This window comes from Mesobacillus sp. QJM3NY_10, assembly GCF_056173465.1.
In genome coordinates, this window is record NZ_CM149675.1 from 1,998,117 (window position 1) to 2,110,981 (window position 112,865).

The 112,865-nt window shown below is 40.6% G+C and carries 132 protein-coding genes, 1 tRNA gene, 4 pseudogenes and 1 riboswitch (2 of these 138 cut by a window edge); of the genes and pseudogenes, 104 read left to right on the plus strand and 33 right to left on the minus strand.

The features are described 5' to 3' along the window. The 4 genes from AC0VX7_RS09910 to AC0VX7_RS09925 all read left to right on the plus strand — a co-directional run. Positions 1-322: the 3' portion of an NUDIX hydrolase gene (locus tag AC0VX7_RS09910; RefSeq protein ID WP_475427668.1), read on the plus strand. Its footprint begins 128 nt before the window's first position; only the last 322 of its 450 coding nucleotides appear in the window; its start codon lies beyond the left edge, outside the window; its stop codon occupies positions 320-322. A gap of 61 nt (positions 323-383) precedes the next feature. Further along, a complete protein-coding gene (locus AC0VX7_RS09915; protein WP_475427669.1) occupies positions 384-860 on the plus strand; it encodes an NUDIX hydrolase in 477 nt (158 codons plus the stop codon). Between the two features lie 98 nt (positions 861-958). Further along, on the plus strand, positions 959-1,321 hold the full coding sequence (locus AC0VX7_RS09920; RefSeq protein WP_475427670.1) for a cupin domain-containing protein: 363 nt from the start codon (positions 959-961) through the stop codon (positions 1,319-1,321). A gap of 18 nt (positions 1,322-1,339) precedes the next feature. Then, entirely contained in the window at positions 1,340-1,876 is a 537-nt protein-coding gene (locus AC0VX7_RS09925; protein WP_475427671.1) for a GrpB family protein, read from the plus strand. Positions 1,877-1,943: 67 nt separating this feature from the next. On the opposite strand, the gene AC0VX7_RS09930 is transcribed toward AC0VX7_RS09925, so the two are convergent. Further along, complete coding sequence (locus tag AC0VX7_RS09930; RefSeq protein ID WP_475427672.1) at positions 1,944-2,528, minus strand: histidine phosphatase family protein; 585 nt, start codon at positions 2,526-2,528, stop codon at positions 1,944-1,946. An 11-nt stretch (positions 2,529-2,539) separates the two neighbouring features. Beyond that, entirely contained in the window at positions 2,540-2,929 is a 390-nt protein-coding gene (locus AC0VX7_RS09935) for an NUDIX domain-containing protein (RefSeq protein ID WP_475427673.1), read from the minus strand. 176 nt (positions 2,930-3,105) lie between these two features. On the opposite strand from AC0VX7_RS09935, the gene AC0VX7_RS09940 reads away from it, so the two are divergent. From AC0VX7_RS09940 to AC0VX7_RS09950, 3 genes are all read left to right on the plus strand, one after another. After that, on the plus strand, positions 3,106-4,287 hold the full coding sequence (locus AC0VX7_RS09940; RefSeq protein ID WP_475427674.1) for an FAD-dependent monooxygenase: 1,182 nt from the start codon (positions 3,106-3,108) through the stop codon (positions 4,285-4,287). Positions 4,288-4,785: 498 nt separating this feature from the next. After that, the gene (locus AC0VX7_RS09945; RefSeq protein ID WP_475427675.1) at positions 4,786-5,181 is read left to right on the plus strand and encodes a VOC family protein; all 396 of its coding nucleotides are present in this window, start codon (positions 4,786-4,788) and stop codon (positions 5,179-5,181) included. A gap of 2 nt (positions 5,182-5,183) precedes the next feature. Next, positions 5,184-5,447 carry a DUF3977 family protein gene (locus AC0VX7_RS09950; RefSeq protein WP_475427676.1) on the plus strand — a complete coding sequence of 88 codons (264 nt, stop codon included), beginning with the start codon at positions 5,184-5,186 and terminating at the stop codon, positions 5,445-5,447. Positions 5,448-5,498: 51 nt separating this feature from the next. On the opposite strand, the gene AC0VX7_RS09955 is transcribed toward AC0VX7_RS09950, so the two are convergent. After that, the gene (locus AC0VX7_RS09955; protein WP_215031083.1) at positions 5,499-5,972 is read right to left on the minus strand and encodes a hypothetical protein; all 474 of its coding nucleotides are present in this window, start codon (positions 5,970-5,972) and stop codon (positions 5,499-5,501) included. A gap of 89 nt (positions 5,973-6,061) precedes the next feature. On the opposite strand from AC0VX7_RS09955, the gene AC0VX7_RS09960 reads away from it, so the two are divergent. From AC0VX7_RS09960 to AC0VX7_RS09980, 5 genes are all read left to right on the plus strand, one after another. Next, positions 6,062-6,520: a GNAT family N-acetyltransferase gene (locus AC0VX7_RS09960; RefSeq protein ID WP_475427677.1), complete on the plus strand. Its 459-nt coding sequence runs from the start codon at positions 6,062-6,064 to the stop codon at positions 6,518-6,520. Then, entirely contained in the window at positions 6,517-6,990 is a 474-nt protein-coding gene (locus tag AC0VX7_RS09965; protein WP_475427678.1) for an NUDIX domain-containing protein, read from the plus strand. Before AC0VX7_RS09960 ends, AC0VX7_RS09965 begins: the two co-directional genes overlap by 4 nt. Before the next feature lie 32 nt (positions 6,991-7,022). Then, a complete protein-coding gene (locus AC0VX7_RS09970; protein ID WP_475427679.1) occupies positions 7,023-7,514 on the plus strand; it encodes a GNAT family N-acetyltransferase in 492 nt (163 codons plus the stop codon). A gap of 143 nt (positions 7,515-7,657) precedes the next feature. Further along, positions 7,658-8,122, plus strand: a complete 465-nt coding sequence (locus AC0VX7_RS09975) for a GyrI-like domain-containing protein (RefSeq protein ID WP_215031075.1) — start codon at positions 7,658-7,660, stop codon at positions 8,120-8,122. Positions 8,123-8,201: 79 nt separating this feature from the next. Then, entirely contained in the window at positions 8,202-8,567 is a 366-nt protein-coding gene (locus AC0VX7_RS09980) for a DUF2500 domain-containing protein (protein WP_215031072.1), read from the plus strand. Between the two features lie 56 nt (positions 8,568-8,623). Here AC0VX7_RS09980 and AC0VX7_RS09985 read toward each other — a convergent pair whose 3' ends face one another. Continuing rightward, positions 8,624-9,199 carry a CBO0543 family protein gene (locus AC0VX7_RS09985; RefSeq protein WP_475427680.1) on the minus strand — a complete coding sequence of 192 codons (576 nt, stop codon included), beginning with the start codon at positions 9,197-9,199 and terminating at the stop codon, positions 8,624-8,626. A gap of 87 nt (positions 9,200-9,286) precedes the next feature. Here AC0VX7_RS09985 and AC0VX7_RS09990 point away from each other — a divergent pair, with 87 nt between their 5' ends. The 9 genes from AC0VX7_RS09990 (at position 9,287) to AC0VX7_RS10030 (ending at position 14,161) form a co-directional block, all read left to right on the plus strand. Beyond that, entirely contained in the window at positions 9,287-9,613 is a 327-nt protein-coding gene (locus AC0VX7_RS09990) for a hypothetical protein (protein ID WP_475427681.1), read from the plus strand. A 12-nt stretch (positions 9,614-9,625) separates the two neighbouring features. After that, complete coding sequence (locus AC0VX7_RS09995) at positions 9,626-10,105, plus strand: hypothetical protein (RefSeq protein ID WP_475427682.1); 480 nt, start codon at positions 9,626-9,628, stop codon at positions 10,103-10,105. A 17-nt stretch (positions 10,106-10,122) separates the two neighbouring features. Then, on the plus strand, positions 10,123-10,563 hold the full coding sequence (locus AC0VX7_RS10000) for a hypothetical protein (protein ID WP_475427683.1): 441 nt from the start codon (positions 10,123-10,125) through the stop codon (positions 10,561-10,563). A 143-nt stretch (positions 10,564-10,706) separates the two neighbouring features. After that, positions 10,707-11,126, plus strand: a complete 420-nt coding sequence (locus AC0VX7_RS10005) for a VOC family protein (RefSeq protein WP_475427684.1) — start codon at positions 10,707-10,709, stop codon at positions 11,124-11,126. Then, positions 11,123-11,683 (plus strand): AAA family ATPase, encoded by a 561-nt coding sequence (locus tag AC0VX7_RS10010; protein WP_475427685.1) that lies wholly within the window; start codon positions 11,123-11,125, stop codon positions 11,681-11,683. Before AC0VX7_RS10005 ends, AC0VX7_RS10010 begins: the two co-directional genes overlap by 4 nt. Before the next feature lie 19 nt (positions 11,684-11,702). Further along, positions 11,703-12,284, plus strand: a complete 582-nt coding sequence (locus AC0VX7_RS10015) for a DUF899 family protein (RefSeq protein WP_475427686.1) — start codon at positions 11,703-11,705, stop codon at positions 12,282-12,284. Positions 12,285-12,350: 66 nt separating this feature from the next. Then, positions 12,351-12,788: a GyrI-like domain-containing protein gene (locus tag AC0VX7_RS10020; RefSeq protein ID WP_475427687.1), complete on the plus strand. Its 438-nt coding sequence runs from the start codon at positions 12,351-12,353 to the stop codon at positions 12,786-12,788. Between the two features lie 64 nt (positions 12,789-12,852). Further along, on the plus strand, positions 12,853-13,596 hold the full coding sequence (locus tag AC0VX7_RS10025; protein WP_475427688.1) for a class I SAM-dependent DNA methyltransferase: 744 nt from the start codon (positions 12,853-12,855) through the stop codon (positions 13,594-13,596). A 7-nt stretch (positions 13,597-13,603) separates the two neighbouring features. Then, positions 13,604-14,161, plus strand: a complete 558-nt coding sequence (locus AC0VX7_RS10030) for a GNAT family N-acetyltransferase (RefSeq protein WP_475427689.1) — start codon at positions 13,604-13,606, stop codon at positions 14,159-14,161. A 719-nt stretch (positions 14,162-14,880) separates the two neighbouring features. Here AC0VX7_RS10030 and AC0VX7_RS10035 read toward each other — a convergent pair. After that, positions 14,881-15,789, minus strand: a complete 909-nt coding sequence (locus tag AC0VX7_RS10035; protein ID WP_475427690.1) for a nuclease-related domain-containing protein — start codon at positions 15,787-15,789, stop codon at positions 14,881-14,883. 136 nt (positions 15,790-15,925) lie between these two features. Here AC0VX7_RS10035 and AC0VX7_RS10040 point away from each other — a divergent pair, with 136 nt between their 5' ends. Continuing rightward, positions 15,926-16,147, plus strand: coding sequence for a hypothetical protein (locus AC0VX7_RS10040; protein ID WP_215031032.1), 222 nt, complete (start codon positions 15,926-15,928; stop codon positions 16,145-16,147). Between the two features lie 122 nt (positions 16,148-16,269). On the opposite strand, the gene AC0VX7_RS10045 is transcribed toward AC0VX7_RS10040, so the two are convergent. Beyond that, on the minus strand, positions 16,270-16,464 hold the full coding sequence (locus AC0VX7_RS10045; RefSeq protein WP_475427691.1) for a hypothetical protein: 195 nt from the start codon (positions 16,462-16,464) through the stop codon (positions 16,270-16,272). 86 nt (positions 16,465-16,550) lie between these two features. Here AC0VX7_RS10045 and AC0VX7_RS10050 point away from each other — a divergent pair, with 86 nt between their 5' ends. The 3 genes from AC0VX7_RS10050 (at position 16,551) to AC0VX7_RS10060 (ending at position 17,872) form a co-directional block, all read left to right on the plus strand. Then, on the plus strand, positions 16,551-16,727 hold the full coding sequence (locus AC0VX7_RS10050) for a hypothetical protein (protein ID WP_475427692.1): 177 nt from the start codon (positions 16,551-16,553) through the stop codon (positions 16,725-16,727). Positions 16,728-16,745: 18 nt separating this feature from the next. Further along, the gene (locus AC0VX7_RS10055) at positions 16,746-17,264 is read left to right on the plus strand and encodes a P-loop NTPase family protein (protein WP_475427693.1); all 519 of its coding nucleotides are present in this window, start codon (positions 16,746-16,748) and stop codon (positions 17,262-17,264) included. Positions 17,265-17,350: 86 nt separating this feature from the next. After that, positions 17,351-17,872 carry a YhcN/YlaJ family sporulation lipoprotein gene (locus tag AC0VX7_RS10060; protein WP_475427694.1) on the plus strand — a complete coding sequence of 174 codons (522 nt, stop codon included), beginning with the start codon at positions 17,351-17,353 and terminating at the stop codon, positions 17,870-17,872. Positions 17,873-18,105: 233 nt separating this feature from the next. Here the strand turns inward: AC0VX7_RS10060 and AC0VX7_RS10065 are convergent, their stop codons facing one another. Next, positions 18,106-18,537 carry a DUF2621 domain-containing protein gene (locus AC0VX7_RS10065; protein ID WP_226675217.1) on the minus strand — a complete coding sequence of 144 codons (432 nt, stop codon included), beginning with the start codon at positions 18,535-18,537 and terminating at the stop codon, positions 18,106-18,108. Positions 18,538-18,676: 139 nt separating this feature from the next. Between AC0VX7_RS10065 and AC0VX7_RS10070 the strand changes: the two genes are divergently transcribed. From AC0VX7_RS10070 to AC0VX7_RS10080, 3 genes are all read left to right on the plus strand, one after another. Continuing rightward, a tRNA-Sec gene (locus AC0VX7_RS10070) sits at positions 18,677-18,773 on the plus strand. A gap of 201 nt (positions 18,774-18,974) precedes the next feature. Further along, complete coding sequence (locus AC0VX7_RS10075) at positions 18,975-19,787, plus strand: VOC family protein (protein ID WP_475427695.1); 813 nt, start codon at positions 18,975-18,977, stop codon at positions 19,785-19,787. Positions 19,788-20,077: 290 nt separating this feature from the next. Then, positions 20,078-21,772: a M3 family oligoendopeptidase gene (locus AC0VX7_RS10080; protein ID WP_475427696.1), complete on the plus strand. Its 1,695-nt coding sequence runs from the start codon at positions 20,078-20,080 to the stop codon at positions 21,770-21,772. Positions 21,773-22,117: 345 nt separating this feature from the next. Here AC0VX7_RS10080 and AC0VX7_RS10085 read toward each other — a convergent pair whose 3' ends face one another. Beyond that, positions 22,118-23,110: an L-lactate dehydrogenase gene (locus tag AC0VX7_RS10085; protein ID WP_475427697.1), complete on the minus strand. Its 993-nt coding sequence runs from the start codon at positions 23,108-23,110 to the stop codon at positions 22,118-22,120. 239 nt (positions 23,111-23,349) lie between these two features. Here AC0VX7_RS10085 and AC0VX7_RS10090 point away from each other — a divergent pair, with 239 nt between their 5' ends. From AC0VX7_RS10090 to AC0VX7_RS10100, 3 genes and pseudogenes are all read left to right on the plus strand, one after another. Further along, entirely contained in the window at positions 23,350-24,468 is a 1,119-nt protein-coding gene (locus AC0VX7_RS10090; protein WP_475427698.1) for a DUF4362 domain-containing protein, read from the plus strand. 222 nt (positions 24,469-24,690) lie between these two features. Further along, positions 24,691-25,681 (plus strand): annotated as a pseudogene (locus AC0VX7_RS10095) (IS1595 family transposase); the annotation flags it as partial. 102 nt (positions 25,682-25,783) lie between these two features. Continuing rightward, positions 25,784-26,803: a C45 family autoproteolytic acyltransferase/hydolase gene (locus tag AC0VX7_RS10100; RefSeq protein ID WP_475428124.1), complete on the plus strand. Its 1,020-nt coding sequence runs from the start codon at positions 25,784-25,786 to the stop codon at positions 26,801-26,803. Positions 26,804-27,021: 218 nt separating this feature from the next. Here the strand turns inward: AC0VX7_RS10100 and AC0VX7_RS10105 are convergent, their stop codons facing one another. After that, positions 27,022-27,951 (minus strand): LCP family protein, encoded by a 930-nt coding sequence (locus AC0VX7_RS10105; RefSeq protein WP_475427699.1) that lies wholly within the window; start codon positions 27,949-27,951, stop codon positions 27,022-27,024. A 166-nt stretch (positions 27,952-28,117) separates the two neighbouring features. Continuing rightward, a pseudogene (locus AC0VX7_RS10110) lies at positions 28,118-28,873 on the minus strand (DUF3891 family protein). Positions 28,874-28,983: 110 nt separating this feature from the next. On the opposite strand from AC0VX7_RS10110, the gene AC0VX7_RS10115 reads away from it, so the two are divergent. Together AC0VX7_RS10115 and AC0VX7_RS10120 are read left to right on the plus strand one after the other, a co-directional pair. Further along, positions 28,984-29,292, plus strand: coding sequence for a DUF3817 domain-containing protein (locus tag AC0VX7_RS10115; RefSeq protein ID WP_215030966.1), 309 nt, complete (start codon positions 28,984-28,986; stop codon positions 29,290-29,292). Further along, the gene (locus tag AC0VX7_RS10120) at positions 29,293-29,559 is read left to right on the plus strand and encodes a DUF1450 domain-containing protein (RefSeq protein ID WP_475427700.1); all 267 of its coding nucleotides are present in this window, start codon (positions 29,293-29,295) and stop codon (positions 29,557-29,559) included. Positions 29,560-29,597: 38 nt separating this feature from the next. Here the strand turns inward: AC0VX7_RS10120 and AC0VX7_RS10125 are convergent, their stop codons facing one another. Both AC0VX7_RS10125 and AC0VX7_RS10130 read right to left on the minus strand, forming a co-directional pair. Continuing rightward, positions 29,598-29,783 (minus strand): hypothetical protein, encoded by a 186-nt coding sequence (locus AC0VX7_RS10125; RefSeq protein ID WP_475427701.1) that lies wholly within the window; start codon positions 29,781-29,783, stop codon positions 29,598-29,600. Positions 29,784-29,801: 18 nt separating this feature from the next. After that, entirely contained in the window at positions 29,802-29,957 is a 156-nt protein-coding gene (locus tag AC0VX7_RS10130; RefSeq protein ID WP_475427702.1) for a hypothetical protein, read from the minus strand. Positions 29,958-30,064: 107 nt separating this feature from the next. On the opposite strand from AC0VX7_RS10130, the gene AC0VX7_RS10135 reads away from it, so the two are divergent. The 6 genes from AC0VX7_RS10135 (at position 30,065) to AC0VX7_RS10160 (ending at position 34,666) form a co-directional block, all read left to right on the plus strand. Beyond that, entirely contained in the window at positions 30,065-30,418 is a 354-nt protein-coding gene (locus AC0VX7_RS10135) for a hypothetical protein (RefSeq protein WP_475427703.1), read from the plus strand. A gap of 211 nt (positions 30,419-30,629) precedes the next feature. Further along, positions 30,630-31,142: a cell wall hydrolase gene (locus AC0VX7_RS10140; protein WP_475427704.1), complete on the plus strand. Its 513-nt coding sequence runs from the start codon at positions 30,630-30,632 to the stop codon at positions 31,140-31,142. Between the two features lie 152 nt (positions 31,143-31,294). Next, a complete protein-coding gene (locus tag AC0VX7_RS10145) occupies positions 31,295-32,074 on the plus strand; it encodes an SGNH/GDSL hydrolase family protein (RefSeq protein ID WP_475427705.1) in 780 nt (259 codons plus the stop codon). A gap of 12 nt (positions 32,075-32,086) precedes the next feature. Continuing rightward, positions 32,087-32,998, plus strand: coding sequence for an ABC transporter ATP-binding protein (locus AC0VX7_RS10150; protein ID WP_475427706.1), 912 nt, complete (start codon positions 32,087-32,089; stop codon positions 32,996-32,998). Beyond that, positions 32,991-33,971 (plus strand): ABC transporter permease subunit, encoded by a 981-nt coding sequence (locus tag AC0VX7_RS10155; protein ID WP_475427707.1) that lies wholly within the window; start codon positions 32,991-32,993, stop codon positions 33,969-33,971. Before AC0VX7_RS10150 ends, AC0VX7_RS10155 begins: the two co-directional genes overlap by 8 nt. 518 nt (positions 33,972-34,489) lie before the next feature. Further along, positions 34,490-34,666, plus strand: coding sequence for a hypothetical protein (locus AC0VX7_RS10160; RefSeq protein WP_475427708.1), 177 nt, complete (start codon positions 34,490-34,492; stop codon positions 34,664-34,666). A gap of 37 nt (positions 34,667-34,703) precedes the next feature. Here the strand turns inward: AC0VX7_RS10160 and AC0VX7_RS10165 are convergent, their stop codons facing one another. Further along, the gene (locus AC0VX7_RS10165; RefSeq protein ID WP_475427709.1) at positions 34,704-36,116 is read right to left on the minus strand and encodes a glycoside hydrolase family 18 protein; all 1,413 of its coding nucleotides are present in this window, start codon (positions 36,114-36,116) and stop codon (positions 34,704-34,706) included. A 163-nt stretch (positions 36,117-36,279) separates the two neighbouring features. Here AC0VX7_RS10165 and AC0VX7_RS10170 point away from each other — a divergent pair, with 163 nt between their 5' ends. From AC0VX7_RS10170 to AC0VX7_RS10190, 5 genes are all read left to right on the plus strand, one after another. Further along, the gene (locus AC0VX7_RS10170; RefSeq protein WP_475427710.1) at positions 36,280-36,648 is read left to right on the plus strand and encodes a hypothetical protein; all 369 of its coding nucleotides are present in this window, start codon (positions 36,280-36,282) and stop codon (positions 36,646-36,648) included. Positions 36,649-36,751: 103 nt separating this feature from the next. Then, positions 36,752-37,090 carry a YolD-like family protein gene (locus tag AC0VX7_RS10175; RefSeq protein ID WP_475427711.1) on the plus strand — a complete coding sequence of 113 codons (339 nt, stop codon included), beginning with the start codon at positions 36,752-36,754 and terminating at the stop codon, positions 37,088-37,090. A gap of 90 nt (positions 37,091-37,180) precedes the next feature. After that, a complete protein-coding gene (locus AC0VX7_RS10180) occupies positions 37,181-37,780 on the plus strand; it encodes a DUF7010 family protein (protein WP_475427712.1) in 600 nt (199 codons plus the stop codon). 23 nt (positions 37,781-37,803) lie between these two features. Beyond that, positions 37,804-38,268 carry a GNAT family N-acetyltransferase gene (locus AC0VX7_RS10185; RefSeq protein ID WP_475427713.1) on the plus strand — a complete coding sequence of 155 codons (465 nt, stop codon included), beginning with the start codon at positions 37,804-37,806 and terminating at the stop codon, positions 38,266-38,268. Positions 38,269-38,423: 155 nt separating this feature from the next. After that, positions 38,424-39,242: a DUF3990 domain-containing protein gene (locus AC0VX7_RS10190; protein ID WP_475427714.1), complete on the plus strand. Its 819-nt coding sequence runs from the start codon at positions 38,424-38,426 to the stop codon at positions 39,240-39,242. Here AC0VX7_RS10190 and AC0VX7_RS10195 read toward each other — a convergent pair. Beyond that, positions 39,225-39,971, minus strand: coding sequence for a zeta toxin family protein (locus tag AC0VX7_RS10195; protein ID WP_475427715.1), 747 nt, complete (start codon positions 39,969-39,971; stop codon positions 39,225-39,227). The genes AC0VX7_RS10190 and AC0VX7_RS10195 overlap by 18 nt on opposite strands. A gap of 102 nt (positions 39,972-40,073) precedes the next feature. On the opposite strand from AC0VX7_RS10195, the gene rpiA reads away from it, so the two are divergent. From rpiA to AC0VX7_RS10265, 14 genes are all read left to right on the plus strand, one after another. Further along, a complete protein-coding gene (gene rpiA, locus AC0VX7_RS10200) occupies positions 40,074-40,739 on the plus strand; it encodes a ribose-5-phosphate isomerase RpiA (RefSeq protein WP_475428125.1) in 666 nt (221 codons plus the stop codon). Between the two features lie 111 nt (positions 40,740-40,850). After that, positions 40,851-41,528, plus strand: a complete 678-nt coding sequence (locus AC0VX7_RS10205; RefSeq protein WP_475427716.1) for an AlkZ-related protein — start codon at positions 40,851-40,853, stop codon at positions 41,526-41,528. Positions 41,529-41,530: 2 nt separating this feature from the next. Beyond that, positions 41,531-42,064, plus strand: coding sequence for a cysteine hydrolase family protein (locus tag AC0VX7_RS10210; protein WP_475427717.1), 534 nt, complete (start codon positions 41,531-41,533; stop codon positions 42,062-42,064). A 148-nt stretch (positions 42,065-42,212) separates the two neighbouring features. Next, complete coding sequence (locus tag AC0VX7_RS10215; protein WP_475427718.1) at positions 42,213-43,133, plus strand: DMT family transporter; 921 nt, start codon at positions 42,213-42,215, stop codon at positions 43,131-43,133. Between the two features lie 409 nt (positions 43,134-43,542). After that, positions 43,543-44,223, plus strand: a complete 681-nt coding sequence (locus AC0VX7_RS10220; protein WP_475427719.1) for a hypothetical protein — start codon at positions 43,543-43,545, stop codon at positions 44,221-44,223. 111 nt (positions 44,224-44,334) lie between these two features. Continuing rightward, entirely contained in the window at positions 44,335-44,997 is a 663-nt protein-coding gene (locus tag AC0VX7_RS10225; protein ID WP_475427720.1) for a sigma-70 family RNA polymerase sigma factor, read from the plus strand. Positions 44,998-45,017: 20 nt separating this feature from the next. After that, entirely contained in the window at positions 45,018-45,599 is a 582-nt protein-coding gene (gene clpP, locus AC0VX7_RS10230) for an ATP-dependent Clp endopeptidase proteolytic subunit ClpP (RefSeq protein ID WP_475428126.1), read from the plus strand. A 430-nt stretch (positions 45,600-46,029) separates the two neighbouring features. Continuing rightward, on the plus strand, positions 46,030-47,322 hold the full coding sequence (locus AC0VX7_RS10235) for a YjiH family protein (protein WP_475428127.1): 1,293 nt from the start codon (positions 46,030-46,032) through the stop codon (positions 47,320-47,322). A gap of 158 nt (positions 47,323-47,480) precedes the next feature. Beyond that, a complete protein-coding gene (locus tag AC0VX7_RS10240; protein ID WP_475427721.1) occupies positions 47,481-48,662 on the plus strand; it encodes an LL-diaminopimelate aminotransferase in 1,182 nt (393 codons plus the stop codon). A gap of 81 nt (positions 48,663-48,743) precedes the next feature. Then, a riboswitch (SAM riboswitch) is annotated at positions 48,744-48,849 on the plus strand. 140 nt (positions 48,850-48,989) lie between these two features. After that, entirely contained in the window at positions 48,990-50,039 is a 1,050-nt protein-coding gene (locus tag AC0VX7_RS10245; RefSeq protein WP_475427722.1) for an LLM class flavin-dependent oxidoreductase, read from the plus strand. Between the two features lie 30 nt (positions 50,040-50,069). After that, a complete protein-coding gene (locus AC0VX7_RS10250) occupies positions 50,070-51,023 on the plus strand; it encodes an ATP-grasp domain-containing protein (protein ID WP_475427723.1) in 954 nt (317 codons plus the stop codon). 69 nt (positions 51,024-51,092) lie between these two features. Then, the gene (locus AC0VX7_RS10255; protein ID WP_475427724.1) at positions 51,093-51,638 is read left to right on the plus strand and encodes a hypothetical protein; all 546 of its coding nucleotides are present in this window, start codon (positions 51,093-51,095) and stop codon (positions 51,636-51,638) included. Between the two features lie 58 nt (positions 51,639-51,696). After that, positions 51,697-52,176 carry a GNAT family N-acetyltransferase gene (locus AC0VX7_RS10260; protein ID WP_475427725.1) on the plus strand — a complete coding sequence of 160 codons (480 nt, stop codon included), beginning with the start codon at positions 51,697-51,699 and terminating at the stop codon, positions 52,174-52,176. A gap of 119 nt (positions 52,177-52,295) precedes the next feature. After that, on the plus strand, positions 52,296-52,589 hold the full coding sequence (locus AC0VX7_RS10265; protein WP_475427726.1) for a hypothetical protein: 294 nt from the start codon (positions 52,296-52,298) through the stop codon (positions 52,587-52,589). 28 nt (positions 52,590-52,617) lie between these two features. Here AC0VX7_RS10265 and AC0VX7_RS10270 read toward each other — a convergent pair whose 3' ends face one another. Further along, complete coding sequence (locus AC0VX7_RS10270) at positions 52,618-54,036, minus strand: vWA domain-containing protein (protein WP_475427727.1); 1,419 nt, start codon at positions 54,034-54,036, stop codon at positions 52,618-52,620. A gap of 146 nt (positions 54,037-54,182) precedes the next feature. On the opposite strand from AC0VX7_RS10270, the gene AC0VX7_RS10275 reads away from it, so the two are divergent. Next, positions 54,183-54,758, plus strand: coding sequence for a cysteine hydrolase family protein (locus tag AC0VX7_RS10275; RefSeq protein ID WP_475427728.1), 576 nt, complete (start codon positions 54,183-54,185; stop codon positions 54,756-54,758). A gap of 26 nt (positions 54,759-54,784) precedes the next feature. Here AC0VX7_RS10275 and AC0VX7_RS10280 read toward each other — a convergent pair whose 3' ends face one another. Continuing rightward, positions 54,785-55,534 carry a YqcI/YcgG family protein gene (locus AC0VX7_RS10280; protein WP_475428128.1) on the minus strand — a complete coding sequence of 250 codons (750 nt, stop codon included), beginning with the start codon at positions 55,532-55,534 and terminating at the stop codon, positions 54,785-54,787. Positions 55,535-56,052: 518 nt separating this feature from the next. On the opposite strand from AC0VX7_RS10280, the gene AC0VX7_RS10285 reads away from it, so the two are divergent. After that, positions 56,053-56,442, plus strand: coding sequence for a thiol-disulfide oxidoreductase DCC family protein (locus AC0VX7_RS10285; protein ID WP_475427729.1), 390 nt, complete (start codon positions 56,053-56,055; stop codon positions 56,440-56,442). 40 nt (positions 56,443-56,482) lie between these two features. Here AC0VX7_RS10285 and AC0VX7_RS10290 read toward each other — a convergent pair whose 3' ends face one another. Next, positions 56,483-57,802: a DUF3238 domain-containing protein gene (locus tag AC0VX7_RS10290; protein WP_475427730.1), complete on the minus strand. Its 1,320-nt coding sequence runs from the start codon at positions 57,800-57,802 to the stop codon at positions 56,483-56,485. 290 nt (positions 57,803-58,092) lie between these two features. Here AC0VX7_RS10290 and AC0VX7_RS10295 point away from each other — a divergent pair, with 290 nt between their 5' ends. The 7 genes and pseudogenes from AC0VX7_RS10295 (at position 58,093) to AC0VX7_RS10325 (ending at position 65,632) form a co-directional block, all read left to right on the plus strand. Beyond that, positions 58,093-60,438 carry a WD40/YVTN/BNR-like repeat-containing protein gene (locus AC0VX7_RS10295; protein WP_475427731.1) on the plus strand — a complete coding sequence of 782 codons (2,346 nt, stop codon included), beginning with the start codon at positions 58,093-58,095 and terminating at the stop codon, positions 60,436-60,438. Between the two features lie 202 nt (positions 60,439-60,640). Further along, positions 60,641-61,570 (plus strand): DMT family transporter, encoded by a 930-nt coding sequence (locus AC0VX7_RS10300; RefSeq protein ID WP_475427732.1) that lies wholly within the window; start codon positions 60,641-60,643, stop codon positions 61,568-61,570. A 194-nt stretch (positions 61,571-61,764) separates the two neighbouring features. Beyond that, positions 61,765-62,544, plus strand: coding sequence for an NUDIX hydrolase (locus AC0VX7_RS10305; RefSeq protein ID WP_475427733.1), 780 nt, complete (start codon positions 61,765-61,767; stop codon positions 62,542-62,544). Between the two features lie 24 nt (positions 62,545-62,568). Next, entirely contained in the window at positions 62,569-63,222 is a 654-nt protein-coding gene (locus AC0VX7_RS10310; RefSeq protein WP_475427734.1) for an HAD family hydrolase, read from the plus strand. A 247-nt stretch (positions 63,223-63,469) separates the two neighbouring features. Further along, on the plus strand, positions 63,470-63,967 hold the full coding sequence (locus AC0VX7_RS10315; protein WP_475427735.1) for a GreA/GreB family elongation factor: 498 nt from the start codon (positions 63,470-63,472) through the stop codon (positions 63,965-63,967). Between the two features lie 121 nt (positions 63,968-64,088). Next, positions 64,089-65,192 (plus strand): threonine synthase, encoded by a 1,104-nt coding sequence (locus AC0VX7_RS10320; protein WP_475427736.1) that lies wholly within the window; start codon positions 64,089-64,091, stop codon positions 65,190-65,192. Between the two features lie 97 nt (positions 65,193-65,289). Then, positions 65,290-65,632 (plus strand): annotated as a pseudogene (locus tag AC0VX7_RS10325) (nuclear transport factor 2 family protein). A gap of 116 nt (positions 65,633-65,748) precedes the next feature. Here the strand turns inward: AC0VX7_RS10325 and AC0VX7_RS10330 are convergent. The 3 genes from AC0VX7_RS10330 to AC0VX7_RS10340 form a co-directional block, all read right to left on the minus strand. Continuing rightward, positions 65,749-66,021, minus strand: coding sequence for a hypothetical protein (locus tag AC0VX7_RS10330; protein ID WP_475427737.1), 273 nt, complete (start codon positions 66,019-66,021; stop codon positions 65,749-65,751). Between the two features lie 169 nt (positions 66,022-66,190). Further along, on the minus strand, positions 66,191-66,850 hold the full coding sequence (locus AC0VX7_RS10335) for a PIG-L deacetylase family protein (protein WP_475427738.1): 660 nt from the start codon (positions 66,848-66,850) through the stop codon (positions 66,191-66,193). Then, positions 66,831-67,034, minus strand: a complete 204-nt coding sequence (locus AC0VX7_RS10340; RefSeq protein ID WP_475427739.1) for a hypothetical protein — start codon at positions 67,032-67,034, stop codon at positions 66,831-66,833. The genes AC0VX7_RS10335 and AC0VX7_RS10340 overlap by 20 nt, the downstream gene beginning before the upstream one ends. Positions 67,035-67,351: 317 nt before the next feature. Here AC0VX7_RS10340 and AC0VX7_RS10345 point away from each other — a divergent pair, with 317 nt between their 5' ends. Then, positions 67,352-68,689, plus strand: a complete 1,338-nt coding sequence (locus AC0VX7_RS10345; RefSeq protein ID WP_475427740.1) for a S8 family serine peptidase — start codon at positions 67,352-67,354, stop codon at positions 68,687-68,689. Positions 68,690-69,040: 351 nt separating this feature from the next. Further along, a complete protein-coding gene (locus AC0VX7_RS10350; RefSeq protein WP_475427741.1) occupies positions 69,041-69,268 on the plus strand; it encodes a hypothetical protein in 228 nt (75 codons plus the stop codon). 9 nt (positions 69,269-69,277) lie between these two features. Here the strand turns inward: AC0VX7_RS10350 and AC0VX7_RS10355 are convergent, their stop codons facing one another. Then, complete coding sequence (locus AC0VX7_RS10355) at positions 69,278-70,099, minus strand: DODA-type extradiol aromatic ring-opening family dioxygenase (RefSeq protein WP_475427742.1); 822 nt, start codon at positions 70,097-70,099, stop codon at positions 69,278-69,280. A gap of 158 nt (positions 70,100-70,257) precedes the next feature. Here AC0VX7_RS10355 and nhaC point away from each other — a divergent pair, with 158 nt between their 5' ends. Together nhaC and AC0VX7_RS10365 are read left to right on the plus strand one after the other, a co-directional pair. Then, positions 70,258-71,667, plus strand: coding sequence for a Na+/H+ antiporter NhaC (gene nhaC / locus AC0VX7_RS10360; RefSeq protein ID WP_475428129.1), 1,410 nt, complete (start codon positions 70,258-70,260; stop codon positions 71,665-71,667). Between the two features lie 60 nt (positions 71,668-71,727). Beyond that, positions 71,728-71,913 carry a manganese catalase family protein gene (locus tag AC0VX7_RS10365; protein ID WP_475428130.1) on the plus strand — a complete coding sequence of 62 codons (186 nt, stop codon included), beginning with the start codon at positions 71,728-71,730 and terminating at the stop codon, positions 71,911-71,913. Positions 71,914-71,996: 83 nt separating this feature from the next. Here the strand turns inward: AC0VX7_RS10365 and cspC are convergent, their stop codons facing one another. Next, positions 71,997-72,197: a cold shock protein CspC gene (cspC, locus tag AC0VX7_RS10370; RefSeq protein ID WP_010331195.1), complete on the minus strand. Its 201-nt coding sequence runs from the start codon at positions 72,195-72,197 to the stop codon at positions 71,997-71,999. A 349-nt stretch (positions 72,198-72,546) separates the two neighbouring features. Between cspC and AC0VX7_RS10375 the strand changes: the two genes are divergently transcribed. Further along, on the plus strand, positions 72,547-72,720 hold the full coding sequence (locus AC0VX7_RS10375; RefSeq protein ID WP_475427743.1) for a hypothetical protein: 174 nt from the start codon (positions 72,547-72,549) through the stop codon (positions 72,718-72,720). Between the two features lie 143 nt (positions 72,721-72,863). Here AC0VX7_RS10375 and AC0VX7_RS10380 read toward each other — a convergent pair whose 3' ends face one another. Beyond that, a complete protein-coding gene (locus tag AC0VX7_RS10380) occupies positions 72,864-73,382 on the minus strand; it encodes a DUF2202 domain-containing protein (protein ID WP_475427744.1) in 519 nt (172 codons plus the stop codon). Between the two features lie 137 nt (positions 73,383-73,519). Between AC0VX7_RS10380 and AC0VX7_RS10385 the strand changes: the two genes are divergently transcribed. Continuing rightward, positions 73,520-73,714, plus strand: coding sequence for a twin-arginine translocase TatA/TatE family subunit (locus tag AC0VX7_RS10385; protein ID WP_475427745.1), 195 nt, complete (start codon positions 73,520-73,522; stop codon positions 73,712-73,714). A 127-nt stretch (positions 73,715-73,841) separates the two neighbouring features. On the opposite strand, the gene AC0VX7_RS10390 is transcribed toward AC0VX7_RS10385, so the two are convergent. Further along, positions 73,842-74,135, minus strand: a complete 294-nt coding sequence (locus AC0VX7_RS10390; protein ID WP_475427746.1) for a hypothetical protein — start codon at positions 74,133-74,135, stop codon at positions 73,842-73,844. 1 nt (position 74,136) lies between these two features. After that, a complete protein-coding gene (locus tag AC0VX7_RS10395; protein ID WP_475427747.1) occupies positions 74,137-75,429 on the minus strand; it encodes a TolB family protein in 1,293 nt (430 codons plus the stop codon). A 251-nt stretch (positions 75,430-75,680) separates the two neighbouring features. On the opposite strand from AC0VX7_RS10395, the gene AC0VX7_RS10400 reads away from it, so the two are divergent. From AC0VX7_RS10400 to AC0VX7_RS10435, 8 genes are all read left to right on the plus strand, one after another. Further along, positions 75,681-75,917, plus strand: a complete 237-nt coding sequence (locus tag AC0VX7_RS10400) for a hypothetical protein (protein ID WP_475427748.1) — start codon at positions 75,681-75,683, stop codon at positions 75,915-75,917. A 1,425-nt stretch (positions 75,918-77,342) separates the two neighbouring features. Continuing rightward, the gene (locus tag AC0VX7_RS10405; RefSeq protein ID WP_215030814.1) at positions 77,343-77,690 is read left to right on the plus strand and encodes a PadR family transcriptional regulator; all 348 of its coding nucleotides are present in this window, start codon (positions 77,343-77,345) and stop codon (positions 77,688-77,690) included. Next, positions 77,668-78,528, plus strand: a complete 861-nt coding sequence (locus AC0VX7_RS10410) for a permease prefix domain 1-containing protein (RefSeq protein ID WP_475427749.1) — start codon at positions 77,668-77,670, stop codon at positions 78,526-78,528. Before AC0VX7_RS10405 ends, AC0VX7_RS10410 begins: the two co-directional genes overlap by 23 nt. A 17-nt stretch (positions 78,529-78,545) precedes the next feature. Continuing rightward, positions 78,546-78,896 (plus strand): hypothetical protein, encoded by a 351-nt coding sequence (locus tag AC0VX7_RS10415; protein ID WP_475427750.1) that lies wholly within the window; start codon positions 78,546-78,548, stop codon positions 78,894-78,896. 163 nt (positions 78,897-79,059) lie between these two features. Continuing rightward, entirely contained in the window at positions 79,060-79,317 is a 258-nt protein-coding gene (locus AC0VX7_RS10420) for a hypothetical protein (protein ID WP_475427751.1), read from the plus strand. A gap of 329 nt (positions 79,318-79,646) precedes the next feature. Then, positions 79,647-80,423, plus strand: a complete 777-nt coding sequence (locus AC0VX7_RS10425) for a TerC family protein (RefSeq protein WP_475427752.1) — start codon at positions 79,647-79,649, stop codon at positions 80,421-80,423. Between the two features lie 145 nt (positions 80,424-80,568). Beyond that, the gene (locus tag AC0VX7_RS10430; RefSeq protein ID WP_475427753.1) at positions 80,569-82,200 is read left to right on the plus strand and encodes an acetolactate synthase large subunit; all 1,632 of its coding nucleotides are present in this window, start codon (positions 80,569-80,571) and stop codon (positions 82,198-82,200) included. Then, positions 82,194-83,645, plus strand: coding sequence for an aldehyde dehydrogenase family protein (locus AC0VX7_RS10435; protein WP_475427754.1), 1,452 nt, complete (start codon positions 82,194-82,196; stop codon positions 83,643-83,645). Before AC0VX7_RS10430 ends, AC0VX7_RS10435 begins: the two co-directional genes overlap by 7 nt. A 161-nt stretch (positions 83,646-83,806) precedes the next feature. Here the strand turns inward: AC0VX7_RS10435 and AC0VX7_RS10440 are convergent, their stop codons facing one another. Both AC0VX7_RS10440 and AC0VX7_RS10445 read right to left on the minus strand, forming a co-directional pair. Beyond that, on the minus strand, positions 83,807-84,829 hold the full coding sequence (locus AC0VX7_RS10440; RefSeq protein WP_475427755.1) for an NADP-dependent oxidoreductase: 1,023 nt from the start codon (positions 84,827-84,829) through the stop codon (positions 83,807-83,809). A gap of 280 nt (positions 84,830-85,109) precedes the next feature. Beyond that, complete coding sequence (locus AC0VX7_RS10445) at positions 85,110-85,961, minus strand: patatin-like phospholipase family protein (RefSeq protein WP_475427756.1); 852 nt, start codon at positions 85,959-85,961, stop codon at positions 85,110-85,112. 347 nt (positions 85,962-86,308) lie between these two features. On the opposite strand from AC0VX7_RS10445, the gene AC0VX7_RS10450 reads away from it, so the two are divergent. Beyond that, complete coding sequence (locus AC0VX7_RS10450; RefSeq protein WP_475427757.1) at positions 86,309-87,028, plus strand: phosphatase PAP2 family protein; 720 nt, start codon at positions 86,309-86,311, stop codon at positions 87,026-87,028. Positions 87,029-87,049: 21 nt separating this feature from the next. Here the strand turns inward: AC0VX7_RS10450 and AC0VX7_RS10455 are convergent, their stop codons facing one another. Beyond that, entirely contained in the window at positions 87,050-87,796 is a 747-nt protein-coding gene (locus AC0VX7_RS10455; RefSeq protein ID WP_475427758.1) for an AAA family ATPase, read from the minus strand. A gap of 221 nt (positions 87,797-88,017) precedes the next feature. Here AC0VX7_RS10455 and AC0VX7_RS10460 point away from each other — a divergent pair, with 221 nt between their 5' ends. Beyond that, positions 88,018-88,344: a YnfA family protein gene (locus AC0VX7_RS10460; RefSeq protein WP_475428131.1), complete on the plus strand. Its 327-nt coding sequence runs from the start codon at positions 88,018-88,020 to the stop codon at positions 88,342-88,344. Positions 88,345-88,346: 2 nt separating this feature from the next. Here AC0VX7_RS10460 and AC0VX7_RS10465 read toward each other — a convergent pair whose 3' ends face one another. Further along, the gene (locus tag AC0VX7_RS10465; RefSeq protein WP_475427759.1) at positions 88,347-88,502 is read right to left on the minus strand and encodes a hypothetical protein; all 156 of its coding nucleotides are present in this window, start codon (positions 88,500-88,502) and stop codon (positions 88,347-88,349) included. Between the two features lie 192 nt (positions 88,503-88,694). On the opposite strand from AC0VX7_RS10465, the gene AC0VX7_RS10470 reads away from it, so the two are divergent. Together AC0VX7_RS10470 and lepB are read left to right on the plus strand one after the other, a co-directional pair. Then, the gene (locus tag AC0VX7_RS10470; protein ID WP_215030776.1) at positions 88,695-88,928 is read left to right on the plus strand and encodes a glutaredoxin family protein; all 234 of its coding nucleotides are present in this window, start codon (positions 88,695-88,697) and stop codon (positions 88,926-88,928) included. Positions 88,929-89,124: 196 nt separating this feature from the next. Beyond that, complete coding sequence (gene lepB / locus AC0VX7_RS10475) at positions 89,125-89,670, plus strand: signal peptidase I (RefSeq protein ID WP_475427760.1); 546 nt, start codon at positions 89,125-89,127, stop codon at positions 89,668-89,670. A gap of 54 nt (positions 89,671-89,724) precedes the next feature. Here lepB and AC0VX7_RS10480 read toward each other — a convergent pair whose 3' ends face one another. Then, positions 89,725-89,955 (minus strand): hypothetical protein, encoded by a 231-nt coding sequence (locus AC0VX7_RS10480; protein WP_475427761.1) that lies wholly within the window; start codon positions 89,953-89,955, stop codon positions 89,725-89,727. A gap of 633 nt (positions 89,956-90,588) precedes the next feature. On the opposite strand from AC0VX7_RS10480, the gene AC0VX7_RS10485 reads away from it, so the two are divergent. After that, positions 90,589-92,247 (plus strand): catalase, encoded by a 1,659-nt coding sequence (locus tag AC0VX7_RS10485; protein WP_475427762.1) that lies wholly within the window; start codon positions 90,589-90,591, stop codon positions 92,245-92,247. Between the two features lie 72 nt (positions 92,248-92,319). Here the strand turns inward: AC0VX7_RS10485 and AC0VX7_RS10490 are convergent, their stop codons facing one another. Then, positions 92,320-92,493: a hypothetical protein gene (locus AC0VX7_RS10490; RefSeq protein ID WP_475427763.1), complete on the minus strand. Its 174-nt coding sequence runs from the start codon at positions 92,491-92,493 to the stop codon at positions 92,320-92,322. Between the two features lie 135 nt (positions 92,494-92,628). On the opposite strand from AC0VX7_RS10490, the gene AC0VX7_RS10495 reads away from it, so the two are divergent. Continuing rightward, complete coding sequence (locus AC0VX7_RS10495; protein WP_475427764.1) at positions 92,629-93,543, plus strand: SDR family oxidoreductase; 915 nt, start codon at positions 92,629-92,631, stop codon at positions 93,541-93,543. Positions 93,544-93,664: 121 nt separating this feature from the next. Then, on the plus strand, positions 93,665-93,871 hold the full coding sequence (locus AC0VX7_RS10500) for a hypothetical protein (RefSeq protein WP_475427765.1): 207 nt from the start codon (positions 93,665-93,667) through the stop codon (positions 93,869-93,871). Positions 93,872-93,922: 51 nt separating this feature from the next. Here the strand turns inward: AC0VX7_RS10500 and AC0VX7_RS10505 are convergent, their stop codons facing one another. Beyond that, positions 93,923-94,087 carry a hypothetical protein gene (locus AC0VX7_RS10505; RefSeq protein ID WP_475427766.1) on the minus strand — a complete coding sequence of 55 codons (165 nt, stop codon included), beginning with the start codon at positions 94,085-94,087 and terminating at the stop codon, positions 93,923-93,925. A gap of 191 nt (positions 94,088-94,278) precedes the next feature. Here AC0VX7_RS10505 and AC0VX7_RS10510 point away from each other — a divergent pair, with 191 nt between their 5' ends. The 15 genes and pseudogenes from AC0VX7_RS10510 (at position 94,279) to AC0VX7_RS10580 (ending at position 110,147) form a co-directional block, all read left to right on the plus strand. Further along, positions 94,279-95,295: an STAS domain-containing protein gene (locus AC0VX7_RS10510; RefSeq protein ID WP_475427767.1), complete on the plus strand. Its 1,017-nt coding sequence runs from the start codon at positions 94,279-94,281 to the stop codon at positions 95,293-95,295. Between the two features lie 310 nt (positions 95,296-95,605). After that, a pseudogene (locus AC0VX7_RS10515) lies at positions 95,606-95,905 on the plus strand (heterocycloanthracin/sonorensin family bacteriocin); the annotation flags it as partial. Between the two features lie 186 nt (positions 95,906-96,091). Next, positions 96,092-98,002: a putative thiazole-containing bacteriocin maturation protein gene (locus AC0VX7_RS10520; RefSeq protein WP_475427768.1), complete on the plus strand. Its 1,911-nt coding sequence runs from the start codon at positions 96,092-96,094 to the stop codon at positions 98,000-98,002. Continuing rightward, positions 97,999-99,948 (plus strand): TOMM precursor leader peptide-binding protein, encoded by a 1,950-nt coding sequence (locus AC0VX7_RS10525; RefSeq protein ID WP_475427769.1) that lies wholly within the window; start codon positions 97,999-98,001, stop codon positions 99,946-99,948. The genes AC0VX7_RS10520 and AC0VX7_RS10525 overlap by 4 nt, the downstream gene beginning before the upstream one ends. 11 nt (positions 99,949-99,959) lie before the next feature. Continuing rightward, complete coding sequence (locus AC0VX7_RS10530) at positions 99,960-101,522, plus strand: SagB family peptide dehydrogenase (protein WP_475427770.1); 1,563 nt, start codon at positions 99,960-99,962, stop codon at positions 101,520-101,522. Positions 101,523-102,111: 589 nt separating this feature from the next. Further along, positions 102,112-102,585 carry a hypothetical protein gene (locus tag AC0VX7_RS10535; RefSeq protein ID WP_475427771.1) on the plus strand — a complete coding sequence of 158 codons (474 nt, stop codon included), beginning with the start codon at positions 102,112-102,114 and terminating at the stop codon, positions 102,583-102,585. Between the two features lie 312 nt (positions 102,586-102,897). Beyond that, a complete protein-coding gene (locus tag AC0VX7_RS10540) occupies positions 102,898-103,419 on the plus strand; it encodes an N-acetyltransferase family protein (RefSeq protein ID WP_475427772.1) in 522 nt (173 codons plus the stop codon). Between the two features lie 123 nt (positions 103,420-103,542). Beyond that, the gene (locus AC0VX7_RS10545; protein WP_475427773.1) at positions 103,543-103,692 is read left to right on the plus strand and encodes a hypothetical protein; all 150 of its coding nucleotides are present in this window, start codon (positions 103,543-103,545) and stop codon (positions 103,690-103,692) included. 23 nt (positions 103,693-103,715) lie between these two features. Beyond that, positions 103,716-104,678, plus strand: coding sequence for a helix-turn-helix transcriptional regulator (locus AC0VX7_RS10550; protein WP_475427774.1), 963 nt, complete (start codon positions 103,716-103,718; stop codon positions 104,676-104,678). A gap of 75 nt (positions 104,679-104,753) precedes the next feature. Further along, positions 104,754-105,386 (plus strand): type 1 glutamine amidotransferase family protein, encoded by a 633-nt coding sequence (locus AC0VX7_RS10555; protein ID WP_475427775.1) that lies wholly within the window; start codon positions 104,754-104,756, stop codon positions 105,384-105,386. 383 nt (positions 105,387-105,769) lie between these two features. Then, positions 105,770-106,201: an NUDIX hydrolase gene (locus tag AC0VX7_RS10560; RefSeq protein WP_475428132.1), complete on the plus strand. Its 432-nt coding sequence runs from the start codon at positions 105,770-105,772 to the stop codon at positions 106,199-106,201. Positions 106,202-106,285: 84 nt separating this feature from the next. Beyond that, positions 106,286-107,086: a hypothetical protein gene (locus AC0VX7_RS10565; protein ID WP_475427776.1), complete on the plus strand. Its 801-nt coding sequence runs from the start codon at positions 106,286-106,288 to the stop codon at positions 107,084-107,086. Between the two features lie 250 nt (positions 107,087-107,336). After that, on the plus strand, positions 107,337-107,693 hold the full coding sequence (locus AC0VX7_RS10570; protein WP_475427777.1) for a flavoprotein: 357 nt from the start codon (positions 107,337-107,339) through the stop codon (positions 107,691-107,693). A gap of 187 nt (positions 107,694-107,880) precedes the next feature. Next, positions 107,881-108,936: an ArsR/SmtB family transcription factor gene (locus AC0VX7_RS10575; RefSeq protein ID WP_475427778.1), complete on the plus strand. Its 1,056-nt coding sequence runs from the start codon at positions 107,881-107,883 to the stop codon at positions 108,934-108,936. Continuing rightward, positions 108,933-110,147, plus strand: a complete 1,215-nt coding sequence (locus tag AC0VX7_RS10580; protein WP_475427779.1) for an MFS transporter — start codon at positions 108,933-108,935, stop codon at positions 110,145-110,147. Before AC0VX7_RS10575 ends, AC0VX7_RS10580 begins: the two co-directional genes overlap by 4 nt. A 334-nt stretch (positions 110,148-110,481) precedes the next feature. On the opposite strand, the gene AC0VX7_RS10585 is transcribed toward AC0VX7_RS10580, so the two are convergent. Then, a complete protein-coding gene (locus AC0VX7_RS10585; RefSeq protein ID WP_475427780.1) occupies positions 110,482-111,921 on the minus strand; it encodes an ATP-binding protein in 1,440 nt (479 codons plus the stop codon). A 596-nt stretch (positions 111,922-112,517) separates the two neighbouring features. Between AC0VX7_RS10585 and AC0VX7_RS10590 the strand changes: the two genes are divergently transcribed. Beyond that, positions 112,518-112,865 carry the beginning of a PstS family phosphate ABC transporter substrate-binding protein gene (locus AC0VX7_RS10590; protein WP_475427781.1) on the plus strand. The gene runs 1,125 nt beyond the window's last position, so the window shows 348 of its 1,473 coding nt (coding positions 1-348); it begins with the start codon at positions 112,518-112,520; the stop codon falls past the right edge of the window.

Sequence of the window (112,865 nt, forward strand, 5' to 3'; positions counted from 1 at the left end):
TGTTCCGGGCGGGTTTATGGAGTTAGGTGAATCAACCGAGGAAGCAGGCAGAAGGGAAGTATTCGAGGAAACGGGGCTGGAAATCGGCCAGCTAAATCTGGTTGGTGTTTTTTCGGGTAAGCAGCATCATGTAAAGCTGCCAAATGGAGATGAGTTTTATCCAGTTACTGTTGCCTATGTATCCAAAGAAATCCTTGGTGGAGTACTCAAAGCGGATGGCGTTGAAACAACCGAAGCTCGCTTTTTCAGTGTGAGAGAGTTGCCTGGCCAGCTTAATCCGTTAATTAAAAATTTAATGAATCAATATAAAGTATCTGTATGAGGGGGCTTCCATGCCCAATAGATTAATAAAGAAGTTAGCCAGTTTATGAGGAGGACGAACAATGGATGCGACTTTTTATATGGAAAAGGCTGTGTTTAACTACCGGGTAGCGGCGATTATGATTGTAGACAACCATGTATTAATACATAAACAGGAGAAGGACGAGCACTGGGCGTTGCCAGGAGGCAGGGTCGAGCTTCAGGAAGATTCACGGACAAGCATTGTCAGAGAAATAAAAGAAGAGTTAGGAATAGATGTAAAGGTGGACCGGCTGCTCTGGTTCACTGAGAACTTCTTTGATTACAACAATAAAGATTATCATGAAATTGGACTGTATTATAAAGTTTCCCCTCTAATTGGCAGTTTCAATTTCCACAAAGAAGAGTTCTTTGGAGAAGAGGGAGACCGGTTGATTTACCAATGGGTGCCGATCAGTAGCCTTGAAAAAATAAAGCTATATCCCGAGTTTATCAGAACATCTTTGAATGAATTGCCTGAAGCACCGCAACATCTAATAGTTAAGCAATATAGTATTTGAGATTAAGCCAATGTCATTCGAAGTACGCTTCATAATGCATCACTAATGTCTTGTGGATAGGCTAAGAAATAATGAACATGAATTTTGGGGTGGAAAAAGTGGAATTCTACAGCTTCAATAAAGACAACGGAATGAAAATAACCAAGTTCGATTCAGACTTTGTGATGTCACGAATAGTAAGAACGACGAATGCCACTCATATTGGTTTTATGTACCTGGAACCAAACGGGATCATCGGGCATCACCAGGCAACAATGCCGCAGCTTTTATTGGTGGTAAGCGGTGAAGGCCACGTAAGAGGAGAGTCCGATGAATATTTTAAAGTTGAGCCTGGAAACGCGATTTTCTGGAAAAAAGGTGAATGGCATGAAACGAAAACAGCTGCTGGATTAACTGCAATCGTCATTGAGAGTGAAGAGTTAAATCCATCAGCTTATATGCCGCTTAATCACAACGAATAATCCAGGGGAGGTGATTCAATGAGGTTAGGCCTGAAGAAGGACGAAGTTAGGCTTGATGTTTATAGCCCTGAGTGGCGAAACGAATTTGACAGGGTGAAAAACTTTATCATCGAAAATACAAATATAGTAGATCATCGAATTGAGCACATAGGGAGCACAGCGATCATAGGAATGGATGCCAAACCGATTATTGATATCCTGGTCGGAATTGATGACATTTCAAATTTTAATGAAGGAATCGTCAGCGGCTTGAAGAACATTGGATTTTTTAAGCTGAAAGTCCAACGTCCAGGTGAAATCGTATTTGCAAGGTTTACCGATGAAACATATTTGATAAAGACGCATTTCATTCATTTAGTGGAGTACAAAGAGGAATTGTGGAACAATCTTGTGTTTTTTAGAGATTACTTGAACTCTAATGAGGATGCCAGGTTAGAATATTTAAAGGTGAAGAAGGATTACCTTGTAAAGTCTTCCACTGGTGTAAATGAATACACCGACCATAAAGAAGCTTTTGTTAAAAGGATTTTCAACTTGAGGTTAAAAGGAGTCTAGCTTTCACGAAAATTTTTCGGGGGAAGAAGGCAGCCTCGCCTTGGCGGGGAGGCTGCACATACCTTTTTCAATCGCTATAGATTTCTTCCTTCCAAAGCCGTTCACAAGATACTAATTCAAAACGGTCATTGATTATTAGTTTATAAATATCTGGTTTGGTGGTTTGCTTCCAGAATTCAAAATCATATTTTTCATCAAAGTAGTTCATAGTGCAGGTCATAATATTACCGTGGATGCCTATTGCAATTTTCTGGCCTTCAAACTTTTTCACAGCATCTCTTAAACCATCAATTCCTCGTTGTTGCACTTCATGATTGGTTTCTCCTCCAGGATATTTGAATCCAGGGTTTGAGAAGACCTTTTGCATGGCTTCTTCTGGATTTTCAAAATGATGATTCCGGGCAGCTAAATCCCGTTCTCTGAACCGGGAATCTAATTCAATTTCCAAATCCAACAGATCTGCCAGTCCTTTGACCGTTTGCCTTGCTCTGACATATGAACTTGAAATGATATGATTAATATTTTCATGTGAAAGAATTTTAGTGATTTTCTCTGAATCTTTCCAGCCTTTTTCGGAAAGTTCCCGCGTCTCTTCATGCTCGAGGGAGAAGACCGAATGAGCGTGTCTTACAAAATATACTTCTGTATTCATTATTGACCCTCTCAAACTATTAATTTTAAAGTTTCTAATACCCTGGAAACATGAAGGTCATCCTTCATGGATTCAAGTGAATGCCATTTCACTTCTTTTAAGGTTTGTTGTTCGCCAACTTCGGGGTCGTAACCAAGGGAAGCTTCTTTGTCGTTTATTGGGCGAACTAAAAAACACCTTTCCTCTCCATGGCTGTATTGACCAGTAAATAGATAGTCCACTACTTCGACATCTAAATTTACTTCTTCTTTGACTTCTCGAATGACCGCATCTTCGAATGTTTCGCCTGCTTCAAGACCTCCGCCTGGCAGTGTCCAGAAGGAACCGTCTGGATAGACATGCTTTGTCATAAGTATATAATTGTTTTTAATGATTGCAGCAAATGCTCTTGGTCTCGTCAAAATGATACGCACCTCACTGGTGATATTTTGGGTATTTTACTATATTTTAACATATTAGAAGAATCTATTGGCAAAACGGAAGGTGAAAACCGAGAAAAGTGTCCGATAGGAAGGCTCTATCGGCCAAACGGAAGGTGGAAACCGGGAAAAGTGTCCAATAGAAAGGGGAAAACAGAATGGCTAATACAACAAAAAATTCAGATACAGCCATTATCGGGGCTGGAATCGGAGGACTTTCAGCTGCGATTGCTTTGCAGCAACTTGGCCAAAAATTGATAGTTTTAGAAAGAGCTTCGGAATTAAAGGAAATGGGTGCCGGTATTGTTTTGTCTGCTAATGCAATCAAGGCATTGGATAAGCTGGGTGTTGCGGATCAGGTACGCCAGGCAGGTTCGCCGGTGAAAAAAGCAGAAATCAGGACTCCCGATGGCCAACTTTTGGTTAATATGCCGGTTCACAAACAGGCAGAACAATATGGAACGTACAGTTATTTGATATACCGGCCCGACTTGCAGAGAATTTTATATGAAAAATTAGAGCCTAATACAATTATGCTTAATAAAAAGTTTTTAAGACTGGAACAGGACGAGGTGAAAGTCACAAGTTTTTTTGAAGAGGGCGAATCTATTGAATCGGAACTTCTTATCGGTGCGGATGGAGTGTATTCTCAAGTAAGACAAAATATTGTTGAGAAATCGAGATTGCGTTATTCAGGATTCACCGCATTCAGAGGGATTTCTCATTATGAAGATTCTCGTTTTCCAGCCGAGCTTGGTGGAGGATTCGAAGCTTGGGGAAAAGGAAAAAGATTTGGCTTTTCCCATTTAGGAAAGGGTCGTGTTTTTTGGTTTGCGGCTATTAACGCTCCACAAGGGACATTTCTTACAGCTGAAAATAAAAAACATATCGCATTGCAGCATTTCAAAAGCTGGTGGGGACCAATTGCAGATGTCATTGATTCTACCCATGAAACGAACATACTTGTTCATGACATCTTTGACCGCAAACCAATCAAGAGATGGCACAAAGGGAGAGTGACTCTGTTGGGGGATGCAGCTCATCCGATGCTTCCGAATCTAGGGCAGGGCGGCGCACAGGCGATGGAGGATGCATTAATTCTTTCACGCTGTCTCAAGCAATTTCCTCGGGAACTTGAGTCAGCTTTGAGTTTTTATGAACAAGAGAGAGTACCACGGGTTACAAAGATTGTGCAAGGTTCCAGAATGATGGCAAGAATGATGCAACTTGAAAATCCAGCAGCTATTAAGGTCCGAAATCAATTTTTACGGAAAGTGCCTGATGAACTGAAAGTCAAAAGGTTGGACTGGATACTTGGGTATGAAGCGAAGATATTTTAAGCAAGAAGCTCATCCAAGGGAAGAAGGGGGTACTTAAGGTTCAGGACGTCAAGGTAGGGTGTGTCAATGAAGCGGAAGTGTATACAATGATTCGCGTGAAGTCCTCTGGCAGCATGATCAAAAACATGCAAAAGATGATTAAAGAGCTCGTCTCTGGATCTACGAAGATTCCATCCGAAAATATATTTGTCGATTTGAACTGATTAAACACTGAATCGTGCTCTTTAGCACGATTCTTTTTGTGATCAAGTTTTTTTGAGGCAGATATTTCTGGGTTTTGGACTTTTTAACGAGTACTTCCATTCATGCAAAGAAACGAATAAGATCCCAAGCCTTTTTCTAAAAGAAGGACAATTTAAGTGGAATGAAGAAACTCTTCAAAGTGGAAGTGAAAGATAAACGCGAGTAGTAGACAAGCTTGTCGCTTCCAGGCTTAGATAACTACGATGAATTAAGGCATCCGGTTACATGACACGGAAATAGCAGGAGGCTATTAAAATGATTTTTGAAATGACATACCAGGTACGAGTTGCGGATTTCGATGAGGGATTAAAATGGTATAAATCTCTATTACATAAAGACCCTGATTTTACTCCCCATAATGGCTTTGCAGAGTGGGAATTGATACCTGGTTGCTGGCTGCAGGTAGCAGAGGGAACATCAGCTGAGGGAAGCGGTCCACTGCGTTTAGGTGTTAAGTCAATAGAACAAGAAAGATTACGATTAATCAATGAGTTACATATCGAGTCATTTGAGATTTTTTCAAGAGAAGAAGTTCCAGTGAAATGGGCAACCTTTTCCGACCCGTGGGGCAATCGGATAGGATTTTTTGAGTACATAGAAGAACAGGAAATGAATGAGAGAAAAAATTTCGTCTTAGGGAAAAATGGTTAAGTATGCTCCTAACAAAATATATTGAAATTGGAATCGGAAATACCTGGCTTGTTAGAACGGAATTTGAAATCGAGAACGGGGATGAATATGAAGAAAAGGGTATTAAGGGTCCTATTAATTTTCATTCAGCTTATATCAGAGTTTGGTTCTGGAAGTCAGTTATCATTATCGATTCCAGGGAAGGCTTAAAAACCATGCAGAAGAACAAGGGGAATTTTAAATTCATTTTCGGAATCGTGAGCAAGGAGCGAGGGCTGTCCAAATAGATGAGCACGTAATCTTCAGATTTTATATATCTGAAGATTAGTACCGTCCATTCACCTGTGAAATCTCCAGGTATTTCTCCTTCCGGTGTTGTAGAGGAGATCAGATGTTAGAAAAACTCCTACAGGTGGTATGGCGCCTGTATTGATTGGCGGACCGGTCAAAGCTGTATCAGTGGTAGCAATCCAGTTGCCTGATTCACCGGCTTGTAAGGACGGAGGCTTCATCAGAAACTTGCCGCTTAATACCAAATGCCGGACTTTAATAGCTGGGTCATCATAAATCGTCAATTGGCCAGCAAACGAAGCATAAGGTGAATCGAATCGGATTGATTTCGAATTTTCATCCCAGGTTCCCTGGATTGGGATGGGATCACCTCGAAAATTAGCGGTGCCCGTGAAGGAATTTCCCGAAATAGTATTGATGGTGATTGTCCCTCTGACAATCGGTTTCCCGGCAATCTCCGCGTCAATCCCCCAGCGTGAAGGAACCGGCAAACTTTGCGTCGCATTCAGTCTAGTGTGCAACTTGATCTCTCCTTATTTTATAAGTAAGGGTTTCAGCCTAATAAAGAGTATATGCAGCAATCATCTAAATGGGGAATGGGGATGAATACTTGAAAATTGATTATGGATATTATCGTTACATTCCTGAAAAGGATATTTTAGAAGGTGTTTTAGATGTGCACAGAGTTATATTCGGTACGGCTGACGGGTTAAAAGAAAAAATGCAGAATAAGCAACATCTTCTGTTTAATGTTGCCTTTGAAGGATACAAAGTGATTGGTTACAAAATAGGATATGAACTCACAAATGAAAAGTTTTACAGCTGGCTAGGGGGAGTACACCCGGATTATCGCCATTTAGGTGTGGCTTCCATGTTGATGAAGATTCAGCACCGCTATCTAAAAGAGTCAGGGTACAAAACGGTTCAAACAAAGACTCTGAATAAATGGCGCAGCATGTTAATTTTAAATATCAAAAGTGGTTTCGATATTACTGAAACTTATACCGATCGGTATGGGAAACTGAAGATAGTCTTAGAAAAGGAATTAAGTAAAGAGGAAATAAGATGAACGATCACATCAACTATAAACTTTGGACAGTGTGCATGATTCAAAATGGAGATAAAGTTTTACTTATCGACCGACAGCATGATCATTTCAAAGGGTATATTCCTCCAGGTGGTAAAGTGGATTTTCCGGAAAGTATTGTGGATAGTGCGATTAGAGAGGTAAAAGAGGAAACAGGTCTAGAGGTGTGGAATTTAAAGTTTAAAGGTCTATATGAATATGTAAATCCCGTTGCAATGGACCGTTATATGATCTTCAACTATATAACCAGTGATTTTAAAGGAGAACTATTGGAAAACGGGCCGGAAGGAAGAGCGGTTTGGGTTAACATAGAAGAGGCGTACCACCTTCCTATGCAGGAATCAATCAGAAGAAGGTTTCCATTATTTTTTCAGCAAGGAACGTTCGAAATCCAGGTGACATGGAATCATGAAGAGAACACAGAGGGAAATGTTGTGGTTAAAAATACATAAGTTACTGGATTTTTATTTTAGGAGCGGTCATTATGTCAATCGTGGAAAAAGAAGTCGTTACTTTGGTACCTTACATACCGGAATATAAAGAGAGGCTGTCGAATTACAGTTTGTCTGTGGATCAGCAAAGATATACGGCACTTCCTGTAGATGCACTTCAAATATGTGAATCAGAGACAGACAGGCATCCAATTGTCATATTGTATGGTCATCAGCCTGCAGGATTTTTTGTACTCCATGGCTGGGAAGGCGTGAAAGATTTTAGTGATAATACGGATGCAATATTATTACGGGCCTACTCGATAAATGCTGTGTATCAAGGAAAAGGTATTGCTTCACAATCTATCAAGCTATTGTGCCCATTTGTAAGAGAACATTTTCCAGATGTAAATGAAATCATATTGGCTGTAAACCATGCAAATATAGTTGCCCAAACCGTCTATAAGAAAGGTGGCTTAGTGGATAAGGGCATAACTGCAATGGGAAGAGAGGGAGAAATGTTTATTTATCATTTAGATATTTAGTTCGGAGGGCAACTTCGGACAGGTTCAGCGGTAAAAGAGGAAAAGCTGTCAGAAGTAAGGGCAACTTCAGACAGGTTTAGTGGTGGAAGAGGAAACGCTGTCAGAAGTAAGGAGCTTGGACAAGAAGGAGAGGGGATTCAGTTATGCCAGAAGTAAAGCAGTTACCGGAAGTGAAGTTGGTGGGTATTCGGGTGTTGTGTCCAGGTGACCAATATGTCATCGAGATTCCAAAAGCTTCGAAGGTGTTGAGTGAGCGTATGGATGAAATTGCGAATGTCGTGAATCCATCACTGCAGTTAGGAGCTTTTATTGTTGATCATAGTTCTAATGAGGAAGATGGATATTGGGTATGTGTTGAAGTATCTGAATTCGAGGAGATTCCTAAAGATATGGTTACCCTAACCATACCCGCTCAAATGTATGCCGTTTTAAGGCACAGAGGTGCTAACGTTGAAATTATGCAGGCGTATAACGAGTTACATCAATGGATCGAGGTTAATGGGTATCAGAGGTTGGCGAATAAATGGCATTTGGAAGCCTTTCATGAATGGTCTGACTCTGCCAATATTGATGTGGAACTCATGGATACAGTTGCTTTTGAAGTGTAAAAAATGGAAGGATTTGAAACTTTGTGTCTCCCTCATTCGTAAAGATAAATACATATAGATATATACAGGGGGAGAATGCATGATGGTAGAAACACAAGGAGATTTTATGTTTACATTTGCTCCTATTTTTATGGGAGCCATATTCATTTTAGTATTTGGAATAATCATTTTTACAATTATTAAAAGCATAGGGACCTGGAGTAAAAACAACCAATCGCCTCGATTGACTTCAAATGCTAAAGTGGTCACGAAAAGAACGAGTGTGCGAGGCGGTGGAGAAACCAGAGCGCGAAGCCTCTATCATGTGACTTTTGAATTTGAAAGCGGCGACAGGCTCGAACTTCAAGTCGATGGCCAGGAGTATGGCCAGCTGGTTGAAGGGGATCAGGGCGAACTAAACTTTCAAGGAACCCGCTATTTGGGATTTACAAGACACCCTTTGTAATTGCAATCAATAAAAGCTAGAAGACCAAATCAATATGGATTTGGTCTTTTTCACATTTATTTAGAACCTTCACCCGAAGTATTTATGGATAACTCCTTATCATTTATAATCCGGATTATTCCAATAATCCATCGGCATATTAAAAATTTTAAGACTAAACTAATAGCCGAGTGATACCATGTCCACCCCTTTTTCCAATCGATTAGGTTCGTTTTCTTGGCAGCAAATGTTTCAATCAGTACCTGTGGAATAATAAATGGAAACAGTTTAAGAAATATATCTATTGGCTTACTATTCAGTGTCCATTGGTTGTAATAGAGAAGCATCAACGGATAATGTACATAGTCGAAGGGTAAGTGAATCTTGAATTTCTTCTTAAAGGGTCTTATTTCGTATTTTAGATATCCTTTGGAAACAAGGTACCGGTCTGCCCATGAGTTCCCAATTATACTTACCAGGTAAACGATAATCCAATCTTTAAAGGAACGTTTAACGATGGCAAAAGGTAATAAAAACAAGGCTACTACAGCGGAAGTGTATAGCATTGTTGCAGATAATCTTTGTTTTTTTCTACGCAAGAATACCACCTCATAATTAAAATGCAACAATATGATTGCTTTATGTATCCTCATTTAAAAGTTCACTTCCAGCATTGAAATTTAATCAAATATGAAGGCAGGGGGAATAATACATATAAAACAAAAAAAGAAGGTGAGATTTTGCCACGAAAGCCAGCAGCAATTTCTGAAGAACAGGCAAACGTAATGGAAGAAACTGAACCTGTGGTGAACAATAACAATGATGAAATAGAAAACTTAAACCGCTTGCTAGCCGCGGTTCTTGACTACCTGTCCGACGATGAAGTCGAAGTTATTGATATTGAGTATTTGTTAGAGAACACCGAGGGATTGCGTGAATGGTGGAATCAATACCGGGAGAGGAACAGAAAAAAGATCGAAGAGGAAATAACACAGGCGCTTGGAGATCTTTCAATTGAAGAGCTGGAGAACCTGAGGGAGAAAATCAAAGGGAACGAAAAAGAATGAAGGGTTTTGCTTATGATTGTACTACTCATATCAGTTGTAACTTTTAACCTGATTGCATTCAGGATTAATAAAAGACTGCTCCCAAGCCAGATTGTGCAAATTTGGACATTCACTATTGCCTTCCAGATGCTCTTTGATTTGATTGTGGAATTCAAGTATCACAGTTATTGGTATTTCTCATCGGGCGTTGACTGGGTAGGGTTAATTCCTAGGACAGTTTTGATCCCACCGGTAAATATGATTTTTTTGAACTTATATCCATTTGAAAAAAACATACTTAAAAAATTCTTATTCTTACTCTTCTATGTATTTTTAATTTTACTATATGAACTCATCACCTTGCTGCCAAAGCCGTGGGGGTATTTTCACTATGGCTGGTGGAAGATTTGGCACTCTGCCATCGTCGACCCTATCCTATTGATTTCCTTATTAGGTTTTTACAAATGGATTCAGTGGCTTGATCCTAAACCAGTAATAAAAGAGACTAAGTAAATGCGGGTGGTTACAGTATGTATTGGGCACCATATCTGGCTTTGGTCATTAACCTTCTTATTATCTGGTTTATGCCGATGCGACTTACAGCTAAAGAAATATATTCTTCATGGGCTGTTATTGCGTTAATCAACTTAAGTACAGATGTTGCTTTGGATTTATATTTCCATCTTTACGAACTGGGTGGTCCCGGTGTCCAGCTTAGGGTGCATTTCATAGAAGTAACTCTTGGAGCATCTTTTGGTATTATATTTCTCAATTTTATGCCGCGTAAGATTCATACATTTGTTTTTTATATGATAGGTTGGCTTGTTATTACAATCCTTTTTGAGCTACTGATGGTCATAGTGGGATTTATTCGATACACAGGTTGGGAATGGTGGTATTCTGCTCCTTATTACATAGCGGCATTCTTTTTTGTTAGGTGGCATTTATTTTTTATAAGGAAAAAATCTTGAACCGTATGGATTTAGTAGAAAGCTTAAATCTATGCGGTTTTTATTTTGCCTACCGATGTTAAAGTTCTGTAAATGGAAATTTATTGTTAACAAGGAAGGTGAAAAGAGAACAATAGAGAATTTTTAATAGAGGGGTGAAGGTAGTGAAAAATCAGTTAATCCGAGTGGGTACGATTTATATTCCTGTTAAGGATCCGGTGAGTTCAGCAGAATGGTATAAGGAAAAACTGGGTGCAAAGTTAAATTACCTGGATGATGACAAAGCTATTCTGAATTTGGCTGATATTAGTATGTTTTTGGTTAAGGCAGTGGAACAGAACTCTAACTTTTTTGATGCAAATGGTACGGAACGGTTTGTTCTTACATACGAAGTCGATGGTTTGGAGGCACTTAATTCGATTCACGCAGATTTTAAAGAACGAGGAATTAAGGTCGGTGAGATTGAAAACAGGGGTCATGCAGGCAGGAATTTTGTGTTTTACGATCTGGACGGCAATAAATTTGATGTCTGGAGTGAGTTGAGCCAGGTGTTTAAGAGAAGGTTTGTTAAGGAGGAAGTATGAAATTTGTTCTAATCTTTGGGCCACAGGCTGTCGGAAAAATGACAGTAGGGCATGAACTTGAAAAAATAACAGAATTAAAGCTATTCCATAACCATATGACGATTGAATTAGTGAATCCTTTCTTCGATTATGGGACAAGGGAGGGGAAGAGATTAGTCGGACTCTTCCGTCAGGAAATTTTCGAGGCGATGGCGAAAAGCGATCAATATGGTTTAATTTTTACCTATGTCTGGGCGTTCGATATGAAGGAAGACTGGGAGTATGTGGATAAAGTATGCCGAATTTTCGAGTCAGAAGGAGGAACGGTGTATTTTGTTGAACTGGAGGCTGATTTGGACGAAAGACTGGAGCGCAACAAGAGCCCGCATCGACTCCAACACAAGCCAACAAAGCGGAATCTGCAAAGGTCGGAGCAGAACCTGGTGAAAGCGATGGATCAATATCGTTTGAATTCAATTGAAGGTGAGATAGAAAGAGAGAACTATATCCGGATAAATAACACGAATTTAAGCGCAAATGAAGTTGCTCAACATATTAAAGAACATTTTGATTTGTAATTGAAAGGGGAGAGGCAGAATGAATTCTATCAAACAATTAGAACAGGAAATTGAGAGCAAAGAGAAAGAGTTAATGAGTATAAAACAAGAACTGGCAGCGTTAAGAAAACAGCATCCTTCATTTACAGTAGAAGATTATACATTAACAAATACAGAAGGTGAAAAGGTTCTATTGAGTGAGCTTTTTGGCGAAAAAAATGAGTTGATTGTCATACATAATATGGGGAAATCCTGCTCTTACTGTACACTTTGGGCTGATGGGTTCAGTGGTTTTACCCAACATCTTGAGAACAAGGCAGCATTTGTCTTAACCAGTCCGGATGATTTCCAAACTCTATCAGATTTTTCAAAGGAACGCGACTGGACATTCAAAAGCGTTTCGACGAAAGGGACCACTTTTAAAGAAGACTTGGGGTTTAAAAATAAAGAAGGTTTTTGGCCAGGGGTTTCTATTTTGTTAAAGAACGAAGATGGAACTATCACGCACTATTCCAAAGCTGCATTCGGTCCTGGTGATGATTATTGCAGCATTTGGTCACTGTTTGAATTGTTGCCGGAAAGAAGCGGAGAGTGGGGACCGAAACATAGTTATGGGGAATAGAGAGGTTTTATCGATATAGGACTTCCATGAAGAGTTCCGTTATTTTCAATTTTAGGAGGCTTATAAATGTGCCAGGTTGTGAAAAGAGAATTCAAAGTGATTGCTGTGAAGCATAGTGGGCTTTACAAGGATTTTGCCGAACTAGTTCCAAAGACAGCGCATCAATTTTTACAGCGTGTACCGAACCTTGCAGGAACTGAGGTTACGGTGTACGAGCCTAAAGCGAGTGAGAGCCATACTGAGGGAACTTTCTATGTTGGGTTAATGGTTAATGATGCGCTGGACACCTTACCGGAAGGTGCGGTATTTCTCGATATTCAGCATTCATATGGAATGATCAGAGGAAAAGGGACAGAGATAGGTAGCTTATATTCATCGCTGGATCAATGGATTGATGAACAGGGCTACGCAAGGGACACCTTTGAAGATTTTATTATAGAAACCTACCATCCCGTGGAAGATCATGTGGAGGAAGTAGAAATATATATTCCTATTAGAGTCTAAGACAATCCTTTATCTATATGGTAATATATTAAAGATTTGTCTTTCTTTAGAAAGTGGAGTGGATATGATGGAGTTCAGAGGTGCTTCTGTTTATGACGAAGGTGAATTTTACGAGAATTATATAAAGCGGAGAAACCGGCCGGAAAGTCCAAACAACATTATTGAAAAGCCCATTTTGTTAGAGATGATAGGAGATGTGGCTGGTAAAAGGATGCTGGATTTGGGATCTGGTGATGCGGAAATTGGGGTTGAACTGTTAGAACAAGGGGGCGCTTCTTATCTCGGTGTGGAAGGCTCCAAGAATATGGCGCAAGCCGCAGCCGAAAATCTGGAAAGAACTACTGGCCAGGTTTTACACTCTTCAATGGAAGAATGGCAACCACAGCCAGAGCAATATGATCTTGTCCTCTCTCGATTTGCTCTCCATTATTTAGCGGATTTAAATAGTGTTTTTACTAAGGTTCATGACTCACTGGTGCCTGGCGGGAAGTTTATCTTTAGCGTCCAGCATCCAGTTCTCACTTCCTCCGCGAAAAGTGCAGAAGGCTCGGGCAGGAGAAGTGATTGGATAGTGGATGACTATTTTAACCAGGGCGAACGGATCGAACCGTGGATTGGAAAAAAGGTAATTAAATATCACCGGACAATCGAAGAATACTTCAAGCTCTTATTGAAAAACGGATTCGCAGTGGATGATCTTAGAGAAGGCACGCCAAGAGCCGAAACCTTCTCCAGCAAGGAAGAGTACGAGCGGCGGATGAGGATTCCACTGGTATTGATGATCTCTGGTACGAAGCGGGGAGAATGACGACCAGATGGAAATTCGATTGGCAAGACAAGAGGATGTAGAGGATATATTGTCTATTTTAAATGCCGCGTCTCTGGACCTACTTGAAAAAGGGATTAACCAGTGGGAATATCCTTGGGATGAAAAGGTGCTTGTGAATCAGCTTGGATTTTTATATGTGGGGACAGTGGCCGGGAAAGTTATTGCTACATTTGGAATTAAAGATTTGAATGATTGGCATGTAGGAAAGAGCGGAAAATATCTGTATCAAATAGCCATCCATCCGGAGTACCAGGGAAAGGGCTACGGAACGGTGATTACTTCCTGGGCATGCCAGTATGCCCGGAGTCTAGGTGAAGAATTGTATCTGGATTGTTGGGCAGGGAATCAGAAACTAAAACACTTTTACAGTGAGAATGGCTTCGACTATGTGGGCGATTTTGCAGAAGAGGATTATTACATAAGCGTTTTTAAATGCAAGCATGAGGGGGAGTATCGAGCCCCCTGGTCTCCACTGCATTTAAAAGAGGACGTGGACCTAGCTGCAGCGTTAAAGTTGGTAGACACTAACTTAACTACATATTAATAGAAAATACGGTAAAAAGTTTACAAAATAGCCGTATTTCTTTTAATCCAGCTTTACAATACTGTGTTAAAGTATAAATGTAAGGGAACTCACAATTAAGGAGTGTTGGCGATGGTTAAAAAAGTCATCATAAATTTCTTATTGGTATGTGCCCACTTCTATCTGCTTTAACAAAAGTTAAAAAAGTCTTAACAAACTGAGGCAATGAACTTTATTTTACTCTTTTAAAATAAATACTAGGCAGGATAGCAAGTGTGGCTATCACAGCAACCGGCGAAGGTGGGGCCGGTTGCTATTTTTTTTGTTTCGAGAATGATTTAATAGACATTCCAGAGCAAGACTAGGTTTAAAATCTCTATAAAGTGGTATTAATAGACATTTCAGAGCAAGTACGAAATCAAAATGTCTAATAAAGTGGTTTTAATAGACATTTCAGAGCAAGTACGAAATCAAAATGTCTAATAAAGTGGTTTTAATAGACATTTCAGAGCGAGCACGAGATCAAAATGTCTAATAAAGTGGATTTAATAGACATTTCAGAGCGAGCACGAGATCAAAATGTCTAATAAAGTGGATTTAATAGACATTTCAGAGCGAGCACGAAATCAAAATGTCTAATAAAGTGGATTTAATAGACATTTCAGCTTAACACATGAATGAAAATGTCTATTAAAGAGGTAAATAAATCTTCCGAGTGAAAAGAGACATTTTAAATATGGTCAATTAAACGTTCTTCCTTTTCTGATTTCTGAATGAGTATAATTTTTCGCCAATATTCTGCTGATTCTTTTATCACTATCGATTACAACGCACCAATCTTGGATGATTGTAGTAGTTATTGGCAGTTCGGGAAAGAGTAGTTTAACTTCCTTAAAAATTTGTACGACAGCAAGCTCAACCTTTTCTTTATTTCCACAACTTTTACATAATATATAATGCCCGTGTACCTCTACCGAAAACGATTCACACTCACTACAAGTGATGCCTTTCTTGAGTTCATCATAATTATACTGAGGCAGTTTATCGAATGAGGTGTCGATCCGATGGAGGGAGACTAGTTTGGTTGCGAGTTTTTTGTGGTTGCTGGTTACTTCTCCTGGCTGGTTATTGAGATTATCGAGGAGTCGTTTGATCTGGGTGGGGAATATGAATGGGAGGTCTGGATGTGCGTGATACAGGGTGAACTCGGGGTTAATAAAAACGACTGAACCTTGTATTTTAAAGTTGTAGCCTAGTTGATTTAATAGTTTCTTAAAAAGAAGCTTAGTGCGGTTGAGTTGATCGAGTGGATTCTTGATTGTTACTCCAGTTGTTGTTGAGGTTAGACCTTCTTGTTTGTGGAGGTAATCGCCCTGGTTAGTTTTTATTTCAAAAAGATATAATGTGCCGGCAAATATAATTAAAGTATCGATTTGAAAGGTTGTTTTTTCAACTTCGAGCAGTAAATCGTTCAGGATCAAACAGCTGCTTGTCAGTTTTTCCGTCATGGCATCGAATTGCAATTCGCCTTTATATCCCTTATCGAGGTATGAGAAATACCTTTTTTCCTCATCTGCTAACTCAAGTCTTTTGTTCAAGATTCTAAGCTTTGACAAAATAATAGGTTCCGTTCGTTCCTTAAAAGCCACAAGCATCTTCCTTCCGATTTTAGTCTACTTAATCATACTATTTTACCGAAATGAAAATATTGAATCTTTTGTGAATTTAGACAAGCCTGCTTGAATACAATGATAAAACCACTCGATTCAGTCAGGAGGAGTAGGGATGTCATTGAAGGTTTATGCGATTTTACTTAAAACTGCGGGCATTGCCGTTTTCCTTGTTCCAATGTTCATGAAGGGGATGGGATATATTGCGACCATTTCTCCAACGGTAATGTTTAGTTTGATCGGAATAGGAGTCGTTTTATTGATAGTCGGAAATGTGTTAGAAGCAAAGGCGATGCGAAACGGCGAATATTTTAGACGGAGAAGGTATAGGAAATGAGGAACGAGTTTCAGCATCTGAAACTCGTTATTTTTTTAACGAAAGAATGAACCAAACAAGTAGGTAGAGATACCCTGCAATGGTGAAAATCGCCCAGAGTGCGCCTTGCTTCATTTCCATCGCTAGAAATTCGAATTCATCATCTCCAAAGGCCTGTTGATACTATTCATCAGACTGACCATGGGTACCGAAATAATGACGAGGATCGCAATCATGGCCATCGGAACTTGTTTTTTCTTAATGACACTATAAATAGCCCTTACAAAGATAATCATTAACAACAAATATAAGATAATCCAAATTACAACTTCAATCATAAAAATAACCCCCCTAAGGAATTCTATCATTTTTTTATCTCGGATGCCTGTTAGAATGTGGTAAAATTGCTTCAGAGGTGAGCATTTTGGTAGTAATCAATATTTGGTTAATCGTCATCCTGGCTGTTGCCTTTCTCGCGGCAGTCGGAGCTTGGCTAAATACAAGAATCATCCTCAAAGATTTGGCTAAAATCAAAAACCATCTGGGGATTAAGGAAGAGCGGGCACCATCAGTTTTTGACAATGATCTCGATAAAGAATAATTAACAGGGTGGAAGACAGTGACGAGAATACATATTATTGGCGGACCCGGAAGCGGGAAATCTTACATAGCAGGAAAACTTTCAAAAATGCTTGGACTACCTAAGCATGAATTGGACAACTTTTTTTGGGATCATGAATCCGAGTATTTTGGTTCGCAAACCCCTCCAGTAAAACGGGCGGAAAAGCTGAAAAAGGTGATCGGTCAGGAAAAGTGGATCATTGAAGGGGTGTATCATAGCTGGCTTGAGGAAAGTTTCCGCCAGGCAGATTATATTTTCGTGCTTAAAACGAATGTTTTTGTACGTGACTGGAGAATCGTAAAAAGGTTTGTATTAAGAAAAGTTAAACTGGTTTCTTCTCCGCGAAAAGAGAATGTGAAGACGCTGATTGACTTGCTAAAATGGAACCATCAGTATGACGGTGCTAATCTGGTAGAGGCAATCAAGCTAATGAAGCCATATAAAGATAAGGTCATCATTCTCACTAAAAATGATGATGTATTCAAGCTGTTTCGAAAAAGAAAAAAAGTATCTTAACGCGAGTTTAATTACTCGTGTTTTTATTTTGCATAAAATTCCGCTTTCTGCTAATCCTATTGTCGAATCTGAAATTAGGAGGTCTAATGATGAAGCTTTTTCAACGGTTATCATTTTTGTTGGTGGGCATTGCGTTAATCACTGGCTGTGCGATGAACAATGGAGCAAGAGAAGGTGCGAACAATCGTGACAATAACAACTCGGCAGTTCAAAACTATGATGGAAACAGAATGAATAATAATGGTGCAAGGGTCCAGAATACGGACAATGATTCGCAGATGCGTGTGGCTGATAAAGCGCAGGACAAAATCACTGCGATGGATGAAGTAAGAAGGGCGAATGTCATTGTGACAAACAGGAATGCTTATGTTGCTGTTGTCATGGAAAATGGTGATTCTGGCGAGGTTAGAAGAGAGATCGAGCAAAAAATCTCTGACCAGGTAAAATCAACAGACCAGGATATACAAAATGTATATGTCTCCAGCAATCCTGAGTTTGTCGATCGAATGAGGGGATATGGCGACCAGCTTCAGGACGGCAGACCGGTACGTGGATTGTTTGAGGAATTTGGCGAAATGGTAGAGAGAATTTTTCCTAATGCCCGCTGATATCAAGGGAGCCTGACAGGTTCCCTTTTTAAATTCATGAAATTCTTTGTCATTGGAACTAGAACTGAGCGAAAAATGGCTGAGAGCAGATCTGCAGAAAAAGGGTCTCCAGCTAATAGAGAATGCGCAGAATGAATTGCACGTATGATTATAACGATACCTAAAAAAATACACCGGAAATCAACCCTTAAAAAGAGATGCTCATCGTCAAAGATGGCATCTCAATATTTTTTCTAGAACAAGCTCTCATATGGTGCGGTGCTGATTTGCTTTTCAGCAAGACGCTTTCGTAAAAATTTATGGTCACGCTTTGGTGTGGCGAGGATATAGCCGCGGATGACAAGCTCCTGAGTGATCTTATCCGCCTTTTCGTTCAGCGCAATCTCACCAATTTTGCCTGCGATCTTGTGTCTCGCCACATCCCTGAACAATTCAGGAACTGGACTAACCAAATCCTCAAGCAATGCCTTCTGATCATCCGGCCACAAATGCCGCGTTTGATTCACATAATACTCTTCCCAGTCCATATCTGATTTGCCGTCGTTCTTCGGCAGCTTTTTCAAAAACTTACGGAACATAAAGAATCCACCGATCGCGAATAAGCCTACCAACACAACGACCCAAAACAAAATAAACAACAAAAACCAACCTTCAAGCTGATACATAACCCTTCACCCACGCATTTCTAATATCTTTTCTTATTATAGTACCAGCCCATAAGGTAAGACAAGTCTTGTGACAATTTGAGTAACACTCTTGTAAAATAGCCAGCTTCTAAGTATAATAGACCTTGTTCTTCAAAATGGGGCTGAATGGGGTACTGGTGTCCCCCACGGTCTTCAAAACCGCTTGTGACCTGCGTGCCAGGTCAGGTGGGTTCGATTCCCACGCAGTCCCGCCAACATACATAAATTAGTAACCGTTCAGCATGCTGGGCGGTTTTTTTGTATGAAGGATTGTTGATCCAAGGTTACTTGGAAAGGTAAAGCACCTCTTTCTATTCGGAAGCAAAAAGTACGTCCTCCTGCTTTTTTCTAGTATAATAAAAGAAATTCATAAAGTATTGCCAATATTTATTTTATTCTTAGAAAGGGGTGCAATAATGCAATTTTTCTTTGATCACCTTGTTTGGTTCTTTAAGAAACCAGAGAAAGCAATTTCTCCCTTAAAGGAAAGAGGACTTCATGTTTTGAAGGGTGGTCGTCATGAGTCTTGGGGAACATATAATACCCTAACTTATTTTGATTTAAGTTATATTGAATTTTTAGGAATTGAAAATCTATCAATAGCTGAAAAGCATGATGAAAATCGATTGATTACGGAAATCGTTGAACAGTTAGCAAAAGAAAATCAGGAAGGTCCTGCGAAAGTAGCGATCCGAACAAATCAAATAGAAGAACTAGCAATAAAACTTAAGACAGAAGGACTTACAATATATGGGCCGCTAACTGGGGAGAGAGTTCGTGCTGATGGTCAAGTAATCAGATGGTCATTGTTATTCCCTGAATACGCGGGAAAAGAGGTTTCTTTACCGTTTTTTATTCAATGGGAAAAATCAGATGATGAAAGGTATTCGGAATTAGAAGAACAAGGAGTCATAGGGTCACACATAGTTGGTCAACCTAAATTGGAAAGTGTTGGATTTGTCGTAAATGATTTGGATAAAACACTAGAAATTTGGAGTAAATTGTTTGGCCTTAAACAAGGAGAAGAGTATATCGATACGGAACTCAATGCCCGTTGCAGAAGTATAAAATTGAACAGAACAAATTTATTATTTTTTACACCAATTGGAGATGGACCGGCTGCTAAAGTATTAAAAGAAAAAGGGGAGACTCCTTTTTTAGTCAACCTGAATGACACGAATCAAAGTCACTTCTTTGAAATGCTGGATGGTTATTGGAGGTTCAGGTAATAAATTAAAATCATTATATAGTAAATCACAGAATAAGATTGATAGGATCCTAACTTAGTAACCGCTCAGAATGCTGGGTGGTTTTTTCGTATGTAATAAATTCTTTACGGGGTGTGAACAGGGCCCTCACTTTAGAAATAAGAAGTATAGAATGGTAAGACTCCTTTGGAACCGCAATAAAATTTATATTTCGAATAACGAAATTTTTTCATTAAATTAAAAGGAGATTGTCTCGCTTTGTCGAAATAGGTAATTTGCACGAAATTTTTTTACATAAGGAGGATTCTTTCATGCAGTTTAACGACTATCCATATACAAGACCAAATATTGAAGAGGTGGAGGGGAAGTTTAATCAATTACTAGAGAGGTTCCAATCTGCTGAGTCCTTTGAGGTTCAGGACGGAGTAATGAAAGAGATCAATGAGTTACGCTCTGAGTTTGAAAGCATGAGACAGATTGTTCAAATTCGTCAGACGATTGATACAACGGATGAGTTTTATAAGAAAGAAAAGGATTTTTTCAATGAGGTGGGACCAGCCTACAAGGGTCTAATCACAAAATATTACGAGGCACTTACAGGTTCTAAATTTCGCTCTCAGTTAGAAGAAAAGTGGGGTAAACAGTTATTCTTATTAGCTGACAGTCAATTAAAGACGTTCTCTCCTGATGTGTTGAAAGACATGCAGGAAGAAAACAAACTAGTTAGTGAGTATGTTGATTTGCTTGCTTCAGCTAAAATTAAGTTTGATGGAGAAGTGAAAAATCTTGCTCAGTTAGTTCCTTATCAACAATCACCTGACCGTACCATTAGGAAGGAATCAAATGAAGCGAAGTACAACTTTTTCGTTGAGCATGCCGATCAATTGGATGATTTATACGACAAGCTTGTAAAAGTACGTACTAGTATTGCTAAGAAGCTAGGATTCTCTTCTTTTACAGAGTTAGCCTATGCTCGACTATCTCGTACTGATTATGATGCTGAAATGGTAGCAAAGTTCCGTGACCAAGTACAAGAGTACATCGTTCCTTTAGCGACGAAACTAAAACAAAGGCAGCAAGAACGGATTGATGTTGATACATTTAAATATTACGATGACAGCTTCAGCTTTAAGACAGGAAATCCTGATCCTAAAGGAGATGCGGAGTGGATTGTCGATCAAGCAAAGAAAATGTACGAGGAAATGTCTCCTGAAACAAATGAGTTTTACACTTATATGGTAGAAAACAACCTAATGGACCTATTAAGTAAAGCAGGTAAGGCTGGCGGTGGATACTGCACCTATATTAGTAAACATAAGTCACCATACATTTTCGCAAACTTTAATGGAACAAAAGGCGATGTTCGTGTATTAAAACATGAAGTAGGACATGCGTTCCAAGTATTTGAGAGTCGTGTGTTTGAAGTACCTGAGTACGGTTTCCCTACACTAGAAGCGTGTGAAATCCACTCGATGAGTATGGAATTCTTTGCTTGGCCTTGGATGGATCTTTTCTTCGAGGAAGATACGGATAAGTACAAGTTCTCTCATTTAAGTGAAGCGGTCCTTTTTATTCCTTATGGTGTAGCAGTCGATGAATTCCAGCATTTTGTGTATGCCAACCCGGAAGCAACCCCAGCTGAGCGCAAGCAAGCATGGAGAGAAATCGAGAAGAAGTACCTGCCACATCGCGATTATGAAGGAAATGACTTCTTGGAAAACGGTGGTTTCTGGCAGCAACAGGGACATATTTATAAGGTTCCTTTCTACTATATTGATTACACACTAGCTCAAATTTGTGCGTTGCAATTCTGGAAACGTACGCAGGAAAATACAAAGGATGCTTGGAAAGATTATTTACCCCTATGTAAGCAGGGAGGAAGCCAATCATTCATAGAGCTTGTCAAAGAAGCAAACTTAATTTCGCCATTTGAAGATGGTTGTGTGAAATCTGTGATTGATGAGATTGAAGCTTATTTGAATACAGTTGATGATATGGCTCTTTAATGCAGATGCTAGCAAATTTCAAAACCGCTTATGACCTGCGTGACAGGCCCGGTGGGTTCGATTCCCACGCAGTCCCGCCAAATTCATAATTAGTAAACCGCTCAGAATACTGGGCGGTTTTTATTACGCTATAGACAGTTTAGCTATGTGAAATATCACTTGAGATGTTTCTTAATTGAGTTAATTTCATGTATTTTACCTGAAGCTTCTCATAAGTTGAGAAAACTTGAGGGAAGCTTCTTTTTTTCTGCCGTGTCGTGAAGATTAACATTAATGCTTTAAGAACTGAAATAAAAAGACGAACAGTACAAATCCTGTTCGTCAAAAAAATGGAAGTTATATACATCAACCAGGAATTTTAGAATTATGATTTCTGCCTGTCTTTGCAACTTTCATGGTTTCTTTAATATATTCCGCTGATTGGTGTAGCCATTCGAGTTCTTGGGAGTCGAGAGTAATTTCTAATTGTTTTTCTACTCCATTTCTCCCGATGATACATGGCATACTTAATGCAACATCTCCATCGTATCCATATTGTCTGTGTAATGTTGTGGACACGGGATAAACACTGCGTTCATCCAGCATAACCGCCTTTGCTAGTGTAACAGCAGCTTGGGCTACACCTGCATTTGTCCACCCTTTCCCATTTAACACATCAAAGGCTGCCTTTACAACTTGTTTTTTCAAACCGTCCCTACTTAAAGGTTCTTTTCCTTGAAAAACTAGGTCCAATTCTTTTTCACCAAATCCTTGCACACTTAAGCGGCTTAATACTGGGAAAGCAGTGTGTCCGTGTTCGCCCATCATATAACCTGTTACACTTTTTGGATCGATGTCATAATTAGTAGCAATTATTTTACGAAGTCGTGCAGAATCAAGCATAGTTCCGGTTCCGAATATGCGCCCCTTCGGATAGTCGAATTCATTTTCTGCTATGTACACCATGGTATCTAAAGGATTTGTTATTAGAATAATGATTGCATCTTTCGTATATTTAGTAATTCCAGTCATAACTTCACGAATTACCTCAGAATTGACAACAGCTAATTGTGCTCTGTCCGGCATCGCATCTTCATCACTTTTTATCATGCTGGGCCCAGCAGCACAGATAATCACATCTGCATCCACACATTCGGAATAATCTCCAGCATATACCGTTGTATTTGACATATATGTTAGAGCGGTTGCATGTTCTTGATCAAGAGCTTCGCCATAAGCAACATCCTTATCTATATCAATGACAGCTATTTCCGAAAAAAGTCCTAATTTCATAGCATCTGCTAGAACATATGAACCCACATGGCCTACTCCTACAATAACTAACTTATTTCTTTTCATGGTTTCCCCCCTAACCAAATGATATCTATATTTTAACACAATTAAGAAAATACTGAATATTTTAATTGGTATTTTTGAACCGTTCGTTGAAGTTGTATAAAGGAGTAGGACATAGGATTTTACGAATCGACATTATTATAAAACGATATTGTGACCTTTTCTCCATACATTCGTCTATTTATTAAAGTTGCGATTTTTATACCAAATAGGTGAAATTATTGAATGGATGTGAGGGTCAAATGAAAAGAATATCAAAATTCCTTTTTTATTTTGTTTTAATCACTTTGCTAGCTGCCTGTAATACGGAAGTTAACGAAAATGGTAGTCCCAATGACAATAGAGAACCTCAATCAACAGGTAAAGGAAACCCTAAACCTGATGTAAAAGGTGTGGAGGATGTTGATGTCTTGAATACTCATGGAGGCATTGATGGGATTGAAAGGATGCAGCGTTTCTACGAAGATATGAAGAGTGGGGTGCCTTCTGATTTACGTATCGTGTTCTACACGATTGAAGGGGATCCAATTGTAAAGGATTTGAAATTTGATGGGGAAACTCTTGAGGTGAAGATTGATAACACCCGTGATGCGTATGGCAGTGGGGAAATTCAAACGATTAACTGTGGCCAATTGATTGAAGAAGTGAATCCTACCAATACCTCCTACATAGCAACTGATTGTAAAGATGTTCCATACGGGATGGAGGAAATCATAGAAATTCAATATAATATGAGTCAACAGGACTTGTTTGAAATTGTCCTAAAGTATGGAGAGAATCTAGAAAACGAAATAAATTCGAAAACAGACGTGATTAAAAAAGAAAACGGTACCACTGAAGCGTTTCATATGGCGGAAAATGTGAAGCAAGAGCTGTATGAAAGGCTTGTCTTTGCCAATTACTTGGATGAAAAAGAGTTCATTGCATCATGCGATCGCCCTAAAGCCATACAGTACAAGTTACAAGTTTATATAAATGGAGGGAAGCAGGAACTATTCTGGAAGGATTGTGACATGAGCCAAGATGGGATGAAGTTTACAAAGATTGCAAATTACATTATCACGCAATCTGAGCAGCAACAAACGGAAGCACCTGAAGTAATCGTTCAAGGTTATGTACTAGAACGGAAAAACAACACCCTGTTAATTGGAGAAGAATTAAATAAGCTAGATTATGAATGGATGAAAGACGAAATAAAGCAGATAGACATGAATTCATATGTATTTGATTTTACCGAATTAGTAGGAGTTCCTATTGAAGAGTACCAACTTGGCGATAAAATCCGAGCAGCGATAGACGGTAGCATCAGCGGATCAAAGCCAGGAAGAGCCAAAGTGAAAGAAATTAAAAAAATAAATTAGTGGAAATGCAATGTTAGGGTTGTTTCATTTAAATAGGTTTTGTTTTCGGGCTTTGGACATACCAGAATGAGTAGTTCTTACACAGTCCGCCAACTATACATTAGTGAACGTGCGTTTTTTTATTTTAGCTCTGTTATACAGTTATGTTGATATTTACCATTTGAGAACGTCCGTTCTATAATGAACTTATAAAATATTAAGGGCAAAAGCGGGTGATTCGGAATGGGACTGGGGGACATTATCAAAGAGATTCAAAAACTTAACTCAGCAGACCAACTGCAGTTAAAAGACTTTTTCATAAAATCACTTGCCTCTAATTCCGCAAGAGAACCCATCTTTAAAGAAATATCTGATCAGAAACATAAAGATGGATACACCTGCACACATTGCCATTCTACTAACGCTGTTCGTTTTGGAAAGTATCGAGTTAAAGCTGGTGCAAAAGTTATTGACCGCCAGCGGTACCGCTGTAAGGACTGTGGGAAGACATTCACGGATGTAACCAATACCCCGTTAAAGGGGGCTCACCTTCCCCGGAAGGCATCAGACTTCATCGGTGTTCATCACGTCACCCTCTTTTATTGGCGGCACAAAGTTTTATCAGCCTTGAAGCAAATTGATATTGAACATTTTTCAGGTGTCGTCGAAATGGACGAAACCTATTTTCTATACTCTGAAAAAGGGAAACGGAAAATAACTGGCCGAAAAGCCCGTAAACGTGGCGGGGCTTCACAATTTCGTGGCAGTAGCAAGGAACAGGTATGCGTCCTGGTTGTGAGAGACCGTCAAAAGCAAACCTTATCAAAAGTATTAGGGCTGGGCCGCATTGTTAAAACTAGACTTGACCAAGCAATCGGTCCTAAGGTATCCGTTACAAACACGCTATGCACAGATGCGTGGAGGGCTTTCAAGGCATATGCCAAAGAACGAGGAATCGAACATTACCCCTTTCAAATCGGGTGGAAAGGAACGGGTCAAAGGGCTTTACCATATTCAAAATGTCAATAATTTTCACAGCCGCTTAAAGGGCTGGATGAATCGTTTTAATGGCGTGGCGACCAAGTACCTCGACTATTATTTGAGCTGGTTTCTGTTTCTGGGTGTGATCCGCTTCCGAAACGATTCTACAACTGTTAGTAAGATGATCGTCGAAAGCTGTTTATTTCCGACCGTGGCGACTTATGATAAATTGAGGTTATCTACATTCAGAGATCATTGCCATGTTCAACAAACGGGGAGTTTAGTTAAACAAGGAGGAAACTACTACTATAAAATAGAATTTATGGAAAAGTGTAATAATCATGGGGGGATGGTTATGTCAGCATTTTCAGTGCGTGTAGTTCAAGTAAGAGATCGGTCTTTTGATATTGGTTTAAAGATGGGGAAGTATATCAAAAATAAACCAATTTTAAATTCCTTAGAAAAGATTACGAAACCAGAAATAGACTACAAAGAGATGAAGTCAATTTTTTGTCATTTTGCTCCGCATCTGCTTGAGGAGATAGATGGGTTATCTCAAGGATTAGAGATTTCCCCAAAAAAGGCAGCATCATTGTTTAGTGGCTATGATGTGCCCAAAACAGAAGCTATGGGGTGTTCGGCACTAATCACAAACGAATATTACGTCAGAAATTACGATTTTTCTCCTGCTCTATATGATATGATTTTTAGTTTGGCCCAACCTGATACAGCCCTTGCGTCAGCTGGATATACTCTTCAAATAATAGGAAGGCACGAGGGAGTTAATGAAGAGGGACTAGTAGTAGGATTGCATTTTGTAAGTAATCGTGATTATACAATAGGTATATCTCCTTGGACTGCGATACGAATGATTTTGGATAAATGTACATCGGTTAATGATGCGATTTATATGCTGAAAGAAATTCCGCATTCTGCTTGTTACAATTTCTCGGTCGGAGACAAAAAAGGAAATATAGCTGAAGTTGAAGCAAGCCCAGAAAAAGTAATTGTGAGGAATGGTCAATCTTTTATAACTTGTGTAAATCACTTTCAAGAGGATATGCTCAAAAATAAAAATAGAATATCTATTGAAGGTTCAATACAGCGTAATAACTACCTTTTAGGTTTGCAAGATAAACAGTATACTCACACACAAATTTTCGATAATTTCAAAAGCAAACTATCCCCAGTTTTTTTCACGGACTATAACAATTTGTTTGGAACCCTCCATACTTTTTCGTATTCCTTTAAGGATTCAAGAATTCTAACTACTATTGCTCAAAGTAAGCAAGTCCTTGATATAAATTTTCGGAAATGGGTAGAGGGCAAAAATATAAATGACCAAATTTTGCAAGGGGTTATAGAAGAAAGTTAAATTTTTCGTTGAACATTCCATTCTTGTTGAAGTCCTAGTGGCTAATATTTAATAAGAATCTAAAAACAAGGACTCCAAACGGGTCCTTGTTTTAAGTCATTTATCAACAATATTATTTAACATAGCTTTTATTTTAGGAAGTTTATGCGGCAATGATTTTAATAGACTAATTAAAGGCCTTGCTCTCACCACAGAGCAAGGCCTTTTTCAAAGGATGACTAATTTGAATCACTCGCCAAAAAATCTTCAAGCAAATCTTTGTTCTGATCAAAATCCAATTCCAATACTTCACCAATTCCGTCCTGGTATGTATTTTCAAAGCTGCCATCTTCCGGGATCCGTATTGTTTGCATTTCTCCGCCTTGATTAGTCAATACGTCTTTTCCGATGGCTAAAAGAGTGGGGGAGTCGATATTCGTATCAATGTGAGTATGTAAAAGGTCCAGCATTTCAGGTAACTTGGTCACACTGTTAAGACTTACGGCTTCGTCTTTTAATTTGGAAATCACTTCTTGCTGCCGCTGGACTCGTCCGAAGTCACTTAGCCGGTCCTGCCGGAACCGCACGTATCCTAAGAGTTCTTTGCCACTCAGCTGTTGTTTACCTTCCTCTATCGTCATGCCTATACCTTCTGACATCTCATAGGGAACGTCTACTTCTATTCCTTCGGGAACAAGAATGTCGACTGCTTTTTCGAAGCCTTTAAAATCAACGATGGCATAATGATGGATGTCTAACCCGAAATTCGTTTTGACCGTTTGCCTTAGTAATTCGGTTCCACCCAGGGAGTATGCTGTATTTAGTTTTTGCTGACCATGTCCAGGGATGGAGACATACATATCCCGCATAAATGAAATTAGTTTTACATTGTTAGATTGTGGGTTGTAATGTGCAACCATGATTGTATCGGTTCGGGCTCTTTTTTCCCCGCGTGAGTCACTTCCTAGTAAAAGAACGTTCACTTCCTCTTTAGTATCCTTCTCTCCTTGAAACGAATCTGCTTCTGCTTTTTTAAATGGTTGATTTATTGCTTTATAAGTTCCTTCTATGTACTGAAATATCGTAACCAGACCAACCATGAAGACCCCAAGTATCATCAGGGCCCCTAATACTCTTGGCCATCTCACCTTTCTTCTTCTTACTGCCATTTTACCACCACCAAAACCTATTCCATCTTTATAGTGAAGTAGTCATTATCCCATAGTTAGATTTCATTTAGTGTGTGATTTGATTACATTTGTTTAAAAATCTGCTGACAAATAGATTTGTTGATGTAATAAAAAATCCGCACGGCGATGTTCTCCGGGCGGATTTTCAGACAAATGTAACTTCTCTCCAACAAACTGGACTTTCCTGATAAGCAGCAGCTAACCCAATTTCTTTGATGAGTTGGTTATTAACAGCTTTATAGGGCAGTCTGACATGGAGTCTGTTCTTGAAGGGTGAAATTGAAAGAGAAACTGTTTCTTGATCAAGCCACTCTGTATGGATCGGTTGGTTATTGGCGAACGAAAATTTCTGTGGAAGGCCATTTCGGTAAAAATAATGCTCTTGTGATTTTGGTGTTCCTGGATCATTCAGACAAATATACAATGATAGATTGTCGCAGAATTTTAATAGATTTAAATGGAAGGAAAGCGTCTCGTCTTTTTGTATTCCTAATTCCTTGAGCAACCCATGCTGTCTTTGTTTTTCTTGGTTTCAAAATTTCTTCCCGATTTTACTAGTGGCGTCCTTCAGGAATGATGCGTAGTGAAGGCTGCACAGGAGACCGGCGTATGGGTCCATTTGGACGATTTCGTCGATTCCTTTTGTATAAAAGGCAAGCTTCGGGCGTCCTGGGTAATCCATAAAGGAGTATGGCTGCTGAGTTTGTTCATTCCATAAAGGTTCTTCATCTGGCTCAATCCAGCATCGGTCGTGCTCACGCACAGCGAGGACCACCGAATCTTTCTTGTCTATTCCAAGAAAATATTCATCTCTCCAACATTGTGCAGCGTCCCGCGAAACCTTGGCATGGTCATGCTGGGCCACCATCACAAATTCATATTGACGTTCATGGATAATCATTTTAACTCACCTCTTTCCATTATAGTCAGTTGGCTATGTGCTAGAATTTAGTATTTTTAGTCACTCGTAAAAAATGGTATAATTTCTTGGTTAGGAAGTAGGTGTTAAATATGCAAAATACAGCTATCAGCCGGTTTCGTATGATGGGTTTGTTTGAAGGTGGATCATTGTTGGTGCTTGTGTTCATTGCAATGCCGCTTAAGTATTGGGCTGGTTTTCCCGAGGCTGTTCGATTCGTAGGTTCTTTGCACGGTTTTTTATTTGTTTTATATGTGCTTATGATTATATATACGACATTTAAGGTCAGATGGTCGTTTTTATGGGCCGTAAGTGCGTTTGCCGTTGCGTTCATTCCTTTTGGCAACATGGTTTTGGATCGCTTTTTACAGAGGACTTTTCCAGTAAAGGAAGTTTCATAAATGAATGTAATCCAGAAGCTTTTTTCCAAACAAAAGAAAGCAAAAATTGAATTCTGCCAGCGGAATTTGGAACAGTTTTTACAGGAAGAGAATTATGCAGCCTATAATGAATTCTTAAGCCGGAAAAATGTAGAGTATAAGGAATTCGAATGCCAGAGCAGGTGCAAGGAATGCAGGATGTCTCCATATGCAATGGTCAATGGCGATTTTGTAACTGCAGAGGATTCTGATGAGTTGCTTAAGAAAATGGCTGAATATATAGACTGAAAAAGCATCGGTTACGATGCTTTTTTACATGCCGTCGCTTATTGGTTATTCGGTGGTCCATCTCCGCCTGGAAAAATGAAAGACTTGTCGTGCAGGGCTTGGTCTTGTTCAATTCGGTGATTTTCTGAATCGAGTTTCGGATCACCGGTTCCTTTTTTTCTATCCATATAAATAGCAATGGGAACTAAAACAATTAACGGGGAAAACAGTGCTAACCAAAGCATGTTCATTTCTCCTTTCGTTTATAACCAGTCAATGTACAGATTTAAGATGAAAATGACAATGACAACAAGAGCGATTATATTGACCCATAAAGGGGAGACCTCTTTTTTTGCTCTCTTGCCGACTTGCTCTTGATACTTCTTTTGGATTCTTCTTGTTTGAAAATTGGACTTCATTAAGAATCACCCCATATGTTCATTTTAACATAAATATCCATTTAGAATGGCGGAGTTTTAAAATTCCTTCTTGAAACATATTTTTCTAGAAGAAGGAGTTGGTGAAATTGAATTTCGACATGCAAAAAGCCAACCTGCTGGCGGAGAATATCAAGGGGTTTGCTGAGTTTGTTCAGGGATGTTATAAAAGTAAGTCTGGATTGATTCTGAATCATGATAAGTTGTTTCAAGTCAAGCTCTGGGTGGAGGAGTATAAATTTAATCAGCTCGCTGAGGAACTTTCGAGAATCAATATGTTTGAGTGGGATGAAAAATATACATTATTGCTTGTGGAGCGGTTTTGGAAAGGTCTGAGAATCATTGAAAATTATGTGGAGCATAATCAGTCTGACTTATTTATTCTGACAGCGAGAATCCACACTCTTAGAAATTTGAGTGCACTTTTTTCGATAACAAATTGATTTTTGCTTTATAAATGGAGACCTCATATAATGTTAAATTTGTAACAAAGGTTACGATTAAACCTTATTTCGTAATAATAAATACAGTTTTTACCCGTGTTGGTATGAAGTTTAAAATTAACCCAGTCATTAACTAGTGTGATAAGATTGTAAACCTGTTAGCCTAATATAGGGCCTGTTCAGTCTAATAAACAAAAACAGGAGGTTTACAATGAAAAAAATTATTATGTTAGTTGCCATCCTTACTTTAGTGATTGGTTCATATACAGTCTATGCTGAAACGACAAAGAGCAATCAGGATGCGGAAACATTGAAAACGAAGAAAGTGGATGTTGATACGAAGGAGTCTTCGGTCACGGATAAACGCTTCATTAAGGAAGAAGAAGTAAGGCTTCTTGCCCGCCTGGTCCATGCGGAAGCAAAAGGTGAGCCGTATGAAGGCAAGGTTGCCGTTGCCGAAGTCGTGCTGAACCGAGTGAAGCACGAACAATTTCCTGATACAGTAAAAGAAGTCATTTATCAAAGAAACGCATTCCAGCCGGTCCAGAATGGTGCGATCAATAAACCGGCAGGTGAAGAAGCAGTCAAAGCAGTTGAAGATGCCCTTGAAAATGAAAATAAAATTAATTGTCTATATTTCTATAATCCGGAGACTGCGACAAGTCAGTGGATTTTCACTCGAGATGTCGTTAAAACAATCGGAAAACATGCATTTGCTATCTAAAAGCGCGTACAGCCTATAAAGCTGCGCGCTTTTTTGCGTATAAAAAACGGCAAAAGCCCACATTCAGCACATCGCCACAGTATTATCATTTTTATTCCGTTCGAAATTATTATAAAATAAAGCTTACCAATTAGTGGAACGAGGGTGGTCAGGTGGAAAAGTATTCGGTAAGATTAACACTGGTATTTTCAGTGCTTTCATTGATATTGATGCTATTTGGTCTTGGATGGACAATTCAAAATCAATTTTTCAGCAAAGGAGCATCTGGAGCAATTGAAGAGAAAGAGCCAGTAGAAGTAGATAAGGATAAAGACGGTAAGGTGGTTGTCGCACTCGGAGATTCACTGACACGTGGAACCGGGGATGACTCAGGCAAAGGCTATATTGGCTATCTGGTTGATGAGCTTGAGGAGAAATCAAAAGAAAAAATCACAATACATAACTTCGGTGTTAAAGGCTACCGTTCGAATCAGCTGTTGGATCAGCTGAAGCAAGGAGAAATCCAGAGGAAGATCCAGAGTGCAGACTACATCCTGATTACGATTGGCGGCAATGACTTGTTCCAGAGTGGACAAACGTTCTTGCAAATGAATGAGCAGAAAATTGCTCAGGCCAAGGAAAGTTATCTGAAAAACCTTGAAGCCATTTTAAAAGAAGTGCGAACCATGAATGACTCGGCTGTTGTTTTTCATATTGGCCTGTATAATCCGTTCATTGATTTGAATGATTCCGAGCTGACAACAAAAATTGTCCGTGATTGGAATTATGATGCGAATCAATTGCTTGACCAGAATGAAAAGGCGGTTTATGTGCCGACGTTCGACTTATTTCAGCTTAGTGTCAACGATTATTTGTACACAGATAAATTCCACCCGAATGCTGAAGGCTACAGGCTAATCGCGGAGCGGGTCGCTTCATTGATTACATGGTAAGGGGGGAGAACGATGAGTGAGATTACGCTCTCTGTAAAAGGGCTAAAAAAAACGATTGGCAAAAAAGAGATCATCAAAGGCATCGATTTTGATTTAAAAAGAGGCGAAGTGTTCGGCTTTCTTGGTCCTAACGGAGCTGGCAAAACTACAACCATCAGGATGCTGGTTGGTTTGATCAAGCCAAGTGCAGGAACAATCGAAATCGGCGGCTACAATGTCAGGAAGAATTTTACGAAAGCGATGGCGCAAATGGGCTGTATTGTTGAAAATCCCGAGCTATATTCCTATCTGACGGGCTGGGAAAATCTCGAGCATTTTGCGAGGATGCTGCCTGAAATCGACCGGGAGCATATGAATTATGTGGTAGAGCTTGTGCGATTGGATGAACGTATTCATGATCGTGTCAGTACGTATTCGCTTGGGATGCGGCAGCGTCTTGGGATTGCTCAGGCCTTGCTGGGGAAACCAAAGGTCTTGATTCTGGATGAGCCCACGAACGGACTGGATCCAATGGGGATAAGAGAGATGCGGAATTTCATTCGTTATCTGGCCGAAGAAGAGGGGTTAACTGTGCTTGTATCAAGCCATCTTCTAAGCGAAATCCAGCTGATGTGTGACCGGGTCGCAATCATTTCAAAAGGATCAGTTATCAAAGTGGACTATGTTGAAAATCTGTTGGCACTCCAGGAAAAAGTCATCTGGCATGCCGAACCGCGTGATACTGCGAAAGAGATTCTGGGTGGAGTGACGACGGTTTCGGATGGGGCAGATGGAGCTTTGATTACTCCTTATTTTGAAAATGAAAGTGCTATTTGGAACCGGATGCTGGTGGAAAAGGGAGTCCGGGTGAATGAAATGAACAGGAAACTGCCTGCACTTGAGGACCTTTTCCTTGAGCTGACTGGGGGTGAGACGATTGATTAACCTGGTCAGGAATGAAATGTTGAAGATCGTCCGCAAAAAAAGAATCCTTATCGTGGCTGGGATCATCGCGGTGCTTGTCGCGCTTTTTACATACTCTCAATACAAGGAAATTGAAAGAAGACTTGAGCGGTTTGGGGATGTTGATTGGCGGACGACACTGCAGCAGCAAATCATTGATACACAAAACAGGATCACAAGCAGCGGTATTTCAGATGAGTGGAAAAGTGAGCTTCAGCTTCGCATCCAGCAACAACAATACTACCTTGATAACAATGTGAATCCGATGGAGCCTGGAGCACCTAGTTTTGCCCGTGTTTTCGCTGAGCATTCGATCAATTTGTTCCTGCCATTGATGATCATGGTGGTGGCAGCCGACATTGTATCTTCAGAACGAAGTGCCGGGACGGTAAAGCTTTTGCTGACAAGACCGGTGAAGCGCTGGAGAATCTTGATGAGCAAATACATTGCCATGATTTTATCTGTTTCAACAATTGTTGTGTTGTTTGGAGTGCTGTCCTATTTGATATCCGGCCTGATTTTTGGTTATCAAGGCTGGGCCGCTCCAGTCATAACCGGTTTCAATGTCGAAGGGAATGAACTCAACACCAATGCAGTCCAGATGATTCCCCAGTGGCAGTACCTGTTGATGGAGTTCAGCCTGGTGTGGTTTGTGGCACTGATTGTCGGAACGATTACATTCATGCTTTCAGTTCTAATACGCAATACACCAGCAGGAATGGGCGTTATGCTCGCCGCACTGATCTCCGGAGCCATCCTCAGCAATATGGTCTCTTCCTGGGAATCAGCAAAATACTTGTTCATGATCAACTTGAATCTGACAGGCTACCTATCCGGTCAGGCACCGCCGATTGAAGGAATGACACTCGGGTTTTCGCTTGTGGTGTTGGCGCTATGGGGATTGGCAGCATTGATTGTTTCGTTTGTTGTGTTTATTAGGCAGGATATATATTAAAAAGCGATAACCCTGGCCAACTTTGGTCAGGGTTTTGATGATTCTAGAGGTTTGAAGAGATTGTTTCGGCTGTTAGAGAGATATATTAACGGTTGCGGCGGTTTATTTAACGGTTGGAGAGAATAATTTAACGGTTGTGGTCGTTTTTTTAACGGTTGGAGGAAATAATTTTACGGTTGGAATAGTTTTATTATCGGGTGAAAGGTTTTTTGATGATAGGAAAAAGTAAGATTTCTTAAGTAAGTAATATCAATTGCCACAGATTAATACGGCTGGTTTCAATTTTGATAACAGGTGAAACCTTTTTCCTTAAAAAACGTATTTAAAACCGAGGTGAAGGTCATGTTCAAAATTACCCCACAGTGTTCGGTATGTAAGAAAGAAATTCAAGCGAATGAAGAGATATTCGTTAAAATGAAGTACCCGAAATCCAAGGGGATGACGGAAATCAAAGCCTTTATCCAGTATCAGGGTAAAATCATTTGCGAAGAATGCAACAAAAAATAGGAGGAACCTGAATGTTCACTGAAAAGCGGGCCGAAAGAAGAAGGAAAAAGAAGCAGAACGGCAGCTATACGTTTTGGGATTTCGTTTTCGATGTTCTGTTCTGGATTCCGGAATTGATTTTTCTTCCGTTCCGGCTGGTGTTCTATTTGTTCAGGTTTATCGCGCGGTCTATATTTGACGGTATCTAAAAAATCCTGCGATCCACTAATCGCAGGATTTTCACTTTTATAGCTTCCTCACTCTAAAGTTACTGTGCAGCACAGGCCAGTTTTGTGGGAAGGAGGGGCCGAGCACCCAGTAGCTTATGCCTCGGAGACCATATTCTTTTGCGGTATCGTACTTGGCCTGCACGCTTCTTGCGTCTTCGAACCAGACTTCATGCTGCTGTCCGTCTGCGTCGGTGTAGCGGAAAAATGGGGATTGGTACGTTTCATTATATTGGATGCTGACGCCCTGTTGCGCGGCAAGCTCTACTGCTCCTTTTGGACTGACTGTTCGAGCATATGTGCCTTGCACCCAGGGGATTCGCCAGTCTCTTCCGTATAAAGGCACACCCATGAGGATTTTATCTCGGGGAATGGCTGTAACAGCATAGTCTAACACTTTCCTTACTTCATTGATCGGTGCGATTGCCCACGGCCTGCCGCCGGACCATCCCCATTCATATGTCATGATCACGACAAAATCAACAATTTCCCCGTGAGCTTCGTAGTCGTGCGCTTCATACAGGAGACCTTCCTGATCGGCTCTTTGCTTTGGAGCCAGTGCAGTGGAAACCGTATAGCCTTCAGGATGCAAGCGGGCAACAGCTTTTCTTAAAAAGTTATTATAGTTTTCGCGGTCTTCAGGAAAAACGTATTCGAAATCGATATTCAAGCCGGTATAGCCTTTTTCCTTCATTTTAGCCAGAATGTTGTTCAGCAATGTGTCCTGGACGGCTGGATTCCGCAGAATGGCAGCTGCCCGATCCGAGCTGAACGAGCCATCCGCTTCATTAGTAATTGTCAACAATGGTGAGGTGTTGGTCATGTTTGCACCCTGAAGAACATTAGTATCCTGGAGGTTCAGGAGTGATCCATCTTCACCCATCTTATAGGAAAACGGAGCAAGATACGTGAAAAGGTGCCCACGTGACAGAACATTCCTTCTGCCTGTATCATCCATCCTCGTTATATAGGAGTTCACTTCAATTACAGGCTTTTGAGGCGCTGGAATCCTCAGAACCCCGCCGGGATAAATGACTGCTGGATCAGAAATATTGTTGGCCGCTGCTATTTGGTTCACAGTCACCCCATATTGCTGGGCAATCGCCCACATGGTTTCGCCAGACTGGATGGAATGCATTAGATATGGCATCTGAAGCATTTGGCCAACAAAAATCAGCGAAGGGTCCGCGATATTGTTGTAGGCAGCGAGCTCCTGTACGGTCACCCCATAACGGGAGGCAATTGCCCACAAGCTGTCACCCTGCTGGACGACATACTCTCGATTAATTTCTGGAATTACAAGTGACTGTCCAACCACTAATACATTGGGATTATCCATTTCATTCGCTAAAATAATCTGGTTAATGGCAGTTTGGTAGCCTTGTGAAATGCCCCATAAAGTGTCTCCCGACCTTACGACATGTATTTTCATATATAATCATCCTCCAACTTAAGGTCCCTTTTATCATGATATGCCGGCAAAAGATGTCCTATCTGCAAATAGTTTCTTTCTGAATATTTAGAATATGTGTATATATTTTTAAAATAACCGATATAATAGAGAGAAAAACTATAAAGATAAAAGGGGAAAATGTATGGTTACGTATGGCACTTTTTTACTTTTAGTAGAAGAGGCGGAGAAGTTGAATTGCAAGGTGATTTATGACTCCAAGAAGAAAATCAATTTTAATCCTAACATGTCCATAACGATTCCATTATCGACGACACTGGAAAATGTATATGCTTTTGCTCATGAGATTGGCCATTGTATTGATTTTGTTAATGGCGAACTCGACTATGAAAAATGGCTGAATGATTGGTCTTACCGGATTACGGCTGAAATGAGCGCATGGGTCCATGCCTATAAAATACTGAAGACGCTGGATGTTTCATTAGATGGATGGAAAGACCACGTGGATTCAAAGCTCTCGACTTATTTTAAATACCATGAAGTGATTGCATAGACTGGCTTAGGCCAGTTTTTTTATGAAAAAATAAATTAGGTATAGTTTACGAACGTTTGTTCGGGATATAATAGCGTTAAGAACTCCCGAAAGGATGGTCAGCATGAGAATACGAGATCGAGGAAAGCTGAAATTTCTGCCTGCTCATTTTATGCCAGAGCATCGGGCATTATTGAGAGAGCTAGCCAGGGATGAGTTGCGACAGCCGAAGCCGTTGCTCGATGAATACGAAATCCAGGAGATGGAGAATCGGATTTGCTACGCCATGGAATTTCCATATCCAGTAAAAATCACGAAGTGGGATGATGGATTTACATATGAAGAAAAAGGCCATGTCCATTATCTCGATCCAATTCGCAAGGAGGTAAGGATGGTAGTTGAGGATGGTTGTGCAGTGTCGATTGCATTTGGGGATATAGTCGCTGTAGAAGTAATTGAATAAATAGGAAAATAATCCTTTTAAAAGAACATTCTGTAAATTATATTTAATATAGGATATAAATACATAATCCTACTAGGGGGCTATTTAGCTATGAAGCAGAGTGTTTCTCATTTGAATTTTGAAGAGCTTAGGATGGAACTATCAGCGGAAGCTGGCAAAGGGTATCCTATGTTTATAGCAGGAGTTATCTTCTGGCTGATGATGGGAGTTGGAGGACTTTTTGTACCGCAACCAATCATGGTCTGGGTTTATTTATTTGGCATAGGTCTTGTCTTGCCTCTTGGGATTTTGGTTTCAAAAGTCATTCATGTCGATTTTCTAGCTACCCATAATCCTCTTTCAACCATTGGCGGGTTAGTCGGTGGAATCCAAATTTTCTTCGCACCTATAATCATTCTTGTTGCATACCAGCAGCCAAATTGGATTCCGTTCATGGTCGGTGTATTAACGGGCGCTCATTTCCTGCCCTATGTGGCTATTTACCAGAGCAAGGCATATTTGTTTCAAACGGTTGCTACTGTCTTGACTGTTTCTCTGATCGGTTTCGGCTGGATGGATCATGCTTATTTACTAATACCAATTTCATTGATTATTGTGTATTCTATTACTTTGTTCTGGCTGATAAAGGAGGCAAAAGCTGTAAAGGGGAAATGGACTACTGCAGAAAAAAAGAATTCCATGACAATATAACTTTTTAAAATGGGGGAGCATGAATGAATATAGAAATCAGAAATGTGACACAGGATAATATCCGTGCTTGTGCCAAACTTGAAGTTTCCGAGGATCAAAAGCCATTTGTTGCGAGAAATCTAGCAACCATTGCATGGGCATATGTTGATCCAAAGTTTACACCGTACGCGATCTGTAAAGATGACACTGTTGTTGGATTGGCAGCTGTGGAGTATATTCCTGAAAACGAGGATTATGACCGTCACTGGGTACCGAGGTTTATGATTGGTGAACAGTTCCAGGGATCTGGGTATGGAAAAATCGCCATGGAGAAAATCATTGAAATGATCACGACACAGCATCCCAATTGTCAACGGGTGCGCCTTTCCGTTGTGCCAGAAAATATAGGAGCGATCACATTTTATAAAAAGTTGGGTTTTATTGAGACCAATGAAAAAATTGAAGATGAGAATGTGATGGATTATTTAGTCAAGGTTACTAATACGTAAAGCGATATTTTAACGAAGATAAATGGCCTTAAACTGTCCCAATCATAGGGGGACAGTTTTTTTGAGTCCAAGAAGGAGTTCCTAAGCGAGTGACAAGCACGAATCAGGAGTATTTTTTATACAATGAAGTGTTTTAGTTAACGGGAGGTCTGCGTATGTCTGATTCAGCTATCGTGTATCACGGAACAAATTTGTTTGCTGCTAAGTTAATACTCAGCTGGGGAATCAGGCTTGACACGCAGCGGAGATTTTCAGACTTCGGCAAAGGGTTCTATGTCACTTTCAATCAAAAGCAGGCAGAGAGATGGGCGAGGGTGAAAGCAACCAATCTGCAGGTGTCGCCGAAGCTTCTTGCAAAGTTAAAAATCCCTGAATCCCAGTACCTTAACCATCAAGATGCGAAAATTCCTGCGGTTATAGCGGCATATCTGGATATGAAAAAGCTTGCCACGCTAAGAGGAAGGATCTTCCCATTTCCAGGTCATCCTTTATGGTTGAGAGAAAAACCGCTGTGGGAAACGTTTGTTTATGTTTGCCGTTCCGGAATTGTCGAGCACCCTTACGACTTTGTTTATGGTCCGGTAGCTGGTGGTCATTTTAAGTATATGGACCAATTGGTCGTATCCAAGTCAAAGGATCAGTTATCCTTAAACAGCAATGCTGCTATTCACTGCTTATCAAATCCTCGAATATTCATTCCTCATAAAAGTGAAAGAATCGAAAAGGATTCTGGCAAATATGCTCAGATCCTTCAAGAAGTCAGCGAATGCCTGAATGAAATTTTTGGTCCATCTCTTAAGGCCGAGCGAGAGCCGAATGACCTTTCGTTTTTAAAATCAATTCATCCATCAATTCTGCTCAATGAATCTCCTTACTACTGGGCCTTTTATGCAAAGTACGGGTCAACAGAATTGTGGGAAGAAGAATACGAGAGATTTATGGAGAGAAAAGCCAAATCAGTCTTTTTTTCTTAGGAATTTTTCATAGATTTCTTTATCTTTTATGGTTTTACTAACTATCAGTTTCAATGAGTGGCTGTTTTCGTAAACGGAATAGCTATCTGCCAGACTTTTTACAGCTAAGAATGTTTTTGGAACAAGTTTATGTGTATTTATAATCACGCTTAAAGGTACGGTCCGTCCACCAATTTCTCCACGACGAGCTGCTCTTTTTTTGGCTAGTTCAAGTGGGATATCTGTAATATAGAGATGGATTTCATAATCTTGCTGAACAAGATTATGGAAGATTGTTTGATATTTCCTTGGTTTGGCTAAAGTACTTTCATATATGAAGCTTTTGCGGTCAGCGATCAGTCTTTCAACTAACTGGTCTCTTATCTGGCAAGATTCTTTGTGGACCTTTGCTGCAGCAGTAATGGGGTTTGTTTTTTTGAGATATTCATATTCAGGTATGAAATTTTTCAGCTCATCAGGGTCAACGCCAATAAAATACTTGGCATCCAGGTTATGTTCCTTCATGATTCGCTTTCTCAGCGTGCTTTTGCCGGAGGCACTTCCTCCTCCAACAAAGTAGGCCACAGGTTTTTGGTGGGGCAACTGCTTAGAGGCTTGTTTTAATATTTCTCCAATAATTTGCTGATGTAATTTTTTTCGTTTTAGATCAGATTCAGAGTCGTACCTTCTTTCAAGGTTGCGCGGAAGCCATCTCGAAAATAATTTAAATAAAAAGAGGTCGGATTTCATGTTTATATCACCTGTACAGAAATATGCGAACAATACAGGAATCAGCACATAATTTTTAGTGGGCCAAGCTAAGCTATGTTCGAAGGAAACGGAGGTAGGATGATGAATGAGAAAGAATTAGTCGGCATTAAAGCTGTTGAATACATAAAAGACGGAATGGTGGTTGGATTAGGCACAGGCTCAACCGCTTATTATACAATCAAAAAACTGGGGGAGTTGGTGAGAAATGGTCTAAACATTACAGGGGTCCCGACTTCGGAGCAAACCGCCTCCCTAGCCGTGGAGCAAGGGATCACTCTGGTGGATTTTAAAGATGTAAAACAGATTGATGTAGCAATTGATGGTGCGGATGAGTTTGATACCAATTTGAACTTGATAAAAGGTGGGGGAGGAGCACTGCTAAGGGAAAAAATTATTGCGAATGCTGCTTCAACCTTCATTGTCATAGCAGATTCATCCAAGGGGGCAGAGAAATTAGGAGCCTTCCCGTTACCGGTTGAGATTGTAAAGGTTGGAGTCGAAATGACGTCCAGGAAGATCTCCGAGCTTGGCTGTGAACCGAAATTAAGGCTAAATGGAAACCAGCCATTCATCACAGACAATGGGAATTATATTCTCGACTGCGATTTTAAAAAGATCGAGTCTCCTCAGGAACTCGAAAAGCAGTTGAATATGATTCCTGGCGTGGTTGAAAATGGTTTGTTTGTCAATATGGCGGAAAGGCTGATCACGATTGAAAAAGGTGAGCTGGTTGAAAAAATAAGGTGAATTTTTAACGGTGCTTCTGGTTGAAGTACCGTTTTTCGATTTATGGACAGGGGATTTATACCGGGTTATCGAATTACAATGTAGTTTAGTTTTTTGAAGGAGCTGTCTGAATTGAAGGATTACAGTATAAAAACATATGAAGAGGCGATTCAGGTTATCGAAGAGATTGGCTTTCTCCCGCTGGCTCCATTGGTACCTGATTTCCCGGCGCTTAATACAATTACTGCTCCTGAGTCCTGGCATTCGGATACGGAATATGATCCATGGATTTGGAGGACAAGGTTTTCTGTTGATGGGGTCGCTGGCTATGGAAAATTCATGAAGAAAAAGTCCATCCTGATTTCACGTGATTTTCTGCCTTATTTTAAGGCGGTTATTGGTCATAATGAAACGGTTGAGGACCGCTATCAAAAAGGACATGTATCAAGGGAAGCGTTGAATCTTTACAGAATCATTAGCGAGGAAGGGGTCATCGATACAAGAGAGTTGAGGACTCGCGCGGGGTTAAGGGATAAAGAGCATAAAAAGGTGTTCGACAATGGCTTATTAGAGCTGCAGGGGTCAATGGACACTGTCATTTCGGGGATCAAGGAAAAAATAAACGCGGAAGGCGAAAAGAATGGCTGGAGCAGCACATTCTTTGAAACATACGATTCCTGGGCGAGCAGAAATAAAATTGCATCTATCGCTGTGGATAAGGTAAGGGCGAGGGAATACCTTTTGAATCATTTTCAAGGAGTTGCCAGTGAAAATACCTTAAAGAAGCTAAAGAAAATACTGGAGGAATGAGAATGTTAAACAAAGCATTAGTGATTATCGACGTTCAAAACGGAATGTTCCTGGAAGGGGAAGAAGTCTTCAATGGGGAAGAGCTGCTGCGAGGTATTAAGGGACTGATTAAACAGGCAGGTTTAGCCAATATACCAATCGTATATATCCAACACAATGAATCAGCTGGATACCCGTTGGAAAACGGGACATATGGCTGGGCAATCCATTCAGAAATTAGCCCGGAAGAGGGAGATATAATTATTCAAAAAACCACACCGGACTCCTTTTTAAAAACAAGCCTGGACCAGGAGTTGAGAGAAAAGGGGATCGAACATCTCTATCTAGTTGGCATTCAAACGGAAGTTTGTGTAGATACGACATGCAGAAGCGCATTCAGTAAGGGATATAAAGTAACTTTAGTTTCCGATTTACATAGCACATGGGATGGCAATGAATTAACAGCACAGCAAATCATCAACCATCACAATGGAACATTGCGCTGGTTTGCAGATGTGCGGTCTAGCGATGAGATACGGTTCAGCGCGAAAGCCTAGGAATGAACACTACACAAACTTCTGAACTAGCTGAACACACTGTAGCTTAGTGACTATTAATATCTCTAAGCTTTTTTATATGTGAAAATCATAAAGGGAATTTCACCCCTTAAGCAGAATATATTCTCTGTAAAAGGGAGGGGCCGTTTTGGAAAAACCGAATCTTCATCCATTCACGTTTATTGTGCTTGTCGTTGTCACTACATTTCTCATGGGCTCTTCCTTTACCGTCGGGAAGATTGGTTTGAACTATGTCTCCCCTTTGTTATTAGTTGGTTTGCGGTTCACGATTGCTGGTCTGCTGATGGCTGTCCTTGTAAGGAAAAAACTGAAGCCGGAAAAACTGGCTGATTGGGCAAGGATTTTCACCATCGGTTTGATGCAGACTGCAGGTGTCATGGGCTGTATCTTCCTCAGTTTACGGACGATCACCGCTGGCGAGTCCTCGATTTTAACATTTACTAATCCATTAATGGTGGTAATGATGGGGACAGTGTTCCTGGGAATTCGTTACAGGCTTCTTCAATGGATTGGTGCGATTGTTGGTTTTATCGGTGTGTTCATTACATTGGGTTTCCACCTGCAACTGACAGTTGGTACACTTTTCGGTCTGGGAGCTGCTGTTTTTTGGTCAATAGGGACCATTCTGATTAAACAATGGGGCAACCGCTTCAATGTCTGGGTGTTGACAGCATATCAAATGCTTTTTGGAGGCAGTGTTCTTTTGTTGATGGGTCTTACGCTGGAAACACCAAAGCTGACGATAACCCCGGTTTCAATAACGGTTATTTTATGGTTGGCAATCATGGCCTCGATCGTTCAGTTTGCGATTTGGTTCTATCTTATCAATCAAGGCGATCCAGGCAAGACAAGTGCCTTCCTGTTCCTTGCACCTTTCTTCGGGGTGCTTACCGGCTGGGTGATGCTTGATGAGGTCGTCGAATGGTACGTCTACGCAGGTGGGGCATTGATTTTTACAGGAATCTTTCTGGTGAATTGGACTTTTGAAAAGAGGGCAGTGAATCGGAAGGTTGATATTACCGAAATTGCAAAGTCTTTTAATGACTAGGCTATTTTCATCATATTGTTGTTTTTCGGGAAGAGTTTACGTGCCTGACTTCGAAAAGTAACATCTACTGTGTATGTATCCAATTGTTCGAGGAGATATGATGATGTATAGATTTTACGAAAAACTAAAAAGTTTATTTGGCGGGGTATTTTTCCTTTTTGCTTTTATTATTTGCCTGGGTTCCTCTATATCGTTCTTCATAGAAGGAGTATTTTTTTATGGGTTAGCGCTTTCTGTGCTAACTCCGTTTTCACTAGGTGTAAGTGTGATGTTTTTTTCTGACATCAGACGAAAAAAGAATGAATTAATTTAAGTTTGTGGATTTTACAATTAGATATTTAGCGAGCTAGTTGAGGAGTAACTTGTTAAGCGTTTATTTATAGATGGGCGATTAAAGGGAGTAATGATCATGATGAAAAGTGGCTTATTACTAGTGATAATGGTGTTAATGGGTTTTAGCTCTATTGAAGTGAATCGTCATGTCCCGCCTGAAGTTGTCGAGACTGCAAAGGACAATTACCAGGAATTTCTTTCATTTGTGATCAATGATGGAAATCCAGAAGACTGGAAAATAGGGCAGTTTATTGCCGATAATCATCTTGTGATTGATAACAAACTGAATCTGGCTATAAGACCTTTAAATCAGTGGGTTGCGCCAGTACTATACAATGGAGTGATCATCGGTCCCATGACAGTGAATAAATCTTCTGAGGGGAGATATGAAATTGTTCAATTTGGTTTTTCAGGATCCTCTTCACTTTTGCAGTTAAAGCCGGATGAATATTTTCTTTCCAATGTGCAGTTTAATCTTGAGTTAGGATATACTCCATCTAAAGATAACATCCGTCCATTTGGCGGAAATGCAGCCAGACTTTTTGATGAATGGGGAGTCGATGCCGAAGGAATTCCACTAACTGAGTTTGAAGTATTGATCAAGCAGCATTTAAAGGAAACTTATCCTGACCGTTTTCCCGAAAAAACGCCAGTGTCCAGGTTGTACTTTTTGGCTCTTTTATTAATAGCTCTTATACCATTATCCCTAATATTGCTGAGGTTAAGAAAAAATAAACGGACTGAAGAAGCTGGCTAAAATCGTTCCCGGCATATACTGAAGATAGTATAAAAAAAATTTATTGAAGGCCGTATCTTTTCCCTCCCTAAATCCGTTTAAGGGACAGAGAGGTTCAAAGGAGTGAACAGGATGTCGATCGACAAGCTCAGGAAAGTGAATATAGAAAAGGATACCGGGGTCATGACCCACTATCAAAGCCTAAAGAGATATTGCCGGTTTTTAACGCAGAGCAGCTGGGATGGTGATGATCTCGTGCAGGAAGTGGCGGTTAAGGCGATTCGCCATTATCATTCGTCTCAGATCAGCTCGGCATTGTTGAAAAAAATGGCTTATAATCATTGGATAGATACGGTCAGGAAGCGCACCCGCGAGATAACGGGAATTCCGGAAGATCTTGAATCTTTCACTCAGGGGAGCGTAAGGGATACAGTTGAGATGGTTATGACCAAATTGACGCCGAAGCAGGCAGTGATTTTTATCCTGAAGGAAGCGTTTCGCTTTCAATCGCGCGAGATCGCCGAGCTCTTGGATTCAACGGAAATGGCTGTTAAAGCAGCACTCCATCGTGCCAGGAAAAGGCTTGAGAGCGAAGGAAACCTGCGTGAAGTGGACCAGGAACTGAACGAGGAAGAAGAAAAGCTGCTGTCAGACTTGCTTTGTGAATCGCTTCAGACTGAAGATCCGACTGTGTTACTTGAAAATCTCCAGGAAATCCCGGCACTTGCTCCATGTTCACCGGAAATGTCTCTGCACTCCCGTTCACCTCTCTCTAGTTTCAAAATGGCTGCGTAAGCAGGAAAGGGAGGAACATGATGAGTACGATTCCTTATGTCATCGAACAATCCAACCGGGGAGAGCGTTCATACGACATTTATTCCCGGCTGTTAAAAGACCGAATCATCATGCTTGGAGATGAAATCAATGACCAGGTGGCAAACAGCGTTATTGCTCAGCTTCTATTTCTTGAAGCAGATAATCCTGAAAAGGATATCTCCATCTATATTAATAGTCCTGGAGGTTCAACCACAGCAGGCTTCGCAATTTTTGATACGATGGAATACATCAAGCCCGACATCAGCACGATCTGCATCGGAATGGCCGCATCTTTTGGAGCCATGCTGCTGCTTGCCGGTACAAAAGGGAAAAGATTTGCACTCCCAAACAGTGAAATTATGATTCATCAGCCGCTGGGCGGTGCAAGGGGCCAGGCGACGGAGATCGAAATTTCCGCCAAAAGGATCCTGAAGCTGCGCGATCATCTGAATCAGATTATATCAGAGCGAACCGGCCAGCCAGTGGAAAAAATCGCCAAGGATACAGACCGGGATTATTTTATGAGTGCCCAGGAAGCTTTGGATTATGGGATTATTGATAAGATTATTACACGGACATAGTGAAGGGCTGCCTAGGCAGCTCTTTTTGTTTAACTGTTTTCTTTTTACATCCGTTTACCCTCAATTCTCAACTGGTATTATTTCGTCGGCAACTAGTAATAAAAAGCTTTCAACTGGTATTAAAAATGCTCCAACTGGTATTATCCGCAAAAAAAGCTAAATAAGGTGCTGGTTATTTCCTTCTCACTCTGCTATCAACAAGTTTTAGGTTGAAAAGCTAGAGGTTTACGAATACCCGAAGTCGAAAATAAATGAAAAGGTGTTAAAAAAGTGCCATGTCCCACCCTAGTTTTGAATAATGTTTAATATAAGAACTCTTTCGGTTCTTAGAAGAGTATTAGGACTCTATTCTTTTAAAAAAACTGAATTATCAGACAATGGAGGAAATCAAGTGCAGAACACCCCTGAAGTGAACACCGGCAAGCCGGAAATGCCAACACCTGCCTTAAGTATTTTGAAGTTTTTCTTATTTAGTGCGATTGGCATCTTCATGTTTTTTGTTCCAATCACTGTTGGTGAAAAATCATCAATCCCGCTCGACCACTTAGTTACCTGGATTAATACCACTTTTTCTGCAGCCGTTCCGTATTATGCATTTATTGTTATTTTATTGGGAGCCATTTATCCTTTTTACAGAAAAACGTGGAACAAGAATACGACGACTATCGTTTTTTCTTTGCTAAAAGTACTTGGAGTAGTAGTAGCGTTGATGCTGCTGACGAAGGTCGGGCCAGCATGGCTCTTTGAACCAAGCATGGGACCGTTCTTGTATGAAAAGCTCGTTATACCAGTTGGTGTCCTCGTGCCAATCGGATCTGTATTTTTGGCGCTGCTTGTTGGCTATGGCCTGCTTGAATTTATTGGCGTATTATTGCAGCCAATCATGAGGCCTGTCTGGAAGACACCAGGACGGGCTGCGATTGATGCTGTTGCTTCCTTTGTAGGAAGCTATTCAATTGGCCTTCTGATCACCAACCGCGTGTTCAAGGAAGGCAAGTATACTATAAAAGAAGCCACTATTATCGCAACAGGTTTCTCTACCGTTTCAGCGACGTTTATGATTGTAGTCGCGAAAACATTAGGATTAATGGAAGTATGGAATACGTATTTCTGGACGACGCTTTTCGTTACATTTCTTGTAACCGCTATCACGGTCAGGTTGCGCCCTTTACGAACGGTTAGTGAGGAATATTATGAGGGCAAAGGTGTACCTGAGGAACCAGTGACAGAAAATCGCTTGAAAACGGCGTGGGCTGGAGCTATGAGCGCATCAAACAAAGCACCTTCTCTTGGCAAAAACATACTGGATAACTTACGAGATGGATTGATCATGACGATGGGAATTTTGCCTTCGATTCTGTCTGTAGGATTGTTGGGGCTTGTTTTAGCAGAATTCACCCCAGTGTTTGATCTTATTGGCTACATTTTCTATCCATTCACATTGATTCTCCAGATTCCAGAGCCAATGCTGGCAGCTAAGGCATCCGCTATTGAAATTGCCGAAATGTTCCTGCCTGCTTTGCTTGTAACAGAAGCCCCAATGATCACAAAGTTTGTCATCGGCGTTGTTTCTGTTTCAGCCATTATCTTTTTCTCCGCGCTGATTCCAAGCATTATGTCGACAGAAATACCAATCAGTCTGCGGAAATTGGTAGTCATCTGGATTCAGAGAACGATCCTTACACTGATCATTGTAGCGCCGATTGCACACCTCTTGTTTTAATACGGAAGATATTTAGTGGGCTGCATTGCAGCTCATTTTTATTTTTTTCTAGAACTGATAAAGCGAAACTGCTATAATCGAATTTATATTTTAAAAATTCAGAGGAATCAACCTCCATGAAAACATCATGAATTAATGAACAGTAAAGGGGAATATCCATGAATATCTACGGATCAGAAAAGATTAGAAAAATGACGTCAAGTATTTTTCAGGAAGTGGTTGACCGTAAGCAGGCAGCCTTAATGAACGGGAAAGATGTGATTGACCTGAGTATTGGGAGTCCGGATTTTTCACCGCCTTCTTTTGTTATGGAGGAACTTGCTAAATATTCGATGGATCCGGGGAAATACGGATACACGCTCAAGGGAATTAGTGAATTTAACGATGCGGTAAAATACTTTTACCAGCAGCGTTATTCGGTAGAACTTGAAGCTGGAACTGAAGTCCTGCAGCTAATGGGCTCCCAGGATGGGCTTGCGCATCTTGCTACTGCGATCATTGATCCTGGAGATTATGTACTTGTTCCAGATCCAGGTTACCCAATCTATGAAGCTAGCGTAACCATTGCGGGCGGTTCGATTTATCCTATGCCTTTGCTGGAGGAGAATAAATTCCTGCCGCAGCTTAATGAGATTCCTCTTGAAGTTTTACAAAAGACGAAAATGATGATCTTGAGCTATCCCGGAAATCCTGTCACTGCACTGGCAGATCGCAGCTTTTTTGAAGAAGTTGTTGAATTTGCCAAAATACATAACATACTGGTCGTACATGATTTTGCTTATTCAGAACTGATTTATGACGGAAATCCACAAAACAGTTTCTTATCAGTAGCGGGTGCAAAGGAAGTGGGGGTAGAGTTCAACTCACTCTCTAAAACTTTCAATATGGCAGGCTGTCGTATTGGATACGTAGCAGGAAATTCACAGGTTATTGATATTCTTGCTGCTTTCAAATCACACATCGATTACGGCATCTTTTATCCAATCCAAAAAGCTGCGATTGCCGCTTTGACTTCTGACTATTCATTCCTGAAGGATCAGCTAAAGCAGTATCAAGCACGGCGGGATGCCTTGGTATCAGGATTTCGGGACAGCGGATGGCAAGTGGCCAATTCTCCGGCAACGATGTTTGTGTGGGCGAAGATTCCTGAGGGTTGGAAATCCCGTGATTTTGCCTTCAAGCTAATTGATGAGGAAGGGATTGTCGTCGTTCCGGGTGATGCTTTTGGCAAGCAGGGTGAAGGGTATGTCCGAATTGCTATGGTTCAGCCTCCAGAAAGACTGGTTGAGGCATCACAAAGGGTAAATAAATTTCTGTCAGGCTTTCCGTTAGGAATTTAAAAATATATTTCGATAAACGAATTGACTTTTGGATGAATTTAGAATATTATCACTTTAGTAAACTAAAATTTAATACATGTCTTCTTATCAAGAGAGGTGGAGGGAAAGGCCCTGCGAAACCTCGGCAACAGGTTCTGATTGAATACTGTGCCAATTCCTGCGGACAAATTTGTCTGAAAGATGAGAAGAGAGTATTCTATGGCTCTCTTCTTAAAGAAGGGAGCTTTTTGTATTTAGGAGGCTTATTTATGAGTCTCTAATGTTTTTCTTGTAAAACCAACTTATCGGGTTGGTAAAGTCGAGATTAAAACCGGAGGAGAGTTTGGGATGAAATATGGATTTTGGCTGCCGATTTTTGGCGGATGGCTTAGGAATGTAGAGGATGAAAATATGCCGCCTAGCTTTGATTATGCAAAGCAGGTGATTCAATCAGCAGAACAATGGGGCTACTCTACCACTTTGATAGCAGAGTTATATCTGAATGATATCAAAGGTCCCGAGCATGACTCCCTTGAAGCATGGATAACTGCTGCCGCATTGGCTTCGGTGACAGAAAAGATTGAAATTATGGCTGCTGTTAGGCCTGGGTTCCATAATCCCGCAGTCACAGCAAAGATGGCTGCAAACATAGATCAGATCAGCAACGGGCGATTTACCCTTAATGTGGTTTCAGCCTGGTGGGAGGAAGAGGCGCGCCAATACGGGGGGATTTTTACCGAGCATGATGAGCGGTATGAACGGACTACTGAGTTCATTGATGTGCTCAAGGGACTATGGAGTGAAGAAAGCTTCTCTTATGAAGGTAAGTTTTATGATTTGAAGGACACGAAGCTGTTCCCAAAACCGGTACAGCGCCCGAATCCAATTTTATACGCTGGCGGTGAGAGCGAAAAAGGGAAGCAGACGATTGTTGAAAAATGCGATGCCTATGTCATGCATGGCGGGACAGTAGAAGAAATACAACGGAAAATAGTAGACATGAAGACTCGGAGGGCCGCTACGTCAAATCCTGAACTGTCAGAGTTCGGAATGGCCGCTTACGTCATTTGCCGGGATTCAGAGGAAGAGGCTTTTGCCGAATTGGAACGTATCACGGATGTTAAAGAATCCAGTGCCTATGCCGGCTTTAAAGATTTTACGAGCAAATCTCAGCTTGAACAGCAGGTTCAGCTCCAGGACTATTCGGTATCAAACCGTGGACTGCGGCCAAATTTAGTAGGTACACCAGAACAAATTGCCGAGCGAATTTTAGAGTATGAAGAAGCTGGATTGGGTTTGCTGTTACTGCAATTCTCTCCTCAGCTCGAGGAAATGGAGCGCTTCGCAAAGCAAGTTATGCCGCTAGTTGAGGCAAAAAAGAAGCAAGCGATTGTTTGATTTACATTTGATTAAGGAGATGAAGGAATAATGAGCAAAGTATATATCATCCATGAAAATAACGAATGGACGGTCCAATTGACAAAACGGCTTGATGAGCTGGGAGTTCCATATGAAGAATGGCATCTAGACGAGGGGCTGCTAGATTTATCGAAAGAACCTCCTGAAGGGATCTATTATAGCAGGATGAGCGCTTCTTCACACACAAGAGGCCATCGTTTCGCTCCGGAATATACTGCGCAGGTTCTATCATGGTTAGAGAACCATGGCCGTAAAGTTTTCAACGGTTCTCGCGCGCTGGAACTGGAGGTAAGCAAGGTTAAGCAATATCTTGAGCTGACCAAGCATGGAGTAAGGACTCCGAGGACAATTGCGACTGTCGGGAAAAAACAGTTATTGGATGCTGCGAAGGAATTTGAAGGAAAGCCATTTATCACGAAGCATAATCGAGCAGGAAAAGGTCTTGGCGTCCAGCTGTTTCAATCGATTGAAGCACTTCAGGCATATGTTGATGGACCTTCTTTTGAAGAACCGGTTGATGGTGTGACGCTGATTCAGGAATATATCCAGTCCCCGGAGAGCTATATAACTAGATGCGAGTTTGTCGGCGGCGAGTTTGTTTATGCGGTGAGAGTCGATACATCTGAAGGATTTGAATTGTGCCCGGCTGATGCCTGCCAGATCGGTGACCTGTTCTGCCCTGTTGGCGAAGAAGTTGAAGAAAAGCCAAAATTCCAGGTTATCGAAGGATTTAATGATCCAATCATTGATCAATATAAGAGAGTACTAGAAGCGAATAATATTAATGTTGCTGGAATTGAATTCATCAAAAATGAGTCAGGTGAAATCTTCACTTACGATATCAATACAAATACAAATTATAATTCTTATGCTGAAGGGAAAGCAGGTAAGTTCGGCATGCTGCAGCTGGCAAAGTTTTTAGGAGAAGAGCTGGCTGCGGAGTATGGGGTTGTGACAAGATAATTAATAAATTTGGATAAATTTTGAAACTTCCCAGAGATTCCTCCGTATTAAAAATAAGGGGGAGTGCAGATGAAAAAGTTATCGTTTATTCCTATAATCCTGGTGCTAATGCTTTTCGGCTGCCAGCAAAAACAAAATGGAGCGCTCGATACTAGTAAACTTGAGAAAGTTGAACCAACTGGGAATGTCACCGAGGAACAATTGAAAAGTATTCCCATTCTATATAATGTACCATCCTTGAAAGTTGGCTTAGATGCTTTGCCATTTGAAGTAATACCGCCTAAGGATTTACCCTTTGACGCCATGCCGCTGAAAATGACCATTGAGGATTTTAAGCACGATGGGAAAGAGTTAAGAGTCAATTTTGAGAGTTTTTCCAAAAACAAAGAGGATAAAATCATTTTCTTAATAACTGTCCATAATTTTAAAGTTGAATATCCAGAAGGTCCAGGGGAGGAAGTTGAGTTAGCTGATGGGACGGTAGGCGATTATATGAAAGGAACTCTCGTTTTTGAAAAGGATGGAATCTATTATAGTGTTGGCTATTACAATCCAAATATCTCAGAAGAGCAGATTAAGGAAGATACATTTGGTATAGCTTTACAAATGTTATAAAGCTAAAAGAACGCATAGTTTGCGTTCTTTTTGATGTGAAAATATCGGAGGTAAGACTATGGAAGTCATTAAAATAAATCAACTGTTAAGAGAGAAAGTGAGAGCGTTCTTTGAAGCTCATTGGGGAAGTCAGCAAATGGTGATTTCAAGCGGTGTCTATGATTGCAGTGACCTTGATGGGTATGCGGTACTTAATGAGTATGGGGAAATTACAGGTTTAATTACATATATTGTTTCCGGACATGAATGTGAGATTATTTCTCTAGATAGTATAGATGAGGGAAAGGGAATAGGTACCCTTCTTGTGCAGGAAGTTGAAATCCTTGCGGCAAGTGAAGGGTGCGAAGTTCTAAAATTAGTCACCACTAATGATAATTTAAATGCACTAAAGTTTTGGCAAAAACGTGGTTTCACGCTTACACAGGTTTTGAAGAATGCTGTTGAGAAAGCTAGAAAGATCAAACCCTCAATCCCTATGGTAGGGTATGAGGGGATTCCTATTAGAGATGAAATACTCCTGGAAAAGAAGATAAATTAAATACCTTGCGTCAAAACATATTGATTTTAGCATATTTTACCTTCTGAAATATTACATACCAGCCCAATATTCAGAGTATATTTTTCTGATTTACCGCACACTAAATATAGGTGATATTGGTGAAAAAAATACTCTATTTCATAATTTGGATAAGCTGCATTGGCCTTCTGTCTTTCGCGTATGAGGATTACCTCTATTTTCAATTTAATGTGGATTCTGCACAGGGGATTGTTGAGGAAAAAGGGGTAGAGAAAATAACCAGGAATATAGTTGGGAATTTTACCGAGGAACGGGAATACTGGGTTCAGCTTGATGGGGAAAAAATTGTGGTCTCTAAAGTAATTTATGAGCGTGCGCTGCCACACAGGCAAATCAAACTTATGAGGACTCAGTATGGCATGGTGATTGAATAAAAAAGATGGTCCATTGGGACCATCTTTTTTACCAGGTATCGCCACGATCTTTTTTAAGTTCTTTCATTTTCTCCACCCAGTCGTCGACTCTTTGCCTTATTTCCTTGCTCTCGGTATCTGCTTTTTCCCGATTGGTTTTGGAAATGGCATAATGAAGTTCCTTCATGGCATCGCTGCGTTCAAAGCCCCAATCTCTTAGCTCCGAATATTGTTCATCGGTGATCCAGTCATTCTCTGACATGATGGCGGCTGCGTCGATGATTCGGTGTGCTTCTTTTCTTCCAACGGTCCATAATTCCAGCGGATATTTATCTGCTATTTTATATTCCGCTACCATATCCCATCCATCTGGTGCCATCGTAAAAGCAAACGCCAGGTCGAGGGTGGAAGGGAGCCACTCGTATTGGATTGTATTTTTTAATTCCTCAGGGTTGTCGGCCTTAAAGTATTCTCCGTTTCCAGCTTCAGCAACAGCTTTTAACTGATTCTCCGCTTCACCATCTACATCAAATCCGATGATGTTTACCGAACTATCAGTGTTCTTTGCAATCAAATCCTTGCTGGTCTGGACAGGGTCGCCGTCACAGGTTTCGGCGCCATCGCTGACAATGTAAATCGTTGTATTGCCATCATAGCTGCTGCTCATCTCACCGGCCTTTTGGATGGCGCCAGCAAGTGGAGTCCAGCCCTTGCTTTCAAAGGAATCGACTGCTCCGTGGAATTCTTCTTTGGCGTATTTACCCATTGGGTACACCTCTTCGATTCCTGAGCAGGAAGCTCCCTTATCAGCATCTGAATCAGAGCCTTTGTGTCCGTAGACTACAAGTGAAACTTCACTGAACTGGCCGATGGTTTTCGCGAAACTTTTAACGGCATCTTTCGCGATTTCCATTTTGATACGTCCGTCCGCCTGTTGAAGCATGCTTGAGCTTGCGTCAAGGAGAATGATCGCTTTTTCAGCAGGTTTTGTTTCCTCTCCGCCCTCGGCTTTTGTCGGGTCTGGCAGGAAAGGCTCTTCGAAATGCGGTTTATAGGCGCTGGCATTCTCGATAATTTCTTTATAATGCGGACTGGCTAGCAGGGAAACAAGTCCTTTTTTTATGGTTTCCAAATCATCCGTCTGATTAGAAAGTTCTTCGAGTTTCGCCGGTAGCATATTTTTTAGCTCGGGGTCCAATTCCGGTGTATTGAACCCTATATCTTCTATATCCTTTTCATAGCTCAAATCACCCATCATTGATCCAGGGTTCAATGCCATCAGGCTTTCCTCTGTAACCTCTAAACTTATATTCTTCAAGTGCTCAAATTTACTCTGCTTTGTTTCTTCCTTTTTGACAACTTCCTTAGCCGGTTGTTCGGCTACAACTTCTTCATCCGGTTCATCATTGCTGCAAGCAGAGATGACGAGTGAAGTGAATAACAATAATAACAGCGAATACCGTTTCACAAAAATCCTCCTCATCAAGTTTCGCTATGTAAAAAACATCTTCATAGAGTTTACCACGATTAGTGAGAGGATTTGAAGTAATTTCCATGATAGAGAGAGTAAAAAACCTTGAACTGACAAAGAATGTGGGATAAGTAAGGAGGTAAATGATGAAGAATTTGCTTGAACTGCCTGCGCTTCTTATTTTGGATGTTCAAAAAGGCTTCGACGACCCATATTGGGGTACTAGGAACAATCCTGAAGCTGAGGGAAATATGGCGCGGCTTTTAACCGAATGGAGAAACAGGAAGGGGCATGTCATTTACACGAAGCATCAGTCGCTCGACCCGGCGTCTCCGTTGCATCATCGAAACAAATTAGGGACTGAATTTAAGGAAAATATCCAGCCTATGGATGGGGAAATCATTTTTACGAAAAATGTGAACAGCGGTTTCATTGGAACAGAGCTGGAAGCGTACTTAAAACAGAATAAAGTGAAGTCTGTGGTGATAACCGGATTATCTACACAGCATTGCGTCTCCACAACGACACGAATGAGCGGTAATCTTGGCTTCACTACCTTCCTGGTTTCTGACGCGATTGCTGCATTTGAAATCACAGACCATAAGGGTGTTCGCCATACTGCTGATTCCATTCAGGAACACGAATTGGCGATGCTGCAAAAGGAATTTGCCACGATTATGACCACCGATGAAATTATTAGTCAGTTGAATCAACAGTAAAGCGCAGGAGCCAGCATCCTGCGCTTTTATTTATCAATACCAAGGAATTTAAGCATCCTATGATACGGGCATTTAGATAAGGAAGTATCATCATCACGGAGAAAGTACTGCCGCCATTCAAAATTATCCTCAGCTCCGTATGTGTTTAGGTCAGGATGGATTGCAATCGTGTCATATTTAGCAAGCCGCTCTCTAACTTGAGCCTTAATTCTCCTGGCATAACTTGGTGCCTTATTAAATTCCTGCAGAACCCATCTTGGCGTGATCGCGAGCATCAACACGTCAAAATGTCGGCTTTTCCTGTCTTTATGTGCAGGGGTGGCGCAATACATAAAGTACTTTTCACCATTAAAACAAAATTCCCAAATGGGATCATGTGGGTCTGTGGGAATATCCTCTGGCCAATCACATTCATCCAGGGTGCTTAGACCACTTAGATGCTTCCAGAATAATTGTTCAAACTCTTCAACAGAATCGTTCTTTAATGATTCGGGAGTCTCATAAAAAATAATCAAAGAAGTATAATTTCCTATCTCCTTTGATTGCTTTGTATAGTTTGTCAGCAAGCTGGCGAGTTCGTTAATCGTTGTTTCTCTTCTTGGATCCCCAACAAATCCATATCGAAGTTGATTCATTGAAAATCCAATCGTTGCCGGTATGCAGGGGAAGGGCTTTTTCTTATCACTCATTTTAGCGAAAAATCTATCAAGTGCCTGCTTTTCCCAATCCAGCAGCTGATCCCGCGACGAGGAACCATGTGTATACAAGCCATCCATCATAGTCACCTCCAATAGCTCCTACACTATATTCAAGGCGAGGAGAGTAGGGTAGATGTCCCGGGACAAATGGGCAGCAACCCAATTTCCACGAGTGTAAGTCGGTATATAAACGAACTGTTTGAAATATTTCTCACTTTTTAAATTTGCGTGAAGCTATTCTGGGTGGGATTTGGTCATAAGGAGGGCAAACATGTGCCCGTGAAAGAGAAAAATCATGAGTGACGGTCACAAGAAGGGCAAACATGTGCCCGTGAAAGATAAAAATCACGAGTGACGGTCACAAGAAGGGCAAACATGTGCCCGTGAAATAGGAAAATTACGAATGACGGTAACAAGAAGTGCGAACATGTGCCCGTGAAAGAGAAAAATTACGAATGACGGTCACAAGAAGGGCAAACGTGTGCCCGTGAAAGAGAAAAATTACGAATGACGGTCCATACCAGTATCCGCTGTTTGACTTTAAAGAAAGAGGATAAATGTTAGAATAGAAATAGGAAAATCGAGGAGGGTGTTCCATGCATCCAGTTATATTATTTGACGGAGTTTGCAACTTTTGTGATGCGAGTGTCCAATTTATTCTAAATCGTGATCCAAATGAAACTTTCCACTTTGCTTCGCTGCAGAGTGAAGCGGGACAGGAACTGCTGAAAAAGTATCATGTACGTGACGATGTGGACAGCATGATTTTGATTGAGAATGATAAGGTTTATTATAAATCGGCCGCTGCCCTAAGGATCAGCCGCCATTTACGCGGGGCCTGGAAGCTTCTATATGTGTTCATGGTCGTTCCAGCTCCAATTAGGAATATTGTATATGACCTCATCGCCAGGAACCGATACAAATGGTTCGGCCAGAAGGAAAGCTGTATGCTGCCGCCGCCAAATGTACGGAAGCGATTTTTATAATTGAAAAACGGAAAAGCTGGCAGTCAGCTTTTCCGTTTTTTTAGTTAGTGAATGTCGAGTAACGCCAGTAATGATTGGCCATTGGGTCAGCCATCATTTCGAGCCCTTTGCTGTGAGCCTGGTGGATGACTTGCCAATCGTCTGTGCCTGGTTCTTTAAGGTAAATCTCATGTTCAGGTGACTGATCATGAATGCCAACTAGGTCAAATTCATTGTCCTTATAAAATGTTCCGCAAACATGATAATCAATTGCAGGTGAAACGACGAGGGGGTTGCTGACAGAATGATTCAGGTGAAATTGAATTCTGTCGTCGTCTGAAAGCACCTTTTCCAATTGGATTCCTTCGTCAAAAGCGCTCGCCGATTCTAACCGTTCATGTTCCTTAGTGAATGCTTCTGTTATGCCAGTAGCCTTGCTTAACAGGGCAGAAGGGTTGTCGGTGTCGATAAATACATCGCTTCTTGTCCTGAATTCTGATGACTCAGGATCAAATGTGCGGTGATCACCTTTAAAAACCTGATCCTCAGATGCTGCGTTCGGATTTTTGATCCATTCTTCTTTTAAAAAAGTAGTGTATCTGAGCTGCCAGTTGCCGCTCTTAGTTTTGCTTTCCAGAGGGGATTTCAACAATTCCTTTAGAGGTCCAACCCTTTTGGTGATGGTGAACTCTTCATCAGCAGCCATTTCAGTGGAGGAGTCTTTCTTGATGGCACCGATCGCATTGGCGACAACTGATTTAAGTTCCCATTTCATCTGGTCTGAACGTTGCAAAGGTCGCTTGGCTCTGATTGAGTAAGTATAAACTTCTTCATCATTGATTCCTTTATCGGTAAAAGCGCAGGATGTGACTGTTTCCAGCTTCATGCCATTCCTGGAGATCGTAAACTCTGATACACCCTCGATCGGTTCCCATTCAAAACTTACTTGACCGTGAGTCACAATCGTGGTTATGAGTAAATCCTCCAATATATTGTCTCTTTCCTTGAAATCCACAGATGTAGTCGTCTGGACACGCATTCTGTCATTTACATTGCCATGCTCATCAAGTGTTTCGATACAGTAAGTGTAAAGGGTGTCCGGAACGAGGTTTTGGTCCACCAGTTTTGGTTCCATTCCTTCGTAAATCAGTTCTTTCCCTCTGAACACACGATAAGGCCTGTTCCGACCCTTCCATTCCAGTTTAATATGTTTGGTGTCCTGCTCAATATTTTTGAGCAGCCTGGAGTGAGAAGAAGAGGCAGTCTTGCGCCGGCGATTCAATTTGAACGCATAAAGAGTTCCGGCAATGCCCAAAGCTGCAAGGGGTAAGACGATATCTGATCTGCCTTTTTTTGTTGTGTTGATTTGTGTTTTTATCAAAACTCACACCTCCTGGAACTGTAAAGATAATAATTAATACCCCATATTGAAGGTAAACACTCGCAGTTTGACTCAATCCAAAATATGACAATATAGCTAGGGGACAAGTGTATTGTTAAAAGTAGGCAGTAGGGAATTGGAAACATTTTCATTAAAAAGGGCGGGTATAAAGAATCAAAATATTCAAATAATATTGAATTACTTCGAAATCCGTAATAGTATTAGCTATCGAACTAGAAAGGAGGATAGCTACTTTCGGCGTACATACTTGAATGAGGAGGAGATACATCGTGAAGGCAAAGCATTGGTCAATTATTTTAGCATTCGCAATTCTGCTCGGATTCTCAGTATCTTTGTATTATCTGAATGAACCAACAACCCAGGTGGCACAAACTCAAGAAAAGGCGACCCAAGAATCTAAACAAGTTAAAGAAGCAAGTGTTGAAGAAGAGGGATTTGTAGAAAAGGGACCTGGTAAACGGGATGACTGGTTCATGACACAAAAGGGTTACGAAGATGAAGCTATACCTCGTGATGCATTTAGAAAGGCAACCGAGGAGGCAAAAGCGCTAAGAACGGCTACTTCCAAGGAAGCCCCGGGTGCTCTCAATCAAAAGTGGTCCTTCAATGCTCCTAGTAATATTGGCGGCAGGGTCGTAGATGTTGTCGTAGATCCGAAACAAGAAGATACCATCTACATTGCCGCAGCTTCTGGTGGAGTTTGGAAAAGTTCAGATGCCGGCGACACTTTCCAAACTGCATGGGATGATGATAGTTCGCAGGCTATGGGTGCACTCGCTATCAGCGGTGACGGGACATTGTATGCTGGAACGGGTGAAGCGAACCCTGGCGGAGGCAGTGTCGTTTATGGAGGGACTGGTTTGTTCAGATCAAAGGATGGCGGAGAAACCTGGGAACCAATCGGCCTGGAGGAATCAGGTTCCATTGGGCGGATTACGATTGATCCTGAAAATTCTAACACTATTTATGTAGCTGCTTCTGGACCACTGTTTTATGGTGGTGGCGAAAGAGGGTTGTATAAATCGCAGGATGGCGGTAACACTTGGGAACTCGTGTTGAAAGGTGAGAACGATACAACTGGTGTAGTTGATGTAGTTATTGATCCACAAAATACCGATCGAGTATACGCTGCTGCGTGGGATCGAATCCGCAAGCCTAATCACCGCCAATACGGTGGAAGTGGATCTGCCATTTATTATTCTGAAGACGGCGGAGATACCTGGACAAAATCAGAGAAAGGACTTCCCTCAGAAGAAAAAGGAAGAATTGGTCTGGCAGTCTCCTCAACCGAGTCAGGAAAGGTTTATGCGACTGTGGTGAAGCCGGATGGCTACTTTGAGGGCTTTTATACAAGCAATGACAGTGCGAAAACCTGGACAAAGGCACCGTTCCATTCCCAGTTGGCAGGATCACAATCTTCATTTGGCTGGTGGTTTGGACGAAATTATGTAGACCCTCAGGATGGCAATCATATCTTCGTCTCAGGTGTTAGCCTTATGGAATCTAAGGACGGTGGCAAAACTTGGGCCCGTTCAAATGGCAGAGAGGTCCATGCTGACCAGCATTCAATGGCATGGGATTCAAAAAAGCCAAATCGCGTTTACCTTGGTAACGACGGGGGGGTGTATCGTTCTGAGGAGAACGGACTTGTTACTGGGAAGTGGCAAAAAGCAACCTATGAACCTTACACACAATTTTATACATTGGATGTAAGCAAACAGGATCCTACCAGAATCTCTGGAGGTACCCAGGATAACGGTTCTAATCGATCATGGGGCGGAGCCGGATGGAATAATTATTATGGCGGCGATGGCCTTATGAATGCTATCAATCCGGAAAACCAGGAATTTGTCTATGCCTGTTATCAATATGGTAACTGTGCATGGTCTGAAGATGGGGGTAACACAATGACGTCCTTCACGAAGGAAACAACTTCTGATCGAAGGAATTGGCTTACTCCTCTCGCATTTGATCCAAATGATCCATCTGTTATGTATTACGGAGGCAACATCGTAAACCGCTCTACAGATAACGGGAAAACTTGGGAGGCTATCAGCCCGAGCCTTTCAGACGGTGTAAGCAATGATGCATACCCGTATGGAACTCTTACAACAATAGCAGTCTCTAAATCTGACAGCAATGTGATCTATGCTGGAACTGATGATGGCAAGCTATGGACAACAAAGAATCTTGGCAAAGACTGGATAGAATTAAAAGACGAAAATCTGCCAGTAAAATGGGTTACACGACTGGCTGTCGATGACAAAAATGAAGACATTGTTTATGCAACTTTCTCCGGTTTCCGTACTGGAGACAATGCGGCACACGTAGTCAAGAGTACAGATGGGGGAAAGACATGGCAGAATATCAGCAAAAATCTGCCAGATGCTCCAGTTAATGATATTGTCATCAATCCTAAAAATCGAAATTCTTTATACGTAGCAACAGATGTCGGTGTATTTGTATCACCAAATGGAGGTAAGAAGTGGTATGCTCTCGGGGAAGGGATTCCGCTAATCCCTGTTACCGATTTATCCTACCACGAATCAACAGGTGTAATGTATGCAGCAACATTCGGCAGAGGAATTTATCAGCTTGAATTGAAAGGCTGGTAATAGAATGTGTTGAACCCGGGGGGATTATACCCGGGTTTTTTTTAGCCTTCCTAACTATGTGTCCTCTAAAATGAAAAGTATGGTAGTATAATATTTAAGTAGAAATTTAATAGGTCGAGATAACCAATACATTAAATTAGAGTTACTTAATCATTTCACCAGTTATTTTGTTATAAAATCACATTCTATAGGAGCGTTCGCGATGTTACGGGTAAAAGGGATACTTATGATTGTCATAGGAGCCATGCTTTGGGGGATGACTGGGTCGATCACGGAGTGGGTGTTCGCTAATACGGAATTGTCGGTACCTTTTATTCTCACAATCCGGATGATTATTGCCGGAAGCAGTATCCTGGCGTTCCTGTCTATTAAAAAAGAAGATATTTTTACAGTGGTAAAAACCCCATACTGGCGGAATCAATTGATTGTATTCAGCATTCTGGGGATGGTTGGGTTGCAGTACACTTTTACGATGGCGATCGAAGCGAGCAATGCTGTAGTGGCAACATTGCTGCAATTCTCTGCTCCGATTTTTGTCGTGCTCTATGTTTCCTTTAATCATAAAAAATGGCCGCCACGCTATCAGATGTTAGGCATCGCCGGTACACTGGCCGGCCTGTTCCTGCTGTTGACGAATGGGTCGATGAGTAGTTTGTTGGTCAGTCCGACCGCATTGGTATGGGGAGTCGCAGTAGGACTAACGTTTGCTTTTTATACGCTTTACCCGGCTCGCTTGATGAAGGAATGGAGCGTACTGGCAATCGTAGGCTGGAGCATGCTGTTTGGCGGTATTGTTCTAGGGGTAATCAACCGAGTTTGGATGAGCAATGAATGGCTGATTATCGCACAGCCGAAGATGATTCTTATCATGGCCATCTTGATCTTCTTTGGCACACTGGCGTTCCTGCTATTCTTGAGCAGCATGAACTATATCACCGCTGTCGAAACTAGCATTCTTTCAAGTGTTGAGCCATTAACCGTTATGGTGATCTCAGTAATATGGTTTGATACCATGCTCCAAAGCGTCCAGCTGATGGGTGCCATGATCATGCTCGTATTCGTGACCTGGCTGTCGATCGGAGATAAGAAAGCGTCAGTCGAAGGACAAGTTGTAAAACAAAATAATAGCTAATTGACAGAGTCGCCATTTATGGAGGCTTTTTTTTGTGGGGAGGGACAATTGGATCGGACAAGATTTAACGAAACAGTGGAAAGTTGTCCGCAATTTCATTCATATAATATGGCTCTGTTATAAATAATCCTCTTTGTTTTGAAGGATATTCATATCGTATGTGGAAATTAAAGGAAGAGAAAGGGGAGGAGACAATGATTGTTAAAAGAAAGACTTATAGAATCAAGCCTGAAAAGTTGAATGAGGTCAATCGTTTCTTTCATACATATGTATATCCAGGCCATGTGAGGAATAGTGCTAAATTAATTGGCCGGTGGGTGAATGACAATAAGGACGAAATTCTGGTTATTTGGGAATATAAAAGTGGGGAACATTATAAAAGAATCAATAGTTTAATTGAAAATAGTGTAGAGTACCAGTCAGCAATGAAGGATATCAGCGATTTTTACATAGACGCCGATCAAGATTCCTTGACTTCAACTGCTCCTTATCCTGGGGCATATCATCTCCATAAACACTTAATGTCTGTTAGTGGTTATATAACTAATAAGAATGGAGAGGTACTCCTTGTCAGGAATTTTCACCGTTCAGATACTATGGAAATGCCGGGTGGACAGGTAGACGAAGGTGAAACATTGGAAGAGGCCATTCACCGCGAAGTATTTGAAGAGACTGGTATCAAGGTGGATTTACTTGGCATAACAGGTATCTACCAGAATGTGACGAGTGGAGTAACATGTGTAGTCTTTCGGGGTGAGCATCAGTCTGGTGAAGTGAGGCCAGCAGAGGGTGAGACCTCAGAAGTCTTTTTCACTAAAATTACGAGAGGAAATATAGAACAGTATATTACGAGGAAACAATTTAGAAACAGGGCTCTAGACGCAATGGATGCGAGCTACATTCCCTATGAAGCATTTAAAGCCAGGCCCTATGAATTAGTTAGTAGATTTGAAGCGAAAAAAGAGTTCAGTTAGTCTATTCAAACAAAACTATGGGAGATGGTTGATATTAAAGCAGTTCTTTTCGATTTTGATGGTACTCTAGCGGATACTTTGCCTGTGTGCTTCTTGGCGTTTAAATCTGTTTTTAAGGAATTTGACGATCTTGAAGTATCCTCTGAAGAAATTAAAGGAATGTTTGGTCCTTCCGAGACAGGCATTATCCGTGAGAATCTTAAGAATAATGATAATGAAAAAGCAATTGAGTTATATTATAAAATTTATAGGGACCAACATGATAATATGGTCGAGAAGAATGAAGCAATAAACAGATTGCTTTGGCGATTAAAAACAAATGGATATAAATTGGGGATAGTAACCGGGAAAGCAAGAAGAAGTCTCGACATATCGTTAGAATGCTTAGGGTTAAATGACATCTTTGATGTAATTGTTACGGGGGATGATGTGAAGTTTCCAAAACCCCATCCAGAAGGAATAAATATAGCATTAGAAGAGCTGGGTCTTTCGAACAAGGAGGCTATTTTCCTGGGAGATAGTGACGCTGATATATTGGCAGGTAAACAAGCGAATGTACATACAATTGGAGTGCACTGGCTGCCGAATTTCCAGACAATTGAATTTAGTGTTCAACCAGATGAAGTATTTAGGGATATAAGTGAATTCTTACCTTCCATTTTAGAAACTAAGGTGTAATGTTGACCAGCTGCCAATTTGGCAGCTTTTTTTTGGAGTCTATTTGGATAAAGCGTAGAATAACTTACAAATCTTTTTCCTGTAAAAATCAGAAAATGGCATGTACATGCATTTCATTAATACTTGTTCACTTCTTTTCCAAGTGGAAGGTTACTGTCAAACTGAATTTCAGGGTATATTATTGATTGTGTATTGATTTTTTTAAAGGATAGATGACAGATATCACTAAATTACAGAGGAGAGTATTATGTCAGTTAAAATCACACCTACAGGAGAGCAGCATATTCTTCAACAGATCGCCAATTTGGAACAAGAGCTTAAGCAAGTTCGGATAGATAAGAATATTGCATTCAATGCATGCGGGGATGATAAGCTAGCTAATCCAAACGCTCATAAATTAGAGCAGGATGAACGTGTATTAGTGGAACGGATTCAGGAGATTCAGCATGTGTACAAGACAGCTGAATTTATTATGGTTGATGTGCGGAATACTGAAATAGTGGAGATTGGCTCGATCGTGAAGTGCTCGTTTCAGTATCCTGATTTTACAGAAGAAGAAGTATATGAAATTGTCGGATACGGTGAATCGAACATAGATGAAAACAAAATCTACTATGATACTCCAGTTGCAAAGAAATTATTAGGCTTAAGGATCGGAGACGAAACGGTTTTGTCAGTCCCTTCTGGAAAGGTGCAATGCAAGGTTTTGAAGATGTATAGCGGTTGGGAAGAGGTTGAGATTTAAAAAGGTATAAAGCAAAGTATTCACGATGTAAGTTGCCGATTATCCTTTGATATTTCGTTCTATTTTCTAAAGGGGTTCATATAGAATAACAATCTATATTCCAGGAAGGAACGATGCCATTTTGGAAAAATATATTTGCAATAGTTGCGGGGAAACACATGAGATTATACCGGCGATTTGGAAATGTGATTGCGGCGGTCTATTAGACTTAAAAAAAGATTCACCTAAAATTGATGTGTCAGCCTGGACTAAGTATCCGAACACGTTATGGCGTTATTTTGAAACAATGCCCTTTGCAAAAGATTCTAAGACTTGGGAACATGTCACAATGGGAGAGGGCCAATCACCTTTAATTGTGCTGGATCCGAAAGAGCCAGATACCTATGTAAAAGTGGATTATATGATGCCTACGCTTTCGTTCAAAGACCGTGGGGCCGCTGTATTAATGACAAAGGCGAAAGAGTTGGGTGTTACGAAGGTTATTGCTGATAGCAGTGGTAATGCCGGAACCTCGATTGCGGCGTATGCAGCACGCTGCAACATTGCATGTGACATATATTTAAGCAATGCAACATCGCCAAAGAAGGTTGCCCAGGTAAAAGCTCATGGTGCAACGATTAAGGAAATTGTGGGAACGCGAGAGGACATTGCAGAGGCTGCACAAAAGGCAGTTGAGGAAGAAAAAGCTTTCTACGCCAGTCATGTATACAATCCTTACTTCTATGAAGGAACAAAAACTTATGCCTACGAAGTTTTTGAGCAATTAAAAGGCGGCCCTGATTCGTTAATCATCCCGGTTGGAAATGGAACGTTGCTGCTTGGTGCATATTATGGTTTCAAAGAGTTATATCAAAACAGAATGATAGACAAAATGCCAAAGATTATTGCGATTCAGGCAGCAAACTGTGCACCTCTTGTGAATGCTTACAATAATGGAAAGACGTCTGCAGAAGCTGTGGCCAATAAAGGGACTTTAGCAGAAGGTATTGCGATCGCAGCACCAGCAAGATCACAGCAGATTTTAACGGCTGTGCGTGATACGGATGGGGAATTTATCGCAGTTGAAGAGGATGAAATCCTAAATGCCCGGACCTTACTAGCAGATAAAGGATTTCATGTGGAAGTAACAACAGCGGCTAACTATGCAGGCTATTTAAAATATAAAAAGTTACTAGGAGAAAAAGTGATCATACCACTTTGCGGTGCAGGGATTAAATCTAAATAAATCAGTAGTCTAGCTTAATTGGAGCATTAATCTCAGAGGATTAGTGCTCTTTCTTGTTGAATTAGATTACAGGTCGTTGTAAAGGCGACATTCCAAAATGGATTTAAAGGTACATATAAAACAGTTAGAGGAGAATTTATTAAAGCCGGAAAGTACGTTCATCAGGAGCTGAACTGAAAAAACTATTGGCTGATGATTTCTTTGAAATTGGAAGTTCAGGCAGGATTTTGTATAAGAATAAGGAGATTGCTGAATAGGGAATAGGGTCGTTAAAATGAAATTGAGTAATTTTGAGGTTCGTTTCTTAGCTGATGATATTGTATTTGAGACATACCGAATTTTCTATGAGTAACCAACATTCCTTACGAAGTTCGATATGGAAGCGACATGAAAGCGGATGGAAGATGGTATTTCATCAAGGGACCAAAACTGGGGATTAAATTGCTTATTGAGTTATAGAGAAAATACGCCAATTGCAATAAGTTAACAATGAGTTAAATTTGTATAAGCGAAATAAAAAAACTGCCCAATTGTTGAGCAGCTTAATTGGAACAAGTTATTGAAATAAATTGAATATAAGCATAACAATTAGTCCGGCTACACTGGATATCCTTTTTACTTTTTTATTTGTTACTGGCTTCATAAAAAGTGAAATAATAAAGCCAAGAGGAATTAGGAGCCCATTTATTTTGAGATTAAAAATTCCTAGGGTATAGTAACCTATCAGTTTAAGGGTTAGTCCCTGTTCATCCACTTCTTTATTTTTGTTGAGAAAATAGACAAATAGAGCAAGAAGGAGCATTCCTATTATAGTGATGATAACACCCACGCACATTCTCCTTTATACATTATACTTTAATTCTACCATAATTTAACACATGGTGAATGCTGTATTTTTTATTGTATAAGATTCTTTCATGGTTAAAAGACAGCCACATTCTGATTCAGTGGAATACTCTGGACCTGACCACTTGCCGTGTTGAGATAAGGGCTTCTGTTTATTTAGATTTAACCAGATGATAGTACTCCCTATCGAAGATTCGGTAATAAATCCATGATGGGACTTTGTCATGGTAGGGCTGGACGCTTGCTACGGTCTTCCATTGTGTTTCATGTGCAAGCAGGACTTGTTTGCGTGCGGATGCTTCGGATGCCATCGGGAAGGCGATTGTTGGTTCCGGCAACCCCTTATCCCGCGGGTATCTTTCTTTAAAAGTAGGGGAGAGCTTGAGTGCAAGGTCAATCATTGGCTTGGGAAGGGTGGCGAAATAGAGTCGTTTCACATGAGAATCTTCTTTTTCCATTTCCTCCGTAACGACTTCTTTTGTCAACTTGCTCATCACGACATGGTCAGGATGTCCGTATAGCCCGACTATATCATCGTAGGTAATGACGGTTGTGGGCTTATATTGATGAATTAATTCTCTGATGGTTTGTTTGATTGCCTCATGATCTGCATCAACTAGGCCACTGTCTGGAAAATCATAGACTTCAAGATGGTCGATATTGAGGATTTCTGCTGCTTTCTCCAATTCTTTAGTCCGTATTTCCCCCAGTTTTTCTTTAGGGACAAGTCCTCCTGTTCCGCCGGCTTCGCCTCTGGTAAAAGTAGCGAGAACAGAGGTAACATCTTTATCTTTATTTAATAATTTCATCATCAGGATGAGCAAAGATGGCCATAATCTTTTGCGGTGCACCTTCAGGAAAAAGCTCCTCCGAAACATGGATATTCTCATCATTCACATAAAAGTTAGCATAAATAATTGCTCCAGCAATCAACACTCCGAACAGGGCTACAGTGGAAAGCAACACAATAAACAAAGGTTTTTTCCATTTTTTCATAAGATTACTCCTTTAGAAAGACTATTAATCTAGTATATGAGCTTTCTTATGATTCATTACGACTATGTTAAATTGAAATGTGTAGAATAACATAAAATTATTATGTAAACTAAATCAACTTGTTCATAAACCTATACTAATTTATAAAAATCATTTACCATAAGAACTTGATGTACACCCTGGGTCTTCCATACCAATACCAATGTAACCTTTTTCTTCTCTTTTATTTCGAAAACACTTCTTTCGCCCAATTACATAATCATGCAACAGTTTTTATAATTAAACTGTATATATTTCGAGATTCGAAGGAGGATGTTATGAAAAAGATTTTATTGCTTTTGACTGTTTTCCTGCTAGCTTTGGGGACAGGCCAGTTTCCGGCAACTGCACAGGAATCGGTCGGGAAGGATTACATTGTAGTGTTAAAATCAGATCAAACTGACACTGCCTCTCTGCAATTTCTTAAGGATTCTGGTGCTGAAATTTTAATGGACGCTTCACAAATTGGCGTTGTGAACGTCAGGTCGTACGATTCCGAGTTTCTTGAAAAGCTGGAAGGAAACTCACATTTTCTTGCTGTTTCCGAGGATTTAGAAATCCGTTCTAACGAAGAAGAAGGGTCAGCCTTAAGCCTTCATGAGAGTGGAACGGTATCCCATGAAAGCGCTGATCTGTACGAACAGTATCAATGGGATGTTAAACGAGTGACTCAAAATGGAAAGTCCTGGTCAATTAATGCTGGGAACAAGGAAACGCTTGTTGCGGTAATCGATACTGGTGTAGATTTTAGCCATCCTGATTTGAAAGAGAACCTGGTATTCGGCAAGGCTTTCTTTCCTGGAGCACAACCTGAAGATGCATTTGAAGATGCAGGATCTCATGGTACACACGTAGCCGGAACTATTGCGGCTAACGGAAGAGTGATGGGAGTAGGACCAGAGCTTGCGATTGCTTCCTATCGTGTATCTAATAATCAGGGTCGGATGAACTGGACTGGAATCTTATCGGCGATCACTACTGCTGCTGATGATGGAGCCGTATCAGCGAATTTAAGCCTAGGAACTTACAGCATTATGAATGATAAGCAGGACCGCGCGCTTCACCTGTCATCTCAACGCGCTGTGCAATATGCTCTGAAGAAGGGCATGCTGATCATTGGAGCGAATGGCAACAATGGAATGGATCTAGGAAAAAGGATGGAAACCGAGAAAGGGACTGGCAAAGTATATGACGGTCCACTGTTTGACACCTTTACCAGCATTCCAGGTGTCATTGGTGTATCTTCATCAACAAACCGTGACACTTTAGCCTATTATTCGAATTATGGATCATCCAATGTGAACCTTGCTTCACCAGGCGGAGATTATGGTCCTAACTGGCCGAATGAAGCCGGAGATACATCCCAGAGGGATCTTGAAGCGCGGACTTTATCAACCATTCCGGTTTCTCAAGGTTCGTACGGCTGGAAAATCGGAACAAGTATGGCTGCTCCTAAAGTAACTGCAGCTGCTGCTCTTGTAAAGTCGCAGTTTCCTCATTTGTCAGCTCAGCAGATTTCAACACACCTGCAAAGAACTGCTGAAGATTTAGGGAAACCTGGACATGACGAATATTTTGGCCATGGACTTGTGAACGTTTTTAATGCATTGCAATAAAACGAAGAAAGCTGAAGCGTAACTGCTTCAGCTTTCTTTATACCATTTTCTGAGCAGCAAAGTTTTTCATATTCATAATTTGATTCAAGTTGAGGAAAATACAAGTGAGTATGTTTATCTCTATTTCTTAAGATCGTCCAGCTTATACGAAATAGTTCTTAGAATTTCGTTTCTCTCCTTCTGAATTTTGAGGAATTTGAGCAGGAACCAAACTACGAATATGAATGGAGCTATAGTAAAAAACAGTGGTACTATCGGTAAAAAGGTAAATAGATTCTCAGTCACCATGTTAAACATCCTCTATTTTGGGTATTTTTTTAGTAACAAAACATCTTGCAAAGGAGTTATCCTATGAAGCCCTATTCGATCAAAGACATGTACAGTGATCATGAATCATATGGTGAAGAGCATGTAACCGCTGAAATTACCTATGAAGAAAAAGACTATATGTTAACCTTTCAAAAATCCGATCTTGAATTAATGAATGCCTGGGTTCTTGAAAATGGCACATCCCTTCCTGCAACCCTTTCCGAAGACCTTATTGAGTTAGTTAAAGAAGATATAAGTGAGAAAATCTAGTTATCAATACTAGATTTTTCTTTTTGCTAAAATCCCTGCACAAATCAACCCAAAGTATGTAGGTGCTTCATAAGATAGAAATTGTATTATTCTATCCTCTGGTGGGATGGCGCCAGCAAGGATAAGGGTTTGCCAGATTCCGTCTGGTTTTGCGGCTTCAATGAAATCGGTATCGAAGTCTGCCATTTTTTCGAGTTGATTTGTTTTTATCAACTCAACCGCTTGTTCATCGAGTTCTTTAGCTGCTGGATCAAACCCATAAGGGCCTTTTTCATCATGAGCATGAGCCCAATCACAGCTGGCTATCAATCCGACTTTCTTATCGTATTGAGCCACTGCTGTACGAAGTGATTTTCCGAATTCAATATGCTGTTGGAAGGAAAGATCTCTTGCTGGTGTGATCACGACAACGGGAACATCAGGCATGAAACGGAGAGGGACGATAGCACCCCAATCCAGTGGCAGGCAAGAAATCGGACCTGCAGCTGTTCCGAAATTTATTGTCGAAGTTGGCTGTCCGTTTTTTATCGCTTCCTCATTAATTTTTCTAGCTAAATCCCGCGCTACTCGTTTTTCCATCATGAAAGTTGCCTCGTTCTCACTCCAGCTTCCCTTCAGACGTTCTGAATCAGTTATGGAAAATCGGCCATTGATTCTCGTTCCATGAGGAGTAAGAACAACAATACAATCTGGTTTGGCTTCATCCATTTGCTGTCCAAGCCTCTCCAAACTTTTTCTTGTGACAGCCATCCGATTGGGATTGGATCCTTGCAATTCAGGAATAATCTCACCACCGTGAGGGGCAATACACGCAAAGACAAATGGATTCAAGGTTACGACCTCCTTTTACAAAAGATAATTAGATACCGATGATAAAGATTCCTTCTTTTTATTCTAGGAGTTTCCAAATTCTTGCTTGTCTAACTGTCTTGATTTGAGGGTAAAGACAGTTAACGAGACAGCAAGGAGGAAAACAAATGGGGAAAAGTATCGAGAGGAAAGTGCCATTTGGACTTGCTATCATCCCTTTGTTAGTTATGGTAGTTTCAATGGCAGTAACGATTGTAAAATTTGAAGGAGACCCGCATATTCCGTTGATTATTGGAACGGTGGTGGCAGGTCTTGTTGCCTGGTTTGCAGGCTTTAAGTGGAATTTTATCGAAGAAGGTATATATAAAGGAATTAAAATGGCTTTACCGGCAATTCTGATCATAATCACAGTTGGGATGATCATCGGTTCATGGATTGGCGGGGGAGTTGTAGCAACGATGGTATACTATGGCCTGAAAATAATGAGTCCTTCCATGTTCCTTGTATCAATAAGTATAATCACGGCACTGATTACTCTGGCTATAGGAAGTTCATGGTCTACAATGGGTACGATTGGTGTTGCGGGTATGGGAATCGGCATGAGCATGGGCATCCCAGCACCAATGGTAGCAGGGGCGATCATTTCAGGTTCTTATTTTGGGGATAAAATGTCGCCATTGTCCGATACAACCAATCTGGCGGCAGGAATCACGGGAACAGATCTGTTTGCCCATATTCGCCATATGGTTTATACGACAGTGCCCGCCTTTTTGATTGCTCTGGGCGTCTATTGGTATCTTGGCAGGGATTTTAGCAATGCAGGAGTGGATAATCAACAAATTCTTGAAATCATGAATGTGATTCAATCAAATTTTGTGATATCACCATGGTTATTGCTAGTTCCAGCGGCGGTCATTTTATTGGTTGCCTTTAAGATCCCAGCACTTCCAGCCCTAATCGTAGGAGTATTCCTCGGATGGATTACCCAGTTCACCGTACAAGGTGGCGCGATAGCTGATGCGGTTAATACACTTCAAAACGGTTTTACGATCGAAACAGGGAACGCTTCTGTCGACGAGCTTTTCAGCAGAGGCGGAATTCAGGATATGATGTATACTGTTTCCCTGGCTCTTATAGCGATGGCATTTGCAGGTGTAATGGAGCAAACGGGTATGCTTCAGTCAATCGTAGAGAAAATATTGAAGCTGGCCCGGACCGCTCGAAGCTTGGTGATCTCAACGATTGCAACTTCATTTTTAACAAATGTTGCAGCTGGGGAACAATACCTGTCTATCCTTTTACCAGGACGAATGTATAAAAAAGCATACGATGACAAAGGGCTTCATTCGAAAAACCTATCCCGTGCTGTAGAGGATGGAGGCACGGTAACATCACCACTAGTGCCCTGGAATACTTGCGCCGTGTTCATTATTTCAGCCTTGTCAGTACATCCATTCGAATACGCACCATATGCAGTACTGAACTTCACAGTACCGATATTATCAATCATCTTTGCATTGTTCGGTTTTAAACTGGAGTTTGTGAAGAAGGAGAGTTCGACAACAGAATCTGTAAGGAAAGCTTCATAGTTAAGAGGGCAGTCCCAATAGGGTACTGCTCTTTTTGCTTCATAACAAATTTTCTATCATATTAAAGAACTACAATACCATGCAAAGCTGGACCGTCCGGATTCTGTATATGCGAAAAAGCTTCAGGAGATTCGCGGTGAACAATATGGCGAGATGAATGGGATGGGGGGAATTGCCGCGGTGAAAAGAAATATCGAGATTTGCTGCTGGATCACTGGACGGAGGGAATTGTTTCCAAAAAAATGACCAGTGTTTTTTTATTGAGCATGATACAGGAAATCAAAAAAACAGGCTCTATTTAAAGAGCCTGTTTGTCTAATCAATTATGATTATGCTTTTTGAACGTTAGCAGCTTGAGCTCCACGAGCACCTTGCTCAACGTCAAATGTTACTTTTTGACCTTCATCTAAAGACTTGAAGCCTTCACTTTGGATAGCAGAGAAGTGTACGAATACGTCGTCTCCATTTTCACGTTCGATGAAGCCGAAACCTTTTTCTGCGTTAAACCATTTCACTGTACCTTGTTCCATTTTTGTTGCCTCCTAGTGCTATCGCACAACTTATTACTATCCTTGCCCAAAGTGATCATCAAGACGAAAAGTCAAAACTTATACTATCCTTTACACCGAACAAAAATAATTCTTATTCATCATAACAAGAAACAGAAGAAATTGCAAATCATATTGACTTAAGCAAAAAAACTTTAGTTATATTAGTGTTGAAATGCAAGGTGCATTAGTGTTTGTTAGGGAACAAACGGTGGCGTTGGGGGAGAACAAGATGATTATTGTAGTTGAAGAGAATAACCTTCTAAATGGAGAATAAATATCAACATATAGAAAAGATAAATAGATCCATACATAGACTGGGGGATGGGGTATGAAAGAAAGGAAAGAAAAAAGATTTAACGTTCCTGGTTCTGGAAGTGCAATTACTTTTGGTTCTGCTTTGGCCATTACAATATCTTGGAGTATTCATAAATCAGTACTCTGGGCAATAATTCACGGGTTTTTTAGTTGGTTTTACGTTATATATTATGTGTTGACTAGGTAAGTCTTTTAGGCAAATTATATGAAACTAAAGGTTTAACGAGGCATTATAAAAAGATAACGCTTGGACTCCAATATCCAAGCGTCTTTACAATTTTTGATCCAGTTAGAAGGATCATTAAGTTGTTATTCAACATTGGTTTTATTTTAATTTCGTCCGGCACCTCTTTGGAAGGCTCTTAGATGGTTTTTTGAAGCATTTCCTAATTGGGTAAATACCATTTTTACATCCTCCGGCAGGGAGGGAATCGTTTTTAATTTATCATACATCGCAATATTATCGATTTCGGCCTGAACTCCTTCATTAAAAGCTTCCTTTAATGTTCCAGGTGCTGAAACATATTGTTTGGCACTGTCTTCGGGAATTTGTTTGTCGTACTTCTGAAATATCGTAAGGAGGGCACTGATATGTTGCTGCTCCGCCGCCTTGATATTGCTGAATGGCCTAATGTTGCCGAATTTTCCGATGACAGCGTCGTAACGAGCCTGTGCAAGGTATTCGTCCTGGATGGCATATACTAAAGCTTCATCCAATGTAATCGAGGAATCCTTCAGTGCACCTTTAGCACCAAAGTCAGCAGGCACCTCAGTTTGCGCCTGGGCAGCTCCCGAAATACTCATGAATAAAAACAGGCAGGCTACTACTTGGATTAATTTTGACTTCATTCTTAAACACCCCTTATGTAAAATGATCAATCTTATTGTCTTCATTGAGGCGAATTTGATTCATAAAACGCTATGGGTTTAATTTGTAGAGATGATTCGATATAATAGACGTAACTTTTTTCAATAGGAGAGATACAATGTTTTCAAATATAGGGTTTCCAGGATTAATCCTGATTCTCGTAATTGCGCTGATCATTTTTGGGCCAAACAAACTCCCGGAAATCGGACGGGCAGTCGGCAAGTCGATGAGAGAATTCAAGAACGCGACGAATGGACTCGCTGATGATGTTAAGAAGGAAATCAAGGAAAACGAACAAGATAAAAAGAGTTAATTGAAGCTGCCACTGGCAGCTTTTTGTTCTTTTTCGAAGGCTGTAATCAAATAGCAACAAAGTTTCAGAAAAGAGCCTTTTCGAAAAAAAACTGTCCGATCATTTATCATCGGACAGCCTTGAACATCTATTTCCTGAAATAAATGTGAATGGAGGACAACAGCAGGATGAGTCCATTAAATATATACAACCCAGTATAAATTACAGTTAGGATTCCTGCCCCCCATCCCGAGTCATCCCATGTAAAACCGAGGTAGAGAGTGCTGAGAAAAATTACTGGTGTAAACAGGAGGAAGACCAATCCGGCAATAATTCGTCTTTTAATATTTCTCGCTGAATGCTTCACTGCAAAATAATTCGCAACCCCAAAAAGAGCAATATTCATTAAGAGTGTCAAAATCATTCCGACTGATTCTGGCATTTTATCTTGCTCCTTTTCTTAAAAGCTTCATGGCAAAGGCAAAAATGAATAGAACGATCTTACAAACTAGTAAACTGGCTGCCAGCATACCGACACCAATTCCTGCCCAAGGATCTACCGTGACAGCCACAACAAAGCTTGCCGCTAATGTCAATAACCCAATTGCCAGGCTGATTAACGACGGCAAAAACACTTTTTCTTTTCTGACGTAAACAGTTATAAGCATTAACAGCACTGTATATAACAGGCCAACTGTCCAACTGTTGACTGAGTAATCGATGGCCTTCATGACAAAGTTGCTGGATTCAAGATCCGGCATTTCAAGCCTAAGTTCCTTTAACTTCTTGGTTTCTATGTCTACTGCCCTCAACTTATATTCCTCTGGTTCTTGCGGCCAATTTATATATTCCAGGAAGAGAATTTCATTTTTCTCGTTAAAAAAGACCGGAGAAACGACAGATGAATTCAAGTCGGTGAGTCTTTTGGTGTCTCCATCTTGCAAACCTTTCAGAAATAAATCGTATTCAAACAGGGAAGTGTCCTTTGATTCCTCAGTGATCGTCGTATAAGCTAAAGCATTAAGCTTAGGCGAAAGCGTGAGATGAAAAAAATCTGTTGGTATTTCACCGCTAAAATCTGCTGTATACACCCGTCGATCCTCAAGGTCAAACGCATTTATATCGTCAAAATCCTTGAAGAGAATTTCCTTTTTTTCAGCAGAAAAGACAAGGCTATCCATTGTATAGAAGTCTCTATCAGTTAACTGCTCCATTTGTGAGCCATCAATTTTAACGGAAAAAAGGTCAAAGCCCTCCTGAGTTTCCCCCTCAGTCTTCTTAAACTCTTCTGCAGGCATGCTTGCGAAGAAAATCGTTTCGTTGTCATCAGAAAAGACAGCTCCAGAAATGTGCTGAGAATGATTAGAAAGTTTTTTTGGATTAGTGCCATCCTCATTTGCTATGTAAAGCGATTTAATATGGTTACTGTCCTGTGATAAATATAAAATCTTGCTCCCATCTGGTGAAAACTGAGGATTCAGGTGATAAACCCGTTCAGGGTTGCTTACTCTTTTAACATCACTGCCATCATGTCCCGCTGTATAGATTGCAGAATTCCCATTATTAAAATAGGAAAAGGCGATGAGCTGATCATCTTCAGAGATAGCTAACCCACTTCCAAGACCAGTATAATATTTATAAGCATCCCGGTCGGCCAACAACATATAACTAATGCTTGAAATCAACAACAAAGCAACAAAAGCAATTGCACCCAATATAGTGTTCTTTCTATTCACTCGTCATCCCCCTTAAAGTATCGATATGTTTACCATACATACAATATAGTGTAAAATTACACTATTTAAAAGGGTTTTTTAGGAAAAAATTATAAAATCTTCATAGGGAGTAAGTTTTTGTACAAGACATAGCAACCATGGCAAGCCACTGACAATTTCTTTAATAAATTTCAACTGTTGTTCATAATAGGACAATTTAAACCATGGTAAAATAAAAGGGAAGGAACCGCAGAATACCAGGGGGTGCAGAGATGGATAAAAGGTTTCATTCAGGTAAAAGACGTCCATCGAAACGTGTGATCACTGCCAGAAAAGAAATGCGGTCTGCTCATTTACTCCATGAATTTGATGAAGACGATCATGACTGGAAAAAGGAAAGAAAACACAACATGCACCACTCCCATTCATCCGTATCAAAAGCCCATGATTACAGGTTAACAAAACTCAAAAATAGGGAAGCTTTTAAGGACCAACCAGACGAATATTAATGTTAGTACTGTAACGGCTGTCAAAAGTGGCAGCTTTTTTTATTGGGCGTAGAGCCTTTCAGAAAAGCTTCGAGCTGGGAAGAAAACGAAAGACTTGTGACAATATTGGGTGCTCAGAGCCCAAAGCTGTCAAGAAAACGCTGTTATTGTGACAGGTTTCAGGGAAACAGGAAAAACTGTCAGAGGTAGCCCAAAGTTCAGACAGGTTAGGAGGGAGAAGGAGAAAAGTTGTCTGAAGTAGTCCCGAGTTCCGACAGGTTTAAAGGGGAAACAGGAAAAGCTGTCTGAAGTAGCTTCAAGTTCGGACAGGTTTAGAGGTAAAACAGGAAAAGCTGTCTGAAGTACCTTCAAGTTCGGACAGGTTTAGGGGTAAAGCAGGAAAAGCTGTCTGAAGTAGCTTCAAGTTCGGACAGGTTTAGAGGTAAAACAGGAAAAGCTGTCTGAAGTAGCTTCAAGTTCGGACAGGTTTAGAGGTAAAGCAGGAAAAGCTGTCTTAAGTAGCTTCAAGTTCGGATAGGTTTAGAGGTAAAGCAGGAAAAGCTGTCAGAAGTAGCTTCAAGTTCGGACAGGTTTAGGGGTAAAGCAGGAAAAGCTGTCTGAAGTACCTTCAAGTTCGGACAGGTTTAGGGGTAAAGCAGGAAAAGCTGTCAGAAGTAGCTTCAAGTTCGGACAGGTTTAGAGGTAAAGCAGGAAAAGCTGTCCGAAGTTGGTCAAAGTTCAGACAGGTTTCAGGGTTTGGAGCTCAAAGCTGTCAAGAAAACGTGATTATTGTGACAGGTTTCAGGGTTGGGAGCTCAAAGCTGTCAAGAAAACGTGATTATTGTGACAGGTTTTAGTGGTCAGAGCCCAAAGCTGTCAAGAAAACGTGATTATTGTGACAGGTTTTAGTGGTCAGAGCCCAAAGCTGTCAAGAAAATGTGATTATTGTGACAGGTTTCAGGGTTTGGAGCTCAAAGCTGTCAAGAAAACGTGATTATTGTGACAGGTTTTAGTGGTCAGAGCCCAAGGCTGTCAAGAAAATGTGATTATTGTGACAAGTTTCAGGGTTGAGAGCCCAAAGCTGTCAAGAAAAAGTGATTATTGTGACAGGTTTCCGAGTTCAGAGCTCAAAGCTGTCAAGAAAACGTGATTATTGTGACAGGTTTCGGGGTTCAAAGCCCAAAGCTGTCAAGAAACCGAAAGAATCATGACGGCTTTCGGTGTAAATCTAGAAAAGCTGTCAAGATAGCTGTCCCCTTAACCTGGCAACCTAGTCAAGCCCGGTGATAACTTCTGATCACAACCAAAAGCTGATACTGATAAGTATTTAAAAATAGAATAACGTAAATTAATTGGAAAATTAATCTAATTTTATATTGCGACCACCACTATATAGTGTTACGATATACCTAGTAAGTAGTATTCCGATATAGAGGAGGCCAATGCATGAGTAAAACTGAGCTTTTAAAAGGCAGTACTAGTATGATTTTGTTGTCACTGCTTTCGGAAAAAGAAATGTACGGGTATGAAATTACCGAGAAAGTTCACGAGGTTAGTGAAGGTTATCTCAGCTATAAAGAAGGAACACTGTATCCTGCGCTGAAAAAACTGGAGCTATCTGGGATGGTTGAAAGCTACTGGGTAAGTTCCCAGGATGGTCCGCGCCGTAAATATTATCGGATCACCAAAACTGGAAAAAAAGCTTTGGCCGATCAAAAGCAAGAATGGAATATGTTTAAGAAAGTCGTACATCGAATTGTAGGTGATGGAAGTGTCAATACGAGAATCAATTAACCAATTCGACGACTATATCAAAAGGCTGGTTCAAGACTTACATCTGGAGGAAGAGGAAAAAAGGGAAGTGGAAGAAGAGTGGACTCAGCATTTATATGACCACTATTCCTCCTTGCAAAAACAAGGTATGGAAAAGTCAGAGGCAATACAAAGTGTTCTTGAGCAATTTGGGGACATGCAAATGATCCAGATGGAAGTGAATCAAAGTTATCCAAGCGCTATCAAGTCTCATATTCAGAAAGAAAGTGTGATTGGGATTCTTTGCATCATTGCCAGCTTGATTGGCCCAATGATATTAATAGGTGCCTATTTTCAGCCATATTTTATCTCTGCCTCGCTTATAGCGTTGGTTTTAGCTTATCTTGTTCATCGGTTTATTGCCAAACGTCAGTCGGACTGGAGGCTGTCTGTTATCGGATTGATCGCCATCTACGTATTTTTCTTTCAGCTTTTTAAAAGAATGTACGGTTCATCATTGTCATTAGATCTATATGGTGCCCACTTATTCACTTTGGATTGGAATAGGCTGACTGGTTCTGGCGGACTGTTTGAATTCGTGACAATCCACATGATGTGGTATGTAATTATTGCAATGCAATTCATCACCAGTAACAATTACACCCCTGTATGGAAAAGGATATTGAACTCGAGTTTCCAGTATTGGGCGATGCTCTTAATTGGTGTATTTCTGGCAATGTTTCAATCAAGCGGTGAATGGTCGGTCCTTTTTATAAATGTCTTCCTTTTGTACGCGTTCCTGCAGCATACGATATCCATCAAGGGAATCACGATTTTTAGCCAAAAAGTGTCACGGATGTTTTATCGGCAATCACTTTAACTTCTTTGGAGGTAAGAATGAAGGAACTTAAGAGGGGAATTGTCCCATTTTTATTAGTCATGCTAGTTGCGTTCGTAATGACCGATTTTGGAGATGGAGAAATCAAATATATTATGGCAAGCTATGAGAGCCTTCCAGATCAACAAAGGAACTTTATTGAAGAAATCGGTCCTGGCGGAACAGGCATGTTCCGACATGATGGTTCATCTTACGCTTTCATTGCTACTGAACCGGATGAGAAAGTGGAAGTTTTATTCGTAGGGAAGGCGGAAGATGGTGTTGGTAATGAAGTGAGATACAAGGTTGTCAAAAATGATGGTGCGATGATATTAAGATTATTGATGGAAGGATGGGAAGGTTCGCGTTAAACCTGTTACGGCTGGAAACAGTAGTCCCAACTCCGTTTGCTTTTAATAATGAAAATCTTTAATTAGCTGCCGGGATTGGCAGTTTTTTTTATTTTCATTACGGGAAAAAGTGGTATAATTGGGAGGTGTAAAAAAATGACTAGCTGAAAGGGAGGTACGATCCATGCAGCTTACGCTTTCAGTCATAGCTTTTTTAACAATAGTTTCACTAAGTATTTTCATCATGAGAACTAGAGCCAAAGGGCAAAGGAGAGCGATTGTAGGCCTAATCTTCTTAGCAACTTCATCTGTAGCGATAGCCTTAGCGTTAAATTCGATTTATTCCCTGGTGTTTTTTGCGTCGCATTTGATCCTATTGCTTATGGCTATAAGCTTGGCATTAATGGAACAAAAGGAAAAAATTAATAGAAGTATAAAGTAGTTACCGGCATTCATACGACTTTACCGCGAGTTACCAGAACGCTATATATGACCAACAAAACGGACAAGCAAGTCTGTTTATTTTTTGATTCTCAAAAGAACAAAAATGTTGAATATTTTCCTAAAAAAATATAGAGTATTATAGTCTCTAGCATTTATCTGTTGGTAAGTTTATCTAGTGCTTTTAAAAGGTATATGGAAATAGGTAAATGAAGAAGACATAGAATGAAACTCAGTAATATTCCTTTGGATTTTGTAAGGCTTTATGGGTAATTCTATTGTTAATGAGACATTTACATAAGAGTTGTGAAAGAGGAAGGAGAGAGGTTTATGGAAGGAATTTGGCTTGAATATGCCTGGGCATTATTAATATTGATCGGTCTTGAAGGTTTGCTATCGGCTGACAATGCACTTGTACTGGCTATCATTGCGAAACATTTACCTGATGATCAGAAGAAAAAAGCAATAAATTATGGAATTATGATGGCGTTTATCTTCAGGTTTGGGGCTTTATTTGCTATTTCATTCATTGCAAACGTCTGGCAGGTACAGGCAATCGGTGCAGCATACTTGCTTTACCTAGGACTGAAGCATGTCATCCAGGCTAAGTTTGGTAAGGAAAATGAAAATATTCGTGAGGAAGAAGAGAAGGAAGCGAGAGGAATGGGCTTCTGGCCGACTGTTGGTAAAATCGGTTTAGCAGACCTTGCGTTTGCGATTGATTCAATTCTTGCGGCAGTTGCTCTTGCGCTTGGTCTACCAGACTCACCGCTAGGAGATTTTGGCGGCATGGACGGCGGAAAGTTCATTGTCGTTCTTCTAGGCGGAATCGCTGGTTTGATTTTGATTAAATACGCAGCTACATGGTTCGTTAAGCTGCTTGATCAGCGTCCAGCATTGGAAACGACTGCGTATGCAATCGTGGCATGGGTTGGTGTGAAGCTTGCAGTCATTACTTTGGCTCATGAAGATATCGCTATCCTTAACCATGATTTCCCACATAGTACACTTTGGACAACAATCTTCTATGGAGTGCTGATAACAATTGCTCTAGTCGGATGGTTTGCTCCGGCGAAAAAAACTGAGGGTGAAGGCAACTCTTTATAATGAATGAAGCAATAAGTGCGTGTAATCCTATTAGGGATTGCCGCACTTTTTTTTGCTCCAATCCTCCATTCTTTACTAAAAGTTTATCTACACTCCATCGTGGAATAGTCATTATAAGGATTATTCCACTTAAAGGAGTGTTGATATGAAAGCAGCGGAATTGATGATTAAATGTCTGGAACGCGAGGGTGTTGAATACATTTTCGGTGTTCCCGGTGAGGAAAACCTTGATATTATGGATGCTCTTCTCGATTCGAGCATTGAATTCATTGTAACAAGACATGAAACGAATGCCGCTTTTATGGCTGGGACATACGGAAGACTAACCGGGAAACCGGGGGTCTGCCTTGCGACACTTGGACCAGGCGCGACGAATCTTTTAACAGGGGTTGCTAATTCAAATATGGACCACAGTCCAATCGTTGCGATTACTGGACAGGCAGGCTTGGACCGCCAGCATAAAATTTCACACCAATATTATGACCTGGTATCCATTTTCGAGCCGGTGACGAAGTGGAATACACAGGTAAAAAAGGCGGAAATCATTCCTGAGGTTGTCAGAAAGGCATTTGATGTGGCGCAAGGTGAGAAGCCTGGCGCAACCCATATTGACCTGCCAGAAGATATTGCGGCAATGGAAGTAGACGGCAGCCCTCTCGATGTAATGGAGCCGACATTAATGGAAGCAGGGGAACGTGTTATCAAAGATGCTGCAAAGCTTATTGAGCAGGCAAAGCACCCGCTGATCCTTGCTGGCATGGGCGTTGAAAGAGGAGAGGCGGAAGGAACCCTTCGAACTCTAGTGGAAAAAGCTGATATTCCTGTCGTCCATTCATTTATGGGCAAAGGGGCGATCTCCTGGAAAAATGACTTGAGCCTGCTGACAGCAGGAATAGGCGGCAAGGATTATATTACATGTGGATTTGAACAATCCGATCTGATTATTGCTGTCGGTTTTGACATCGCCGAATATCCGCCGGCAAAATGGAATCCTGGCGGCAAAACACCAATCCTGCATATCGATACAAGGGAAGCGGAAACAGATGCCAATTATCCAGTGAAGCACAGCGTGATTGGTGATATAAACGAAAACCTTAAGCAATTGGAAAAAGTGATTTCATCATCGGAAAACGATAAAAAGTGGGTATCACATGTACGGGATAAAACACTTGATGAATTTCAGTCCTATTCGGATGATACAGGCTTCCCTGTGAAGCCGCAAAAAATCATCTCCGACTTAAGATCTGTCATGAGCGACGAGGATATCGTCGTCACGGATGTCGGAGCACATAAAATGTGGATGGCAAGGATGTACCATACAGCCGAACCTAACACCTGTCTCATATCCAATGGATTGGCATCGATGGGAATTGCCGTTCCTGGTGCGATTGCCGCAAAAATGGTCCATCCTGAAAGAAATGTTGTTGCGGTAGTAGGGGACGGTGCATTCCAAATGTCGAGTGCGGAGCTTGAAACAGCTCAAAGGCTGAACCTGCCAATCATCATCCTTTTATGGAGAGATGACGGCTATGGCCTTATTGAATGGCATCAGCGCAGGGAATTCAACAGAACTTCGAATGTCAAATTCGGCAACCCGGATTTCCTCCAGCTGGCACAATCCTATGGCTTTGAAGCGATTTGCATAAATGAAGCCGGGGAATTGAAGGATGCCATCAAGAAAGCGACTGAAATGAACAAGCCTGTATTGATCGATTGCCCTGTAGACTACAGTGAAAATATGAAGCTGACAGAAAGGTTAGGTGGAATATTATGCTAAAGACTAGTGGGGAAGTCATGGAAATTGCGTCGATCATCAATGGTGCTGAACAGATTGACCGTGAATCCGAAACGATGGAGGTGAGGAATCCTTTCAGTGGCGAACTCGTTGCTGAAATGTTCCTTGCTGACGAAAAGGCTATGAATGAGGCTATTGAGAATAGCCGCCAGGCCTTCCATAAGACGATGAAGAAGATGCCTGCCCATGAACGGGCGGATATTCTTCGCCGGGCTGCTGATCTGCTGGAGCAAAGAGAGGATGAATTCGCTGAAATCATCGCGATCGAAGCGGGTAAGCCGATCAAGCACAGCCGGATGGAAATCAAGCGGTCAATCCAGGTGATCCGATTCTCAAGCGAGCTGTCCAAGCATACTGAAGGGGAAGTCTTGCCGATGGATGCAGCGCTGCGCGGAAACAATCGGATTGGAATGGTGAAGCGGGTTCCGATGGGTGTAATTGGTGCCATCACTCCATTTAACTTCCCGTTGAATTTATCGCTGCATAAGATTGCCCCGGCAATCGCAGCGGGGAATACGGTTATTTTTAAACCAGCTGAAAAAACGCCTGTATCAGCCTACATGCTTGCGAAGCTTTTAAAAGAGGCAGGGTTGCCTGATGGAGCGTTGAACCTGGTCCTGAGCACCGGTGAAACGGCAGGAACCACTCTTGTTCCGCATAAGGATGTACCAAAGATCACTTTTACCGGCAGTTTGACAGTCGGTAAAATCATTCGCGACACTGCCGGGTTTAAAAAGGTCACAATGGAACTCGGGTCAAACTCGCCGAATATCGTCTTTGAGGACGCCGATATTGATGATGCCGTAGATAGGCTGGTTAATGCAGCCTTCGGTTATTCAGGACAAGTCTGTGTTTCCGCTCAAAGAATATACGTCCAGGAAGGTATCTATGACGAGTTCCTCAAGAAGTATATTGAAGCAACGAATCAACTGAACATCGGTGATCCGTTGGAAGAAGGAACAGATTTTGGCCCGATGATCGATGAAAACGCCGCAAAACGAATCCAGGAATGGGTGGAAGAAGCAAGAGAACAAGGAGCTACTATTGAAACTGGTGGGAAAAGAAAGGGTACGATGATGTATCCGACGATCATCACAAATGTGAAAAAGGACATAAAAGTTGTCAAAGAAGAAGCATTTGCCCCAATTGTAGCCGTGATGCCGTTCAAAACAGAAGAAGAAGCGGTTGAAAATACAAATGACTCCATCTATGGACTTCAGGCAGGCGTATTTACGAAAGACATCAGCCGCGCTTATCGAGTCGCAGACAGCCTCGAAATGGGAGGAGTCTGGATCAATGACTCATCCGTATACCGGCAGGACAATTACCCATATGGCGGCGTGAAACTAAGCGGACTAGGTAGAGAAGGCGTCAAGTATGCGATGGATGAAATGACTGAGATGAAATTTATTGGGGTTAGGTTGTAAAAATAAAATTTTACAGATGTTACTGCTGATCTGGTTTGAAGTAAAGTGTGTTAAATTAGCACAAGAAATGGCATACGAATTGACGTATGCCATTTTTCCTTAATAAAAACGGGTTCATATACTTTTTTTACAGAGAATTAAAATGAAATGCGCATTTCTAGTTATTTGTCAGAATCTGCAACTTTCACGATAGCTTTTCCCAGATTCGCGCCTTTGAACAAATCCAAAAATGCATCTATTGTATTTTCAAAGCCTTCCGTAACCGTTTCTTCATACTTCAATTTCCCTTCTAAAAGCCAGCCGGCCAATTCTTTCGCTCCCTCGCCAAAACGGGAGGAGTAATTGCCGACAGTGAAACCTTGCATCAACGAACTTGTCTTGATTAAGTACCCTTGCACCCGGGGCCCTACATCTGGCTCAGACTTGTTATAAGCTGAGATCGCTCCGCAGACAGGAATTCTTGCGAAGTTGTTCAAGAGCGGGAAAATTGTATCTGAAATCTCTCCGCCTACGTTTTCAAAATAGACATCGATCCCATCAGGACATGCATCTTTTAAAGCGGAGCCTACATCCTGTGAATTGTAGTTTATTGCTGCATCAAATCCAAGGTCATCCAGAAGATAACGAACCTTCTCATCGGAACCAGCAATACCAACGACCCTTGAACCTTTGATTTTTGCGATTTGACCCACAATGGAACCGACAGCTCCTGCGGCACCGGATACAACAACGGTTTCTCCTGCTTTCGGCTTGCCGATATCCAGTAAGCCAAAGTACGCCGTAAGACCGGTCATGCCCAATACACTCAAATAGGCTGATGCTGGTGCCAGATTGGGGTCAATTTTACGTATAGTATTTTCTTTGGCGACGGAGAATTCCTGCCAGCCTAATGAACCGATTACGAAATCGCCAACTTCAAAAAGGTCTGACTTTGACTCAACTACTTTTCCAATTACGCCACTTGAAATCGCCTCGTTCAATTTGAACGGTGGAATATAGGATTTGGTGTCATTCATGCGCCCTCGTAAATAAGGGTCAACCGAAATATAAATAGTCTGCAAAAGTATTTCTCCCTTTGCAGGTGATTCTACAGGAACTTCCACAAATTCAAAATGTTCAGAAGTAGGAACTCCAGTTGGTCTCTTTTTAAGCTGTATTTGCTTTTGAATAGAAATAGTAATCATCCTTCCTAATTGTTTTCTAGCCTTAATATACAGGAAAGCAGAGTCCATTCAAATTCATATGGTCCGTTAAGGTGGTTTTCCTTTAGATAGACCAACCATCCATCGAGGATAGAAAAGAGTTAATTGATGTAAAAATCATTACTTGCTGCAGATTTTTTGTATTGAAAAAGAAACCAGCGGTGTCACGCCCCCAAAGATTCTTTTACAAAAATAGCTTGAACTCTTTTGTCTTGTTTAAGGCTATTTGATAAAACTTCAAGTGCATCATTTAATAGCATTTTTACTCTCCCAGCCAGTCTTTCAATTCACCGAAACTTTCCTTTGCATCTTCAAATCCAACTTCATACAATTGAGTCAGTTTATCGGGATTGCGCTCAACTCTTCCTACCTTGAGATCCTTTGAAGGTCTAATGACGAAGACTTTCTTTTTTGCTTCGAGTTCTTCAATATAGTCAAGAGTTTCGTTATACAGCTTGTACCGTGTTTCGAGCGCAGTGTGCAGCCCTTTGTATTCCTTATACACATATCGTGGCAGCCAGGAAAGGGAAGATTTCTTCTTGCGATATCCTTTTGGTTTCGTTAAAACGATGACGTTTTTTACTACACCATCAGCCATTGCTTTCCTTATTGGAATGGGATCCGCAATTCCGCCATCCATAAGCGTCCTGCCCTGGAATTCGATGGCTGGTGCCATGAACGGCAGCGTACTGGATGCTCTGATGATTTTAAGAAAATCCTCGGGCACATCATTTTTATCAAAAAATACCGGTTCGCCGGTGATACAATCGGTCGTTCCAACAAGAAACTTTTCAGCAGCTCTGTTAAAAGTTTCAAAATCAAATGGAACAAGCTCATTAGGGAGTTTATCAAAAATGAAATCCATCCCGAATAATTCCTTTTTTAATAGTAAATTTTTATAAGAAATATAATCTTGGTGTCTTACATAGTCAATCGTGACCTGCTTGTTTCGCCCGGGCTGCCTGGCAATATAGGAAGAGCCCTGGCATGCACCTGCAGAAACGCCAATGACATACGGGAAAAATAACTCATTATCTAAAAAGTGCTCCAGCACCCCGGCAGTGTAGACACCTCTCATACCTCCGCCTTCAAGGATTAAGCCACTGTTATACACTACTACTCCCCCTTAAAATCTATTTCTATCAGTCTCATGTTGTTTTCTATAAAAATAGTCTATCACAGAGTATGCAAATTTTTACAAGTTATGATTGTGAAAAAGTAATTTTGGGGATGGCACCCTCATGGACAAAGATAAAAGGTTCGACGAAATTTTATTAGTAAAATAAATCCCCCGTTGTCGTATTAGAAGCAATAACGATGAAAGTACCGTTTACTCATATTTTTGTCGGGTAAAAGTTCAATATAATTTGGAAAGAAGAGAGGTTAATGGATCAGAAAATCTTATGAATTTAGGGATTTACATAATGGCTTTTTTAATGTTGAAAGAGGGAGGTAGGTGATTTGGAATTAAATAAGGAAGAGTTAAAGCAGGCAGGGTTGCCGTTTTTGCTGATGATCGCTGGAGCTGCAATGTCGGTTCTTTTTCTCGTCATATTCTCAGAGTTAGCTGAGGATATGCTGGAAAAAGAAATCGATGAGATTGATGAGGCGGTCATTCAAAGGATTAACTTAATCGAAAACGGTACTTTGGACCAGATCATGATGTTTGTTACAGAGCTAGGTTCTGTTTGGTTTTTGTCGTTATGCACACTTGCTGCGATAATTGCATTATGGGTAAAAGCGAAGGATAAATTAGGCATTCTGTTTTTATTGATCGCTATCGGTGGCGGAGGTGCGCTGACCAAATTGTTGAAACATCTTTACGGAAGAGGGCGTCCTTCTATTAATCCTGATATCGATGCAATTGGCTACAGCTTTCCAAGTGGACATTCAATGGGTTCGTTGATTTTTTACGGTTTTATTGCCTATTTGATCGTCCGCTTTGCAAGAAAGCCTTTGACTAAATGGATTGCAATTTTTGTTGCAGGCTTTCTGGTTGTCTGGATCGGATTTACACGAATCTATCTTGGAGCCCACTATCCAAGTGATGTTCTGGCGGGCCATTTAGCCGGTGCAATCTGGCTTTTGATTACCATACTTGCCCTGGAATGGATTAAATGGCAGAGCGCAAATTTCATAAAAGTAATCAGGGTGTTTAAGCAAATGATCAAGAACCAATAAGGAAAAGCCATTTTTTAAAGTTTATTCAGTTAATAGATGGTGAATCATCCTTGGAGTATTCTCGAAAAACTGTTTCATGATTCGATAATGATTCGTTTCTTCCAGCTTTCTTTTGAAAATGCCTTCTTCACTGAATTCATAGATCGCTGCATCTGGATAGGCCATGATGATTGGCGAGTGCGTGGCGATGATCAGCTGGGAGTTATCATTCACGAGATCATGGATCCGTGTCAGCATCGACATTTGCCGCAATGGCGAAAGTGCCGCCTCGGGTTCATCCAAAATATATAGGCCATTGCCGCGAAACCGGTGAAGAAAAGTTGAGAAAAATGCTTCGCCATGGGATTGTTCGTGTAATGACTCACCGCCAAAAGAATCAATAATCTTCGGACCGGGACCCTCCCGGTCGAGTTCTTCAATATTGGAAGCGACATTATAAAAGCTTTCAGCACGCAAGAAGAATCCATCCCGTGGTTTTTCAATCCCTTTTACTATCCGTAAATAATTCCCTAAATCCGAATGGGAGTCATAGGTTGAAAAATTGAAATTATATGAACCGCCTTCAGGATTGAACCCCAAACCAACAGCAATCGCCTCTAGTAAAGTCGATTTGCCCATCCCGTTTTCACCAATTAGAAATGTCACCTTTGGATGGAGAGTCAATTCATCTAATGCTTTAAAACTAGGAAGATTAAACGGATATTCTCGAAATGATGGCACTTCCTCGCTCTTGAGACTGATGCTTCTGACATATTGCCAATTCAGCATAATACCAACTCCCTGACTAATGGTATTTTTATTTTAACAAATTGAAACTGGAAAAAAACAAGCAGAATTTCCAATTCGCTATAAAAATGAAAAAATCGCTATAAAATAAAATTTTTCGCTATTAAAAATAAAAAATCGCTATAAAAAGTGAAGCAAGGTTATAAGCACCATATAAAATTACGCTATAATGCAGATAAATATCTACCTAGGAAGTGATTTTCATTTTTAGTGCAATTTTTTTGTTCATTGTTGCTGGAATAGCCGAAATTGGCGGAGGATATTTGGTTTGGCTGTGGCTAAGGGAAGGAAAACCGATTTACTGGGGGATAGGAGGAGGACTGGCACTCGCTATTTATGGCGTCATTGCTACGTTTCAATCCTTCCCATCATTCGGAAGAGTTTACGCCGCTTACGGAGGTGTGTTCATTGTTTTGTCTGTTCTATGGGGTTGGGGAGTTGATAAGAAAACTCCTGATTTTTACGACTGGATTGGAGCCGGTATTTGTATGATCGGCGTTTCGGTTATGCTTTTTGCTCCACGACAGTAAACCTACATACTTTTTGTGTGAGATTTCAATAACACAATAATTTCTTCATTTTGTTTTTTAACAAGTTCAAGTTCTGTTCGAACTTTTGAAACATCATGAACAGTATGTATGAGCATGGCAATAAATGCGATAGCAACTGGTATGATGAAAAGTTCCATTAATCTTGCCTCCGCTTGAAATAACATTACTTCTAAGTTAGGTACCCACCCACTATAAGAATACCTCCTATCCTGTTTTTTTTCAGCAAAATAGGGAAAAACAAAGGTATCCTGGTACTTATTTTTTGCATAAATTTAGCATAACTGGGATAATACATTATAGGGTATAGAAAAATTAAGGAGGTTTTTAGAATGAATGATATTACTGTTTACACAACGAACACTTGACCTTACTGCACAATGATGAAACAATTCCTTGAGGGTCAAGGATTAAACTACAAAGAAGTTAATGTACAATACGATCAAGCTGCTGCGCAAAAACTGGTTGAAGAAACTGGCCAGATGGGTGTGCCACAAACGAAGGTTAATGGCAACTGGGTTCTCGGTTTTGACCCGGACACGCTAATGCAGTATGTAAATAAATAATCGTTACCAAAAGAGGCTTTTGCCTCTTTTTTGTTTAGTTAAATTACTTAGTTATGAATAACTACATGTCGTATTCAGAATCCAGCTCCAGCGCCTACCCCCTCGAGTCGCTTGCGCTTTTTTTTCATGAAGAAGGATTTCCAATGTTCTATGTGGAAATAGAATCCAATAGAATAGTTTGGAAAGGTTGTGCCATATGGTAAAAGAGCGAAATGAAATTTGGGAATGGGCAAAGGCATTTCTTATCGCCATAGTAATAGCTTTTGTTGTTCGATCGTTTTTAATGACTCCTATTGAGGTAAAAGGTGCTTCCATGGAGCCAACTTTGCATAGTCAGGAGAGGATGTTCGTTACAAAAATCGGCGAGCCGAAACGGTTTGATATCGTCGTTTTCCATGCAACCGAGGACAAGGATTATATCAAACGTGTAATTGGACTTCCGGGTGACCGGGTAGAATACAAAGACGATGTCCTCTATATAAATGGGAAGCCTTATGAAGAACCATATTTGGATAAAAGCAAAAAGCTCATCACGAATGGGCTGCTGACTGGCTCTTTTACGTTAGATGAGACGCCTGTTGGCAGTGATGTTGTTCCAGAAGGCCATGTTTTTGTGCTGGGGGATAACCGAAGGAATAGTAAGGATAGCCGCCATATTGGTGCTGTTCCGATTGACAGTATCATTGGGACAACAAAGGTTGTATTTTATCCATTAAAAGAGTTGAAGATTATAGGTCAATAATTTATTGCACAGTTAAACGCGTTGGTCCTTCGGGGCAACGCGTTTTTTTATGTCCTATCCTTGCCGATGCCTATGAACATAAATCTTTTCAGCGAGAAAACTGGCAATCAGACCAATAATCAAGGGAAGCAATGAACCCCCTGAAATGAAGAAACCATCTGAATCAGAAGAGAACTCGTATTGAAACATTAACCAGGTTATCGAAAAAGAATGTCCAATCAGGTAGAGAATTCCCGTAGTAAGAATGAAAGTACCAAGAGTAACAATCAAGCTTTTAAATGTCATTTGATCACCTCCAGATTTAATACGGTTTAAGGGTTGGATTGGTTTCATGCGTTTTTTAAAGTCGAATTTATTACCTTTCCTATAGCCTCATTAGATGCCGACTTATAGGCATATGATGGACAGAAAACCAATCCATGATGGTCGGAAAACGATGGGGAAAAGGTAGATTGCGTCCGTCATAGGGTGCATGACGGACAGAAATTTACCGTAAAGAGAAGAAAAGTGTCCGTCATCATGGTCATGAAGGACAAAAATCATCTGAATATGGAGAAAAGTGTCCGTCATAGGGTGCATGACGGACAGAAATTGACCGTAGAAAGAAGAAAGTGTCCGTCATCTATTGGCCATGATGCTTGTGAAGTCATAGTTTCCAAAGTTCCATATCATTTATTCCGGGGAACTATTAATTAAAATTTATCAGTGGAGGGATGATTGATGCTGGAAATTCTTAAACGTCGGAATCCGTCTACAATAGTACATACTAAAGCCGTTCTATATAAAAATCTAAAAACTAAACCTGTCAATTTATTAAATTTATATAAATTGAAAGTTTTTATAAGGAAACATGCGGCCTGTATAAATTTCCCAATCCGAGATAGTATAAGGATGACGAATTAAAGGAGGTTATTCATTTTGGCTGAGAATAAGGATAAAAACACTCCAAACGGAGATGACATGAAGCGTGAGAAGCTGACGACACGCCAGGGGCATCCTGTTAGAGATAACCAAAACATCCGTACTGTTGGCAATCGTGGTCCGGCCACTCTTGAAAATTACCATTTCATCGAAAAGATTTCTCATTTTGATCGTGAAGAAGTGCCTGAACGTGTGGTACACGCACGTGGATCTGGAGCGTTTGGTTATTTTGAAACATACGGAAAAGTGGGCGATGAACCAGTTGAGAAGTATACTCGTGCGAAAGTTTTTTTAGGTGCGGGAAAGAGAACACCTCTAATGGTCCGTTTCTCTACAGTTGCCGGGGCAAAGGATTCTCCGGAAACGGCAAGGGATCCACGCGGTTTTGCGGTTAAAATGTATACGGAGGATGGAAACTGGGATTTAGTCGGGAATAACCTGAAGATTTTCTTTATCCGCGATGCAATGAAGTTTCCTGATATGATTCATGCGTTTAAAGCAGATCCGACTTCAAATGTGCCAAATCCAGAGCGCATGTTTGATTTTGTTTCAAGAACACCTGAAGCAACACATATGATTACTTTCCTATTCTCGCCATGGGGTATTCCAGCTACATACCGCCATATGCAGGGTTCTGGTGTTAATACTTATAAATGGGTAAATGAGAAAGGCGAGGCTGTGCTTGTTAAGTACCACTGGGAGCCGAAACAGGGAATTCGCAACCTGACACAAGAAGAAGCCAATGAGATTCAGGCGAAAAATGTCGGGCATGCAACCCAGGATCTATATGAAGCGATTGAGCGTGGAGACTATCCGGAATGGGAACTCTTTGTCCAGATTATGGAGGATGACTATCATCCGGAACTAGATTTTGATCCGCTCGATGATACGAAACTATGGCCAGAGGATCAGTTCCCATGGCTGCCTGTAGGGCGTATGGTGTTGGACCGCAATCCAGTTGATTTCCATTCTGAAATTGAGCAAGCTGCTTTCGGTACCGGAGTGTTAGTTGATGGAATGGATTTCTCGGATGATAAAATGCTTCAGGGCCGTACATTTTCATACTCTGATACACAGCGCTACCGAATCGGTGCCAATTATCTGAAGTTGCCGGTGAATGCACCAAAAGCACCTATTCGCACGAACCAGCATCGCGGACAAATGGATGTCCGTGACCCGAAAGAGTCTGGGGACAACCCACATATCAATTATGAGCCATCGATGCTAGGAGGATTCGAGGAAACGGGTAATGAAGGCCATCCGCCACATCAGCCATCTTACAATGCAGCGGTAGTAAGTGAGCCAATTGACCGTCCTAATAACTATGGTCAGGCTGGTCACACATATCGCAGCCTTGATGACTGGGAGCGTGATGAGTTGATTAAAAATCTCTCTGAGGCACTCGCAGCATGCAACAAAAAGATTCAGGACGCGATGATCGAGCACTTCACACCAGCGGATGAAGACTATGGCCGTCGCGTGAAGGAAGGGATCGAAAAGCGAGTGAAAGAACTAGAAAACATGGCGAAGGAAGACAAAGTTCCTGGCCGTGAATCAGGTAACTCCAAATATGGGCAGGGTGGACAAGGCTCATTAGCTGCAAATGAAGCGACAAAAGATGCGGTGAAGAAAAGCCACGAAACAGGTCCTTATTAATATAAAAAAGGCTGCATAGAGTTTTGTCTCTGTGCAGCTTTTCATTTTATTCACTAAAGGAGGTCATTCTCATTAAATAATCGGGTAATACTGCTCATATCGCGGATAAGCATAATAAGGCGGTCGCGGTCCGATTTTTGGCATTTCGAACCTTACGCTAATGTCATTATAAAGAACTTTCACCTTCTCATTGGACTGATTGACTAATAACAGTTTTACCTCCGGACTGTATTGTAAGTTCTGCAAATCATTCTCCTCCTCGCTACAGCTTCACTTCACATTATTCAGCCGCAGCAAGTTTGACACCTTTCATTGCCAGGCACGATAGGCTTCTGCCTAACATACCCTGATTGAGAATGTAAAGTCTCAGGAGGTTTTGAGATGACTGACAATGAGAAGCGAGCATATCCGATGCACCCGAATTACGGCAAGATCACAAAGTATGAGGAAGTTGCTCTTACTGTTCCGGAGCAAAGACAGCTTCGGCAACCAGGTGTGGAGGGCCAGATGATTCCCCGGCCGATTGTTGAAAATCCCCATTACAAAGGGAGCGGCAAATTAAAAGGAAAGGTAGCACTCATTACTGGTGGTGACAGCGGCATGGGTGCAGCAGTAGCGATTGCTTTTGCGAAAGAAGGAGCAGATGTGGCTATTGCCTACCTTGATGAACATGAGGATGCCAACCGGACGAAGACAAGAGTAGAAGAAATCGGACAACGCTGTTTGCTTTTGCCGGGGGATTTACGGAATAAGCAGCAATGTATTGAGATTGTTGAAAAAACAGTTGAGACGTTCAATCAGCTGGATATTCTTTGCAACCACGTTGGCATCCAATTTCAGCAGATGAGTCTTTTGGATATAACCGATGAACAGTTCGATGATACCTTCAAGGTCAATATCTACTCGCATTTTTACACGACTCGGGCAGCGTTGCCACATTTAAAAGCAGGGAGCTCCATCATCAACACCGCTTCGGTCGTTGCCTATTATGGCCACGACCAACTCATTGATTACACCGCAACAAAAGCGGCGAATGTCGGTTTTACTAGGGCACTGGCCAATAATCTCGTTGACAAGGGGATTCGCGTGAATGCTGTTGCTCCAGGCCGATTCTGGACTCCACTTATTCCTTCGAGCTTTTCTGCTGACCAGGTTGCGTTAGCCGGCAACCCGATGGAACGTCAAGGCCAGCCATTCGAAATCGCGCCAACCTTTGTATACCTGGCATCTGACGATTCACGTTTCGTAACAGGACAGACGCTCCATGTGAATGGAGGACAGGTGACAGGATCGTAAAGCATAGGACTGAATCCTATGCTTTTTGTATTAAATACGTTTTTTCAAAGCTTCGTGTAAAAATGAAACCTAATAGTGATAGAATCGTATATAAGTAAAAGATTGGAAGGAGTGTTGTTATTTGGATTTTCTGAATTGGTATGACTGGCTAGGTCCGACGAATCCGGCAGCTGCTATTTTTTTCGGTTTCATTTTTACCATCATAGTATCCGTGACTGTTTGGTTCGAATCGAAAAAAATAAGGACCGCAGGAATCGCGGCTCTAACTGGTACTTGTGTGACATTGGTTGGGGTGTTTGTATTGAATGCTGTGGGGTTCTACGGGTAGAATCTCAGCGTACCTTTGCGAGAATCTTTTAAAAGGAGAGAATTCATGTGTTCACAATAGGAAGGATAGCGAGAGAATCACTAATCCTTCCTGGTTTTCCAGTTTATACTGAACTTTTGCATTATGGTAGATGGTCAGAACTAAAATAACAGTGCTCATCACTCCGGAAGGAATCGAACTTCCGACAAGCAAGCGTTCTTTTTGACTACTCCTCAATATGATCACCTCAATAATTTACCATTCGATAAATTAAATAAGCTAAGTTTCTCAAGTAACTGAATAGAAAGATGAAGATTCATTCTGACAAAATTGTCAAATTTGGCAGGATTTGAAAGGTGTAAGGTCGAATTTTGATAATTAATCTCAATTTACTTTTTTACATAATCTATTACTAGTGGGTGAATTAAATGGAGATGCAAAAGGATCTTGTTGTTGGCGGAGTGGAATTGAAGTGGGATTTGGCTACTGGCCGGGTGTTGTTTGAAGGTGGGGACGTCGTATTTTTCTGGGTGTCTGCCATGAAAACCTTCTTCGATACTATTAATGAAATTACAGGTGAAGAGGCAACGAATCTCGTACTTGAGGCGACTGGTTTCCGCCAGGGGATAATCGTCGGTGAAGGCTTTAAGGAAATGAAGGAGATCAATACATCCAATGTGGTGGCCTGGCTCTCGGACACATATGTTCCAGCTGGATGGGGTTATGTGAGAGTCGAAAAAATGGATGTGGATACGAAGAATTTTACTTTATATATTAAAGATGACTGGGAATATAAAATGAATAAACTTGGAGCCCAAGAAAAACAAGGGATTTTCGTTCCCGCGCATTATGCAGGTGTTTTTACTGGCTTGTTTGGGAGGAACTTCTGGTATGAAATCGTGGAGTACCAAAATGACTCCAACCCATATACCATTGTTGAATACTTCCCATCTGACATGAATGTACAGGAAAGCATTTGGCAAATGGCGAGGAGACAAGAAGCCAAGCAAATTCAGCAGCTGGAAAGCCTGGTAGCGGAAAAAACCAAAATGCTCCAGGAATTAGTGAAGGAATTATCATCTCCGCTCATTCCAGTACTTGATGGAATCGTCGTTGTCCCGTTGATCGGCAGATACGATGAGGATCGTGCCGAGGATTTGATAATGAATACGCTGAACAATCTGCCAAAATATCAAGCAAGATATGTCTTGCTCGATCTTACTGGCTTAAATAAGGAGATTTCCCCTTATACGGCCGAGTTAATCGATAAATTAGGTTCCGCGGCCAGGTTGCTCGGAGTAGAGGTGATCCTCGTAGGGATTTCAGCTGAACTGGCAATGGTGATAACCGAAACACTGACAGGCCTGAAAAAATATGAATGTCTGCAAACCCTGCAGCATGGTATATACTACGCCCTAGGTAAAAGCGGGCGGAGGATTATATAAACAAACAAGAAGTTAAGCACGACGATCACGTGCAAATAGAAAAAATCCCTCCTCTTTTTGCTGTGGAGATATACCTGAAGCTGCTAGCGTCCTGGCAGCTTTTTTGTTTTCAGGAAATATTTAGTTTCAGCATCACCTAAAATAGGCTCTTATATCAGTGACAATGCCCATCGGGTTTACATAAATTGTTTGAGAGAATTCTTATTTATTAGTGTATTTGCCTTATATACAATTCTTTAAAGAAATCTCGATTCTTTCTTACATCCTGTTTTTGGGCCCTTGTTAATTTGTGGAGGAGGTTATACAGATGATGAATGATTTTCAAAATGAACTACAAATGCTGAACGTTGGTGATTTCCAGGCAACACAGCCGGTGAGCTGGGATCAAAGCCAGTACTATAATACTGGGGATGAACGGATCTTCGTTGGCCTTGGTGGGTTTGGGCGTTGCTTTAGCTGTTTTAGCTGTTTTAGTTGCTATAGCTGCTTCAGCTGCTTTAATTGCTATAGCTGCAGCAGATGCAGTCGTTGCAGCAGCTGCGGTCGATGCGGCGGCGGTGGTCGATGCGGTGGCGGTGGTCGATGTGGTGGTGGCGGCCGTTGCGGCGGCCGTTGACATTGGAGAGTGTGTCAAGAATAAAGAATGTTCAGTTTTGATATGTGAAGCCCCTGCAGAAGTTCATGCAGGGGTTTTCTTCTTATAAGATGAGACATACGGGACAAAATGCGATACATACGATGATAGTGACAGTCAATTAAGGTGAGTAAAGGGCAGTTACGCCTGAGGAGGAGTGAAATGGTAAAAGTGAACCCTTCTATGCGGTTGAAGGTGAAGAGGGATACGTTTTATCTCCCTGAACCAAACAGGGGTGTATATTTAAGGAACAATTCAGTGTCTTTCCGTCTCGAAGGAACAGGGGTTGAAAAATGGGTTGAAAAGCTGCTGCCAATGTTTAACGGTGAGCATTCGCTGGAGAAATTGACGGAAGGCTTGCCTGGCCCTTATAGGGACCGTGTACTTGAAATTGCTGAAGTTTTGTATCGAAATGGGTTTGTCAGGGATATAAGCCAGGACAGTCCACACGATTTATCGGAAAAAGTACTTAAAAAATATGCCGCACAAATAGAGTTTGTTGACAATCTGGCTGGCTCCGGTGCTTCGCGGTTTCAGGCTTTCCGTCATGCCAACGTGCTGGCAGCTGGCTCTGGTCCTATTTTAAATTCCTTGGTTTCGTCATTGCTGCAATCCGGTCTGCCCAAGTTGAATGTTCTGATAACAGACGATATTCCGACCAGCAGAAAAAGGCTAACTGAAATCGTAAACCATGCCCGTAAAACAGATCCTGAAGTGGAATTGAAGGTGATAGAACTAAAGGATGAAGGCTGGAGGGGGGTTCTACAGCCTTTTGACTCTGTCCTTTATGTATCACAAAAAGGACACCTGGAAGAACTAAGGGTACTTCAAGCTGTATGCAGACAGGAGAAGAAAGCATTTATTCCGGCTATACTCCTAAAACAGACCGGGATAGCAGGTCCAGTATTTGTACCGGATTCTGAAATTTGCTGGGAGTCTGCATGGCGGCGATTGCATTCCTCTGTTTTGGAAAAAGAACAGCAAGTACCTGCGGCTTCTGCCACTACTGGTGCATTGTTAGCCAACATGGTCGCATTTGAATTGTTTAAAGAGGCAACGGGCGTCTCAAAGGAAAAACAGCGAAACCGGATCTATTTGCTGGATTTAGAGACTCTTGAAGGGAGCTGGCATTCTTTTTTGCCTCACCCCCTGGAGACGGGAGTGCCAGCAGCGAAAAGGATAGAAGATCTGGAAAGCCGGCTTGAACAGGACTTAAACAGAACAGAACCGGAAAAACTTCTGCAAGCCTTCATTTTGCTGACATCGAAGGAAACAGGGATTTTTCACCAGTGGGAGGAGGGCGAGCTAAAGCAGCTCCCGCTGGCTCAGTGTCGGGTTCAGGCAGTCGATCCGCTGTCAGCCGGTCCAGCTGTATTGTTAGGAGAGAAAATTTGTTCTGGTTTCACACATGAGGAGGCACGGAGGGAAGCGGCGCTGACTGGTGTTGAATCCTATGCTTCTCGATTGGCCAGTTTGCTTCAAAACGATGACTTTCTAAGAGTAGGAACAGGTGAGACATTTCAGGAAGCTGTCAGCCGAGGCCTGCAAAAATGTTTGATTGAGCAGCTTGACCAGCAACGGCAACAGCATGAGAAGTATATTTGCCCGGTTAAGCTTGACGCAGTGGAAGATGAACGGTGCCGCTTCTACTTGGAAGCTCTAACGACGATGCAAGGCGCACCAATCATTGGATTGGGAAAAGAAGTCTCAGGCTTTCCTTCAATATGGGTAGGTACCAGCAGCGGATGGTATGGAAGTACGGATTTGAACCTAACCTTGGCGCTAAGAGGCGCTTTACAGCGAGCGTTGTTCAAATATCAAAACGAATCAGAACAAGATTACGCAATGGTGCTGGATCAATCAGAAGTTAAGCTTGAAGAAGAGGTTCAGCAAAGACTGATCATTCCTTCCTATGCAGAAAGAATACAGTCGGAAACCATGAAGGAAGCAGTGGAAGTCCTAAAAAGGAACGGAAAGCAGTTATACGTATATGAATTAAAGCTTGAACCGGTTTTTAACCAGGAACTTGAAGGGGTATTTGGTGTATTGCTGCGAGAGGAGGGACTGCAATGAGTTCCTTCGTAGTGATCATCGGTGAAGGAAGGCTGGCAGACCAGGTAAGTGAAGAGTTATCAGCCCGCTACCAGGTTTTTAGAAGGACTGATTTTGAATATGGTATTCCTGAAAATGCCGAGTTGATGCTGGTATTGGAGGATTCCTGGAACCCCCTTGCACACAAAATGGCTGAGGAAATCATGAAAATGAATGGTACTCCCTGGATGAGAGGCAATGTTTCGTTTGGTGAGGGGGTGATCGGCCCACTGGTCCGCCCTAATATTTCAGGATGTTCACAATGTGCAGATCTAAGACGACTTCTGGGAGGGCAGGAACGAAGTGAAATGCAGGAGATCCAGCAAAAACTATATGCGGAAGGAGGAATGGGGGCTGACCCGTGGGCTTCCGATCCAGGGATTTTACAAATGGCTCAAATAATTGTGGCAGAGACAGACAGGATTCTTGAAAGGAAGGAAGCATATACAGAAGGAAGGATGTTCTTAACCGACCTAAAAACTCTTAATGGCTCATGGCATTCTTTCCTGCCCGATACCTTATGTCCGGTTTGTAGTAATATTCCCGATGATTCAGCTCCCCTGGCTGAAATTTCTCTGCAGCCAAGTCCGAAGATCAGTGCCGGGAGCTTCCGTTGCACTCCGCTGGATGAGTTAAAGAGGGTGCTGGCTGAGGACTATCTGGATAATCGGACCGGGCTTTTCAATAACAAAATGTATGATCTTGTTACTCCATTCGCTGATGCAAGTGTCAATCTGCCAATGGTCTCAGGAGGCAATGAGGGAACTGCGGGTCGAACACATTGTTACGCAGAAAGCGAATTGACAGCAATTCTTGAAGGCCTTGAGCGGCATTGCGGTCTGGAGCCCAGGGGAAAACGAACCGTCATCCATGACTGTTATCGGAATCTGGAGGGGCAGGCGCTCAACCCGCTGAAGGTAGGGGTACACGCTGATGAAGAGTATGGAAAGCCTGGTTTTCCATTTGAAAAATTTGACCCCGAACGGCCGATGGATTGGGTATGGGGTTACTCTTTGATAGAAGAACGTCCGATTCTCGTTCCAGAGCTTCTCTCTTATTATAGTTTAGGCTGTGGTTCAGCTGGCTATGTCTATGAAACCTCCAATGGCTGCGCACTTGGCGGTAGCAGGGAGGAGGCCATCTTTTACGGCATCATGGAAGTGGTTGAACGCGATTCCTTCCTGATGACCTGGTATGCTCAGCTGAATTTGCCGCGTCTTGATCCTCTATCAGCCGGCGATGAGGAATTGAATTTAATGGTTCAGCGGATGCGCGCGGTAGCCGGTTATGATCTGTACTTGTATAATGCTACGATGGAGCACGGGATTCCAAGCGTTTGGGCGATGGCGAAAAACAGGAAGGATCATGGATTGAATATCATTTGTGCCGCAGGTGCCCACCTTGATCCGGTAAAGGCTGCAAAAAGTGCGATCCAGGAGCTCGCAGGCATGATGCTGAATCTTGATGAGAAGTTTGAAACGAATAAAGAGAAGTATATAGAAATGCTCGAGGTCCATTCACTTGTAAGGCAGATGGATGACCACGGGATGCTGTACGGGTTGCCTCAGGCAGAGGAGCGTTTTGGCTTTTTGCTCGATGATAATCGAACGTTGCATAGTTTTAATGATGAATTCAAATGGAGATCGAACCACCAGGACCTCACAGATGATCTAAAGGATATTCTCCGGAAATTTCGTCGATTGGACCTCGACGTTATTGTGGTTGACCAGACGACACCGGAGACGAGGAAAAATGGGCTTTATTGTGTAAAAGTGTTAATCCCAGGAATGCTGCCAATGACATTCGGATACCACTTGACCCGGCTGAAAGGGCTCGACAGGGTGCTCCACGTCCCGATGAAACTAGGCTATGTGAAAGAGCCAATGACGTTTGAAGAACTCAATCACTATCCGCATCCGTTCCCATAGGAGGTAGGAGGATGAGTCTCGAGGAATTTCTGCATAATCTTCAACTTGATATTGAACGCGCCAACCAGCCAAAATTGGAACCCGACTGGGAGGATGCGCCTTATGCCTACAAGATCTACCGCAACCAGCCAGTGGTGCCCCTGTCTTTGGAGGTACCACTGACTCTTGAGAAAATACAACCACCAACTAAGCCGGATATTCATAGAGTCGGCCACTTTCTCTGGTACGTCTATGGAATCACCCAGGTAAGCCAGTCCGTTTTTCCAGCTGAAAGCACAGAGGAAGAATCCTACCCGATAAATTCCTTCCGAAGGTTTGCTCCCTCTGGCGGTGCATTGTATCCAAACGAGCTGTACATCTATTTAAAGGTAGAAGGATTGCCAGATGGAGTGTACCATTATGACTCCGCGCACCACCGGCTCGTGTTGTTGCGGGCTGGGAACTTTGATTCATATGTTTCAAGTGTCCTAGGCAACCGGTGTGAAGTTTCATCCTGCTTTGGCGTCGCCTTTGTATCCACGATGTTTTGGAAAAACTTCTTTAAATACAATAACTTCTCCTACCGCCTTCAAGGACTTGACGCAGGAGTCCTAATGGGCCAGTTGCTGGAAACAGCAAACCGTTTTGGTTACACTGCCGGAGTATACTTTCAATATTTAGATTCTGCAATCAATCATCTTCTCGGCTTGTCTGAGCAGGAGGAGAGTGTCTATTCGGTTATCCCGCTGTCGGTGGAAGCCACAAACTGGTCTGGAAGCGGAAAAGTTAATATTACGGCCGATGTATTGAAACGTGAATTGGAGCCAATAAGCTGTGATTACTTGGAGCGGTCACAAAGGGTTTTAGAGTTTCCTAAGTTAATAGCTATGAATGAAGCTTCCAAGCTCGAATCAGCCTATTCATTTAACAGAATACAAAGCCAGCAGAGTGGTGGCTTTGGTGGTGTGAAAATAAATCTTCCAGAATGCGAACCTTTGGCATACGATCTAGCGGAGGCCAGTAAAAACCGTTTTTCTCCCGATATCGACTTTGTTATGCGAAAGGTAAATCAGCAGCAGCTGGCCGTTCTGCTGAAGGAGTCAATGTCAGGATTCTCTTACCGGAATGATCTGGATGATGTCTTCTTGAACAATGAATCGCGGGTCTCAATCTATGGATGTCTTTATAATGTTGAAGATATCCCAGATGGAGCCTACTATTACGACCATACCGAACATGCATTACGGGAAGTCCTCCAAGGGGATCACCGGCTCACTTTACAGGCAGGCATGTCTCTCGACAATGTGAATCTGCTGCAGGTACCTCTTTGTTTGCACATCGCTGGAAATAAGGATTTTTATATAAAAGAATTAGGGTACAGAGGCTATCGGATTTTACAAATGGAGGCAGGGATGCTCGTTCAAAGATTAGTCACAACAGCGTCTGCAATCGGGTTAGGTGGACATCCACTGCTTGGGTTCGATGCAACCCTGGCTGATGATCTTTACAGCATGAGCGAAAAAACCAGCTTGATCCAGATCCCCATCGGTCCCTATCGTCCCCGTCCATGGTTAAAAGGGAGTTTGCACAGCTAGTTTTACAGAATATATTAATAGTTTTAAGGTACAAACGAGCAGGGGAGAAATCACCTGCTTTTCTTTTTCCCATAAATAAAAAAGAGGAACCTGCGGCTCCTTCTTTTTACATACCATCCACACTCTATAAAAGGCTATTTAAAAATAATCAAAGCCCTTTAAACTAATGAATCTTAAAGGGGTTGCTTTCTTATTGATTGGAGACCTTCTCCTTCTCTAACTTTTCGATTAGAGATTCAACGGTTTTCATAATCGTTTCATTACTTACATCTCGGCCTAACACAGCACTTGCCCTCTTTATCAATTCTTCTTTATTTATAGTCATGTTTTTACCTTCCCAATTTTATAACTTGAAGTTTCATACAATGATTATATTATCGGTAGAATTAGCTAAACATTTAATGCAAGAAAGAGAATTTGTAAGAGAATGACCACTCGTATATAGAGAATTAAACCTCGAGTCAGTAGTCAGTGTTTTTCCAGTCTTAAAGATAAAGAAGGAAATTTTATCCTTAACCTCGAACTTTTATTTAATAAATAGATGGTTTGTTAAGCAATGGGGTTCGATGGTCTTAGTAGGGGGATTTGTATGAGAAACAATCATTTTCTTTTGATTACAATATTTTTTCTTATATTAACTTCTTTTTCACCAGGTAGGACCATGGCAACCTCATGGGCATATTCATTTGTAGTTTGGGACGGGTATACTTATGTGATAAGTGATGAATATGTAACAGAAGTTGATAGTGAAATTGGTCAGGTCACAAAGTATTCGGATATGGAACAGTATTCTGGTAACTTCTCTAATGCTTATAAGAAAGGTACTAAATACTATTCAATTGAAGGTATCAGTACGGACGAAGCTATAGCCATTAAAAAATCTGAAGGTCAATATATAAAGGCATATAGAGAAGGGGAATATGAATTAAGAAGTGTTTTTGATGGATTTTTTGATGGACAACAAGGAATTATAAAGATTTTGATTTTCGCCTTATTGTGTATTTCAGTCGTTATACTGTTATATAAAACTCATAAGAATAATCGTGGAAAAACGATTCGCTGAATGTAACTGCCTCGAATGTATTAATAACTTTTCGAAATTACATGGACCAGATTATGAGAATATGGCAGAAGAGATTTCGAGTTTGGCCGATAGTCTTTAATGAAGAAAGAAATGTGTTTGACCTTCTCACCGAGTACGTGAGTAGAGAGAAGATATTCTTAATTCAAGAATTAGAATTATAGACTAAAAATCAAAGGTAAAGTGTATAAAATTTCTTGCTTCTTCTACTAACGAATCAGTAATGTTGAAGAAGGATTTAATATTAAAAATTAGAACTTTTCTATATTAGGCGACAGTTAAGGAGTGTAGAAGTTGGCTAAGAAAGAAGATATTGTTATCCGAAGAGCGAATTTAGAAGATGCTTTAGCGATTTTACATATACAAACAGAAGTAGTATCGGAAGGAGATTATTTAATAACTCTTTCAGAGGAATTTAATAAGACATTAGAACAACAAAGAGATTGGATAGGGAAGATTTTGCAAAACGACAAAGAAACAATGTTGGTTGCCGAAATTTCAAATGAGATAGTAGGCTGGATAGTGCTAATGTCACCAAACAGAATAAGGCTTTCTCATACTGGTTCAATTGGAATGATGATAAAGAAAGATTATCGAAGTATGGGGATTGGTAAGTTATTGATGAAAGGTATGTTGGATTGGGCGGGAAAAAATCCATTTATTGAAAAAGTTTCTTTAGGCGTATTCTCAACAAATGAAAGAGCAATAGCTTTATATAAAAGTATGGGGTTTATCGAGGAAGGGAGAAAGGTTAAAGAATTCAAGATGGATACCAATGAATATGTAGATGATATCTTAATGTGCAAATTTGTCTAAATGCTATTGAGTTAACGGAACCGTAAACCAGAATTAACGCGTTTTTTGGGAACTTCTTATTGAAGTAAAGAAGCATTAGGTTGAAGAAGAAAAATGAGGATCTATTAAAAAGGTAGGATAGATATGGATAAAACGATCGAAGAAATTATACTAAGTATGAATAAAAGAGCTGTTGAATATGCTATGTGTCTAGGACCTCATTATATAGAAAGCTATCGGAAAGGAACAGTTGATGAGTTATACCAAAAATCGGAAATGCATAATAGAAAATAAATTTCATATAGAGGTGGAATTATATGCCTAAAATTGACAATATGTTAGCAATTCTATGGATGCTTCGTTCAGGTGAAAAAATTACTGCAAAACAAATTTCAGAAAAGTTAGAGATGAATATAAGGACTGTGTATCGTTATATTGATACAATTTCAACAAGTGGCGTACCTATAATTTCAGAACCAGGACATAACGGTGGATACACTTTATTGAACAATTTTATTGAGGCTCCTCTTTTTTTTGATTTTGAGGAGCAAACTTCACTATTTCACGCTGCTGTTTTTGCAGAAGAAGCCGGATATTATGGTGGTGAGGCACTAAATAGGGCCATTTCAAAACTAAGTAATTACTCAAATCAAGAGCAGGAAACAAAGATAAACCAACATTTAACTAGTCTTGAAGTAATAAGTCGATTAAATTCACTCTCTATGGAGCCTTTTTTGAAGGAGTTGGAGCAGGCCGTAGCTGACGGGTACTCAGTAAAAATTCTTTACCATAAAAGTGGCGAAAAGCAATTAAATTATAGATTGGTCGATCTGTACAGAATTATCTATTGGAATAATAAGTGGTATGTGATTGGATTTTGTCATCTTAGAAATGATATCCGTAGTTTTAGAGTAGATCGAATTGAAAGTCTGATGCTAACCGAAAATAAGTTTAACCGGCCAGAAAATTTTTCAGCACGTGACTTTTTTATAAAAAGCTTTCTTCCAACTATAGAAGATAAGGAAGGGCTTATTTCTTTGGTTATTAATGGGGATAAAACTGTATTGGCTGATATTTGCCAACATTGGTTTTTAGGACATTATTTACAAGAACGGACTTCAAATCAAGCAGTTTTTCTTCTTGAAAAAGATATGATACATACATATGTACCTTATTTACTTTTACCGTACAATAAATCTATTAAAGTTATTGAGCCAATAAGTCTTAAGAAAAGACTTATTGAAGTTCTGTCGGAATTAATAAAATTTCATCAAGTATGAAAACTTCCCTGACGTTAACTGTCAGGGAAGTTTTATTATAATGGCTATATAAATTGTGATTGGGAGTGTTATTGGATGCAAACAAAAAAAGCTTTTCTATATGTATTTAATTCAATGTCGGACTGGGAATATGGATATTTAATTGCTGAACTAAACTCAGGAAGATATTTCAAAAAGGATTTAGCACCTTTAAAAGTAATTACAGTAGGAGCTAATAAAGAAATGATTACTACTATGGGAGGACTGAGCATAAAACCAGATATTTCCCTTGATGAATGTACTCTTGAGAGTAAAGATCTTTTAATCTTACCAGGAGGGACTACTTGGAGTGAAGAAATACATCAACCAATCTTGGAAAGAATTGGCCAAGCTTTAAAGCTTGGCACTATTGTTGCTGCAATTTGTGGTGCAACTGAGGGCCTCGCGAATATGGGATACTTAGATACTAGAAAGCATACAAGTAATAACTTAGAATATACTAAAATGGTATGTCCTAACTATAAAGGAGAAAAGTTCTATGAGTTGGGATCTGCGGTATCTGATGCAAATTTAGTTACTGCATCAGGAATAGCTCCTCTGGAATTTGCGATGGAGGTACTGGAAAAAATAGATGTATTTACACCAGATGCATTACATTCATGGTATAACCTAAATAAGACTCATAAACCTGAATACTTCTTCCAGTTAATGAATTCAATAAATAAATAAAGTAACTGAAAAGCTCAATTTCTCTATTTAGATTTGTAGAGAAGTTGGGCTTTTAATTTGGAATTTCCTTATCGTTGTAAATCCGCATTTTCCTGACGCTACCCCATATTAAACGATAAAAAAATTAGGGTATCAAGTTTTTTCGTTGATTTAAATAAGGATTACTTAGGAACTTTTGTTTGGAATTCACAAACTAACAGAGGAAGGCTTGAAACTATCCAGCGAATCGTGAAATGAAGAATGATTTAAGATTAGGAAAAGTCTTATTCAGCTATCCAATGCGAATGAGCAGGAAGGATTATGGTGTTTTCTTGTGGAAATCCTTATTAAACAAAAGAAGCAGCATTCCTGTAAAAAACAATAACATAAAAGAGGGGATTATTATGGTACAAAGTACACAACAAATTTACACACCACCAAAACATTTTGTTTCAGCAGCAACTATTGTAATCAATGATGAAAAGGAAATTTTGTTAATTAAGGGACCTAGTAGAGGATGGGAAATGCCAGGTGGAATAGTTGAAGAAGGCGAGTCTTTGAAAGATGGAGCAGTAAGAGAAACTAAAGAGGAATCTGGTATTGATATTGAAGTTCTAAAATTCTGTGGAATATTTCAGAATGTGAACAAATCAATATGTAATACGTTGTTTTTGGCTAAGCCAATCGGAGGAGAATTAACAACTTCATCAGAGAGTTTAGAAGTAGCGTTCTATCCAATTGAGAAAGCATTAGAAATGGTAACCGTGGGAAACTTTAAGCAAAGAATTGAATACTGTCTTGATAATAGCAAACACCCATTTTATATAGAGTTTTAGGTAAAAGTAAATGAAATAACAGTATTGCTTATTAAACTAAACCAGCAGTATAGTTGAACAAGGAAAACATAAAGGAGAACTTCTATGACAAATTATTCAAATCATTTTCCCGAAATATACAAAGAAATTAAGCAAAGTGTAATTGTTAAGATCAATAAACTTCAACAGAAGAATATTAACAAGAGTTTTATATATAAGTATTACGAAATGTTGGCAAATGATTTTTATGCCCTTGGGATAGGTGAAATATGTTTAAACCAGGATAACAAAGAGGCTAAAAAATATTTCTATTTGGCCGGAAAAATTCAAGAAATACTTTTCCAAAAGTATGACTTACAAGAAGTGGGGATTTCTTCTTCTTTTGTCACCATGAACAAGTATAATAGATTACTTTTAGCAATGTTGAGTGACTCCGAGGAATTAACCTTTTCATTAGCAAAGTTACTTGGAGGAAGGCCGGAAGAAGAAAACGAACACGGTAATTCTTTCATTAATAATGTAGGCTATGCAGTGAAATATCTTATTATAGAGGAAAATGAAAAGGCTGCCGAAACGATTGAAAACCTAAAGAATATAAAATTAATAAAAGATTTGAAACAGTATAAAGACCATGTTCATGTTTTGAAAGCGATTCTTGAAAGAGATGAAAATGCAGTAAATAAAGGTTTACGTTACATAATCGAAAATCATAAAAAAAATAAACTCTTTAAAGATACTTCAGAGGAGTTAATCAGTATTATTGGGTTAGGGCTTGGTAAATTAGCTAAAATAAAAGGACTCAATATTCATATTGATGATGAAATAGCTCCTTCCAACTTTTTGGAAAAGGACATAATCGAATATCCAAGTCTGGACTTGGGATTTACATATATTCTTCAAGAATAAAGAAAGCGCCATTTTTTAAAATAATAAGTTTGTAATAAATAGTAGTTAAACAATCTGGTGCGTTGATCCAGGAAGAATTAAGCATCTTTTTTGTTGAATTCCTTATTGAACTATAGGGGCAAATACTTTAATAAAGGAATATCACTCTACCATATAGAATTGGTATTGAAAGTGAATTTAGGGGGCTTTTAAGGATAATTTATTTAGAAAATTTCTTGATACTTATTTAGATGCTTGGCGTTCTTCTTCTTTGCCTGAATTAAGAGATTTAATATCGAGAAATTACAGAGCCAGAGAGATTACGGACGGAGGTATAATTGATTTTGGGTTTGAAGAATCAATAAATGGGTGGGAACAGGGTTTCAATTTTGCAAAAGAAAATAATGCAGAATGGGAACTCAAAGAAATTTCTACTATCCCATTGAGAGCGGATGAAACATTGGTTATTATATCAGCAACTATGATTTTACACGGCAAGAGCTTAAATACGGCACACTTATTTTTTCAGACCTTTCAAAAAGATACAAATGATGGTTGGAAACTAATAAGAAGTTATATTGAAGCAGGAATCCCAATGGATAATATACTGAGATTTCAATTGAACTAACGGTGCGATGATCCTAGAAGGATTAGGCACCTTTTTTGTTGAACCCGTTATTAAACATACGATGCAGGTTAGTTTAATAAGGAATGAAAAATTTTTAAATAAACATTCGAAAATAATTGAATTTATAATTCAATAAAATTATAATTACTATTAAATGATTGAATAAACTTACTTAAAGGGGATTTCTATGAAGAAATTAGATTTGAAGAATTTAGATTTGAATCAGTCTGAGTCACTGAATTTAAGGGTAGAAACTTCTTCTGTTTGGGAAGTTATTCTTGGTATTGCGGGATTCACACATAGACAATTAAGGCATACATTTGATTTAGATCAAGAATGGGAGAATTCTTTTGCCTCCATGTCTAAAACACTTAAGGATTTATTAAACGAAATTGAAAAAACGAATCTATGGTACGGTTTAATATTGTTACAGGAAAGAATATCTGCTGAAACGATTGAGGATTTTTCTAATGATCTATCCATTATGGATAACAAAACATTATATGGGACTCTTTTACCTTATAAAGACCGTTTTAAGGAGCCAATTCGTAAGTCTTTGATCGATGACTTGGGGGAGGATAGAGATTTTAAAGACTATGCTTCGTTTTTTGATGACCACGAGTATTTGAATGAATATGTCCTCGTTCTTGATAGTTATTCACGGGAAAAACTAATTAAAATTCTTGTTAGGGTAGTAAAGGAATGGCATGAATGGGTTTCCCAGTTTGATGAATGGACGAAATGGAACAGAGCATTAGATTTTGAGGGAAAGCAACATCAATCAATTGATCATTCTAATCCAGTTGAATTCATTGAATTGGTCACAGGGGGAACTAAGTACTTTCCGGAGCCATCAATTTGGACAGTCAAAATGGTCCCTCAAGTGTCCTACCGTCCGTGGACTCTAACAGTACGTACACCCGATACAAAGCTCTTCTTCTATCCATTGAAGGAAGAATATTTACTTGAACCAGGGACTCCTTCAATGGAATTAATTCGTGGACATAAAGCATTAGGTGATGAAACACGTTTAAAGATACTATATCAATTGACTAAAGGGTCTTCCTCTCTACAAGATTTAAGTATCCAATTCAATATATCTAAACCAACAATTCATCATCAGTTATCCCTACTAAAAGCAGCAAAGTTTGTTCGAGTGGATAAAGGAATTTATTCAATAGATAAAACTCAAATAAGTAGCTTTGCTGAACGTCTTTCCAAATTCCTTGGAGAAACATTATGAGAAAGTTTACGAAGTCTTTCCGTGCACTCTGGATTGGACAAGTTATTTCGGAGTTTGGTGGTGCAGCAGGTGGAATTATCAATGGATTGCTGCTTTATGAGTTAACTGGTTCAAAGGAATGGATGGCTGCAATATGGTTAGTCTACTTTATCCCATCCTTACTTTTACAAAGTATAAGTGCCCCGTTCCTAAATTATGTGGTGAAAGAAAAAATGCTCCGAAATATTCAATTGATTCGGGCTGGGGCGTACCTTCTGCCTTTAATAGGGTATCTAATCGGATCAGATATAGGAATAATGATTGGCCTAGTATTACTTCAATGTGTTCTTGGCTTGTTACAACCGATTTTCTCAAGTTTATCCTTTTCACTAATACCTGAGATTTGCAAGGAAGATGAGTTAGTTGAAGCTAATGGGTTATTAGATACCACACTAAGACTTATGAGCATAATTGCACCAGGTGTTACATCCTTACTACTTTTGGTAATTCCAATGCAGTACATATATGTAATTTCCTCAGTAATATTTTTGATTAGTTTCCTTTCTCTCTATAGAATACCGGTTAAAAGTATCGAAAAAATTGCCACATGGACCAAAAAGTTTTGGTGGGAAGAACTTAAAGAAGGCTATAGGATCTTCTTTCAATATACATATCTACTTAGGTTAACCGTACTTTCTTCAACAGTACAATTCGCGGTAGGGGCAACAATGGTTCTAAGTATACCTTTTATACAGGGAGAACTTGGCGGACAACCCTGGGAGTATGCCATTTTCAAGGGGGCGTTCCCCGTTGGGTATGTATTAGGAATGATTTTACTTACTAAACTGCCTAAAACAACAACGATTATGTACCTTGGCTTATTTGGGGGAGGGTTATCATTTATCCTGTTGTTTTTTGTTCAATCAATCCCGTTCGCATGGAGCTTTGAGCTAATGGGAGGTATGTTATTCCCACTCTTTAACGCTCAAAGTGCAGCCATTTTCCAAAGGGAGGCACCAAGAGAGCGTTTAACTCAGCTAAGTACGATACGTCTCTTCATCTTTAGAGTCTCCATGCCAATTGGGATCTTATTTGCTTCGTCAGCATTATTTGATATTAGTACTCGTAATACTTATTTAGTAATCGGTTTACTGATTGTCCTTCCTGCATTGTTCTTTATGATCAAATCAATAAAGAACCCCAATAAGGTATTAAGTACCACGGTTAATTAAAATGATTTTAATTTCTACAACCAGAGGCACTAATTCAGCAGGATTAGTGCCTCTTTTTGTAGAAGTTTTATCGAACTAAAGAAGCAGCATTCCTGTAATAAAGCTACTTTTGTGAAAAAGTATACTTAAACATACGGGTGCTTATGTAGAATAAGAATTTTTTATATTTCAGATGCTAAAATACTATAAATCAGAAAAATGGCGTGTCAGAACTGATGTCAGTTTACACGCCATTTTCATTGTCATAAATTAGATGCGATCTAAAAATCAAACGGTTTACACACTTTTAACCGAGCGTGCATTTTCACTCGTAAGTGGTTTTTTATTTTCCTAATTAGTTAAAGTCCTCCTGGTAATTCTCATGTATAGGTAGGGTAAGCGTAACGGTTGTTCCTTGATTAACGATGCTGGAAAACTCGATTTTACCTCCATGATTTTTAATAATTTTTTGGCAAATCATTAAGCCGAGGCCGGTTCCTTTTTCTTTTGTGCTATAGAAGGGTTCTCCTAGTTTCGTGAGGCGGTCTTCTGGAATTCCTGCTCCCTGATCCATAACCTGAATTGAAGCTAGGTTTGCTTCTTTTGAAATAGCAACGAAGATTTCTCCGCCTTTTGTCATTGCCTCAATAGAATTTTGGATTAAATTGATTAATACCTGCTTAATTTTATCCGGCTCACAATCTATGTAAATGCTAGGTGAATCAGTTTTAATCTTAATAAAGGCATCTGATAGGGCTGCCTGCGGATTCAGTAAATTCACAACCCCGTTCACGAGAGGAATCAAATCTACATTCGATAGATTGGAAGCCTGAGGCTTGGCCAGAACCAGCAAGTCACCAACAATAGACTCTATGCGGGCGAGCTCGTCAAGGATGATTTCGGCATAATCTTCTGCTTCTTCTGCCGGGTGCTCACTCAAAAGCTGGGTAAATCCTTTTATCGCAGTCAACGGATTCCTGATTTCATGGGCGATTCCGGCTGCCATTTGTCCAATAACTGAAAGTTTTTCAGCTACCTGCAGCTGGTCCTCGGTTTTCCTTTGTTCTGTAATATCCTTAATGATGACAAGGGAAACGTCTCTGTTCTTGAAGACTGTAGGGATAAGCTGTACTTCAGCTCTCTTCGAATCATTATCTTTCCTGATTAAACTGATTTCAAGGTCACTGGAGTCTCTTGAAAGCAGGCGTTCTTGTAGCAACTTGTAGTCCTTATGGTCAGTATAGTCATATAAAGAAGTACCAACTATTTCATCAAAACTGGTAGCGCCCATCAATTTCTTGCCCTGTTCATTAATGTAAGTCCATACACCGTTTTTTGTGATAATCCCCATTGTATCTTTGGAATGTTCAAGGAACAGCCGATCTCTCTTTTGATGTTCTTTCAGTTTTTCCTGTCGATTTACGCGAGGGGTAACATCTCTTGATATGAGAACTACCTCAGTGTGTGAAGGACCCATCGTGCTGCTAGACTCCAGCCAAAGATAATCACCTTCTTTTCTCCTGAAACGAAACAGGATTTCTCCAGACTGAGAAGAAGAAAAGAAATGTTCTAACTTTTCCTGGTCCAATGGGTGGCAAAAACTGAAGATGGATTGATCATACAGTTCTGCTGGTGTATAACCAAAGAGAGTTTCACAGGAAGGTGCCGCATATGTAAATCTGCCATCCAGAGAATGACTGGAGAGAAAATCCTTTGCATTCAGCAGTGCTAAGCTTATATCATCTAAGTCTTTTATATCTGGGGTATAGGCTCGTTGAGTTTCTTCTTTGATCATATTAAAAGCCTCCCTAACAATTAATTTCTGTATAATATGTACACGCGATTTAAATCCACTTTCTATTTTACTAGACGAAAGAGAAGAGGAACGAATATTATTTTCAATTTTTGAAAAAATAGAACTTTTATCCTGTTTTAAATTCATAAATAAATGATTATTAAAACCTTTCCAACACGTTCAGAATGGGGGTACTATAGAACGGCTTGATGCTGGGGATGAACTGTCTTGAATATGGTTTCCTCTCTTTTTGTTTAAGACAATTTAATTTAGATTTTTATTGGTGCCCTAATTCATTGTATCTTCGAGGTTTAGGTCACCAATAGGCTGTATTGCTGACCTGTTTTTTCGTATTTTCGAGATTTAGGTCACCAATAGGCAGTATTGGCGCCCTGTTTTTCATATTTTAGGAGGTTTAGGTCATCAATAAGCTGTATTGGTGACCTGATTTTACGTATTTCCGAGATTAAGGTCACCAATGTAATACAACGGTGACCTTTAAATTTTTTAAAACAAAATTCATGAAAAACATTTACCATTTTATTCTTTTAGTGTAAAATTACACTAAATTAAAATAATTAACGGGGGTCTTCGGAATGAAGAAGGATGCCGGGTTTTTGATTATTTATCTAGTACTTATGCCTCTTTTTCTATCTTTATTAGGGATTGCGGTTCTATCAATTGAGAAGTTCGGTCCGCCAGTTATGGTAATGATCATCTCGATTGTGGCCCTGATTATAGGGTTTCGGTTTGGAAAAAGGCCACAGGCTACCACGTTTTATGGTCGGTATCTGCCGATTTATGCACCGCTTTTGCTGACGGTGCTCCTTGCTGCCGTTGGGATGATTATTTCCAAGGGGTTCTTCGGTCATCAGGTATGGGGGATTTTCGTATTTGCGCTATTCCCGTTTTTACCGAATTCGTTTATATCCGCGATGATGGGA

Excerpts from the sequence above, each read along its gene's own strand:
- AC0VX7_RS09915 (WP_475427669.1), top strand. The coding sequence starts at position 384 with ATGGATGCGACTTTTTATATGGAAAAGGCTGTGTTTAACTACCGGGTA.
- AC0VX7_RS09925 (WP_475427671.1), top strand. The coding sequence starts at position 1,340 with ATGAGGTTAGGCCTGAAGAAGGACGAAGTTAGGCTTGATGTTTATAGC.
- AC0VX7_RS09930 (WP_475427672.1), bottom strand. The coding sequence starts at position 2,528 with ATGAATACAGAAGTATATTTTGTAAGACACGCTCATTCGGTCTTCTCC.
- AC0VX7_RS09940 (WP_475427674.1), top strand. The coding sequence starts at position 3,106 with ATGGCTAATACAACAAAAAATTCAGATACAGCCATTATCGGGGCTGGA.
- AC0VX7_RS09945 (WP_475427675.1), top strand. The coding sequence starts at position 4,786 with ATGATTTTTGAAATGACATACCAGGTACGAGTTGCGGATTTCGATGAG.
- AC0VX7_RS09950 (WP_475427676.1), top strand. The coding sequence starts at position 5,184 with ATGCTCCTAACAAAATATATTGAAATTGGAATCGGAAATACCTGGCTT.
- AC0VX7_RS09965 (WP_475427678.1), top strand. The coding sequence starts at position 6,517 with ATGAACGATCACATCAACTATAAACTTTGGACAGTGTGCATGATTCAA.
- AC0VX7_RS09970 (WP_475427679.1), top strand. The coding sequence starts at position 7,023 with ATGTCAATCGTGGAAAAAGAAGTCGTTACTTTGGTACCTTACATACCG.
- AC0VX7_RS09975 (WP_215031075.1), top strand. The coding sequence starts at position 7,658 with ATGCCAGAAGTAAAGCAGTTACCGGAAGTGAAGTTGGTGGGTATTCGG.
- AC0VX7_RS09980 (WP_215031072.1), top strand. The coding sequence starts at position 8,202 with ATGATGGTAGAAACACAAGGAGATTTTATGTTTACATTTGCTCCTATT.
- AC0VX7_RS09985 (WP_475427680.1), bottom strand. The coding sequence starts at position 9,199 with ATGAGGATACATAAAGCAATCATATTGTTGCATTTTAATTATGAGGTG.
- AC0VX7_RS09995 (WP_475427682.1), top strand. The coding sequence starts at position 9,626 with ATGATTGTACTACTCATATCAGTTGTAACTTTTAACCTGATTGCATTC.
- AC0VX7_RS10000 (WP_475427683.1), top strand. The coding sequence starts at position 10,123 with ATGTATTGGGCACCATATCTGGCTTTGGTCATTAACCTTCTTATTATC.
- AC0VX7_RS10010 (WP_475427685.1), top strand. The coding sequence starts at position 11,123 with ATGAAATTTGTTCTAATCTTTGGGCCACAGGCTGTCGGAAAAATGACA.
- AC0VX7_RS10015 (WP_475427686.1), top strand. The coding sequence starts at position 11,703 with ATGAATTCTATCAAACAATTAGAACAGGAAATTGAGAGCAAAGAGAAA.
- AC0VX7_RS10020 (WP_475427687.1), top strand. The coding sequence starts at position 12,351 with ATGTGCCAGGTTGTGAAAAGAGAATTCAAAGTGATTGCTGTGAAGCAT.
- AC0VX7_RS10025 (WP_475427688.1), top strand. The coding sequence starts at position 12,853 with ATGATGGAGTTCAGAGGTGCTTCTGTTTATGACGAAGGTGAATTTTAC.
- AC0VX7_RS10030 (WP_475427689.1), top strand. The coding sequence starts at position 13,604 with ATGGAAATTCGATTGGCAAGACAAGAGGATGTAGAGGATATATTGTCT.
- AC0VX7_RS10040 (WP_215031032.1), top strand. The coding sequence starts at position 15,926 with ATGTCATTGAAGGTTTATGCGATTTTACTTAAAACTGCGGGCATTGCC.
- AC0VX7_RS10045 (WP_475427691.1), bottom strand. The coding sequence starts at position 16,464 with ATGATTGAAGTTGTAATTTGGATTATCTTATATTTGTTGTTAATGATT.
- AC0VX7_RS10060 (WP_475427694.1), top strand. The coding sequence starts at position 17,351 with ATGATGAAGCTTTTTCAACGGTTATCATTTTTGTTGGTGGGCATTGCG.
- AC0VX7_RS10065 (WP_226675217.1), bottom strand. The coding sequence starts at position 18,537 with ATGTATCAGCTTGAAGGTTGGTTTTTGTTGTTTATTTTGTTTTGGGTC.
- AC0VX7_RS10075 (WP_475427695.1), top strand. The coding sequence starts at position 18,975 with ATGCAATTTTTCTTTGATCACCTTGTTTGGTTCTTTAAGAAACCAGAG.
- AC0VX7_RS10080 (WP_475427696.1), top strand. The coding sequence starts at position 20,078 with ATGCAGTTTAACGACTATCCATATACAAGACCAAATATTGAAGAGGTG.
- AC0VX7_RS10085 (WP_475427697.1), bottom strand. The coding sequence starts at position 23,110 with ATGAAAAGAAATAAGTTAGTTATTGTAGGAGTAGGCCATGTGGGTTCA.
- AC0VX7_RS10090 (WP_475427698.1), top strand. The coding sequence starts at position 23,350 with ATGAAAAGAATATCAAAATTCCTTTTTTATTTTGTTTTAATCACTTTG.
- AC0VX7_RS10100 (WP_475428124.1), top strand. The coding sequence starts at position 25,784 with ATGTCAGCATTTTCAGTGCGTGTAGTTCAAGTAAGAGATCGGTCTTTT.
- AC0VX7_RS10105 (WP_475427699.1), bottom strand. The coding sequence starts at position 27,951 with ATGGCAGTAAGAAGAAGAAAGGTGAGATGGCCAAGAGTATTAGGGGCC.
- AC0VX7_RS10115 (WP_215030966.1), top strand. The coding sequence starts at position 28,984 with ATGCAAAATACAGCTATCAGCCGGTTTCGTATGATGGGTTTGTTTGAA.
- AC0VX7_RS10120 (WP_475427700.1), top strand. The coding sequence starts at position 29,293 with ATGAATGTAATCCAGAAGCTTTTTTCCAAACAAAAGAAAGCAAAAATT.
- AC0VX7_RS10125 (WP_475427701.1), bottom strand. The coding sequence starts at position 29,783 with ATGCTTTGGTTAGCACTGTTTTCCCCGTTAATTGTTTTAGTTCCCATT.
- AC0VX7_RS10130 (WP_475427702.1), bottom strand. The coding sequence starts at position 29,957 with ATGAAGTCCAATTTTCAAACAAGAAGAATCCAAAAGAAGTATCAAGAG.
- AC0VX7_RS10140 (WP_475427704.1), top strand. The coding sequence starts at position 30,630 with ATGAAAAAAATTATTATGTTAGTTGCCATCCTTACTTTAGTGATTGGT.
- AC0VX7_RS10150 (WP_475427706.1), top strand. The coding sequence starts at position 32,087 with ATGAGTGAGATTACGCTCTCTGTAAAAGGGCTAAAAAAAACGATTGGC.
- AC0VX7_RS10160 (WP_475427708.1), top strand. The coding sequence starts at position 34,490 with ATGTTCACTGAAAAGCGGGCCGAAAGAAGAAGGAAAAAGAAGCAGAAC.
- AC0VX7_RS10165 (WP_475427709.1), bottom strand. The coding sequence starts at position 36,116 with ATGAAAATACATGTCGTAAGGTCGGGAGACACTTTATGGGGCATTTCA.
- AC0VX7_RS10170 (WP_475427710.1), top strand. The coding sequence starts at position 36,280 with ATGGTTACGTATGGCACTTTTTTACTTTTAGTAGAAGAGGCGGAGAAG.
- AC0VX7_RS10175 (WP_475427711.1), top strand. The coding sequence starts at position 36,752 with ATGAGAATACGAGATCGAGGAAAGCTGAAATTTCTGCCTGCTCATTTT.
- AC0VX7_RS10180 (WP_475427712.1), top strand. The coding sequence starts at position 37,181 with ATGAAGCAGAGTGTTTCTCATTTGAATTTTGAAGAGCTTAGGATGGAA.
- AC0VX7_RS10185 (WP_475427713.1), top strand. The coding sequence starts at position 37,804 with ATGAATATAGAAATCAGAAATGTGACACAGGATAATATCCGTGCTTGT.
- AC0VX7_RS10190 (WP_475427714.1), top strand. The coding sequence starts at position 38,424 with ATGTCTGATTCAGCTATCGTGTATCACGGAACAAATTTGTTTGCTGCT.
- AC0VX7_RS10195 (WP_475427715.1), bottom strand. The coding sequence starts at position 39,971 with ATGAAATCCGACCTCTTTTTATTTAAATTATTTTCGAGATGGCTTCCG.
- rpiA (WP_475428125.1), top strand. The coding sequence starts at position 40,074 with ATGAATGAGAAAGAATTAGTCGGCATTAAAGCTGTTGAATACATAAAA.
- AC0VX7_RS10210 (WP_475427717.1), top strand. The coding sequence starts at position 41,531 with ATGTTAAACAAAGCATTAGTGATTATCGACGTTCAAAACGGAATGTTC.
- AC0VX7_RS10220 (WP_475427719.1), top strand. The coding sequence starts at position 43,543 with ATGATGAAAAGTGGCTTATTACTAGTGATAATGGTGTTAATGGGTTTT.
- AC0VX7_RS10225 (WP_475427720.1), top strand. The coding sequence starts at position 44,335 with ATGTCGATCGACAAGCTCAGGAAAGTGAATATAGAAAAGGATACCGGG.
- clpP (WP_475428126.1), top strand. The coding sequence starts at position 45,018 with ATGAGTACGATTCCTTATGTCATCGAACAATCCAACCGGGGAGAGCGT.
- AC0VX7_RS10235 (WP_475428127.1), top strand. The coding sequence starts at position 46,030 with ATGCCAACACCTGCCTTAAGTATTTTGAAGTTTTTCTTATTTAGTGCG.
- AC0VX7_RS10240 (WP_475427721.1), top strand. The coding sequence starts at position 47,481 with ATGAATATCTACGGATCAGAAAAGATTAGAAAAATGACGTCAAGTATT.
- AC0VX7_RS10245 (WP_475427722.1), top strand. The coding sequence starts at position 48,990 with ATGAAATATGGATTTTGGCTGCCGATTTTTGGCGGATGGCTTAGGAAT.
- AC0VX7_RS10250 (WP_475427723.1), top strand. The coding sequence starts at position 50,070 with ATGAGCAAAGTATATATCATCCATGAAAATAACGAATGGACGGTCCAA.
- AC0VX7_RS10255 (WP_475427724.1), top strand. The coding sequence starts at position 51,093 with ATGAAAAAGTTATCGTTTATTCCTATAATCCTGGTGCTAATGCTTTTC.
- AC0VX7_RS10260 (WP_475427725.1), top strand. The coding sequence starts at position 51,697 with ATGGAAGTCATTAAAATAAATCAACTGTTAAGAGAGAAAGTGAGAGCG.
- AC0VX7_RS10275 (WP_475427728.1), top strand. The coding sequence starts at position 54,183 with ATGATGAAGAATTTGCTTGAACTGCCTGCGCTTCTTATTTTGGATGTT.
- AC0VX7_RS10280 (WP_475428128.1), bottom strand. The coding sequence starts at position 55,534 with ATGGATGGCTTGTATACACATGGTTCCTCGTCGCGGGATCAGCTGCTG.
- AC0VX7_RS10285 (WP_475427729.1), top strand. The coding sequence starts at position 56,053 with ATGCATCCAGTTATATTATTTGACGGAGTTTGCAACTTTTGTGATGCG.
- AC0VX7_RS10300 (WP_475427732.1), top strand. The coding sequence starts at position 60,641 with ATGTTACGGGTAAAAGGGATACTTATGATTGTCATAGGAGCCATGCTT.
- AC0VX7_RS10305 (WP_475427733.1), top strand. The coding sequence starts at position 61,765 with ATGATTGTTAAAAGAAAGACTTATAGAATCAAGCCTGAAAAGTTGAAT.
- AC0VX7_RS10310 (WP_475427734.1), top strand. The coding sequence starts at position 62,569 with ATGGTTGATATTAAAGCAGTTCTTTTCGATTTTGATGGTACTCTAGCG.
- AC0VX7_RS10315 (WP_475427735.1), top strand. The coding sequence starts at position 63,470 with ATGTCAGTTAAAATCACACCTACAGGAGAGCAGCATATTCTTCAACAG.
- AC0VX7_RS10335 (WP_475427738.1), bottom strand. The coding sequence starts at position 66,850 with ATGATGAAATTATTAAATAAAGATAAAGATGTTACCTCTGTTCTCGCT.
- AC0VX7_RS10340 (WP_475427739.1), bottom strand. The coding sequence starts at position 67,034 with ATGAAAAAATGGAAAAAACCTTTGTTTATTGTGTTGCTTTCCACTGTA.
- AC0VX7_RS10345 (WP_475427740.1), top strand. The coding sequence starts at position 67,352 with ATGAAAAAGATTTTATTGCTTTTGACTGTTTTCCTGCTAGCTTTGGGG.
- AC0VX7_RS10350 (WP_475427741.1), top strand. The coding sequence starts at position 69,041 with ATGAAGCCCTATTCGATCAAAGACATGTACAGTGATCATGAATCATAT.
- cspC (WP_010331195.1), bottom strand. The coding sequence starts at position 72,197 with ATGGAACAAGGTACAGTGAAATGGTTTAACGCAGAAAAAGGTTTCGGC.
- AC0VX7_RS10375 (WP_475427743.1), top strand. The coding sequence starts at position 72,547 with ATGAAAGAAAGGAAAGAAAAAAGATTTAACGTTCCTGGTTCTGGAAGT.
- AC0VX7_RS10380 (WP_475427744.1), bottom strand. The coding sequence starts at position 73,382 with ATGAAGTCAAAATTAATCCAAGTAGTAGCCTGCCTGTTTTTATTCATG.
- AC0VX7_RS10385 (WP_475427745.1), top strand. The coding sequence starts at position 73,520 with ATGTTTTCAAATATAGGGTTTCCAGGATTAATCCTGATTCTCGTAATT.
- AC0VX7_RS10390 (WP_475427746.1), bottom strand. The coding sequence starts at position 74,135 with ATGCCAGAATCAGTCGGAATGATTTTGACACTCTTAATGAATATTGCT.
- AC0VX7_RS10400 (WP_475427748.1), top strand. The coding sequence starts at position 75,681 with ATGGATAAAAGGTTTCATTCAGGTAAAAGACGTCCATCGAAACGTGTG.
- AC0VX7_RS10405 (WP_215030814.1), top strand. The coding sequence starts at position 77,343 with ATGAGTAAAACTGAGCTTTTAAAAGGCAGTACTAGTATGATTTTGTTG.
- AC0VX7_RS10415 (WP_475427750.1), top strand. The coding sequence starts at position 78,546 with ATGAAGGAACTTAAGAGGGGAATTGTCCCATTTTTATTAGTCATGCTA.
- AC0VX7_RS10420 (WP_475427751.1), top strand. The coding sequence starts at position 79,060 with ATGCAGCTTACGCTTTCAGTCATAGCTTTTTTAACAATAGTTTCACTA.
- AC0VX7_RS10425 (WP_475427752.1), top strand. The coding sequence starts at position 79,647 with ATGGAAGGAATTTGGCTTGAATATGCCTGGGCATTATTAATATTGATC.
- AC0VX7_RS10430 (WP_475427753.1), top strand. The coding sequence starts at position 80,569 with ATGAAAGCAGCGGAATTGATGATTAAATGTCTGGAACGCGAGGGTGTT.
- AC0VX7_RS10435 (WP_475427754.1), top strand. The coding sequence starts at position 82,194 with ATGCTAAAGACTAGTGGGGAAGTCATGGAAATTGCGTCGATCATCAAT.
- AC0VX7_RS10440 (WP_475427755.1), bottom strand. The coding sequence starts at position 84,829 with ATGATTACTATTTCTATTCAAAAGCAAATACAGCTTAAAAAGAGACCA.
- AC0VX7_RS10455 (WP_475427758.1), bottom strand. The coding sequence starts at position 87,796 with ATGCTGAATTGGCAATATGTCAGAAGCATCAGTCTCAAGAGCGAGGAA.
- AC0VX7_RS10465 (WP_475427759.1), bottom strand. The coding sequence starts at position 88,502 with ATGGAACTTTTCATCATACCAGTTGCTATCGCATTTATTGCCATGCTC.
- lepB (WP_475427760.1), top strand. The coding sequence starts at position 89,125 with ATGGTAAAAGAGCGAAATGAAATTTGGGAATGGGCAAAGGCATTTCTT.
- AC0VX7_RS10480 (WP_475427761.1), bottom strand. The coding sequence starts at position 89,955 with ATGACATTTAAAAGCTTGATTGTTACTCTTGGTACTTTCATTCTTACT.
- AC0VX7_RS10495 (WP_475427764.1), top strand. The coding sequence starts at position 92,629 with ATGACTGACAATGAGAAGCGAGCATATCCGATGCACCCGAATTACGGC.
- AC0VX7_RS10510 (WP_475427767.1), top strand. The coding sequence starts at position 94,279 with ATGGAGATGCAAAAGGATCTTGTTGTTGGCGGAGTGGAATTGAAGTGG.
- AC0VX7_RS10520 (WP_475427768.1), top strand. The coding sequence starts at position 96,092 with ATGGTAAAAGTGAACCCTTCTATGCGGTTGAAGGTGAAGAGGGATACG.
- AC0VX7_RS10525 (WP_475427769.1), top strand. The coding sequence starts at position 97,999 with ATGAGTTCCTTCGTAGTGATCATCGGTGAAGGAAGGCTGGCAGACCAG.
- AC0VX7_RS10530 (WP_475427770.1), top strand. The coding sequence starts at position 99,960 with ATGAGTCTCGAGGAATTTCTGCATAATCTTCAACTTGATATTGAACGC.
- AC0VX7_RS10535 (WP_475427771.1), top strand. The coding sequence starts at position 102,112 with ATGAGAAACAATCATTTTCTTTTGATTACAATATTTTTTCTTATATTA.
- AC0VX7_RS10545 (WP_475427773.1), top strand. The coding sequence starts at position 103,543 with ATGGATAAAACGATCGAAGAAATTATACTAAGTATGAATAAAAGAGCT.
- AC0VX7_RS10550 (WP_475427774.1), top strand. The coding sequence starts at position 103,716 with ATGCCTAAAATTGACAATATGTTAGCAATTCTATGGATGCTTCGTTCA.
- AC0VX7_RS10555 (WP_475427775.1), top strand. The coding sequence starts at position 104,754 with ATGCAAACAAAAAAAGCTTTTCTATATGTATTTAATTCAATGTCGGAC.
- AC0VX7_RS10560 (WP_475428132.1), top strand. The coding sequence starts at position 105,770 with ATGGTACAAAGTACACAACAAATTTACACACCACCAAAACATTTTGTT.
- AC0VX7_RS10565 (WP_475427776.1), top strand. The coding sequence starts at position 106,286 with ATGACAAATTATTCAAATCATTTTCCCGAAATATACAAAGAAATTAAG.
- AC0VX7_RS10575 (WP_475427778.1), top strand. The coding sequence starts at position 107,881 with ATGAAGAAATTAGATTTGAAGAATTTAGATTTGAATCAGTCTGAGTCA.
- AC0VX7_RS10580 (WP_475427779.1), top strand. The coding sequence starts at position 108,933 with ATGAGAAAGTTTACGAAGTCTTTCCGTGCACTCTGGATTGGACAAGTT.
- AC0VX7_RS10585 (WP_475427780.1), bottom strand. The coding sequence starts at position 111,921 with ATGATCAAAGAAGAAACTCAACGAGCCTATACCCCAGATATAAAAGAC.